Annotated in this window: 119 protein-coding genes and 1 other RNA gene (1 of these 120 only partly in view); 64 read left to right on the top strand and 56 right to left on the bottom strand. The window is 68.7% G+C overall.

Translation table 11 applies throughout. The annotated features are described in order from the left end of the window. The 8 genes from A9977_RS18420 to A9977_RS18385 all read right to left on the bottom strand — a co-directional run. On the bottom strand, nucleotides 1–594 hold the 5' portion of the coding sequence (locus A9977_RS18420) for a transporter substrate-binding domain-containing protein (protein WP_183026323.1). 576 nt of this gene lie to the left of the window's left edge; the window shows 594 of its 1,170 coding nt (coding positions 1–594); it begins with the start codon at nucleotides 592–594; its stop codon lies off the left edge, out of view. Continuing rightward, nucleotides 591–2,105 (bottom strand): amidase, encoded by a 1,515-nt coding sequence (locus A9977_RS18415; protein ID WP_183026322.1) that lies wholly within the window; start codon nucleotides 2,103–2,105, stop codon nucleotides 591–593. The genes A9977_RS18420 and A9977_RS18415 overlap by 4 nt, the downstream gene beginning before the upstream one ends. A 4-nt stretch (nucleotides 2,106–2,109) precedes the next feature. Continuing rightward, nucleotides 2,110–2,814, bottom strand: a complete 705-nt coding sequence (locus A9977_RS18410) for an ABC transporter ATP-binding protein (RefSeq protein WP_183026321.1) — start codon at nucleotides 2,812–2,814, stop codon at nucleotides 2,110–2,112. Next, nucleotides 2,807–3,559: an ATP-binding cassette domain-containing protein gene (locus A9977_RS18405; RefSeq protein WP_183026320.1), complete on the bottom strand. Its 753-nt coding sequence runs from the start codon at nucleotides 3,557–3,559 to the stop codon at nucleotides 2,807–2,809. Before A9977_RS18405 ends, A9977_RS18410 begins: the two co-directional genes overlap by 8 nt. Beyond that, the gene (locus tag A9977_RS18400) at nucleotides 3,556–4,575 is read right to left on the bottom strand and encodes an ABC transporter permease subunit (RefSeq protein WP_183026319.1); all 1,020 of its coding nucleotides are present in this window, start codon (nucleotides 4,573–4,575) and stop codon (nucleotides 3,556–3,558) included. The genes A9977_RS18405 and A9977_RS18400 overlap by 4 nt, the downstream gene beginning before the upstream one ends. Next, complete coding sequence (locus tag A9977_RS18395) at nucleotides 4,575–5,444, bottom strand: ABC transporter permease subunit (protein ID WP_183026318.1); 870 nt, start codon at nucleotides 5,442–5,444, stop codon at nucleotides 4,575–4,577. Before A9977_RS18395 ends, A9977_RS18400 begins: the two co-directional genes overlap by 1 nt. A gap of 13 nt (nucleotides 5,445–5,457) precedes the next feature. Continuing rightward, nucleotides 5,458–6,693 (bottom strand): ABC transporter substrate-binding protein, encoded by a 1,236-nt coding sequence (locus A9977_RS18390; protein ID WP_183026317.1) that lies wholly within the window; start codon nucleotides 6,691–6,693, stop codon nucleotides 5,458–5,460. A gap of 455 nt (nucleotides 6,694–7,148) precedes the next feature. Then, entirely contained in the window at nucleotides 7,149–7,478 is a 330-nt protein-coding gene (locus A9977_RS18385; RefSeq protein WP_183026316.1) for a hypothetical protein, read from the bottom strand. Between the two features lie 163 nt (nucleotides 7,479–7,641). On the opposite strand from A9977_RS18385, the gene A9977_RS18380 reads away from it, so the two are divergent. Next, a complete protein-coding gene (locus tag A9977_RS18380) occupies nucleotides 7,642–8,034 on the top strand; it encodes a hypothetical protein (RefSeq protein ID WP_183026315.1) in 393 nt (130 codons plus the stop codon). Nucleotides 8,035–8,275: 241 nt separating this feature from the next. Here A9977_RS18380 and A9977_RS18375 read toward each other — a convergent pair whose 3' ends face one another. After that, nucleotides 8,276–8,479, bottom strand: a complete 204-nt coding sequence (locus A9977_RS18375) for a hypothetical protein (RefSeq protein ID WP_183026314.1) — start codon at nucleotides 8,477–8,479, stop codon at nucleotides 8,276–8,278. A gap of 553 nt (nucleotides 8,480–9,032) precedes the next feature. Here A9977_RS18375 and A9977_RS18370 point away from each other — a divergent pair. Together A9977_RS18370 and A9977_RS34340 are read left to right on the top strand one after the other, a co-directional pair. Next, nucleotides 9,033–9,512 (top strand): hypothetical protein, encoded by a 480-nt coding sequence (locus A9977_RS18370; protein WP_183026313.1) that lies wholly within the window; start codon nucleotides 9,033–9,035, stop codon nucleotides 9,510–9,512. Between the two features lie 108 nt (nucleotides 9,513–9,620). After that, complete coding sequence (locus A9977_RS34340) at nucleotides 9,621–9,749, top strand: hypothetical protein (RefSeq protein WP_259652034.1); 129 nt, start codon at nucleotides 9,621–9,623, stop codon at nucleotides 9,747–9,749. Nucleotides 9,750–10,066: 317 nt separating this feature from the next. Here the strand turns inward: A9977_RS34340 and A9977_RS18365 are convergent, their stop codons facing one another. Then, nucleotides 10,067–10,303 carry a hypothetical protein gene (locus A9977_RS18365; RefSeq protein WP_183026312.1) on the bottom strand — a complete coding sequence of 79 codons (237 nt, stop codon included), beginning with the start codon at nucleotides 10,301–10,303 and terminating at the stop codon, nucleotides 10,067–10,069. 263 nt (nucleotides 10,304–10,566) lie between these two features. Between A9977_RS18365 and A9977_RS18360 the strand changes: the two genes are divergently transcribed. Continuing rightward, nucleotides 10,567–11,724, top strand: a complete 1,158-nt coding sequence (locus A9977_RS18360) for a hypothetical protein (protein WP_183026311.1) — start codon at nucleotides 10,567–10,569, stop codon at nucleotides 11,722–11,724. 168 nt (nucleotides 11,725–11,892) lie between these two features. Here A9977_RS18360 and A9977_RS18355 read toward each other — a convergent pair whose 3' ends face one another. Together A9977_RS18355 and A9977_RS18350 are read right to left on the bottom strand one after the other, a co-directional pair. Next, complete coding sequence (locus A9977_RS18355) at nucleotides 11,893–12,576, bottom strand: SOS response-associated peptidase (RefSeq protein WP_183026310.1); 684 nt, start codon at nucleotides 12,574–12,576, stop codon at nucleotides 11,893–11,895. 13 nt (nucleotides 12,577–12,589) lie between these two features. Next, entirely contained in the window at nucleotides 12,590–12,829 is a 240-nt protein-coding gene (locus A9977_RS18350; RefSeq protein ID WP_183026309.1) for a hypothetical protein, read from the bottom strand. A 74-nt stretch (nucleotides 12,830–12,903) separates the two neighbouring features. Here A9977_RS18350 and A9977_RS18345 point away from each other — a divergent pair, with 74 nt between their 5' ends. The 4 genes from A9977_RS18345 (at nucleotide 12,904) to A9977_RS18330 (ending at nucleotide 14,551) form a co-directional block, all read left to right on the top strand. Further along, nucleotides 12,904–13,245 (top strand): hypothetical protein, encoded by a 342-nt coding sequence (locus A9977_RS18345; protein ID WP_183026308.1) that lies wholly within the window; start codon nucleotides 12,904–12,906, stop codon nucleotides 13,243–13,245. 6 nt (nucleotides 13,246–13,251) lie between these two features. Continuing rightward, nucleotides 13,252–13,617 carry a hypothetical protein gene (locus tag A9977_RS18340; RefSeq protein WP_183026307.1) on the top strand — a complete coding sequence of 122 codons (366 nt, stop codon included), beginning with the start codon at nucleotides 13,252–13,254 and terminating at the stop codon, nucleotides 13,615–13,617. Further along, nucleotides 13,614–13,865 carry a hypothetical protein gene (locus A9977_RS18335; protein ID WP_183026306.1) on the top strand — a complete coding sequence of 84 codons (252 nt, stop codon included), beginning with the start codon at nucleotides 13,614–13,616 and terminating at the stop codon, nucleotides 13,863–13,865. Before A9977_RS18340 ends, A9977_RS18335 begins: the two co-directional genes overlap by 4 nt. 428 nt (nucleotides 13,866–14,293) lie before the next feature. Then, on the top strand, nucleotides 14,294–14,551 hold the full coding sequence (locus A9977_RS18330; protein ID WP_183026305.1) for a hypothetical protein: 258 nt from the start codon (nucleotides 14,294–14,296) through the stop codon (nucleotides 14,549–14,551). A 52-nt stretch (nucleotides 14,552–14,603) separates the two neighbouring features. On the opposite strand, the gene A9977_RS18325 is transcribed toward A9977_RS18330, so the two are convergent. The 5 genes from A9977_RS18325 to A9977_RS18305 form a co-directional block, all read right to left on the bottom strand. Beyond that, nucleotides 14,604–14,798 (bottom strand): hypothetical protein, encoded by a 195-nt coding sequence (locus A9977_RS18325; RefSeq protein WP_183026304.1) that lies wholly within the window; start codon nucleotides 14,796–14,798, stop codon nucleotides 14,604–14,606. Nucleotides 14,799–15,034: 236 nt separating this feature from the next. After that, complete coding sequence (locus A9977_RS18320; protein ID WP_183026303.1) at nucleotides 15,035–15,433, bottom strand: hypothetical protein; 399 nt, start codon at nucleotides 15,431–15,433, stop codon at nucleotides 15,035–15,037. After that, complete coding sequence (locus tag A9977_RS18315) at nucleotides 15,430–15,993, bottom strand: N-acetylmuramidase family protein (protein WP_183026302.1); 564 nt, start codon at nucleotides 15,991–15,993, stop codon at nucleotides 15,430–15,432. Before A9977_RS18315 ends, A9977_RS18320 begins: the two co-directional genes overlap by 4 nt. Then, complete coding sequence (locus tag A9977_RS18310) at nucleotides 15,990–16,322, bottom strand: hypothetical protein (protein ID WP_183026301.1); 333 nt, start codon at nucleotides 16,320–16,322, stop codon at nucleotides 15,990–15,992. The genes A9977_RS18315 and A9977_RS18310 overlap by 4 nt, the downstream gene beginning before the upstream one ends. Continuing rightward, nucleotides 16,319–16,612: a hypothetical protein gene (locus tag A9977_RS18305; protein WP_183026300.1), complete on the bottom strand. Its 294-nt coding sequence runs from the start codon at nucleotides 16,610–16,612 to the stop codon at nucleotides 16,319–16,321. The genes A9977_RS18310 and A9977_RS18305 overlap by 4 nt, the downstream gene beginning before the upstream one ends. 258 nt (nucleotides 16,613–16,870) lie before the next feature. Here A9977_RS18305 and A9977_RS18300 point away from each other — a divergent pair, with 258 nt between their 5' ends. Genes A9977_RS18300 through A9977_RS18290 form a run of 3 tightly spaced genes read left to right on the top strand, consistent with a single transcriptional unit; the run spans nucleotide 16,871 to nucleotide 20,006 of the window. Next, entirely contained in the window at nucleotides 16,871–18,208 is a 1,338-nt protein-coding gene (locus A9977_RS18300) for a hypothetical protein (RefSeq protein ID WP_183026299.1), read from the top strand. Further along, nucleotides 18,208–18,669 (top strand): GNAT family N-acetyltransferase, encoded by a 462-nt coding sequence (locus tag A9977_RS18295; protein WP_183026298.1) that lies wholly within the window; start codon nucleotides 18,208–18,210, stop codon nucleotides 18,667–18,669. The genes A9977_RS18300 and A9977_RS18295 overlap by 1 nt, the downstream gene beginning before the upstream one ends. Next, nucleotides 18,666–20,006 carry a site-specific integrase gene (locus A9977_RS18290; RefSeq protein ID WP_183026297.1) on the top strand — a complete coding sequence of 447 codons (1,341 nt, stop codon included), beginning with the start codon at nucleotides 18,666–18,668 and terminating at the stop codon, nucleotides 20,004–20,006. Before A9977_RS18295 ends, A9977_RS18290 begins: the two co-directional genes overlap by 4 nt. A 135-nt stretch (nucleotides 20,007–20,141) precedes the next feature. Here the strand turns inward: A9977_RS18290 and ssrA are convergent. From ssrA to ompA, 4 genes are all read right to left on the bottom strand, one after another. Next, nucleotides 20,142–20,528, bottom strand: a transfer-messenger RNA (tmRNA) gene (gene ssrA, locus A9977_RS18285). A 12-nt stretch (nucleotides 20,529–20,540) separates the two neighbouring features. Next, a complete protein-coding gene (locus tag A9977_RS18280) occupies nucleotides 20,541–21,209 on the bottom strand; it encodes an HAD family hydrolase (RefSeq protein WP_183026296.1) in 669 nt (222 codons plus the stop codon). Then, a complete protein-coding gene (ubiG, locus tag A9977_RS18275) occupies nucleotides 21,209–21,919 on the bottom strand; it encodes a bifunctional 2-polyprenyl-6-hydroxyphenol methylase/3-demethylubiquinol 3-O-methyltransferase UbiG (protein WP_183026295.1) in 711 nt (236 codons plus the stop codon). The genes A9977_RS18280 and ubiG overlap by 1 nt, the downstream gene beginning before the upstream one ends. Before the next feature lie 70 nt (nucleotides 21,920–21,989). Next, on the bottom strand, nucleotides 21,990–22,652 hold the full coding sequence (ompA, locus tag A9977_RS18270; protein ID WP_183026294.1) for an outer membrane protein OmpA: 663 nt from the start codon (nucleotides 22,650–22,652) through the stop codon (nucleotides 21,990–21,992). A gap of 222 nt (nucleotides 22,653–22,874) precedes the next feature. On the opposite strand from ompA, the gene gyrA reads away from it, so the two are divergent. From gyrA to A9977_RS18145, 25 genes are all read left to right on the top strand, one after another. Further along, entirely contained in the window at nucleotides 22,875–25,526 is a 2,652-nt protein-coding gene (gyrA, locus tag A9977_RS18265; protein ID WP_183026293.1) for a DNA gyrase subunit A, read from the top strand. A gap of 53 nt (nucleotides 25,527–25,579) precedes the next feature. Continuing rightward, nucleotides 25,580–26,113, top strand: coding sequence for a DUF2059 domain-containing protein (locus A9977_RS18260; RefSeq protein WP_220811899.1), 534 nt, complete (start codon nucleotides 25,580–25,582; stop codon nucleotides 26,111–26,113). Between the two features lie 50 nt (nucleotides 26,114–26,163). Then, entirely contained in the window at nucleotides 26,164–27,231 is a 1,068-nt protein-coding gene (serC, locus tag A9977_RS18255) for a 3-phosphoserine/phosphohydroxythreonine transaminase (RefSeq protein WP_220811919.1), read from the top strand. A gap of 36 nt (nucleotides 27,232–27,267) precedes the next feature. Then, nucleotides 27,268–28,380 carry a prephenate dehydratase gene (pheA, locus tag A9977_RS18250; RefSeq protein WP_183026290.1) on the top strand — a complete coding sequence of 371 codons (1,113 nt, stop codon included), beginning with the start codon at nucleotides 27,268–27,270 and terminating at the stop codon, nucleotides 28,378–28,380. Between the two features lie 8 nt (nucleotides 28,381–28,388). Next, the gene (locus A9977_RS18245) at nucleotides 28,389–29,258 is read left to right on the top strand and encodes a prephenate dehydrogenase/arogenate dehydrogenase family protein (protein ID WP_183026289.1); all 870 of its coding nucleotides are present in this window, start codon (nucleotides 28,389–28,391) and stop codon (nucleotides 29,256–29,258) included. A 2-nt stretch (nucleotides 29,259–29,260) separates the two neighbouring features. Next, nucleotides 29,261–31,258: a bifunctional 3-phosphoshikimate 1-carboxyvinyltransferase/cytidylate kinase gene (locus A9977_RS18240; RefSeq protein WP_183026288.1), complete on the top strand. Its 1,998-nt coding sequence runs from the start codon at nucleotides 29,261–29,263 to the stop codon at nucleotides 31,256–31,258. 163 nt (nucleotides 31,259–31,421) lie between these two features. After that, nucleotides 31,422–33,107, top strand: a complete 1,686-nt coding sequence (rpsA, locus tag A9977_RS18235) for a 30S ribosomal protein S1 (RefSeq protein ID WP_183026287.1) — start codon at nucleotides 31,422–31,424, stop codon at nucleotides 33,105–33,107. 73 nt (nucleotides 33,108–33,180) lie between these two features. After that, nucleotides 33,181–33,492, top strand: a complete 312-nt coding sequence (locus A9977_RS18230; RefSeq protein WP_183026286.1) for an integration host factor subunit beta — start codon at nucleotides 33,181–33,183, stop codon at nucleotides 33,490–33,492. A gap of 48 nt (nucleotides 33,493–33,540) precedes the next feature. Next, nucleotides 33,541–33,858 carry a lipopolysaccharide assembly LapA domain-containing protein gene (locus A9977_RS18225; RefSeq protein ID WP_183026285.1) on the top strand — a complete coding sequence of 106 codons (318 nt, stop codon included), beginning with the start codon at nucleotides 33,541–33,543 and terminating at the stop codon, nucleotides 33,856–33,858. Next, nucleotides 33,848–35,023: a lipopolysaccharide assembly protein LapB gene (gene lapB / locus A9977_RS18220; RefSeq protein WP_183026284.1), complete on the top strand. Its 1,176-nt coding sequence runs from the start codon at nucleotides 33,848–33,850 to the stop codon at nucleotides 35,021–35,023. Before A9977_RS18225 ends, lapB begins: the two co-directional genes overlap by 11 nt. Before the next feature lie 147 nt (nucleotides 35,024–35,170). Then, nucleotides 35,171–35,521 (top strand): helix-hairpin-helix domain-containing protein, encoded by a 351-nt coding sequence (locus A9977_RS18215; RefSeq protein WP_183026283.1) that lies wholly within the window; start codon nucleotides 35,171–35,173, stop codon nucleotides 35,519–35,521. 144 nt (nucleotides 35,522–35,665) lie between these two features. After that, complete coding sequence (locus A9977_RS18210; protein ID WP_183026282.1) at nucleotides 35,666–36,643, top strand: TRAP transporter substrate-binding protein; 978 nt, start codon at nucleotides 35,666–35,668, stop codon at nucleotides 36,641–36,643. A 9-nt stretch (nucleotides 36,644–36,652) separates the two neighbouring features. After that, on the top strand, nucleotides 36,653–37,186 hold the full coding sequence (locus A9977_RS18205) for a TRAP transporter small permease (protein WP_183026281.1): 534 nt from the start codon (nucleotides 36,653–36,655) through the stop codon (nucleotides 37,184–37,186). A 134-nt stretch (nucleotides 37,187–37,320) separates the two neighbouring features. Then, entirely contained in the window at nucleotides 37,321–38,634 is a 1,314-nt protein-coding gene (locus A9977_RS18200) for a TRAP transporter large permease (RefSeq protein WP_183026280.1), read from the top strand. A 227-nt stretch (nucleotides 38,635–38,861) separates the two neighbouring features. Continuing rightward, a complete protein-coding gene (crcB, locus tag A9977_RS18195) occupies nucleotides 38,862–39,239 on the top strand; it encodes a fluoride efflux transporter CrcB (protein WP_183026279.1) in 378 nt (125 codons plus the stop codon). A gap of 40 nt (nucleotides 39,240–39,279) precedes the next feature. Then, nucleotides 39,280–42,237, top strand: a complete 2,958-nt coding sequence (locus A9977_RS18190; RefSeq protein ID WP_183026278.1) for a monovalent cation/H+ antiporter subunit A — start codon at nucleotides 39,280–39,282, stop codon at nucleotides 42,235–42,237. Next, nucleotides 42,237–42,590 carry a Na+/H+ antiporter subunit C gene (locus tag A9977_RS18185; protein ID WP_183026277.1) on the top strand — a complete coding sequence of 118 codons (354 nt, stop codon included), beginning with the start codon at nucleotides 42,237–42,239 and terminating at the stop codon, nucleotides 42,588–42,590. The genes A9977_RS18190 and A9977_RS18185 overlap by 1 nt, the downstream gene beginning before the upstream one ends. Beyond that, nucleotides 42,587–44,284 carry a monovalent cation/H+ antiporter subunit D gene (locus tag A9977_RS18180; RefSeq protein WP_259652033.1) on the top strand — a complete coding sequence of 566 codons (1,698 nt, stop codon included), beginning with the start codon at nucleotides 42,587–42,589 and terminating at the stop codon, nucleotides 44,282–44,284. Before A9977_RS18185 ends, A9977_RS18180 begins: the two co-directional genes overlap by 4 nt. Further along, complete coding sequence (locus tag A9977_RS18175; protein ID WP_183026503.1) at nucleotides 44,284–44,775, top strand: Na+/H+ antiporter subunit E; 492 nt, start codon at nucleotides 44,284–44,286, stop codon at nucleotides 44,773–44,775. The genes A9977_RS18180 and A9977_RS18175 overlap by 1 nt, the downstream gene beginning before the upstream one ends. Continuing rightward, a complete protein-coding gene (locus A9977_RS18170; RefSeq protein WP_183026276.1) occupies nucleotides 44,772–45,050 on the top strand; it encodes a K+/H+ antiporter subunit F in 279 nt (92 codons plus the stop codon). Before A9977_RS18175 ends, A9977_RS18170 begins: the two co-directional genes overlap by 4 nt. Next, nucleotides 45,047–45,403 carry a monovalent cation/H(+) antiporter subunit G gene (gene mnhG / locus A9977_RS18165; protein WP_183026275.1) on the top strand — a complete coding sequence of 119 codons (357 nt, stop codon included), beginning with the start codon at nucleotides 45,047–45,049 and terminating at the stop codon, nucleotides 45,401–45,403. The genes A9977_RS18170 and mnhG overlap by 4 nt, the downstream gene beginning before the upstream one ends. A gap of 175 nt (nucleotides 45,404–45,578) precedes the next feature. Beyond that, entirely contained in the window at nucleotides 45,579–46,319 is a 741-nt protein-coding gene (locus tag A9977_RS18160) for an SDR family oxidoreductase (protein ID WP_183026274.1), read from the top strand. Nucleotides 46,320–46,429: 110 nt separating this feature from the next. Next, a complete protein-coding gene (locus A9977_RS18155; RefSeq protein WP_183026273.1) occupies nucleotides 46,430–47,341 on the top strand; it encodes a CoA transferase in 912 nt (303 codons plus the stop codon). Nucleotides 47,342–47,402: 61 nt separating this feature from the next. Then, a complete protein-coding gene (locus A9977_RS34335; RefSeq protein WP_310936163.1) occupies nucleotides 47,403–47,750 on the top strand; it encodes a DUF1294 domain-containing protein in 348 nt (115 codons plus the stop codon). Nucleotides 47,751–47,910: 160 nt separating this feature from the next. After that, a complete protein-coding gene (locus tag A9977_RS18145) occupies nucleotides 47,911–48,162 on the top strand; it encodes a hypothetical protein (protein WP_183026271.1) in 252 nt (83 codons plus the stop codon). Nucleotides 48,163–48,193: 31 nt separating this feature from the next. Here A9977_RS18145 and A9977_RS18140 read toward each other — a convergent pair whose 3' ends face one another. Continuing rightward, nucleotides 48,194–50,617, bottom strand: coding sequence for a YgiQ family radical SAM protein (locus A9977_RS18140; RefSeq protein ID WP_183026270.1), 2,424 nt, complete (start codon nucleotides 50,615–50,617; stop codon nucleotides 48,194–48,196). A 163-nt stretch (nucleotides 50,618–50,780) separates the two neighbouring features. Between A9977_RS18140 and A9977_RS18135 the strand changes: the two genes are divergently transcribed. Further along, nucleotides 50,781–51,710: a helix-turn-helix domain-containing GNAT family N-acetyltransferase gene (locus tag A9977_RS18135; RefSeq protein WP_183026269.1), complete on the top strand. Its 930-nt coding sequence runs from the start codon at nucleotides 50,781–50,783 to the stop codon at nucleotides 51,708–51,710. Between the two features lie 121 nt (nucleotides 51,711–51,831). Here A9977_RS18135 and A9977_RS18130 read toward each other — a convergent pair whose 3' ends face one another. Together A9977_RS18130 and A9977_RS18125 are read right to left on the bottom strand one after the other, a co-directional pair. Continuing rightward, nucleotides 51,832–52,614 carry a 3-hydroxybutyrate dehydrogenase gene (locus A9977_RS18130; protein WP_183026268.1) on the bottom strand — a complete coding sequence of 261 codons (783 nt, stop codon included), beginning with the start codon at nucleotides 52,612–52,614 and terminating at the stop codon, nucleotides 51,832–51,834. 88 nt (nucleotides 52,615–52,702) lie between these two features. After that, nucleotides 52,703–53,899: a patatin-like phospholipase family protein gene (locus tag A9977_RS18125; RefSeq protein ID WP_259652032.1), complete on the bottom strand. Its 1,197-nt coding sequence runs from the start codon at nucleotides 53,897–53,899 to the stop codon at nucleotides 52,703–52,705. 74 nt (nucleotides 53,900–53,973) lie between these two features. Here A9977_RS18125 and A9977_RS18120 point away from each other — a divergent pair, with 74 nt between their 5' ends. Further along, complete coding sequence (locus A9977_RS18120) at nucleotides 53,974–54,525, top strand: DUF924 family protein (protein WP_183026267.1); 552 nt, start codon at nucleotides 53,974–53,976, stop codon at nucleotides 54,523–54,525. A gap of 8 nt (nucleotides 54,526–54,533) precedes the next feature. On the opposite strand, the gene A9977_RS18115 is transcribed toward A9977_RS18120, so the two are convergent. Beyond that, nucleotides 54,534–55,433, bottom strand: coding sequence for a YihY/virulence factor BrkB family protein (locus A9977_RS18115; RefSeq protein WP_183026266.1), 900 nt, complete (start codon nucleotides 55,431–55,433; stop codon nucleotides 54,534–54,536). Nucleotides 55,434–55,533: 100 nt separating this feature from the next. Here A9977_RS18115 and A9977_RS18110 point away from each other — a divergent pair, with 100 nt between their 5' ends. The 4 genes from A9977_RS18110 to A9977_RS18095 all read left to right on the top strand — a co-directional run bounded on the left by A9977_RS18110 (nucleotide 55,534) and on the right by A9977_RS18095 (nucleotide 57,978). Beyond that, complete coding sequence (locus tag A9977_RS18110) at nucleotides 55,534–56,124, top strand: chromate transporter (RefSeq protein WP_183026265.1); 591 nt, start codon at nucleotides 55,534–55,536, stop codon at nucleotides 56,122–56,124. Beyond that, on the top strand, nucleotides 56,121–56,720 hold the full coding sequence (locus A9977_RS18105) for a chromate transporter (RefSeq protein WP_183026264.1): 600 nt from the start codon (nucleotides 56,121–56,123) through the stop codon (nucleotides 56,718–56,720). The genes A9977_RS18110 and A9977_RS18105 overlap by 4 nt, the downstream gene beginning before the upstream one ends. A 23-nt stretch (nucleotides 56,721–56,743) precedes the next feature. Then, nucleotides 56,744–57,718 (top strand): aldo/keto reductase, encoded by a 975-nt coding sequence (locus A9977_RS18100; RefSeq protein ID WP_183026263.1) that lies wholly within the window; start codon nucleotides 56,744–56,746, stop codon nucleotides 57,716–57,718. Nucleotides 57,719–57,807: 89 nt separating this feature from the next. Next, entirely contained in the window at nucleotides 57,808–57,978 is a 171-nt protein-coding gene (locus A9977_RS18095) for a hypothetical protein (RefSeq protein WP_183026262.1), read from the top strand. A 68-nt stretch (nucleotides 57,979–58,046) separates the two neighbouring features. Here A9977_RS18095 and A9977_RS18090 read toward each other — a convergent pair whose 3' ends face one another. The 3 genes from A9977_RS18090 to A9977_RS18080 form a co-directional block, all read right to left on the bottom strand. Next, nucleotides 58,047–58,325 (bottom strand): hypothetical protein, encoded by a 279-nt coding sequence (locus tag A9977_RS18090; protein WP_183026501.1) that lies wholly within the window; start codon nucleotides 58,323–58,325, stop codon nucleotides 58,047–58,049. Between the two features lie 75 nt (nucleotides 58,326–58,400). Then, nucleotides 58,401–58,880, bottom strand: coding sequence for a hypothetical protein (locus A9977_RS18085; protein WP_259652031.1), 480 nt, complete (start codon nucleotides 58,878–58,880; stop codon nucleotides 58,401–58,403). After that, nucleotides 58,870–60,000 carry a cupin domain-containing protein gene (locus A9977_RS18080; protein ID WP_183026260.1) on the bottom strand — a complete coding sequence of 377 codons (1,131 nt, stop codon included), beginning with the start codon at nucleotides 59,998–60,000 and terminating at the stop codon, nucleotides 58,870–58,872. The genes A9977_RS18085 and A9977_RS18080 overlap by 11 nt, the downstream gene beginning before the upstream one ends. A gap of 14 nt (nucleotides 60,001–60,014) precedes the next feature. On the opposite strand from A9977_RS18080, the gene A9977_RS18075 reads away from it, so the two are divergent. Further along, nucleotides 60,015–60,539, top strand: coding sequence for a peptidylprolyl isomerase (locus A9977_RS18075; protein WP_183026259.1), 525 nt, complete (start codon nucleotides 60,015–60,017; stop codon nucleotides 60,537–60,539). Nucleotides 60,540–60,681: 142 nt separating this feature from the next. Here A9977_RS18075 and A9977_RS18070 read toward each other — a convergent pair whose 3' ends face one another. The 4 genes from A9977_RS18070 to coaBC form a co-directional block, all read right to left on the bottom strand. Beyond that, a complete protein-coding gene (locus A9977_RS18070; RefSeq protein WP_183026258.1) occupies nucleotides 60,682–61,182 on the bottom strand; it encodes a glycine zipper 2TM domain-containing protein in 501 nt (166 codons plus the stop codon). Between the two features lie 211 nt (nucleotides 61,183–61,393). After that, nucleotides 61,394–61,840, bottom strand: coding sequence for a dUTP diphosphatase (dut, locus tag A9977_RS18065; RefSeq protein ID WP_183026257.1), 447 nt, complete (start codon nucleotides 61,838–61,840; stop codon nucleotides 61,394–61,396). A 4-nt stretch (nucleotides 61,841–61,844) separates the two neighbouring features. Then, nucleotides 61,845–62,330 carry a hypothetical protein gene (locus A9977_RS18060; protein ID WP_183026256.1) on the bottom strand — a complete coding sequence of 162 codons (486 nt, stop codon included), beginning with the start codon at nucleotides 62,328–62,330 and terminating at the stop codon, nucleotides 61,845–61,847. Then, on the bottom strand, nucleotides 62,327–63,553 hold the full coding sequence (coaBC, locus tag A9977_RS18055; RefSeq protein ID WP_183026255.1) for a bifunctional phosphopantothenoylcysteine decarboxylase/phosphopantothenate--cysteine ligase CoaBC: 1,227 nt from the start codon (nucleotides 63,551–63,553) through the stop codon (nucleotides 62,327–62,329). Before coaBC ends, A9977_RS18060 begins: the two co-directional genes overlap by 4 nt. Before the next feature lie 136 nt (nucleotides 63,554–63,689). Between coaBC and A9977_RS18050 the strand changes: the two genes are divergently transcribed. The 8 genes from A9977_RS18050 (at nucleotide 63,690) to A9977_RS18015 (ending at nucleotide 70,711) form a co-directional block, all read left to right on the top strand. Next, entirely contained in the window at nucleotides 63,690–65,360 is a 1,671-nt protein-coding gene (locus tag A9977_RS18050; RefSeq protein ID WP_183026254.1) for a CTP synthase, read from the top strand. 17 nt (nucleotides 65,361–65,377) lie between these two features. Then, on the top strand, nucleotides 65,378–66,235 hold the full coding sequence (kdsA, locus tag A9977_RS18045) for a 3-deoxy-8-phosphooctulonate synthase (protein WP_183026253.1): 858 nt from the start codon (nucleotides 65,378–65,380) through the stop codon (nucleotides 66,233–66,235). Between the two features lie 82 nt (nucleotides 66,236–66,317). Further along, nucleotides 66,318–66,608 (top strand): DUF1330 domain-containing protein, encoded by a 291-nt coding sequence (locus A9977_RS18040; RefSeq protein ID WP_183026252.1) that lies wholly within the window; start codon nucleotides 66,318–66,320, stop codon nucleotides 66,606–66,608. Nucleotides 66,609–66,698: 90 nt separating this feature from the next. Next, nucleotides 66,699–67,982 (top strand): phosphopyruvate hydratase, encoded by a 1,284-nt coding sequence (eno, locus tag A9977_RS18035; protein WP_183026251.1) that lies wholly within the window; start codon nucleotides 66,699–66,701, stop codon nucleotides 67,980–67,982. 18 nt (nucleotides 67,983–68,000) lie between these two features. Next, nucleotides 68,001–68,276, top strand: a complete 276-nt coding sequence (locus tag A9977_RS18030; protein ID WP_183026250.1) for a septum formation initiator family protein — start codon at nucleotides 68,001–68,003, stop codon at nucleotides 68,274–68,276. A 162-nt stretch (nucleotides 68,277–68,438) separates the two neighbouring features. Beyond that, on the top strand, nucleotides 68,439–69,056 hold the full coding sequence (gene pnuC / locus A9977_RS18025; protein ID WP_183026249.1) for a nicotinamide riboside transporter PnuC: 618 nt from the start codon (nucleotides 68,439–68,441) through the stop codon (nucleotides 69,054–69,056). Further along, nucleotides 69,053–69,724, top strand: a complete 672-nt coding sequence (locus A9977_RS18020) for an AAA family ATPase (protein ID WP_183026248.1) — start codon at nucleotides 69,053–69,055, stop codon at nucleotides 69,722–69,724. Before pnuC ends, A9977_RS18020 begins: the two co-directional genes overlap by 4 nt. Nucleotides 69,725–69,757: 33 nt before the next feature. After that, a complete protein-coding gene (locus tag A9977_RS18015; protein ID WP_259652030.1) occupies nucleotides 69,758–70,711 on the top strand; it encodes a hypothetical protein in 954 nt (317 codons plus the stop codon). 7 nt (nucleotides 70,712–70,718) lie between these two features. Here the strand turns inward: A9977_RS18015 and A9977_RS18010 are convergent, their stop codons facing one another. Further along, nucleotides 70,719–71,717 (bottom strand): Hsp33 family molecular chaperone HslO, encoded by a 999-nt coding sequence (locus A9977_RS18010; protein WP_183026246.1) that lies wholly within the window; start codon nucleotides 71,715–71,717, stop codon nucleotides 70,719–70,721. A gap of 127 nt (nucleotides 71,718–71,844) precedes the next feature. Beyond that, a complete protein-coding gene (locus A9977_RS18005; RefSeq protein ID WP_183026245.1) occupies nucleotides 71,845–72,369 on the bottom strand; it encodes a gamma carbonic anhydrase family protein in 525 nt (174 codons plus the stop codon). A 43-nt stretch (nucleotides 72,370–72,412) separates the two neighbouring features. Here A9977_RS18005 and A9977_RS18000 point away from each other — a divergent pair, with 43 nt between their 5' ends. Then, a complete protein-coding gene (locus A9977_RS18000; RefSeq protein ID WP_183026244.1) occupies nucleotides 72,413–73,216 on the top strand; it encodes a ferritin-like domain-containing protein in 804 nt (267 codons plus the stop codon). Here the strand turns inward: A9977_RS18000 and A9977_RS17995 are convergent. From A9977_RS17995 to A9977_RS17960, 8 genes are all read right to left on the bottom strand, one after another. Further along, the gene (locus A9977_RS17995) at nucleotides 73,213–73,659 is read right to left on the bottom strand and encodes a MaoC family dehydratase (RefSeq protein ID WP_220811889.1); all 447 of its coding nucleotides are present in this window, start codon (nucleotides 73,657–73,659) and stop codon (nucleotides 73,213–73,215) included. The genes A9977_RS18000 and A9977_RS17995 overlap by 4 nt on opposite strands. 47 nt (nucleotides 73,660–73,706) lie before the next feature. Next, on the bottom strand, nucleotides 73,707–74,840 hold the full coding sequence (locus A9977_RS17990; RefSeq protein WP_183026243.1) for a thiolase family protein: 1,134 nt from the start codon (nucleotides 74,838–74,840) through the stop codon (nucleotides 73,707–73,709). 94 nt (nucleotides 74,841–74,934) lie between these two features. Continuing rightward, nucleotides 74,935–75,504 (bottom strand): TetR/AcrR family transcriptional regulator, encoded by a 570-nt coding sequence (locus A9977_RS17985; protein ID WP_183026242.1) that lies wholly within the window; start codon nucleotides 75,502–75,504, stop codon nucleotides 74,935–74,937. 62 nt (nucleotides 75,505–75,566) lie between these two features. After that, nucleotides 75,567–76,559, bottom strand: coding sequence for a tripartite tricarboxylate transporter substrate binding protein (locus A9977_RS17980; protein WP_183026241.1), 993 nt, complete (start codon nucleotides 76,557–76,559; stop codon nucleotides 75,567–75,569). Between the two features lie 31 nt (nucleotides 76,560–76,590). After that, entirely contained in the window at nucleotides 76,591–77,562 is a 972-nt protein-coding gene (locus A9977_RS17975; RefSeq protein WP_183026240.1) for a tripartite tricarboxylate transporter substrate binding protein, read from the bottom strand. Next, nucleotides 77,559–78,341 (bottom strand): DUF72 domain-containing protein, encoded by a 783-nt coding sequence (locus A9977_RS17970; RefSeq protein ID WP_183026239.1) that lies wholly within the window; start codon nucleotides 78,339–78,341, stop codon nucleotides 77,559–77,561. Before A9977_RS17970 ends, A9977_RS17975 begins: the two co-directional genes overlap by 4 nt. Further along, nucleotides 78,338–79,279: a site-specific tyrosine recombinase XerD gene (xerD, locus tag A9977_RS17965; protein WP_183026238.1), complete on the bottom strand. Its 942-nt coding sequence runs from the start codon at nucleotides 79,277–79,279 to the stop codon at nucleotides 78,338–78,340. The genes A9977_RS17970 and xerD overlap by 4 nt, the downstream gene beginning before the upstream one ends. A gap of 63 nt (nucleotides 79,280–79,342) precedes the next feature. Then, entirely contained in the window at nucleotides 79,343–80,317 is a 975-nt protein-coding gene (locus A9977_RS17960) for a tripartite tricarboxylate transporter substrate binding protein BugE (protein WP_183026237.1), read from the bottom strand. A 113-nt stretch (nucleotides 80,318–80,430) separates the two neighbouring features. Between A9977_RS17960 and A9977_RS17955 the strand changes: the two genes are divergently transcribed. Beyond that, nucleotides 80,431–81,336, top strand: coding sequence for an AEC family transporter (locus A9977_RS17955; protein ID WP_310936161.1), 906 nt, complete (start codon nucleotides 80,431–80,433; stop codon nucleotides 81,334–81,336). A gap of 104 nt (nucleotides 81,337–81,440) precedes the next feature. Further along, a complete protein-coding gene (locus A9977_RS17950) occupies nucleotides 81,441–81,962 on the top strand; it encodes a hypothetical protein (RefSeq protein ID WP_183026236.1) in 522 nt (173 codons plus the stop codon). Here A9977_RS17950 and A9977_RS17945 read toward each other — a convergent pair. From A9977_RS17945 to A9977_RS17910, 8 genes are all read right to left on the bottom strand, one after another. After that, nucleotides 81,959–82,987 (bottom strand): LLM class flavin-dependent oxidoreductase, encoded by a 1,029-nt coding sequence (locus A9977_RS17945; protein WP_183026498.1) that lies wholly within the window; start codon nucleotides 82,985–82,987, stop codon nucleotides 81,959–81,961. The genes A9977_RS17950 and A9977_RS17945 overlap by 4 nt on opposite strands. Beyond that, nucleotides 82,975–83,922 carry an ABC transporter substrate-binding protein gene (locus A9977_RS17940; RefSeq protein ID WP_183026235.1) on the bottom strand — a complete coding sequence of 316 codons (948 nt, stop codon included), beginning with the start codon at nucleotides 83,920–83,922 and terminating at the stop codon, nucleotides 82,975–82,977. The genes A9977_RS17945 and A9977_RS17940 overlap by 13 nt, the downstream gene beginning before the upstream one ends. Nucleotides 83,923–83,927: 5 nt before the next feature. Further along, nucleotides 83,928–84,845 (bottom strand): ABC transporter substrate-binding protein, encoded by a 918-nt coding sequence (locus A9977_RS17935; RefSeq protein ID WP_183026234.1) that lies wholly within the window; start codon nucleotides 84,843–84,845, stop codon nucleotides 83,928–83,930. A 34-nt stretch (nucleotides 84,846–84,879) separates the two neighbouring features. Next, nucleotides 84,880–86,688: an amino acid ABC transporter permease/ATP-binding protein gene (locus A9977_RS34635; RefSeq protein ID WP_220811887.1), complete on the bottom strand. Its 1,809-nt coding sequence runs from the start codon at nucleotides 86,686–86,688 to the stop codon at nucleotides 84,880–84,882. Then, a complete protein-coding gene (locus A9977_RS17925; protein WP_183026233.1) occupies nucleotides 86,685–87,221 on the bottom strand; it encodes a GNAT family N-acetyltransferase in 537 nt (178 codons plus the stop codon). The genes A9977_RS34635 and A9977_RS17925 overlap by 4 nt, the downstream gene beginning before the upstream one ends. Beyond that, on the bottom strand, nucleotides 87,221–88,558 hold the full coding sequence (locus A9977_RS17920) for an LLM class flavin-dependent oxidoreductase (protein WP_183026232.1): 1,338 nt from the start codon (nucleotides 88,556–88,558) through the stop codon (nucleotides 87,221–87,223). The genes A9977_RS17925 and A9977_RS17920 overlap by 1 nt, the downstream gene beginning before the upstream one ends. A gap of 39 nt (nucleotides 88,559–88,597) precedes the next feature. Beyond that, complete coding sequence (locus A9977_RS17915; protein ID WP_183026231.1) at nucleotides 88,598–89,602, bottom strand: LLM class flavin-dependent oxidoreductase; 1,005 nt, start codon at nucleotides 89,600–89,602, stop codon at nucleotides 88,598–88,600. A 127-nt stretch (nucleotides 89,603–89,729) separates the two neighbouring features. Further along, the gene (locus tag A9977_RS17910) at nucleotides 89,730–90,503 is read right to left on the bottom strand and encodes a hypothetical protein (protein WP_183026230.1); all 774 of its coding nucleotides are present in this window, start codon (nucleotides 90,501–90,503) and stop codon (nucleotides 89,730–89,732) included. Nucleotides 90,504–90,897: 394 nt separating this feature from the next. Between A9977_RS17910 and A9977_RS17905 the strand changes: the two genes are divergently transcribed. Genes A9977_RS17905 through A9977_RS17895 form a run of 3 tightly spaced genes read left to right on the top strand, consistent with a single transcriptional unit; the run spans nucleotide 90,898 to nucleotide 93,201 of the window. Continuing rightward, nucleotides 90,898–91,194 carry an iron uptake protein gene (locus A9977_RS17905; protein WP_183026229.1) on the top strand — a complete coding sequence of 99 codons (297 nt, stop codon included), beginning with the start codon at nucleotides 90,898–90,900 and terminating at the stop codon, nucleotides 91,192–91,194. 14 nt (nucleotides 91,195–91,208) lie between these two features. Next, entirely contained in the window at nucleotides 91,209–92,891 is a 1,683-nt protein-coding gene (locus tag A9977_RS17900; RefSeq protein WP_183026228.1) for a PepSY domain-containing protein, read from the top strand. Continuing rightward, nucleotides 92,884–93,201 carry a DUF3325 domain-containing protein gene (locus A9977_RS17895; RefSeq protein ID WP_183026227.1) on the top strand — a complete coding sequence of 106 codons (318 nt, stop codon included), beginning with the start codon at nucleotides 92,884–92,886 and terminating at the stop codon, nucleotides 93,199–93,201. Before A9977_RS17900 ends, A9977_RS17895 begins: the two co-directional genes overlap by 8 nt. Here A9977_RS17895 and A9977_RS17890 read toward each other — a convergent pair. Next, entirely contained in the window at nucleotides 93,198–94,145 is a 948-nt protein-coding gene (locus tag A9977_RS17890) for a succinylglutamate desuccinylase/aspartoacylase family protein (RefSeq protein WP_183026226.1), read from the bottom strand. The two genes, A9977_RS17895 and A9977_RS17890, sit on opposite strands and share 4 nt — an antisense overlap. A 4-nt stretch (nucleotides 94,146–94,149) precedes the next feature. Beyond that, nucleotides 94,150–95,145, bottom strand: a complete 996-nt coding sequence (locus tag A9977_RS17885; RefSeq protein WP_183026225.1) for a tripartite tricarboxylate transporter substrate binding protein — start codon at nucleotides 95,143–95,145, stop codon at nucleotides 94,150–94,152. Between the two features lie 126 nt (nucleotides 95,146–95,271). On the opposite strand from A9977_RS17885, the gene A9977_RS17880 reads away from it, so the two are divergent. Continuing rightward, a complete protein-coding gene (locus A9977_RS17880; protein WP_183026224.1) occupies nucleotides 95,272–96,141 on the top strand; it encodes a MurR/RpiR family transcriptional regulator in 870 nt (289 codons plus the stop codon). A gap of 36 nt (nucleotides 96,142–96,177) precedes the next feature. On the opposite strand, the gene A9977_RS17875 is transcribed toward A9977_RS17880, so the two are convergent. From A9977_RS17875 to A9977_RS17865, 3 genes are read right to left on the bottom strand one after another with little or no spacing between them, the layout of a single operon-like run. Further along, nucleotides 96,178–97,308, bottom strand: a complete 1,131-nt coding sequence (locus A9977_RS17875; RefSeq protein WP_183026223.1) for a CaiB/BaiF CoA-transferase family protein — start codon at nucleotides 97,306–97,308, stop codon at nucleotides 96,178–96,180. Nucleotides 97,309–97,365: 57 nt separating this feature from the next. Continuing rightward, on the bottom strand, nucleotides 97,366–98,214 hold the full coding sequence (locus A9977_RS17870; protein ID WP_183026222.1) for a CoA ester lyase: 849 nt from the start codon (nucleotides 98,212–98,214) through the stop codon (nucleotides 97,366–97,368). 10 nt (nucleotides 98,215–98,224) lie between these two features. Further along, nucleotides 98,225–99,202, bottom strand: coding sequence for a tripartite tricarboxylate transporter substrate binding protein (locus A9977_RS17865; RefSeq protein ID WP_183026221.1), 978 nt, complete (start codon nucleotides 99,200–99,202; stop codon nucleotides 98,225–98,227). A 72-nt stretch (nucleotides 99,203–99,274) separates the two neighbouring features. On the opposite strand from A9977_RS17865, the gene A9977_RS17860 reads away from it, so the two are divergent. From A9977_RS17860 to A9977_RS17835, 6 genes are all read left to right on the top strand, one after another. Continuing rightward, a complete protein-coding gene (locus A9977_RS17860) occupies nucleotides 99,275–100,021 on the top strand; it encodes a GntR family transcriptional regulator (protein WP_183026220.1) in 747 nt (248 codons plus the stop codon). A gap of 252 nt (nucleotides 100,022–100,273) precedes the next feature. Continuing rightward, nucleotides 100,274–102,907, top strand: a complete 2,634-nt coding sequence (gene mutS, locus A9977_RS17855) for a DNA mismatch repair protein MutS (RefSeq protein ID WP_183026219.1) — start codon at nucleotides 100,274–100,276, stop codon at nucleotides 102,905–102,907. 26 nt (nucleotides 102,908–102,933) lie between these two features. After that, nucleotides 102,934–103,773 (top strand): proteasome-type protease, encoded by an 840-nt coding sequence (locus A9977_RS17850; protein ID WP_183026218.1) that lies wholly within the window; start codon nucleotides 102,934–102,936, stop codon nucleotides 103,771–103,773. Nucleotides 103,774–103,790: 17 nt separating this feature from the next. Continuing rightward, nucleotides 103,791–104,615 (top strand): alpha/beta fold hydrolase, encoded by an 825-nt coding sequence (locus tag A9977_RS17845; protein WP_183026217.1) that lies wholly within the window; start codon nucleotides 103,791–103,793, stop codon nucleotides 104,613–104,615. Nucleotides 104,616–104,688: 73 nt separating this feature from the next. Next, on the top strand, nucleotides 104,689–105,306 hold the full coding sequence (locus A9977_RS17840) for a GNAT family N-acetyltransferase (protein WP_183026216.1): 618 nt from the start codon (nucleotides 104,689–104,691) through the stop codon (nucleotides 105,304–105,306). Between the two features lie 15 nt (nucleotides 105,307–105,321). Next, entirely contained in the window at nucleotides 105,322–106,014 is a 693-nt protein-coding gene (locus tag A9977_RS17835; protein ID WP_183026215.1) for a response regulator transcription factor, read from the top strand. Between the two features lie 3 nt (nucleotides 106,015–106,017). Here the strand turns inward: A9977_RS17835 and A9977_RS17830 are convergent. Then, on the bottom strand, nucleotides 106,018–107,454 hold a 1,437-nt coding region (locus A9977_RS17830; protein WP_220811885.1), incomplete at its 5' end, for an adhesin.

Here is a 107,454-nt window from a genome sequence, read left to right as displayed (position 1 = left end):
GCGCACCCGGTCCATCACCGCCATGAAGTCCTCGTGCGAGCTCTGCAGCGGCAGGTAGATCTCGTCGAGCACGCTGCCGCCGGCCTGCTCGAACAGCGTGCGCATGATTCGGTTCGACTCGTACGGGTAGACGTACTGGCCGCCGACGAAGAGCACGCGGCCGCCATGCCGCTCGAGCATGTGCCGCGCGAGCGGGACCGAGTTCTGGTTGGGCGCGGCGCCGGTGTAGATGCAGAACGGCGAGTACTCGAAGCCCTCGTAGAGCGTGGGATAGAACAGCAGCGTGCGGCGGCTCTCGACCACCGGCAGCACCGCCTTGCGGGTGCTCGACATGTGGGTGCCGAAGATCACCGGCACCTGGTGCAGGTCGCACAGCTGCAGCGCGGCCTCGCGGTAGGCCTCGGGCGTTGCGCCGGCCTCGATCGCCACCGGCAACAGCGGCACGCCGTCGATGCCGCCGGCGGCGTTCACCTCCTCGATGGCCAGGCGCGTGGCCTGGGCCTGGGTCGCTTCCACCGCCGCCGTGAGGCTGGTGGTGGAGAACAGCAGCCCGACCTTCCAGCCCTCGCGCGCCGGTGCGCGGGCCGGCGTCACGCCGGGCTCCCCAGGCCAGTCTGCTCGAAGGCGTAGGCGGCGCGGTAGATCGCGGCCTCGCCATGGAAGGCGCCGACCAGCATCAGGCCGATGGGCAAGCCCTGCGACTGGCCGCAGGGCAGCGACAGCGCCGGATGGCCGGTGACGTCGAAGGGCGCGGTGTTGGCGTTCATCTCGAGCGCGCGCGTGACGAACTCGGTGGCGGACGCGTCGCGTGCCGGCAGTGCGGGAGCCTTCATCGGGACCGTGGGCATGAGCAGCAGATCGTAGCGGGACAGGACCGCATCGTAGGCCGCGCGCAGGCGCCGCGCCTGGTTCTGCGCCTGCGCGTAGTAGCGCCCGCCGTAGCGCTGCGAAAGGTACTCGCCGGCCAGCAGGCAGGTGCGCAGGTCGTGCGGGAAGTCCATGCTGTGGGCCTGCCAGTCCTGCTGCGCGCGCATCATGCTGGTGACGTACAGGCCCTTCCAGTTCGAGCCGTGGTTGAAGCCCTTGAGCAGCTGGGTCGTGCCTTCCACCGCGATCGGCGTCCAGATGGCATGCCCCTGTCGGTGCAGCGGGATCGAGACCGTCTCGACCTGCGCGCCGAGCCGCTCGAACTGCTGCGCGGCGCGCTGCACCGCCTGGTCGACGTCGGCCTCGGCGTTGGGCCAGCCGAAGCCCTCGCACACCACGGCGATGCGCAGGCCCTGGCAGCCCGCGCGCAGCGTGTCGCCGTAGCGGGTGTCGGGCGCCGGCGCGCCCTGGCGCGGGTCGAGCCCGTCGGGACCGGCCAGCACCTCGAGCAGCAAGGCGTTGTCGGCCACCGTGGCGGTCATGGGGCCCGCGTGGTCGAGCGTCATCTCGATCGGCATGATGCCGGTGTAGGGCACGAGGCCCCAGGTGGGCTTCATGCCGACGAAGCCCGAATAGGCGGCGGGAATGCGCACCGAGCCGCCCTGGTCGGTGCCGATGCCCATGTCGACCTCGCCCGCGGCCACCAGCGCGCCGCAGCCCGAGGACGAGCCGCCGGCCGAGTGGCCCGGCTTGCGCGGGTTCTGCACCGGCCCGATCGCGTTGGTGTGGCTGCCGCCGGAGACGCAGAAGTACTCGCAGTGCGCCTTGCCCACGATGGTGCCGCCGGCGTCCAGCACGCGCGTGGCCACGGTGGCGTCGACGTCGGGCACGTAGCCCCGCAGCGTCGACGCGCCGTTCATCATTGGCACGCCGGCCAGGCAGATGTTGTCCTTGAGCACCACCGTCCTGCCGGCCAGCGGGCCGTCGGCGCGGCCCGCGACGGTGGTCCGCACATGCCAGGCGCCCAGCGGGTTGTCGGCGCCCGTCGGGTAGGTCCCCGGCGTGCGCGGGTAATGCACCGCGGGCAGTTCGGGCGGCATCGCATCGACCTGGTCGTAGTCGTCGAAGGTGGCTTGCAGGATCGCGTCGTATTCGCTCAGCGTGGCGCTGTCGAGCGCCAGGCCCAGCGACCGGGCGGTCGCGTCGAGCTGGGAAAGGGTGGGACGTTGAACGGGCATGTCGTCAGGCGTGGAAGTCGGTGAATTGGCGCGCGATCTCTTCGCTCGAGGTCTGGCGCGGATCGATGGCGCCGGTGAAGACACCCTTGTCGATGACGAGGATCCGGTCGCACAGCGCGCACAGGAACTCGATGTCCTGCTCGACCAGCACCACCGCCAGGCCGTCGCGCTCGCGCAGCTGCAGCAGGGTCTCGACGATCTCGTCGCAGATCGAGGGCTGGATGCCCTCGGTGGGCTCGTCCAGCAGGATCAGCTTGGGATCGCCGCACAGGCAGCGCGCCAGCGCCAGCAGCTGCTGCTCGCCGCCCGACAGGCTGCCGCCGGGCTGTTCCAGCAGCCGCTGCAGCCGCGGGAAGTGCTGCAGCACACGCGCGATGGTGGCCTCGGCCGTCGCGAAGTTCTTCGCGCAGCCCATGCGCAGGTTCTGCGCCACCGTGAGGAAGGGAAAGATCTGCCGGCCCTGCGGCACATAGCCGATGCCCGCGCGCGCGCGTTCGTGCGGACGCGCGCGCGTCAGGTCCTGCCCGGCCAGCGCGAGCGTGCCGCCGGTGGCGGGCAGCTCGCCCATCAGGGCCTTGAGCAAGGTGGTCTTGCCCATGCCGTTGCGCCCGAGGATGCCCGTGATCTCGCGGGCGCCGGCCTCCAGCGTGATGCCGTGCAGCACGGGCACGCGGCCGTAGCCGCCGCGCAGGTCGCGTGTTTCAAGCATGGTCGGTCTCCTGGTTGCTGGAATGGATGGGCTTGTTGCCCAGATAGGCGTCGCGCACCCGCGGGTCGGACACCACGTCGTCGAAGCTGCCTTCGGCCAGCACCTCGCCGCGGTTGAAGACCGTGACGCGGCCGGCGATCATCCGGATGAAGGCCATGTCGTGTTCCACCACCACCACGGTGCTGGCGCGGTTGATCTCGCGGATCAGCGCCGCGGTCTTGCGCACCTCGTGGTGCGTCATGCCGGCCGCCGGTTCGTCCAGCAGCACCAGCGCCGGGCGCGAGGCCAGGATCATTCCCAGCTCGACCCACTGCCGCTGGCCGTGCGCGAGTTCCCCCACGCGCGCATCGCCGCGCCCGGCCAGGCCGACGCGCTCGAGCACCGCATGCGCCTCGGCGCGCGCGGCGCGTTCCGAGGGCTGCGCGCGCAGGGCCGCGAGGTGCAGGTTCTGCAGCACGTCGAGGCCGTCGAACACGCTGGGCACCTGGGTCTTGATGCCGATGCCCAGGCGCGCGATCTGGTGCGCCGCCAGGCCGGAGATGCGCCGTCCGCGGAAGAACACCTCGCCGCGGTCGGGCAGCTGCTGGCCACTGAGCATCTTGAAGAAGGTGCTCTTGCCGGCGCCGTTGGGGCCGATCAGGCAGCGCAGCTCGCCTTCGGCGAGATCGAAGTCCACTTCGCGCACCGCATGCACGCCGCCGAAGCTCACGCCCAGCCGCCGGGTCTGCAACAGCGGGGCGCTCATCGCACGCGCTCCGGGACGGTGGCGACGGGCCGCGCGCGCGGCGCGAACCAACCCATCACCGTGGGCGCGATGCCGCGCGGGATCAGCATCACGAAGGCCGCGAGCACCACGCCCAGCACCAGCCCGGTGTCCACCGTCTGCTGGCCGCCGAGCGCGGTCACCATCCACTGGATGCCGACGCAGCCGATCATCGGACCGATCAGCGTGCCGCGGCCGCCGACGATCACCCAGATGATGATCTGGGCCGACTGCGCGAGACTGAACACGCCGGGGTTCACGAAGGCGCCCCAGTTGGCGTACAGGCAGCCGGCCAGGCCGGCGATCGCGCCGCCGAGCGCGAAGGCCAGCAGCTTGTGCAGCCGGGCGTCGTAGCCCAGCAGTTCGGCCCGGCGCTCGTTCTCGCGCACCGCCACCACCACCTGGCCGAAGCGCGTGCGCAGCAGCAGGCGCAGCCCGACGTAAGCGGCGATCAGCAGCAGCCCCACCAGCCGGAACAGGCCTTCGGGCTCGAGCGGGCTGTCGTGGCCCGGCAGCGTCAGCGTCGGGATCGACGGAATGCCGTTGAAGCCGCCCAGCAGCGCTTCGCCGATGCGGTACTCCGAGCCCGAGGTGGAGTTGGCCAGGTTGAACAGGATCAGCGTCACGGCCAGCGTGATCACGCCCAGGTACACATCGCTGATGCGGCCGTAGAACATGAAGTAGCCGAGCAGCGCGGCGAACACCGCCGGCACCGCCACCGACAACAGCAGCGCCGCCACGCCGGGGCCGAAGTTGATCGCGCCGATCGCATAGGCATAGGCGCCGAGCCCGAAGAAGGCGGCCTGGCCGAAGCACAGGATGCCGCCGAAGCCCCAGACGAAGGCCAGGCTCAGCGCGAGCATCGCCATCACCAGGTAGACGGTGAGCGCCAGCAGCGCGAAGGTGTCGGTGACCTGCGGGGCCAGCAGCACGCCGGCCACGCACAGCGCGCCGGCAGCCGCCAGTCCCCAGGATCGCAGAGAAGAAGCGTGGGTCATCAGATGGATTTCTTGAAGAAGCGGCCGGTGATGCCTTGCGGCAGCAGACGGATCAGCAGCACGGCCGCGAGCAGCAGCGCGACCTCGCCGAACACCGGCGTGGTGGCGAAGGTCACGGCCTGGCTCACGGCGCCGAACAGGCCAGAGGCCGCGAGGTTGCCGGTGATCACGGCGCTGCCTCCCCCGATCACCGTGATGAAGGCCTTGGCGATGTAGCTCGCGCCGATGGTCGGGATCACGCCCGACACCGGCGCCAGCACCGCGCCGCCCAGACCGGACAGTGCCGCCCCGAGCCCGAAGGTCAGCGTGTAGATGCGCCCGGGGTTGGCGCCCAGCGCGGCCGCCATGGCGGCGTTCTGCATCGAGGCGCGCGCGCACAGCCCGAGGTCGGTGAAGCGGAACAGCAGCCACAGGCCGGCCAGCACCGCCACCGCCACGGCGATCACGAACAGCGTGTAGCCGCTGCCCTGGAAGCGTCCGATGGCGAAGCCCGGCAAGGGCGAGGAGATGCCCACCGTGGTGTTGCCGAAGACCATGGTCGCGAGGCCGACGAGCGCCAGGCTCAGGCCCCAGGTCGCGAGCATGGTGTCGATCATGCGGCCGTAGAGATGCCGCACCAGCAGCCGTTCGACGAGCACGCCGAACAGGCCGGTGACGAGCGGCGCGAGCAGCAGCATCGACAGCCAGATCGGCACGCCGAAGCGGTTGGTGGCAAGGATGGCGACGTAACCGCCGAGCATCATGAATTCGCCGTGGGCCAGGTTGATGATCTTCATCATCCCGAACACCACCGCCAGGCCGATGCTCATGAGCACCAGCGTGGCGATGGCGCCCACGACCTCGATGGAAAAGATGGCTGCGAGGTCCATGGATCGGTCGCGCTCAGAACTTGATCGTGTACTGCTTGGCGTCGTTCGGGTTCTTGCGCAGGTCGCAGACCGCGGCCGTGTCGGCCGGCGGCTGCTGCGGGAAGCTCTCGACCAGGTTGAGCTTGCGGTCGCGTACCTCGGCGATGTGCACGTCGAGCGTGCAGTGGTGGGTGACGGGATCGATGCCGACCTTGCCGCTCGGCGCGTCGATGACCACGCCGGACTCGAGCGCCGCGATCACCTTCACGCGGTCGATGCTCTGCGCGCGCCGCACGCCCTCGGCCCACAGCATGAAGCCCTGGTAGGCGCCCATGGCCAGCTCGGTGATGTAGGGGTAGTCGGCGCCGTAGCGCTTGTGGAAGCGCGCCACGAAGTCCTGGTTGGCCGCGCCCGGCAGCTCCTGCAGGTAGTTCTGGCAGATCAGGATGCCGTTGCACTCCTCGGGCGACAGCACGATGTGCTCGTTGCCGCCGGCGAAGGTGGTGGATGCGATCGGCAGCTTGCCGGCCATGTTGGCGGCCTTCCACTGGCGGTAGAAGGACATGTGGGCGCCGCCCACCAGCGCCGACCACACGAAGTCCGGCTTGGCCGCCTGGATCTTGGAGATGGTGGCGCCGAAGTTGGTCACGTCCAGCGGGAAGAACTCCACCGCAAGGGTCTGCCCGCCCGCCTCGGCCGCGTACTTCTTCACCCACGAGGAGACGATCTGGCCGTAGTTGTAGTCGGCCGCGACGATGTAGACCTTCTTGCCCCACTTCCTGATCGCATGCGGCACGAGCTTCTGCACCGTCTGCGCCGGCGTCACGCCGGCGGCGAAGTAGTTGCCGTCGCAGACGCCGCCTTCGTACTGGTTGTTGTAGAAGTAGAGCGTCTTGAAGCGGTCGAGCACCGGCCGCACCACCTCGCGCGAGGCCGAGGTGATGCCCGCCATCACGACCGCGGGCTTGTTCTTGAGCGCCGCCTGCTGCGCGAACTGCGCATAGAGCTGCATGTTCGACTGCGCGTCGTAGTGGATGAAGTCGATCTGCCGACCCAGCAGGCCGCCCTTCTGGTTGATCTCCTCGGCGGCGAAGCGCAGCGCGTCGACCACGGGCTTGCCATAGATGTCGAGGCCGCCCGACAGGTCGTAGATGCCGACGACCTTGATCTTGTCTTCGGCGGCGAAGGCGTCGAGGCCGCGCAGCGAGAGCGCGGAGGCGAAGGCGGTGGATGCGGCGGTGCCTAGAAATTGGCGACGGGAAGAAGTCATGTTGTTTCCTTGGGGTGTCCGCCTCCCCTGCCGACGCCGGCACATGCGCACGCGCACAGGCATGCGCGTCGCCGAAGCGAACGCGGGCCTGCGCCAAGCATGGCGCGGAAGGAGGGAGAGACGGGGGGTTACCGGACGAGATGCCGGCAAGACAAGGACCGACGACGTTGGCGGTCAGAAGAGAGCGGGACTGACGATGTCTCTGGGCTGCGGCCGCATCCTTGGGGCTTCAGCTTGCACGAACCGGGCGGTGCCGCGATCGAATGCCGCACTTTATACACCGGGGTGAGGCAGCGCATCCGGGTTTATGCGGAGCTGCACACCGCGGCATGGCCGGCGCGACAAGCTGCTCATGCAAGCGACGTGCCTGAACGGCAACGCCAACAACGAGCGCGGCGGCCTCCTTTCGGTGCCATCGGGCCCTCGCCTGCCCCAGGGCTGGGCACCACGGGGTGCTAGGACGTGACCCGCACCGCCTGCGCGTCCACCCGGGCGCCCACCAGATCGTAGATGCCGGCGACGTGGATGGCGCGCCGCAAGGCCTCGATCTGGGCCACGGCCTGGAACTTGGCGGTAAAGCTGCCCGGGCTCCTCAATACGAGGAAATCCTGCGCGCTGCGGAGCTCCCAGATCCAGCAATTCTTCGATTCGGGAATGACGACAAATCTCACGGTCTGCTTTCGGCACTCCTGCCACCGCGCGCGAGCCCGATGCGTGGCGCTACAGGTTTTCAGAGCAGTAATTCGAATTATAAATTCGATGTCGTCGGCGTCGTGCACTTTCACGAGCAGCGCGTCATCGCCGCGCTAGGATGAAACGATGCCACCTCACCGACCTCCACGCCTCTGCGCCATCCTTGGCGCTTGTGTCCTGCTCGCGGCTTGCGCCACACCCACCGATCGCGCCGCCCCCTCTTCCCCCATCGCCGCCACAAAGCCGCAAGCGCCGGTGGCAGACCTCTTGCCCGCCCAGGCGCTGTCGCCTTCGGCCCAGGGCACGCGGGTGCGCTGGAGCGGCGGCATCCACACCATCGAGGCGCGCGAAGGCGCACGCCAATGCTTCACGCTGCTGCACGCCACCTTCGATGCGCGGCAGGTGCTGCAGTGGTCCCGCGACCCGCAGTACTTCGTCGCCTGCGGCCCGGGGGACTACGACCGAAACCTAGTGGCGCCGTTCACCCTGCTGAGCATCGGAGGCCGGGTGGTCGGCTCGCAGCACGTGGTGGGCAAGCCGGTCCCGGTGCTCGAGATCGAGGCGCTCTACCGGCACTCGGACTGCGTGCAAGGCAGCGAGCAGAGCCCCGAGTGCTATGCGGGCGAGCTCCAGCCCGAGCGCCCCTGAGCGACGGCCCCGCGTGCTGAGGCGGCTGGCCCCCTCACCACATCCATTGCGGCCTCGAAGCCGTGAGCACTCCCAGCGAGGCACCCACCGCCGCAAGGAGCATCAGGTCCCGGTCGAACGCCCTCGCCGCGGCGCTGAGCCGCGCGTAGAGGCCCAAACAGCTGGCGGAGAAGGTGGCGCCCAACGCGACCCAGGCCAATGGCACCCAATCCATGGCGCTAGCTCCGGCTCCATCCACACATCACGACCAAAAGCGCCACCATGGCTTGCGCTCGCCCTGCCCGGCCTCCAGCGGCGCATGGCCCGAAGGCGTGGGACCGAGCCGGGCCTTCAGGATCCCTTCGAGCCGTTCGGCTTCGCGCAAGGCCTCGCGATCGCCATGGGCGGCACGAATCCGCAGCACATACGCCGCAGAGGCCAGCTCTTCGTCATCCAGGATTTCCATGTAGTCATTTTGTTTTCAATGAAAACGAAATGGCTGTAGGCCGGCGTCACATGACGGGCCCTGCGCAGGCCGACAAGGCGGGCAGCAAGGGCCCTACGCGTGCGAACGCGCCCTGTGTCCGCAGGCGTCGTGGACGGGTTTGCGGGTGCGCGGATCGAATTGACCGCCGTCAAGCCCCCCACGCCGAAGACCACCTAGACTGGACTCGCATTGCTGCCGCCCCAGAGGATTGGAGGGAAGATGAACCGCGTTTGGCACGAAGCCCATCCCATGCCCAAGTCTCCAACCGTCGCGCAACGGATGGCTTGGCACATGGAACATGCAAGACACTGTGGCTGCCGGCCGGTTCCCGCCGGGGTGCTCGCCTTGATGGCCCAGCGGAAGGTTACGCCCCGAACCGCGCCTGCGCGCGACGATGACCCGGCGTGACATCGGCAGGCCACGCGGTCCGACACGACACGACGCCGCGCCGGCGGCCTGGAGGCGGACGGGGCCGCCCGCCCGCAGGCACGCACGCGTCCACTACAGTGCAGCCTAAAGACGAGGAAATTTCATGCGCTACCTGATCGCCGCCCTGTTCGTGCTCGCCACCCAGTCCTCATGGGCACGCCACCCATGCGTCGGCACCGGCGGGTCGACCAGCTTTCAGGAAGCGCCTTGCGAACGCTCGCAGGCCCAAACCGCCATCCAGCCCCTGGCCGAGGCGCGCAAACCCGGCGAGGGCGCGCCGGGCCCGGCCCTGCAACAGCCACTCAAGGAAGCCGAAGCCGAGCGGCTTCGGACCGACGCGACCGATGTGCTGCGCGACAGGATCGAGGATCTTTCCCGCCATCGGAACTCCTGCGATCGCCAGCAGCGCGAGATCCTGTCCAACCGCGCGCGAGCCCACCACAATCTCGCCGGCGCCGTGCTCGAGCCGTCGGTCGCCACGGAAGCCGCCGCGGCGGCGACGCGGTGCGAAACCCGCGCCCGCGAACTTCAGGCCGAAGTCGAAGAGGCGCGCCGGCAGTGCGCCGCGCGCGGCTGCAGCTGAGTTCCGCCTGAATCGCCGCGGTCGGTTGGAAGACCTCCCATGAACATGGGAGGGACGCGCTGCAACAAACTACCTACCATCGCAAATAGGTAAGTAAAAAGATTGCACATGAAGCCCCAGTCACCGAGAAGAAGACGGCTTGGAGAAGAGGCACCGCGGGCGGCCATGAAGGAACTGGCGGTGTTTGTCACAGTGATCGCGCTGACCATGCTGCTCAGCCTTGCGTTCATCGGTTGATCGGTTTCTGCCCGCGCAGTGCCGTAGGGCTGCGCACCCCGATCGAGGTCATCCCGAAGTGATGTCAGATCCCCCGAGCGCCGCGGCTCGAGGCGGTCACCCTTGCCGCAGGCGAAACCGGTGCGAATCGCCTTCCCGACAGCGACCATCCGATCCCGAAAAACACAACGCCTGCCAGTGGTTTCCCAGTGGCAGGCGTCGTCATGAATGGTGGAGCTGGGGGGATTTGAACCCCCATCCGCTCTAGCTATACCGTGGGCTGCGCGTTGCGCGTGCGAATCACGTGCGAATTTGAGCCGCGCCGCGCCACTGTGCTTTTAGCCAGCATCGGGCGCCCGACTTGCCGACGGCGTCCCCCACAACTCGGGCTCGCGCCGCCGCAGCTCAGCTACGCCGGCCTGGCGCGCCGCCTCCCAGGTGTCGAAGTGCGCAGCAGCTGTCGCCAGCTCATTGAATTTGGTCGCGACGCCCAAGTTTTCGACTATGGCCCAGTAGAAGCGGCCCCGCACCGGCTCGGTGACCCGGACAGAGACGGAGCGGAAGTAATCGGTCATGACAAAAGCTTAGCGCCAAAACCGTTACCTAGTAGTCCGTAGCAATCCGAGTGAAACCGATTTCTACGTCGGTGCGCCATGCCTCACCCAATGGATCCGCGTTCTCTTCGTCACCCTTGAACTGCCCGTTCTCACGCCCTTCAGCTAAGCAGCCATCTTGAGGTAGTGGCTGATCGAAGCTTTAAGCGCACAGCCACCCGCCGATACGTAACAGGCAGAGACATTTGGCGTATCCTCGCCACTACACAAAACTGAGAAACCCTATGCAAACATTCCCGAGGCTAGTCGAACTTTCGATAGTCGTACTTGCGTTAGTAGGTGTGGTCGCTCTCGTTCTATTAATCTACCGCTGGGTAAGACAGAAAAGGCAACAAAACGACATAAAGACCGACGCGATGAGTCTCGACGCAATTCGCATAAGTGCACGCGAGCATCTGCTAATAGTTTTTGCGCTATCCGTCATCCTTGTAGTTGGCAGCCACCACGAATGGTTCTCAGAATTCCCCTATTGGATACGCACCGTTCTCAAGGAGTTGGGCTTCGCAGGCCTAGTTGCGATCGTGCTGATTTTTGTACTAGAAAGGTATTCGAAAGCCCGTCATGAGGCGCAAACAAAACTTCAGATTGAAGAGATAAATAAAGATCTTTTCATGGCGATATTTAGACGACAGATATCACCAAGCGTCCGCGCTGAGCTTCAGACTTCACTGTTCGATTCAAAAGTTGGAAGGGACAACGCCGAGGTCACCTACAAGCTTGAGATGATCGACAACCCTTCCGTACAACATCCAAACTACCCCTCTGCTTCGTTGATAAGGGTATCTCAGTCGTCACGATATGAAGCATGCAATATAACAATGGGGTCAATAACACATAACTTCGGCGTATATATTGAACTACCCCCTCTTCCTGAATTAAACAAAGAATGCGCAATCACTAGGTTTGCCACTAAACGTCAGGGTCAAACCGAGTGGGAGGAGCATATTAACCCAGGCGAGGCAATTAGAGCGGGCGCAGATGATCGAACTTCATTAGTCTTTCAAAAAATGGTCACGCTCGGAATTCGTGAAAACATTGAGGTTGCGACCGAAGCATATTTTTTGAAGAACTTATTCGACACAGAGGTTTGGTGCTCTATGCTTCCCACAGAGAAGCTGAAACTCGCTGTAATTGTTCCCGGAGGGGGCTTGAAACTGGACGCAACCGCCAACAACTCATCCAAGCTGAAGTACAGGAAACGGGACGAATCCCTACATGAGTGGTCGCTAGACAACGGCATGCTTCCTCACCAGTCTGTTGCGTTCTGGTGGTCGCCAGCGAAGCTGCCACAGAACGTAACAGAAGTTGCTGGCAAGGGCATGGATGCTGTGATAGCCTCTACTCCCTCGCTTCCCTCAACCACGGAAAGGAATCCTCTATGAAGTTCAAGCTCCACAACGGCGGTGGCTCCGGCGGATAACTCAGGAACGCAGCTACCCATTTCCCCTGAAACGGTCCGCTTAGCGGGCCGTTTCTGTTTCTGAGGTGTTGCCCGGCAGGGCTCGTTGCTTGAGCCGAAGTGGATCGACTGGACTGGGCTGTAGAGCGCGCTACTTCAGCGCCTGCTGCAAGGGCTCCATCGGCCCGGCTCCATACACCTCGGTCGGCGCCAACCGCATCAGCACCTTCGTCTGCTCGACCGTCCCCTCGAGCCACTGGTCGAAGTCGCCCGGCTGCAGCGGGATCACGCTCCGCTTGTCCTGCTTGTCGGCCGCCAGCTTCGGCTCGGGCTTGTGCATGCGGCTCATCAGCGGGTCAGCGTCCGCGTTCACCGTGAGCATGGTGTAGCTCTCGTGAACCTCACCCGTGGCCTTGTCGGTCCAGGTGTTCCACAGACCAGCCAGTCCCCAAGGCGCGCCATCCGCGCGGCGGAAGCGCCACCACACGTTCTTCCCGCTCTCCCAGTTAGGCTCGTCGAAGGTGGCGGCCGGGATGATGCAGCGCTGACCGCGCTTCCAAGGGTCCTTGTAGCTGGCCTTCGCCTCCAACTCCTCGCTGCGCGCGTTGTTCGTGGGGAACTTGAGCTTCGGCTCTTTGGCGAACCAGGGGATCAGGCCCCACTGCCCGACGACGAGCTCGCGCTCGTAGCCCACAGCGTCCCGCCGGCGGCGAATGAACGGGCCCGGCGCCCGGGGGAAGATCTCGCGCGGCCACAGGTCAGGCTGATGCGCCCGGGGCAGGCTCCAGAAACGCTCGATCTCGGCCACCTCGGGAGGGATATAGCGATTGCACATGGCCGCAGCTTACTCAGGCCCTGCCCGGCAGCAAGTCGGCGGACTTCGCCTGCCAGCACCAATGCGCACGCTTGTGTGGAACCGGGCCGGCGAGCTCGAACGTGAAGCGCACGCGGCCCACTCTGGGCACGAACATCTCCAGCGACGCCTCGGGCGGCTGGACCTCTCCCGCCGGCGGCAGCGAGTACATGGCGCGCACCACGAACTGACCGGGCACAGTGTCCAGGATGCCGGTTCCGCGATCGGTGTCCATGGATCGATCGTAGCAAACTACTGGATGCCCGTACAGTATCCGGATACAGTGGAGGGCCACTTCAGGAGATGACCATGTGGCAATCCCCCACCCCGATCTCGTATCGCGGCCGCGAGCTATCCGACCTGGAAGCCTGGGTCTTTGTGTTCGCCAACACCTGGCAGGAGCTCGAGCACGACCCCGAGGACCTGCGCATGGCGGGCTTCAACGTCTTCGGCCCGGCTGTGGCCGCGAAGCATGGAGACGAGGACCCTGCAGCCGTCGCGCGCCGTCTGTACCCAGAAGCCGGCGAGTACAACGACGACCTCTATCCCGCTCATGCCGGCGATGACGCCGACCCGCTGGAAACCGCGCGCGCGGAGGAGCCTGCCCCGCCTCCCGAGTTCGGGCTACCGAGCTCCGATGTGCCTTTCTGACCAGCCATGCACTGCGTCGTCTACGTCCTGCGCGAGGCGGGCAAGAAGCTGCCGCGGGACGTAGTGCAGAGCCGCCCTTACCCGGGCTGGCTGTTCTTCGGCGACGACCGCCGCAAGTTCTACCCACGCGCCGTCGCCAGGCTGTTTGAGACCGAGCGCACCCGCGTCGACGTCATCGAGCCCCTAATCCACGCGAGCATCAAGAAGATCGAGAATGGCGGCATCCTGATCTACGGGGCCATCGAGGCAGTCGGCTACCAGCAGCCCGACCCGCCGCAGGTGTGGTGGTGCATGCCCGCGCCGCCGGTTGAAGTGACGCCTCCGCCGCATGAATACCGTACAACCTTTCCATCCACCGTAGGAGCACCATGATCGAGAACGAAGACGCCGATCCCGTGGGCGCAGCTCAGGACGACCTGCACGACCCGGTGACCAAGTTCACAGCCCTGGCCGTGCAGTGTGGCCTGATCCAGCCGGGCGACAAGCTCGACCAGAACGTGCTGGAACTCTGCGCCGGCGTCGTGAGCCTGTGCGCTGGCGTGGCTGACGGCTACGAGAACCCATCATGTCCAGACGACACCGTTGGGGACCATCTTCGCGCCGTGCTGTTCGAGCACTGAGTGGCTGCAGCAACCATTCACCCTCGCGCGATGGCACGTCTTCCGACCGGCCGTCTATTTTCCTAGCCCGCCAACCGCGGAGCTAGTATCCCGGAATGCCACAGAACAACCCCCACCTCACTCTAGACCAGAAGGTCGCTGCTCTCGCTTGGGTGTCTGCGTGCGAAAAGCTGGATCACTTTCTCCGCGCGACGCCTGGGTATCCTCAGCTGACCCCCGAAGAGGTGGCCGACATGATGGACACGACTGAGAGCGCGCTCCTTGAGCTGCGACGTACCTTCGAGCATTCAGTCAACGCTGAACAAAGCTGAAAGACCAGCCGGCCCACAACGCAAAAAGCGCCCCCAGCGCCGAAGCGCCAGGGGCTGGTGGGAAGCGGCGCGCATTCAGCGTCCCAGGCCTCGAGCAGCGCCGTCGACAATGCCAGCATGAGCAACATCTACGACGCGATCACGAAGGCCCTGTCTGCGCACTGGAAAGCGCACGACAACAAGTACCCGCAGAAGCTCGTCCTGTCGACCTCGCAGCACGCGGACCTGATGCGCCGGCGGAAGATGACGAAGACCGAGACCGAGGCGACCCAGGTCGACCCAGCACGTTTCATGGGTGTGGCGATTGAGATCAACGATGCAGCGCCGGGCGCGCTGATCGCTGTCGACGGCACGCCGGTGGCAATCGACGCGTAGCGTTTCACTCACTCCCTGCGCCGGGCCTGTGTGGTTTTTTCCCGGGCCCAGGCTACCGAAGGCTCGACCCAGCGTGTTCATTGCCCGGCCCGCTGAGCGTCCACACCGCCGAACCCACGCCTATCAGCGCCTCGATATCGGCCTCATAGGTGGCGCTGCTCGTGTCGAGACGGTCGATTACGGCAGCGAGGACAACCAGTGCCTCGTCGGCAGACGGACTGCCACCTGCGTTCGACAGCTCGACCATTCGTCGGATACTCATCACTTGCTTCATCCGATCACTGTGCGCGTGCGCAAGGATGCATGCAATAGGCCTGCACGCCGTCCTGCACCGAAGCGCCAGGGGCTGATGGGAATGGGACGAAGGATCAGCGGGGCCACGCCTCGATCAGCCCAGCGCGCTTCGAGCGCTCGCACCCGTAGGCCCCGATCCATTCGACGGCCCAGGCCGCCAGGTCCTGCGCGTTGGCCAGTGGCCGCAGATCAGCCGGCCGAGCGCACTCCGCCGTGAGCCCCACAGGAGGCGGGTCGATCTTCGCTGGCGCACTTGGCGGCGTCGTTGAGCATGCGCACAGCAGCAGGAGGCACAGGGCAGGCAGCAAGGTCCTGGGTGACATATTCGATCTCCTTCACGGTGCGGGTGATGTAGCGGTCGCGGTAGACGGTCTGCGCCGCTTCCTTGACCTCGGCCTGGTGTGCGCGGCCGCGGTTGCTCTCACGCTGCAGCTCGGCCGCGGCGGCGTACTCGGCCTGCGATCGCGCGTAGCCGGCGGAGTCGGCCGATCGCTCAAGATGCTGGACGTAGAAGAAGGCCGCGGCGAGCAGCACGACGATCAGCAGCAGCTTCCAGTTCACCAGCAGAGCGCGCACGGCCGCCGTCATGCGAGCGCCCGGTAGGCGTCCCGCAGTCGCTCGTCGTAGTTTTTCTTCACGTAGCTGGGGCCGTTGTAGTTCTTCGCGAAGGTGGCCCAGTCCTTCGCCTTGAGCGCGCGCTGCATCACGCCGCCGCGGTCGTTCTTCAGAAACGAGATGAATGCGTCGAGCTGCTTCCCCTCGCTGGCGTACATCGCGTTGATGAAACCTTGCAGTGTCATGAAACCGGCTGTCTGGTGGTTGAAGCCCATGATCTGGAACTTGCCCCAGGAAGTTGCTTCGAGCGCTGCGGTGCGGTCAAGGGCCGCAGCCTCTGCGAGGCGTGCATGCTGCTCCCAGGTGCGCCCGTAGCCGCCTGGGGTGGGGTTCGAGATGTCCGGGTGCGTGGCGTCAAAGCGACCCTGCGTGCGCTCGCTGAAGACATGGCGCTCAAACAAGATCGTCGGCTCGCCAGTGGAGAGGAAGCCGCCGTTCGGCGCCTCGATCTGCGCCACCGCCTTGATACTCGGCACATCGACGCCCAGCGCATCGGCCGCGCGCTGGAAGTCCTCAGGGACTAGAGTCTTCATGGCTTGATCTCCGGCAGTTCAGACAGCGGGGCGTGATCGCTCTTCACATCGGCCGGCGCGCCGTGGCGCCAGCGGTACGCATCGCACAGGAAGCCGAAGAACACGACGCCCGCGAAGATCGTGGTCACGATGTCGGGCCAGAAGCGCAGCCACATGGGAAGCACCGGGCCGAGGGCGGCGGTGATCGAGATGGCGAGCGACGCCTGGTAGAAGGCACGGATGCGCCGCAGCACCCGCTTGTCGCCCGCGCCCAGCCGGCAGATGCACGAGCTCGCGATGCCGATGCAGATGATGAAGTTCAGCCCGGCCAGGGTGTAGACGGTGCTCATTGCCCTGCCCCCTTCTTCACGACCAGCTCAAGACCAGCCTTGACCAGCCCGCCCAGGAACTTGAGCACCCGTGGCCACTGGTCGCCGATGTAGCCCAGAGCGAAGGAGACGAAGCCGTAGAGACCGGCTTCGCTGACGCCGGTCAGCTTCGATGCGCTGTAGGCCGCCAGGGGCACCGTGAAGCACATCGCAATCAGGGTCGAATAGAAGACCAGCCAGAACGACCCGCCGCGCGGCGTGGCGCCGATCTGGCCAAGGCGCATGGCCGAGCCGGCGACAGCTGCCACCATGATCAGGACGTAGGGAGCGACGACCGCGGCGATCTGCGGTGCAAAGGCGTAGCCGAAGATCAGGGTGGAAGCCGAGGCGCAGCACTTCCATCTGCTCTTCGAACAGGTTGGTCAGCTGGATCTTCTCGGCCTGGCTGGCGTTGGTCGGGCCCTTGTCGTCGGTGATGACGATGCCGTTCTGGATCAGGCGGTCTTCGTCGAGGGCCAGGCCGTCATGAGCCGAGCGCCACGGGTAGTTGGCCTGCTGGTTGGTTATGGGTGCTGCGCAATGCCTATGTCACGCTGGGCAAGCGCATCGCCAAGCGGCCGGCGCTGAAGCCCGTGGTGTCGGGCCTCACGGGCTCGCACGGCCTGGAAGCGATCAGCGGCCGGCTGAAGCTGTTCGTTGACCGCGGCTCGGCCTTCGTACCGCCCTCCATCTGCGACGTGATCGAGCTCGACAAGCCCGCGGCGGCGGCCGGCGCGGACCTGGACCGCGTGCTCTACGCTGACCTGTTCAACGGCTACCCCTACGTCGTGTCGCGCTATGCCAACCGCGTGACCTGGCACCACTACGTCGACGCGAACCCGACCACGCCCATCACGGACGCAAACTGCCCTCAGTCGAACTCCGTCACCAAGGCGGCGAGCCGGGTCTTCGCCATCGGCTGCGAGAACGTGCGCTACTGCAAGGCCGGAGACCCGCGCGACTGGACGACGGCGAGCGATGCGGGCTTCTTGCCGGCTGGCCTTCAGTCGGACACCAAGAGCGCATGCACGGCGGTCGGCACCTTCCAGGAATCGCTTGTCGTCTTCTTCTCGGAGCAGGCGCAGATCTGGAACGTGGCGGTCGACCCCGCGGCGAACGTGCTGAGCAAGCGGATCTCCGGCGTCGGCACGCAGGCGCCTCTGTCGCTCGCGCCGTTCTCCAACGATCTGATGTTCCTGTCTCCTTACGGCCTGCGGACGATGACCGTGCAGGCACAGACCAACCGCATCGACGACAACGACGTCGGCGTCCCGATCGACAAGCTGGTGGTGCCCGACGTGGCGGCAGTGAATGCCGCGGCCGACCCCTACGACTCGTTCGGCGTCTGGATCCACCAGCTGGGCCAGTACTGGCTCGTGATGGACATGGGCGACCACTCCAAGGTCTGGGCCTACACCTACTCGAAGTCTTCGAAGATCGCCTGCTGGAGCGAGTACACCTTCCCGGTTCGCATCTCCGCGCTGGCAACGCTGGACGGCCGGGTCTACGTCCGATCGACCGACACCCTCTACGAGGTCAGCGCTCTGCAGTACACCGACGGGAACCAGCTGGTCCCGGTCGAGATCCAGATGGCCTTCCAGGACGCGAAGACGCCGGGGATCAACAAACAGGTCTGGGGCGCCGACCTGGTGGCGGTGGGCAGCATGGATTTCTCGATGAAGTACGACCCGCGCGACCTGGCCAAGGAATCCGTGCCGCAGACGATCACGGGCGACACGCGGCCGGGTGACATGCAGCCGATCGAGGTCATGGCGCCTGCGTTCGCCCCGGTGTTCAGGCACTCGCGCGATGAAGCTTTCGAGCTCGATGCGCTGTCGATCTACTATTTCGCTCTGGGCCCCCAGTAGTGTTCCAGCAGCTCACGCTCGCCGACGCCGTGCTGGTTTGCGCCGGCATGAGAGACGAGGATCGTGAGTGCCTCGCGTCTCTCGCGGGGCTCTGTGACCCCGAAATCTTCGCGGTGAACCGCTGGCAGACGGATGGCGCAGCCTGGTCGCTCTATCAGGGCGGCCGACCTGTGGCGATCCTAGGACTGTCGAAGAGCAACGCATGGACCCTGACCGCGTGGCTCGTCGCGGCGCCCGCCATGTCGCACCAATCGTGGAAAAAACTTCTCCGCTTCTGCCGCACAGTCCGGGGCAACGCGCTTCAGACGACGCGGCGCATCGAGTGCACCGTCCTGGCGACATGGACCCAAGCAGCAAGGTTCGCTGAGTCGCTGGGCTTTGAACTGGAGGGTGTGAAACGCGAGGCCGGCAAGGACGGTCAAGACATCTTGCTCTACGCAATTCGAAAGGCTTCGGAATGAACAACATCGAGTACACGCTGGCGGTCGCCACGCCCGGCACTTCGCAGAAGCTGTCACTGGCTGGTGCCGGCGTCGCCGTCGTCACCGCGGCTGCGATCGGCTCTGACATCGTCGTGATCACGCCGACCGTCGACTGCTTCTTCCGCAAGAGTGCGACGGCAAGCGCAGCCCTCACAGCCCCTCGCGGCGTGAGCATTCGGAAGTTCAAGACCGAGGAGCGGATCCAGATCGCCTTCAGCTTCCGCGGCGTCGAGTGCCGGGAGCTGTTGCCGCCCTGCAGCATCACCAAGAGCGCGCTGGCCTATGCGGCCGGCCTGCGGGCCGAGATCCAGCGCAAGATCGCTGACGACGAGTTTCGATACACCGAGCACTTTCCGGAGAGCCAGCGCGCGGCCCAGTTCGACGAGCTGCCAAAGCACGTGCTGCTTGGCAAGCTGATCGACAAGCAGATCGAGACCTACGCCTCGCAGGTCGCCAATGGAACCCTGGCGCAGAGCACGCACGACGGCTACGTCAAGGCGCTCACCAGCACGCGCATGAAGCACTGGCGGACCAAGGCCATCGGCTCAGTGACGCCGAGCATGCTGCGCGCCTGGATCAGCGACCTGGCCGTAACGGCCAAGTTCGCTCGCAACCTGCTGACGCCTTTCCGGAGCGTCTTCGAGGACGCGCTCAACGACGACTTGATCAAGTTCGACCCGTTCGAGCGGATTGCCTTGACCAAGCTGCTCAAGCAAACGGCGACCGACAGCAAGTACGTGGTCGACCCGTTCACCGAGGCAGAGCGGGCCCAGCTGGTCGCCGCGGCGCGGCCCGACGAGTGGCCCACCGTCCAGTTCTGGCTGGAGACCGGCGTCCGGCCCGGGGAACTCCAGGCGCTGCGCTGGTCACGGGCCAACCTCGCTGCAGGCAAGGTGCGGATCGACCTGAATCAGGTGGCGGGGCAGGAGAAGGGGCCGAAGACCGAGGCCGGCGTGCGCGACGTCGAGCTCAGCGACCTAGCCATGGCCGCGCTTGAGGCGCAGAAGCTGATCAGCTTGGCGGCCGACGGCCACATCTTCCTGAACCCGCGCACGGGCAAGCCCTGGACGACCGACGCACAGCTGCGCAAGGGTCTGTGGGTGCCGCTGCTCGCGCGCTCCGGCGTGCGCTATCGGAATCCCTACCAAGCCAGGCACACCTACGCAAGTGCCAGGCTCACGGCCGGCGCCAACCCGTGGTGGCTGGCCGAGCAGCTTGGCCACGTCGACGTGCAGATGGTCTTTCAGACCTATGGGAAGTTCATCCCGGAGGACTACCAGAAGCCCAAGGCGCCAAGGCTCAAGGCCGTGGCCTGACACCCTCGCACCGCGTGCGAATTTCCTCCGTCCCGCGTGCGAAATCGGTGCGAAACGCCTGCCAAAACGTGACCATCTGGGCCCGAAAAACACAACGCCTGCCAGTGGTCTCCCATTGGCAGGCGTTGTCATGAGTGGTGGAGCTGGGGGGATTTGAACCCCCGTCCGCAAGCCTTCATCGCGCAGGTCTACATGTTTAGCGGTCTGATTTGGATCTCGCTTCCGGAGTCGCGCAGTCGCACGCTACACCGGACGCCAGTGCCCTATTTTCTTGTCCCGACCCAAGGCACCCGGATCGAGACCAGCCCATGTAATTATCCTTGCAGCCGGGAGGCGTCAGATTGCTCTGTCACCCCCTTGCCCAGCCCATCGGCCAACTGTTGCAAGGCTCACTGGCAATTAAGCAGCGAGTGCGAAACGTTCGTCGTTTGCAGTTAGTTTGTTTGAATCTGTTTTACGAGCGCATTCAGCTCGACATGCACCGCTGCGATTCCGAACCCACGTCGAAACCAGTGCAGCCCCAAGCTTCCCATTTTAGGCCCTATTCAGCCATTGCAAGAGCGCCATCGGAGAATCGATGGCGCCATCGGCGTTCCACAGCGCGGCATCGGCCTGTGCACCCATGTAGCCGTAGGTGGCGGCCACCGTCCGCATGCCCGCGGCGCGGCCCGCCACGATGTCGCGCTCGTCGTCTCCGACGTACACGCAGCGCGTGGGGTCCAGCCCCAGCCGGCGCGCGGCCTCGAACAGCGGCTCCGGGTGCGGCTTGGCGTGGGGCGTGGTGTCGCCGCTCACCACCGCACCCGCGCTGGCAAAGACCGGGATCGAACGGGTCAGGGGATCGGTGAAGCGCTTCGACTTGTTGGTCACGATGCCCCAGGCCAGCCCGCGCTGCGCCAGGGCGTCGATCAGTTCCGACACGCCATCGAAGACATGGGTGTTCAGCAGCATGCGGGCCTCGTAGTTCACGAAGAACTCCTCGCGCAGGGCCGGGAAGTCCGGCGACTGGGGCGTGATGTCGAAGGCGATGCCCAGCATGCCGCGGGCCCCGGCGCCGGCCATCGGCCGGTAGCGCTCCAGGGGCAAGGACGACAAGCCGCGATCGGTGCGCATCTTGTCGGCGGCGGCGCCAAGCTCCGGCGCGCTGTCGACCAGGGTGCCGTCCAGGTCGAAGAGCACCGCCTGGAGTGCGGGGGCGGCCATCAAGCCGGCTTCCTGGTGGCGAACATGTAGTTGACGCTGGTGTCGGCGCTGAGCCAGTAGCGCCGCGTCACCGGGTTGTGTTCGAGGCCCCGTGTGTGCCGCAGGTCCAGCCCCGCCGCGCGGCAATGCGCGGCCAGTTCGCTCGGGCGGATCATCTTCTGGTACTCATGGGTGCCGCGCGGCAGCATGCCCAGCACGTACTCGGCGCCGACGATCGCGAGCAGGAAGGCCTTGGCATTCCGGTTGATGGTGGAGAAGAACACCCAGCCGCCCGGCTTGACCAGCGCGGCGCAGGCCTTCACGACCGAGGCCGGCTGCGGCACGTGCTCCAGCATCTCCATGCAGGTCACCACATCGAAGCTGCCCGGCTGCTCGGCGGCCAGCGCCTCGACGCTGACCTCGCGGTACTTCACGCCCTGGGTGGACGCCTCGAGCGCGTGCAGCTGCGCCACCTTGAGCGCCTTGTCGGCCAGGTCGATGCCCAACACTTCCGCGCCCTTGCGCGCCATCGAGTCGGCCAGGATGCCGCCGCCGCAGCCCACGTCCAGCACACGCTTGCCGGCGATGGGCGCCAGGCCCTCGATCCATTCGAGGCGCAGCGGGTTGATTTCGTGCAGCGGTCGGAACTCGCTTTCCAGGTCCCACCAGCGGTGGGCCAGTTCGGAGAATTTGGCGAGTTCCGCCGGGTCGGCGTTCACTTGATCTGTCATGGAAGCCATTATGGAAGAGCCCATAAAAAAACCCCGCCGAGGCGGGGTTTCATTCGAAGATTCTTTCGAATCAACGGTTGGCGCGGGTGCCGACCACTTCGATTTCCACGCGACGGTTCTTCGCGCGGCCTTCCTTGGTGCGGTTGTCAGCCACTGGCTGCTTCTCGCCCTTGCCTTCGGTGTAGACGCGATTGCGTTCGATACCCTTGGTCACCAGGTATGCCTTGACGGCTTCTGCGCGGCGAACCGACAGACGCTGGTTGTAGGCATCGGTACCGATCGAGTCGGTGTGACCCACGGCGATGATGACTTCGAGGTTCACGTCACGGATCTTCGACACGAGGTCGTCGAGCTTGGCGCGGCCTTCGGGCTTCAGAACCGACTTGTCGAAGTCGAAGAATGCGTCAGCAGCGAAGGTCACCTTCGAAGCAACGGGCGGGGCCGGGGGTGCCGGGGGCACGACCGGGGTGGCAGGCGTTGCGACCGGAGCGACAGGTGCAGCAGCCGGAACCAGTGCGCCGTCGCAACCCTTGGCGGCCGTTGCGGGCGTCCAGTTGGCATCGCGCCAGCACAGTTCGTTCGTGCCGTTCTTCCAGACCAGCTCGCCGGTGCCGTTTTGCCAGTTGTCGATCACGGGACCGCCATTTGCTGCGGTGACACGGTTCTGCGCGCCGGCGGCAGTGGCGAGCGCAGCGACTGCAAACATCATCGCCACTTTATTCAGTTTCTTCATGGTTCTCCTCTTGGGGAAAAAGCCGCAGCCGCGCTGCGAATCAAGGACGCTTTAAGTGACCACCACCCAAAACGTTGAGGTGATTGTGCCATAGGGTCTTTGGCAAACAGCCCGCCAGAGGGGCCGGAAGCGTAGGACGGCGGCGGAATACGGGCCTTGTGTTGCTGCGGCACGACACCGCCAGAAGCGTAAAATTCGCTCCTTGCCGTCTCTCTGCTGCCCATGACCTCGTTCGCCAAAGAAACACTCCCCATCAGCCTCGAAGAGGAAATGCGTCGCAGTTATCTCGACTACGCCATGAGCGTGATCGTCGGGCGGGCCCTGCCCGATGCGAGAGACGGCCTCAAGCCGGTGCATCGTCGCGTGCTGTACGCGATGCACGAACTCAACAACGACTGGAACCGGCCCTACAAGAAGTCGGCTCGTATCGTCGGCGATGTGATCGGCAAGTACCACCCGCACGGCGACCAGTCGGTCTACGACACGATCGTGCGGCTGGCGCAGAACTTCTCGATGCGCCACATGCTCGTCGATGGCCAAGGCAATTTCGGCTCGGTCGACGGCGATATGGCCGCGGCAATGCGGTATACCGAAATTCGGCTGTCGAAAATCGCGCACGAAATGCTCGGCGATATCGACAAGGAAACGGTCGATTTCCAGGACAATTACGACGGCTCGGAAAAAGAGCCGGCGGTGCTGCCGAGCAAATTGCCCAATTTGCTGGTGAATGGCTCGGGCGGCATCGCGGTCGGCATGGCGACCAACATCCCGCCGCACAACCTCAACGAAGTGGTCGACGCCTGCCTGCACCTGCTGCGGCACCCGGAGGCCAGCATCGACGAGCTGATGGAGATCATCCCGGCGCCCGACTTCCCCACGGCCGGCATCATCTACGGCATCAACGGCATCAAGGACGGCTACCGCACCGGCCGCGGCAAGGTGGTGATGCGCGCGCGCTGCCACTTCGAGGACATCGACCGCGGCCAGCGCCAGGCGATCATCGTCGACGAGCTGCCCTACCAGGTCAACAAGAAGACGCTGCAGGAGCGCATGGCCGAGCTGGTGCACGAGAAGAAGATCGAGGGCATCAGCCACATCCAGGACGAGTCCGACAAGTCGGGCATGCGCCTGGTGATCGAGCTCAAGCGCGGCGAAGTGCCCGAGGTGGTGCTCAACAACCTCTACAAGCAGACCCAGCTGCAGGACACCTTCGGCATCAACATGGTGGCGCTGGTCAACGGCCAGCCCAAGCTCTGCAACCTGAAGGACCTGATCCAGGTCTTCCTGCAGCACCGCCGCGAAGTGGTGACGCGCCGCACGGTCTTCACGCTGCGCAAGGCGCGCGAGCGCGGCCACGTGCTCGAGGGCCTGGCCGTCGCGCTGGCCAACATCGACGAGTTCATCCGGATCATCCGCGAATCGCCGACGCCGCCGGTGGCCAAGGCCGAGCTCATGAGCCGCCCGTGGGACAGCAAGCTGGTGCGCGAGATGCTCACCCGCACGCGCGCCGACGGCGGCGTGATCAACGCCGACGACTACCGCCCCGACGGCCTCGAGCGCGACTACGGCATGGGCGCCGACGGCCTCTATCGCCTGTCGGAAACGCAGGCCCAGGAAATCCTGCAGATGCGCCTGCAGCGCCTGACCGGGCTGGAGCAGGACAAGATCGTCGCCGAGTACAAGGAAGTCATGGCGGAGATCGACGACCTGCTCGACATCCTGGCCAAGCCCGAACGCGTCTCGGTGATCATCGGCGACGAACTCAGCGTCATCAAGCAGGAGTTCGGCCAGACCAAGCTGGGCGCCCGCCGCAGCCAGGTCGAGCACAGCGCCTTCGACCTGTCGACCGAGGACCTGATCACGCCCACCGACATGGTGGTCACGCTCTCGCACAGCGGCTACATCAAGAGCCAGCCGCTCAGCGAGTACCGCGCGCAGAAGCGCGGCGGCCGCGGCAAGCAGGCGACGTCGACCAAGGACGACGACTGGATCGACCAGCTCTTCATCGCCAACACGCACGACTACATCCTGTGCTTCTCGAACCGCGGCCGGCTCTACTGGCTCAAGGTATGGGAAGTGCCGGCGGGTTCGCGCGGCTCGCGCGGCCGGCCGATCGTCAACATGTTCCCGCTGCAGGAAGGCGAGAAGATCAACGTCGTGCTGGCGCTGACCGGCGAGAAGCGCACCTTCCCGGCCGACCAGTACATCTTCATGGCGACCTCGATGGGCACGGTCAAGAAGACCGCGCTCGACGAGTTCAGCAACCCGCGCAAGGGCGGCATCATCGCCGTCAACCTGGACGACGGCGACTACCTGGTCGGCGCGGCGCTGACCGACGGCAAGCACGACGTGATGCTGTTCAGCGACGGCGGCAAGGCGGTGCGCTTCGACGAAGAGGACGTGCGTCCGCTGGGCCGCAATGCGCGTGGCGTGCGCGGCATGTCGCTCGAGGCCGGCCAGGGCGTGATCGCCATGCTGGTGGCCGAGGACGAGCTGCAGAGCGTGCTGACCGCGACCGAAAATGGTTACGGAAAACGCACAAGCATTACCGAGTACACCCGTCATGGCCGGGGAACCAAAGGCATGATTGCCATTCAACAGAGTGAGCGCAACGGCAAGGTCGTCGCGGCCACGCTGGTGCATGCCGACGACGAGATCATGTTGATCACCGACAAGGGCGTGCTCGTGCGCACCCGTGTCGCCGAAATTCGCGAACTCGGACGCGCCACGCAGGGCGTCACGCTCATCGGTCTCGACGAAGGCGCCAAGCTCAGCGGCTTGCAGCGCATCGTCGAGAACGACGCGATCGCAGAGAGCGAGCCGGAGTCCGGCGCAGACGATACTTCCACACCTTCAACGGAGAATCCTCAGTGAATAAATTCAAGCTTGCGGTCCTGACGGTCGCACTGGCAGCCAGTTCGATCGCCATGGCCCAAGACAAGGCCGCGCTCGTGAAGCAGCTGCTCGAGGTCCAGCGCCCGGCCATCGACGGCATGGCCCGCATCCTGGTCAACGACTCCGTATCGCCGATCCTCCAGGCCGGCGGCGAATACCTGCAGACGCAGGTCCCGCCGGAAAAGCGCGAAGCGCTGGGCAAGGCGGCCGAAGCCGAAGTGCAGAAGTACGTGCAGGAAGCCTTCCCCATCGTGCGCGACAAGGCCGTGCAGCTGGCACCCAGCACCGTGGGCCCGCTGCTGGAGCAGAACTTCAATGAAGACGAACTGCGCCAGCTCATCGCCTGGCTCAGCTCGCCGCTGAACAAGAAGTTCGCCGAACTGAACCCGCAGCTGGGCTCCGCGCTCACGCAGAAGCTGGTGACCGACGTTCGCCCGACCATCGACCCCAAGCTGCAGGCGCTCAACGTGAGCGTGGCCAAGGCCCTGGGCGCCCCGACCGACGGCCAGCCGGCGGCAGCGCAACCGGCGGCCAAGCCCGCGGCCAAAGCCCCCGCCAAGAAGTGACCCGGCCGGCGGGCGCGCGCCCTTACAACTTCTCCGCCGGTCCGGCCGCGATGCCGGAGGCGGTGCTGCGCGAAGCCGCAGCCGAGATGCTCGACTGGCACGGCAGCGGCATGAGCGTGATGGAGATGAGCCACCGCGGCAAGGAATTCGGCGCGATCTACGCGAAGGCCGAAGCCGACCTGCGCGCGCTGCTCGCCGTCCCGTCGAACTTCCAGATCCTGTTCATGCAGGGCGGCGGCCTCGGCGAGAACGCCATCGTGCCGATGAACCTGTCGCGCGGCGGCGTGGCCGATTTCGTCGTCACCGGCAGCTGGAGCATCAAGTCGCACAAGGAAGCCAAGCGCTACTGCGACGCCCGCATCGTCGCCAGCAACGCCGACGACCAACACACGCAGCTGCCCGACCCGTCGACCTGGCGGCTCACGCCCGGTGCCGCCTACGTGCACGTGTGCACCAACGAGACCATCAACGGCATCGAGTTCCAGACGCTGCCCGACCTGGCCGCGCTGGGCTCCGACGCACCGCTGGTGATCGACTTCTCCTCGCACGTGGCCTCGCGCAGCGTCGACTGGTCGCGCGTGGGCCTGGCCTTCGGCGGCGCGCAGAAGAACCTCGGCCCGGCCGGCCTGACCATCGTGGTGGTGCGCGACGATCTGCTGGGCCATGCGCTCGAGATCTGCCCCAGCGCCTTCAACTACAAGACGGTGGCCGACAACCAGTCGATGTACAACACCCCGCCGACCTGGGGCATCTACATGGCCGGCCTGACCTTCGACTGGCTGCTGCGGCAGACCGAAGGCGAGCTGACCGGCGTGGCCGCGATGGAACGCCGCAACGCCGCCAAGGCCGCGCTGCTGTACGACTTCATCGACGGTTCCGACTTCTACGCCAACCGCATCAGCGCGGACTGCCGCTCGCGCATGAACGTGCCCTTCTTCCTCGCCGACGAGGGCCGCAACGAGGCCTTCCTGGCCGGTGCGCGCGAAGCCGGGTTGCTGCAGCTCAAGGGTCACAAGTCGGTCGGCGGCATGCGCGCCAGCATCTACAACGCCATGCCGCTGGAAGGCGTGCAGGCGCTGGTGGCCTACATGCGAGAATTCGAGCGATCGCGCGCCTAGCGTAGTGCCAGGGCCGCCCGCTTTTTTTCTCGCACGATGTCCGACACCCCCTCCTCGCCTTCCGACCAATCCGCCAGCCTGGCCGATCTGCGCGTGCAGATCGACTCGCTCGACCAACGCCTGATCGACCTGCTGAACCAGCGCGCCCATGTGGCCGAGCTGGTCGGCGAGGTCAAGAAGCGCGAGGGCACGCCCTTCTTCCGGCCCGACCGCGTGGCCCAGGTCATCGACAAGATGCAGAAGGCCAACACCGGCCCGCTCAAGGGGCTGCACATCGCGGCCATCTGGCGCGAGATCATGTCGGCCTGCCTGGCGCTCGAGTCGCCGCAGCGCGTGGCGGTGCTCGGCCCCGAGGGCACCTTCTGCGAACAGGCCGCGGTCGAGTATTTCGGCGGCGCCGCCGACCTGGTCTACTGCGCCAGCTTCGACGAGGTCTTCCACGCCACCGCCGCGGGCAGCGCCCAGTACGGCGTGGTCGGGGTCGAGAACTCGACCGAAGGCGTGGTCACACGTTCGCTCGACCTGTTCCTGCATTCGCCGACCCATGTGGTGGGCGAGGTCAGCCTGCTGGTGCGCCACCACCTGCTGCGCACCACCAATTCGCTGGGCGAGATCGAAGCCGTGCTGGCCCATCCGCAGGCGCTGGCACAGTGCCAGACCTGGCTGTCCAAGCACCTGCCGAACGCCGAGCGCCGCGCCGTCTCGAGCAACGCCGAAGGCGCGCGCCTGGCCGCGGGCAACCCGGCCTGGGCCGCGCTGGCGAGCGACCGCGCCGCCACCCGCTTCGGCCTGCACATCGTGGCGCACGCGATCCAGGACGACTCCTACAACCGCACCCGCTTCGCCATCATCTGCCTGCCGCAGACGCTCGCGATGCCGCCGGCCTCGGGCCGCGACTGCACCAGCCTGGTGGTCTCGGTGCCCAACCAGCCGGGCGCGGTGCACGACCTGCTGATGCCGCTCAAGGCCAACAACGTCTCGATGACCCGCTTCGAGTCGCGCCCCGCGCGCACCGGCCAGTGGGAGTACTACTTCTACATCGACCTCGACGGCCATCCGTCGCAGCCCAACGTGGCGGCCGCGCTGGCCGAGCTGCGGACGCTGTGCGCCTTCTACAAGGTGCTGGGCGCCTACCCCGTCACCGCGTGAGCGGCCCGATGTTCGAGCAGCTCGGCCTGATCGGCTGCGGACTGATCGGCGGCTCCTTCGCCCTCGCGCTCAAGCGCGCCAAGCTGGTCAAGCGCGTGGTGGGCTACAGCAAGTCGCCCTCCACCACCGAACGCGCGCGCCAGCTGGGCGTGATCGACGTCGCGGCGCCCTCGGCGCTGCTGGCCGTCTCGGGCGCCGACCTGGTGCTGGTGGCGGTGCCGGTGGCGGCTTCGGAAGCCACCTTCAAGGCGATCCGCCACGGCGTCTCGGCCGACACGCTGGTGATGGACGTCGGCTCGACCAAGGGCGACGTGATCGAGGCCGCGCGCCGCGGCCTGCAGACGCAGTTCGCGAGCTTCGTGCCGGCCCACCCGATCGCCGGCAAGGAAGTCGCGGGCGTCGAGCATGCCGAGGCCTCGCTGTTCGACGGCCGCCAGGTGATCCTCACGCCCACCAAGACCACGCTGCGCTCCAACGTGCAGCGCGCCTCGCAGCTCTGGACGGGCGTCGGCGCGCAGGTGCTGACCATGACGCCCGAGGCCCACGACAGCGCCTTCGCGGCCGTGAGCCATCTGCCCCACATGCTGGCCTTCGCCTTCATCAACGGCCTCGCGGCCCAGCCCGACGGCGCCCGTTTCCTCGAACTCGCCGGCCCCGGCTTCCGCGACTTCACCCGCATCGCCGCCAGCGACCCGGCCGTCTGGCGCGACATCCTGCTGGCCAACCGCGAGCAGGTGCTGCTGCAGTCGCAGGCCTTTCGCGCCCAGTTGCAGGCCTTTGAAGCGATGCTCGGCGCCGGCGACGCGCAGGCGCTGGAAAACGCCATCGCCGAGGCCCGCCAGACCCGCTCCGACTGGCGACGCACGCCGGCTTCCTGAACATGTTCTCGTCCCCCTTCCTCGACCTCCCCTCCTTCGTCGCCGCCTCGGGCGTCGTCCGGCTGCCCGGCTCCAAGAGCATCTCCAACCGCGTGCTGCTGCTGGCCGCGCTGGCCGAAGGCACGACCACGGTCCACGATCTGCTGGATTCGGACGACACGCGCGTCATGCTCGACGCCCTGCGGGCGCTGGGCTGCCAGGTCGACGCCACCGGCCCCGCGCTGCGCATCGAGGGCCTGGGCGGGCGCCTGCGCACGCCGCAGGCAGCGCTCTTCCTGGGCAACGCCGGCACCGCGATGCGGCCGCTCACCGCCGCACTGGCGCTGCTGGGCGGCGACTTCGAGCTCAGCGGCGTGCCGCGCATGCACGAGCGCCCGATCGGCGACCTGGTGGACGCGCTCACGCAGCTCGGCTGCCGCATCGACTACCTGGGCAACCCGGGTTATCCGCCGCTGCGCATCCACCCGGTGCCGCCCCACACGCTGTCGCTGGACGCCCCCATCCGCGTGCGCGGCGACGTGTCGAGCCAGTTCCTGACCGCGCTGCTGCTGGCGCTGCCGCTGGTGGCGACGCGCGACATCGTGATCGACGTGGTCGGCGAGCTGATCTCCAAGCCCTACATCGAGATCACGCTCAACCTGCTCGCGCGCTTCGGCATCGCGGTGCGGCGCGAGGGCTGGCAGCACTTCACGATTCCGGCCGGCAGCCGCTACCGCTCGCCGGGCGAGATCCACGTCGAGGCCGATGCCTCGTCGGCCAGCTACTTCATCGCGCTGGGCGCGCTGGCGGCCACCGGCGACGGCCTGCGCATCGAGGGCGTTGGCGCCGACTCGATCCAGGGCGACATCCGCTTCGTCGAGGCCGCGCGCGCGATGGGCGCCCAGGTCGAGAGCGGCCCCAACTGGCTGCGGGTGGCACGCGACGCCTGGCCGCTCAAGGCCATCGACCTCGACGCCAACCACATCCCCGATGCGGCCATGACGCTGGCCGTGATGGCGCTCTACGCCGACGGCCCGAGCACGCTGCGCAACATCGCCAGCTGGCGCGTCAAGGAAACCGACCGCATCGACGCCATGGCCTGCGAACTGCGCAAGCTGGGCGCGACGGTCGAGGACGGCCCCGACTTCATCCGCGTGCATCCGCTGGCCAAGGCCGGCTGGCGCGCCGCCAGCATCAAGACCTACGACGACCACCGCGTCGCGATGTGCTTCTCGCTGGCCGCCTTCAACCCAGCCGGGCTGCCGGTGCGCATCCTCGATCCGCACTGCGTCGCCAAGACCTTCCCCGACTACTTCGAGACCCTGTTCGAGGTGATCGAGCCGACCGGGATCCCGGTGATCTGCATCGACGGGCCGACGGCCTCGGGCAAGGGCACGCTGGCGGTGGAAGTCGCGCATGCGCTGGGCTACCACTACCTCGATTCGGGCACCCTGTACCGCGTGACCGGGCTGGTCACGCGCCGCGCCGGGCTCGAGCCCGTGCCCGCCCACGAGGCGCAGATCGCGGCCCTGGCCCAGGCGCTGCCGCTGCAGTTCGTCAAGGGCAAGGCCATGCTCGACGGCGAGGACGTGAGCGATGCGATCCGCACCGAAGCGGCCGGCATGGACGCCTCGCGCGTCTCAGCCCTGCCCGGCGTGCGGACCGCGCTGCTGGCGCTCCAGCAGCGCTTCCGCCAGCTGCCCGGCCTGGTGGCCGACGGCCGCGACATGGGCACCGTGATCTTCCCCGACGCGGCGCTCAAGGTCTTCCTCACGGCCAGCGCCGCGCAGCGTGCCGAGCGCCGGCATAAGCAGTTGATTTCAAAGGGTATTTCGACTACACTCGACAGTCTTCGCTCCGACCTGGAAGCACGCGACGCCCGGGACTCCTCCCGCAGTGTCGCGCCGCTGAAGCCGGCGAAGGATGCACGCCACCTGGACAACTCCCAGCTCTCGATCGCGCAATCGATCGAGCAGGTACTGGACTGGTGGCAGGCGCTACAGCCCTTCAAGAAGTCTTGAGGGGTGTTTTCCGTCCAGCCGGTCCCCGCCGCGCGTCAGCGCACCGATCTGCTGGTTTTACAACCCACCGGGCCCCAAGCCCTTAACCCAACCGCCGTCGCCAGACCCCAGTGCAGTCGCAATCGTGCCGCTGCCAACCCTGCGTGACGGAAGGAAATGACACATGTCTGAATCTTTTGCCGACCTATTCGAAGAGTCCCTGAAGCGTTCCGAAATGCGCACCGGCGAGGTCATCACGGCCGAAGTCGTGCGCGTCGAGCACAACCACGTGGTGGTCAACGCCGGCCTGAAGTCCGAAGCGTATGTGCCAATCGAAGAGTTCAAGAACGACAAGGGCGAACTCGAAGTCCAGGCCGGCGATTTCGTTTCCGTTGCCATCGGCAGCGTTGAAAACGGCTACGGCGACACCATCCTCTCGCGCGACACCGCCAAGCGCCTCGCTTCGTGGCTGGCCCTCGAGAAGGCCCTGGAATCGGGCGACTTCGTCACCGGCACCACCAGCGGCAAGGTCAAGGGCGGCCTGACCGTCCTGGTCAACGGCATCCGCGCCTTCCTGCCGGGCTCGCTGATCGACACGCGTCCGATCAAGGACCTGACCCCGTACGAGAACAAGACCCTGGAATTCAAGGTCATCAAGCTCGACCGCAAGCGCAACAACGTCGTGCTGTCGCGCCGTGCCGTGGTCGAAGCCAGCATGGGCGAAGAACGCGCCAAGCTGATGGAAACCCTGAAGGAAGGCGCTGTGGTCCGCGGCGTGGTCAAGAACATCACCGAATACGGTGCGTTCGTGGACCTCGGCGGCATCGACGGCCTGCTGCACATCACCGACATGGCATGGCGCCGTGTCCGCCACCCGAGCGAAGTCGTTCAGGCCGGCCAGGAAATCACCGCCAAGATCCTCAAGTTCGACACCGAAAAGAACCGTGTCTCGCTGGGTCTCAAGCAAATGGGTGATGACCCGTGGATGGGCGTTTCGCGCCGCTACCCGCAATCGACCCGCCTGTTCGGCAAGGTCACGAACATCGCCGACTACGGCGCGTTCGTCGAACTCGAACCCGGCATCGAAGGCCTGGTGCACGTCTCCGAAATGGACTGGACCAACAAGAACATCGCTCCGAACAAGATCGTCTCGCTGGGCGACGAAGTCGAAGTCATGGTCCTGGAAATCGACGAAGACAAGCGCCGCATCAGCCTGGGCATGAAGCAGTGCAAGGCCAACCCGTGGCAAGAGTTCGCTCAGAACACGAAGCGTGGCGACCGCGTCAAGGGCCCGATCAAGTCGATCACCGACTTCGGCGTGTTCGTGGGTCTGGCTGCCGGCATCGACGGCCTGGTTCACCTGTCCGACCTCTCGTGGAACGAAACCGGCGAAGCCGCGGTTCGCAACTACAAGAAGGGCCAGGAAGTCGAGGCGCTGGTGCTCGCAGTCGACGTCGACCGCGAACGCATCAGCCTGGGCATCAAGCAGCTCGACAGCGACCCCTTCACCACGTTCACCACCGTGAACGACAAGGGCCAGATCGTGACCGGCAAGGTCAAGACCGTGGACGCCCGTGGTGCTGAGATCGACCTCGGCGAAGACATCATCGGCTACCTGCGTGCTTCGGAAATCTCGCGCGACCGCGTCGAAGATGCCCGCAACGTGCTCAAGGAAGGCGACGAAGTCACGGCCGTCGTGGTAAACGTGGATCGCAAGACCCGCAACATCCAGCTGTCGATCAAGCAGAAGGACATGGTCGACGAACAAGGCGCCATGGCCAGCCTGAGCCAGCAGTCGGCACGCGAGAACGCGGGCACGACGAGCCTGGGCGCCCTGCTGCGCGCCAAGCTGGACAACAGCGACAAGTAAGCTGTCCCAGGAGACAGAGCCGGCCTTCGGGCCGCTCTGTCTTTTTTTTCGTCTTCGTTTTTTTCGCAGGCCCATGACACGTTCCGACCTCGTTGAAGAACTCGCAGCCCGCTTCTCGCAGCTGACGCACCGCGATGCCGAGTACGCCGTCAAGACCATCCTCGATGCGATGGGCGACGCGCTGGTGCGTGGGCACCGCATCGAGATCCGCGGCTTCGGCAGCTTCTCGGTCAACCGGCGGCCGCCGCGCATCGGACGCAATCCGCGATCGGGCGAAAGCGTTCAGATCCCGGAAAAGCGCGTGCCGCACTTCAAGCCGGGCAAGGCCCTGCGCGAGGCGGTCGATGCACGCACCGCCGAACTGGATGCCGCCGACAAGGCCTGAAACCGGGCCCGACGACCCCCTAGAATCGTCCCGCCACCGGTGACGATCATGAAATACCTCCTGTGGCTGCTCAAGGCAGCCATTTTTTTTACCCTCTTCGCCTTCGCGCTGAACAACCAGCACGACGCGACCGTCTACTTCTTCTTCGGCACCTCGTGGCGCGCGCCGCTGGTGCTGGTGGTGCTGGCCGCCTTCGCGGGCGGCCTGGTGGTGGGCGCGCTGGGCATGCTGCCCGGCTGGTGGAAGCACCGCGCGGCCGCCGCGCAGCGCCCTGCCGCCGTCCCCGACGCGCTCGCCGTTCCCGCGGCGCCCGCCCCCGCCATCCCGCCGACCGACCTGCCCGCCGTCAGACAACATGGACTTTGATTTCAGCTGGCTGCTGCTCAGCCTGCCCGCGGCCTTCGTGCTGGGATGGCTGGCCTCGCGCTTCGACATCCGTCAGCTGAAGCTGGAGAACCGGCAGGCCCCCAAGGCCTACTTCCGCGGCCTCAATTTCCTGCTCAACGAGCAGCAGGACCAGGCCATCGACGCCTTCATCGAGGCGGTGCAGAACGACCCCGACACGCAGGAGCTGCATTTCGCGCTGGGCAACCTGTTCCGCCGCCGCGGCGAGTACCAGCGCGCGGTGCGCGTGCACGAGCACCTGCTGGGCCGCGGCGACCTGTCGCGTGCCGACCGCGAGCGCGCGCAGCATGCGCTGGCCCAGGACTTCCTGCGCGCCGGCCTGCTCGACCGCGCCGAAGCCGCGCTGCAGAAGCTCGAAGGCACGCGCTACGAGAACGAATCGCGGCTGGCGCTGCTGGCCATCTACGAGCGCTCGCGCGAATGGGCGCAGGCCGCCGACGTGGCGCAGAAGCTCGACGATGCCGAGCAGGCCAGCTACAGCACACGGCGCGCGCACCACCTCTGCGAACAGGCGGCCGAGCAGGTGGCCATGGGCGACGCCACCGCCGCCGGCGCGCTGCTGCGGCAGGCCGTGGCGCTCGCGCCCGAGGCGCCCCGCCCGGCCATCGACACCGCCACGCTGCAACTGCGCAACGGCGATCCGGCGCAGGCCTTCGAGACGCTGGCCGCGCTGAGCGAGCGCGCACCGCTGGCCCTGCCGCTCTATGCCGCCACGCTGCAGCAGGCGGCCGTGGGCGCACAGCGCGGCGGCGATGCACTGGCCCTGCTGCAGGCGCGCTATGCCCAGACGCCGTCGATCGACGTGCTCGAAGCCATCATCGCGCTCGGCGGCACGCCGGTGCGCGCCGAGGCCGCCGGCGACGCGCCGGCCGAACCGCGCGACGGCTACATCGCCCACCTCGCCCGGCAGCCGTCGCTGGTGGCCGCTTCGCGCTGGCTGGCCGGCGAGACCTTCGCGCACGAGCAGTTCCACCCGCAGGTGCAGCGCGCCCTCGACCAGGCCACCCGGCCGCTGATGCGCTACCGCTGCGCGGCCTGCGGCTTCGAGGCGCACCAGTACTTCTGGCACTGCCCGGGCTGCCAGGCCTGGGACAGCTATCCGCCGCGCCGCGTCGAGGAACTCTGAACGGCCACGGCACGCGCCGTAGGCCATTCGCATTGCGGGGAATCCCTGCCTTGCTCCCGGGCTCGAAGAGCACCTAAGCTGTCGCGGCACCTCCCGCTCGCGCGGGCGGTGCGGTGCTTCTTCAAATCAAAAACTCAGGGAGAGTTCATGTTCAAGAAAATCCTGGCCGTCACGGCCTTCTTGCTGTTCGCCTGCGCGTCCTTTGCCGCCGTCGATGCCAACAAAGGCAGCCCGGCCGATCTCGACGCACTCAAGGGGGTCGGACCCGCCATGTCCAAGCGCATCGTCGATGCGCGACAGCAAGGCGCCTTCAAGGACTGGCCCGACTTCATGCAGCGCGTGAAGGGCGTGAAGGAAAAGACCGCCGCCAAGCTGTCGGCCCAGGGCCTGACCGTCAATGGCGAGGCCTTCAAGGAAGCGGCCGCCGCCGCCCCCGAACGGGTCAAGGGCCAGCCCCGGGCGGCCAAGGCGCCGACCGGCGCCACCCCGGCGAAGTGACGCGGTCCGCGCGTCGCCTACCCAAAAAACCGCCCCTCGGGCGGTTTTTTTGATGGCGGCGCGTGCGGGGAAACGCGGCCATGGTGGCCCGATATTTGCTCATATGCTCGCGATCGCCTTCACCATCCACTCGACGGAGAGCCCATGAATCACAAGTTCACCCGTGCTGCCATGGCGGCAGTCGCCGCCCTCAGCTTCGGCGGCATCGGCTTCGCACAGACCAAGTGGGACCTGCCGACCGCCTACCCGGCGACCAACTACCACACCGAGAACATCACGCAGTTCGCCAAGGACGTGGAGGCCGCCACCGGCGGCAAGCTCAGGATCACGGTGCATGCCAACGCCTCGCTGTTCAAGGCGCCCGAGATCAAGCGCGCCGTCCAGAGCGGCCAGGCCCAGGCCGGCGAGATCCTGCTGGCCAACTTCGCCAACGAGAACCCGGTCTATGCCCTGGACGGCGTGCCCTTCCTGGCCACCACCTATCCGGAGGCGATGAAGCTCTACACGGCGTCCAAGCCGGCCATGGAGAAGCTGCTCACCGCGCAGGGCATCAAGGTGCTGTTCGTGGTGCCCTGGGCACCGCAAGGCATCTACTCCAAGAAGGAGATCAGCTCGGTGGCCGACCTGCGCGGCATCAAGTGGCGCGCCTACAGCCCCGCCACCGCCAAGATCGCCGAACTGGTGGGCGCGCAGCCGGTGCAGATCCAGCAGGCCGAACTCAGCGCCGCCATGGCCACGGGCGTGATCGAGAGCTACATGAGCTCGGGCTCGACCGGCTACGACACCAAGACCTACGAGAGCCTGAAGAACTTCTACGACACGCAGGCCTGGATTCCCAAGAATGCGATCCTGGTCAACGCCAAGTCCTTCGACGCGCTCGACGCACCCACCAAGGAGGCCGTGCTCAAGGCCGCCGGCGCCGCCGAGACCCGCGGCTGGAAGGTCGCCGAGGAGAAGAACACCGAGTACAAGCGGCTGCTGGCCGAGCGCGGCATGAAGATCCACAAGCCGTCGGCCAAGCTCGATGCCGACATGCGCCAGGTCGGCAGCATCATGCAGGCCGACTGGCTCAAGGCCGCGGGCGCCGACGGCGCCGCGATCGTCTCGGCCTACAAAAAATAGGCCGGCCGCATGCGCCGCTTCCTCAACGCCCTGTACGACGGTGCCGGCGCGCTCGGCGCCTTCTGCGTGTTCCTGATCTTCGTGCTGATGATCCTGGCCGGCGTGGGCCGGCAGATGAACTGGCACGTGAGCGGGCTCAACGACGTGGTGGCCTGGCTCTGCGCCGCGGCCGCCTTCCTCGCGATGGCGCACGCCTTCCGGCACGGCGACTTCGTGCGCGTCACGCTGCTGCTCGATGCCGTGCCGCCCAGGGTGCGGCGCGTGCTCGACGTGGCCTGCCTGCTGATCGCCTCGGTCTCGGTGACCTACCTCACCTATGCGGCCACCAGCTTCACCTGGGAGAGCTACGAGTTCGCAGAGATGGCGACCGGGCTGGTCGTGATCCCGATCTGGATCCCGCAGGCGACCTTCGTCGTGGGCTGCTGGCTGCTGTTGATCGCGATGGTCGACGAGCTGGTCGGCGTGGTGCGCGGCGAGAAGCCGAGCTACCAGCGGGCGGTCGAAGAACGGCACGCGGCCGGCGACTTCTCTTCAGAAGTGTGACCCCCCCGATGCGCCTTCGGCGCTTCCCCCCAGGGGGCGCACCCGGCGGCCCGGCAAAGCCGGTTCCGCGGGTGCCCGCGAACAGAGACCGTGAACAGAAATACGTGCCTGGTAAACGACGACTGAAAGCTGACATGACCGAAACCCTGTGGATGGGCGCGCTGCTGCTCGTCATCATGCTGGTGCTGCTGGCAGGCGGTGTCTGGATCGCGATGACGCTGGCCATCGTGGGCTGGGTCGGCCAGGCCTTCTTCACCCACACGCTGCCGGCCAAGAACCTGTTCTCCTCCTTCTGGGAGAGCAACGCGAGCTGGGAGCTGGCGGCGCTGCCGCTGTTCATCTGGATGGGCGAGATCCTGTTCCGCACCAAGCTCAGCGAAGAGATGTTCGAGGGCCTGCGGCCCTGGCTCAACCGCATCCCGGGGCGGCTGATGCACACCACCATCCTGGGCTGCGGCGTGTTCGGTTCGGTCTCGGGCTCCTCGGCCGCGACCTGCGCGACCATCGCCAAGGTCGCGCTGCCCGAGCTCAAGCGCCGCGGCTACGACGAACAGCTGGCGATCGGCTCGCTGGCCACCGCCGGCACGCTGGGCATCCTGATCCCGCCGTCGATCACGATGGTGGTCTATGCGGTCGCGGCCGATGCCTCGATCATCCGCATCTTCCTGGCCGGCTTCCTGCCCGGTCTGCTGCTGATGCTGCTGTTCTCGGGCTACATCGCGTGGTGGAGCCTGCGCCACCCCGACAAGGTGCCGCCCGCGGACCCGCCGACCCGCTTGCGCGAGAAGATCCGGCTGTCGGGCAACCTGATCCCCTGCGCGCTGCTGATCGTGTTCATCGTCTGGGTGCTGGTCGCCGGCTGGGCCACCGCGACCGAATGCGCGGCCTTCGGCGTGCTGGGCTCGCTGGCCATCGCGGCCTATGGCCGCAGCCTGACCTGGAAGAACTTCAAGGACGCGCTGATGGGCGCGACGCGCACCAGCTGCATGATCATGTTCATCCTGGCCGGCGCGGCCTTCCTGACCAAGACCATGGCCTTCACCGGCATCCCGCGCGAGCTGGCCGAATGGGTCGACGGCATGCACCTGTCGCCCTATGCGCTGATCAGCGCGCTGGTGGTGGTGTACCTGGTGCTGGGCACCGCGCTCGACGGCATCTCGATGATCGTGCTGACCAGCGCGGTGGTGCTGCCGATGATCCAGAAGGCGGGCTTCGACCTGGTGTGGTTCGGCATCTTCATCGTGCTGCTGGTGGAGATCGCCGAGGTCACGCCGCCCGTGGGCTTCAACCTGTTCGTGCTGCAGAACATGACGGGCAAGGACAGCAACATCATCGCCAAGGCCGCGATCCCCTTCTTCTTCTGCCTGGTGCTGTGCATCGCGCTGATCACGATCTTCCCGGGCATCGTCACGATCCTGCCCGACCTGATGATGGGCGCGGAAAAATAGGCTCCCCCCCGAGGGCTCGCGCACTTCGTGTCGCTTCGCCTTCCCCCCAGGGGGCGACACCAGCGGCCCGGCAAAGCCGGTTCCGCGGTGTCACGGCCCCCCCCCGAGGGCTCGCGCACTCCGTGTCGCTTCGCCTTCCCCCCAGGGGGCGACACCAGCGGCCCGGCAAAGCCGGTTCCGCGGTGTCTCTGGCCGAAGAGGCCAGGCGAGCGGCTAAAGTCGCGGCCATGCTGTTGAACGTCATCGCCATCTGCGCCGCGGCCTGTGTGGGCGCGCTGCTGCGCTGGAGCTTCGCCCTGTGGCTCAATCCGGGCAGCCTGCTGCCCTGGGGCACGCTGGCGGTAAACCTGATCGGGGGCTACCTGATCGGCATCGCGATCGGCGTGTTCAACGGCCTGCCGGAGATCGACCCGGTGTGGCGCCTGATGGTCATCACCGGTTTCCTCGGCACCTTCACCACCTTCTCCAGCTTCTCCGCCGAGACCGTGGGCATGCTGCAGAACGGGCGCGCCGCGCTGGCCTTCGGCACCATCGCGCTGCATGTCTGCGGCTCGCTGTGCCTGACCTGGCTGGGCTTCAAAACGGTCCAGGCATTTACGGGTTAATCGGCCGTCAGTCAAGGGACGGCCGATAGAATCGTCGGCAATGTCCCTTGTCCTCCTCGTCGCACTCCCTTTCGTTGCCAGCGTTCTTGCGGCCCTGTTGCCGGCCAACGCGCGAAACCGGGAGTCGACGCTCGCGGGACTGGTGGCCCTGGGCTGCGCCGTGCAGGCCGGCTGGATGTTTCCGCAGCTGGCCAACGGCAATGTGATCCGCCAGGAGTTCGAGTGGCTGCCCGCGCTGGGCCTCGACCTCTCCTTCCGCATGGACGGCTTCGCCTGGCTGTTCTGCATGCTGGTGCTGGGCATCGGCGCGCTGGTGGTGCTGTATGCGCGCTACTACATGTCGGCCTCCGATCCGGTGCCGCGCTTTTTCTCCTTCTTCCTCGCCTTCATGGGCGCGATGATGGGCGTGGTGCTCTCGGGCAACCTGATCCAGATGGTGCTGTTCTGGGAACTCACCAGCCTGTTCTCCTTCCTGCTGATCGGCTACTGGCACCACCGCCGCGACGCGCGCCGCGGCGCGCGCATGGCGCTCACCGTGACCGGCGCGGGCGGGCTGTGCCTGCTGGCCGGCGTGCTGGTGCTGGGCCGCATCGTCGGCAGCTACGAACTCGACGTGGTGCTGGCCTCGGGCGACATCATCCGCGCGCATGCGCTCTACCCGGCCGTGCTGGTGCTGGTGCTGCTCGGCGCCTTCACCAAGAGCGCGCAGTTCCCCTTCCACTTCTGGCTGCCGCGCGCCATGGCCGCGCCCACGCCGGTCTCGGCCTACCTGCACTCGGCCACCATGGTGAAGCTGGGCGTGTTCCTGATGGCGCGGCTGTGGCCGGTGCTCTCGGGCACCGAGCAGTGGTTCTGGCTGGTCGGCGGTGCGGGCGCGATCACGCTGCTGCTGGGCGGCTTCATCGCGATGTTCCAGCGCGACCTGAAGGCCCTGCTTGCCTACTCCACCATCTCGCACCTGGGCCTGATCACGCTGCTGCTGGGCCTGAACAGCCCGCTGGCCGCGGTCGCAGCGGTCTTCCACATCATGAACCACGCGACCTTCAAGGCCTCGCTGTTCATGGCCGCGGGCATCATCGACCACGAGACTGGCACGCGTGACATCCGCAAGCTCAGCGGCCTGATGCGGCTCATGCCCATCACCGGCACGCTGGCTGTGATCGCCAGCGCCTCGATGGCCGGCGTGCCGCTGCTCAACGGCTTCCTGTCGAAGGAGATGTTCTTCGCCGAGACCGTGTTCATCCAGTCCACGCCCTGGATCGACTTCAGCCTGCCGGTGATCGCCACCATCGCCGGCATCTTCAGCGTGGCCTACTCGGCGCGCTTCGTGTTCGACGTGTTCTTCGGCCCGCCGTGCGGCGACGAGGTGCCCAAGCAGCCGCACGAGCCCCCGCACTGGATGCGCGTGCCAGTCGAGCTGCTGGTGCTGATCTGCCTGGTGGTGGGCGTCGCGCCGGCCTGGTCGGTCGGCCCGCTGCTGGCCGCGGCCGCGCTGCCGGTGGTGGGCGGCGTGCTGCCCGAGTACAGCCTGGCCGTGTGGCACGGCTTCAACCTGCCGCTGCTGATGAGCTTCGTCGCGCTCGCGGGCGGCGCCGCGCTGTACCTTCTGCAGCGCCGCGGCCGCGAACACGGGCGGCTGGAGCACACGCCGCTGCTGCACCGCTTCGACGGCCAGCGCATCTTCGAGAACCTGCTGGCGCGCCTGAGCGAGGCCGGCCGGCGCAGCCGCCGCGTGTTCGGCACGCGCCGCCTGCAGACGCAGCTGCTGATCCTGGTGCTGGTGGCGGTCGGGGGTGCCGCCGCCTCGCTGTGGTTCACGCCCAGCGAGCGCGGCACGCGCGCGCTCACGCCCTTCTCGCCGATGTTCGCCATGACCTGGCTGATCGGCGCGGTCTGCGCGCTCGCCGCGGCCTGGCAGGCCAAGTTCCATCGGCTGGCCTCGATGATGCTGGCCGCCGCCGCCGGCCTGGTCTGCTGCATCACCTACATCTGGTTCTCCGCGCCCGACCTCGCGCTCACGCAGCTGGTGGTGGAGGCCATCACCACCGTGCTGATCCTGCTGGGCCTGCGCTGGCTGCCGATGCGCAGCAAGGACGCGGTGCAGCCGGCCTCGGCCCGCATCCGCCCCTGGGGCCGGCGCGGGCGCGACCTGCTGGTGGCCGCCACCGCCGGCACCGGCATGGCCGCGCTGGCCTGGACCATGATGACGCGCGACTTCCCGCAGAGCATCTCGCCCTTCTTCCTCGACCGTGCCCTCAGCGAGGGCGGCGGCACCAACGTGGTCAACGTGATGCTGGTGGACTTCCGCGGCTTCGACACCTTCGGCGAGATCACCGTGCTGGGCGTGGTCGCGCTCACCGTCTACGCGTTGCTGCGCCGCTTCCGGCCCGCGCCCGAATCGATGGCGCTGCCGGCCCAGCAGCGCCAGCAGAAGGACGACGGCAGCAGCGACCTGCTCAACCCGCGCCGCGCCACCGACAGCGCGATCGGCTACCTGATGGTGCCGGCCGTGCTGGTGCGCCTGCTGCTGCCGCTGGCGGTACTGGTCTCGATCTACTTCTTCATGCGCGGCCACAACGCGCCGGGCGGCGGCTTCGTCGCGGGCCTGGTGATGTCGGTGGCGCTGGTGCTGCAGTTCATCGTCTCGGGCACCGAGTGGGTGGAAGAGCACCTGCGCATCTACCCGCGCCGCTGGATCGCGATCGGCCTGCTGCTGGCGCTCGCCACCGGCGGCGGCGCGGTCGCGCTGGGCTACCCCTTCATGACCACCCACACCGCCCACCTGCACCTGCCGCTGCTCGGCGAGATCCATGTCCCGAGCGCGCTCTTCTTCGACCTGGGCGTGTTCGCGCTGGTGCTGGGCGCCACCATGCTGATCCTCACGGCCCTGGCCCACCAGTCGGTGCGCAGCCATCGCTGGTCCGACGAGCAGCGTGAGAAGGAAAACGAGGCCGAGGCCGCGGCCGCCTCGACCGTGGTGCTGGAGGGCGCGCGCTGATGGAAGCCGTTCTCGCCATCGCCATCGGCATCCTGACGGGCTCGGGCGTCTACCTGCTGCTGCGTCCCCGCACCTTCCAGGTCATCATGGGCCTGACGCTGATCTCCTATGCGGTCAACCTGTTCATCTTCAGCATGGGCCGGCTCACCGTCGACAGCGAGCCGGTGCTGATCCCCGGCTTCGAGGCCACGCTGGCCAACACCGCCGACCCGATGCCGCAGGCCCTGGTGCTGACCGCCATCGTGATCGGCTTCGCCATGACCGCGCTGTTCCTGGTCGTGATGCTGGCCTCGCGCGGCCTGAGCGGCACCGACCATGTGGACGGTGAAGAGCGCAAGGAGGCCGCGGAATGAACGAGTTCACCGGCTTCCTCGACCGCCTGCTCGAGTTCACCATGCCGCACCTGGTGGCGGTGCCCATCCTGGTGCCCATGCTGACGGCCGCGCTGATGCTGCTGCTCGACGAGAAGCAGCGCCGGCTCAAGTCCACGCTGAGCGTGATCTCCGGCCTGATCGGCCTGCTGGCCGCGCTGGCGCTGCTGCGCTGGGTCAACGCGGCCGACACCGGCAGCGGGCCCGGCTCCATCGGCGTCTACCTGGCCGGCAACTGGCGCGCGCCCTTCGGCATCGTGCTGGTGGCCGACCGGCTGTCCACGCTGATGCTCGCGCTCACCGGCGTGGTGGCGTTCGCGGCCTCGATCTACTCCACCTCGCGCTGGGACAAGGCCGGCGTGCACTTCCATCCGCTGCTGCAGCTGCAGCTGATGGGACTCAACGGTGCCTTCCTCACCGGCGACCTGTTCAACCTGTTCGTGTTCTTCGAGGTCATGCTGGCCGCGTCCTACGGCCTGCTGCTGCACGGCTCGGGCCGGCTGCGGGTCTCGGCCGGGCTGCACTACATCGCGATCAACCTGGCGGCCTCCTCGCTGTTCCTGATCGGCGCCGCGCTGCTCTACGGCGTGACCGGCACGCTCAACATGGCCGACCTGGGCGCGCGCATCGCGCAGCTCGACGCGGGCGACCGCGGCCTGGTGCATGCGGCGGCCGCCATCCTCGCCACCGCCTTCTTCGCCAAGGCCGGTGCCTGGCCGCTCAACTTCTGGCTGGTGCCCGCCTACAGCGCGGCCGTGTCGCCGGTCAGCGCGGTGTTCGCGCTGCTGACCAAGCTGGGCATCTACACGCTGCTGCGGCTGTGGACCGTGCTGTTCGCGCCCGACACCGGGATGTCGGCGCAGTTCGGCCAGGGCATGCTGATCGCCATCGGCCTGTCGACGCTGTTCGTCGGCGCGATCGGCATCGTGGGCACGCAGCGGCTGTCGAACCTGGCCGGCTTCACCGTGCTGATCTCGGCCGGCACGCTGCTCACCGCCATCGGCCTGGGCCAGCCCGCGATCTGGGCCGGCGCGCTCTACTACATGCTGAGCTCGACGCTGGCCGTCAGCGCCTTCTTCCTGCTGATCGACATGGTCGAGCGCTGGCGCAACGAAGGCGCCAGCATCGCGCCGCATGAGAGCGCGGGCAACGCGCCCTTCCTGTCCGAAGACCTGACCGCGCTCGACGACGTCAACCTCGACGACGAGCAGCAGGCGCTCTACGGCCGCGCCATCCCGGCCGGGGTGGCCTTCCTGGGCCTGGGCTTCCTCTGCTGCACGCTGCTGCTGGCCGGGCTGCCGCCGCTGTCGGGCTTCGTCGGCAAGTTCGCGATGCTCAACGGCCTGCTCGACGCCCCGGTGGTGGGCAAGGCCAGCTGGGCCTTCCTCGCGCTGCTGCTGGTCTCGGGCTTCCTTACGCTGGTGGCGCTGAGCCGCACCGGCATCCGCCATTTCTGGACCCAGCCGCTGAGCGCCATGCCCAGCCTGCGCGCGGTGGAGGTGCTGCCGGTGGCGGCGCTGCTCGCGGCCTGCGTGGCGCTGACCATCGAGGCCGGCCCGGTGATGCAGCACGCCAGCGCGACCGCCGAAGGCCTGTTCGCCCCCACCGCCTACCGCGACGCCGTGTTCGGCGCGCAGCAGGTGCCCAATCCCGCGGCCAAGGGAGGCCTGCCATGATCAAGCGCTGGATGCCCTCGCCGCCGCTGTCGCTCGCGCTGTTCGCGGTCTGGCTGCTGCTCAACCAGTCGCTGCACCTGGCCACCGTGCTGCTGGCGGCGGTGCTCGCCATCGTGGTGCCGCTGATCACCAAGGGCCTGCGCCCGGCCACGGTGCGCATGCGCAAGCCCGGCGTGGCGCTGCGCCTGACGGGCGTGGCGCTGCGCGACATGCTGCATTCGGCGCTGACCGTGGGCCGGCTGCTGCTCACGCGGCGCAACAGCGGGATGGCCCCGGCCTTCGTCACGGTGCCGCTGGACCTGCGCGACCCCAATGCGCTCGCGGTGCTGTCGATGATCTGCTGCCTCACGCCCGGCACGGCCTGGGCCGAAGTGGCCCTCGACCGCTCGACGCTGCTGATCCACGTGTTCGACCTGCTCGACGAGCAGGCCTTCATCGACCTCATCAAGAACCGCTACGAGAAGCCGCTGATGGAGATCTTCGAATCATGACCCCCATCCTGTTCTGGGCCCTCAAGGGCGCGCTCTTCCTGCTGGCGGTCGCCATGCTGTGCGCCGTGTGGCGCCTGCTGATCGGGCCGTCCGCGCAGGACCGCGTGATGGCCCTCGACTGCCTCTACATCAACGGCATGCTGATGATGCTGGTGCTGGGCATCAACTACACCAGCAACGTCTACTTCGAGGCCGCGATGCTGATCGCGCTGTTCGGCTTCGTGAGCTCGACGGCGCTGGCCAAGTTCCTGCTGCGCGGGGAGGTGATCGAATGACGCCCGATTTCATCGTCGGCCCGCTGCCGATCTGGGCCGAGATCCTCACCGGCTTCTTCGCCGTTCTGGGCGCCGCCTTCGCGGCCGTGGGCTCCTTCGGCCTGGTGCGCCTGCCCACCTTCTTCCGCCGCATCCACGCGCCCACGCTGGGGGCCACGGCGGGCGTCTGGTGCCTGACCATCGCCACCATCGTCTACTTCTCGGTGCAGGGCTACAGCCTGTTCCTGCACGCGGTGCTGATCACGCTGTTCGTCGCGCTCACCGCGCCGGTCACGACCATCTTCCTGATGCGCGCCGCGCTGTTCCGCGAGCGCCAGAAGGGCGGCGACGTGCCGCCGGCCGCCGACGACTGAGCACGCCTGGACGGGCCGCTCGACCCCTCTTCATTGTTGGTGATCGTTGCACAGTGATGGCCGATGCGCCCCATTTATCGGCAGGGCGATCAATAGAACAATTCATGCACTGAGCCGAGAAGCCCTCGCCGGACCCACGGTTCAGCCCTTCGTCCATCTTCCCGAGGAGCCCTGCATGAACACATCCCCCGTCGCCATCGTCACCGGCGCATCCCGCGGCATCGGCGCCGCCATCGCCACCCGCCTGGCCCGGGACGGCCACGCGGTCGTCGTCAACTACGCGGGCAACGCCGCCGAAGCCGCCAAGGTGGTCGACGCCATCACCGCCGCCGGCGGCCGGGCGCTCGCGGTGCAGGCCGACGTGGCCGATCCCGCCGCGGTGCGCCGCCTGTTCGACGAAGCCATCGCGGCCTTCGGCCAGGTCGACGTGCTGGTGAACAACGCGGGCATCATGCCGCCGGCGCTGCCGATGCTGGCCGACACCGACGACCGCACCTTCGACGCCCTGTTCTCGGTCAACGTGAAGGGCAGCTTCAACACCATGCGCGAAGCCGCGACCCGGCTGCGCAGCGGCGGCCACATCGTCAACTTCTCGACCAGCGTGATCGGCCTCGCGCTGCCCGGCTACGCGGTGTATGCCGCCACCAAGGGCGCGATCGAGGTGATGACGAACATCCTGGCCAAGGAGCTGCGCGGCCGCCAGATCACGGTCAACGCCGTCGCCCCCGGCCCCACGGCCACCGCGCTGTTCCTCGACGGCAAGACGCCCGAGCTGATCGAGCGCATGGCGAAGATGGCGCCGCTGGAACGGCTGGGCCAGCCAGAGGACATCGCCAACACGGTCGCGATGCTGGTGGGCCAGGATGCGGGCTGGGTCAACGGCCAGACGCTGCGGGCCAACGGCGGGCTGGTCTGAAGGCCCTGCGGCAGGCGGCGACGCCGCCCATCGACGCATGCGCGACGGCCAGCGGCGCGACGGCCCCCGCGGGCCACGAGAATGGCGCGTTGCTCCCAACGCCTCACACCATGCCGAGTCCTGCCGCTTCCTCGTTCTCTCCCCTCGCCGGCACGCGCGTGCTGAGCCTGGCCCTCAACCTGCCCGGCCCGGCCGCGCTGATGCGCTGCCATGCGATGGGCGCGCAGTGCGTGAAGTTCGAACCGCTGGCGGCGAAGGGCGGCTCGGCCGATCCGATGCGCGTCTACGCGCCCGAGGCCTACGACGCGATGCACGCCGGCGTCTCGCTGCTGCAGGGCGACCTCAAGACCGATGAAGGCCAGGCGCTGCTGCAGATCGAACTCGCTTGCGCCGACGTGCTAATCACCTCGTTCCGGCCCTCGGCACTGCGCAAGCTGGGCCTGGACTGGGAGGCACTGCATGCGCGCTACCCGCGGCTCTCGATGGTCGCCATCGTCGGCGCGCCCGGCGCGCAGGCCGAGGCGCCGGGCCACGACCTCAGCTACATGGCCGAGAGCGGCCTGGTCACCGGCGCCGAGCTGCCGCCCACGCTCTATGCCGACATGGGCGGCTCGCTGATGGCCAGCGAAGCCGTGCTGCAGGCCCTGCTGCACCGCGCCACGCACGGCAGCGGGGTGCGCATCGAGGTCGCGCTGTCGGAGGCCGCGCACTACCTCGCGCTGCCGCGCCACTGGGGCCTGACCGCGCCCGGCGGCACCGTGGGCGGCGCGCATGCGGGCTACCGCGTCTACCCCTGCCGCGACGGCCGCGTGGCGCTGGCCGCGCTCGAGCCGCATTTCGCGCAGCGCCTGTGCGCGGCGGCCGGGCTCGATGCCGATGCCGCGCAGTCGATGTTCCGCTCGTCGACGCATGCGGCCATCGCCGCCTTCGTGCGCGACCAGGATTGCGCCGCGCTCGAGGCCATGGCGCTGGCGCACGACGTGCCCTTGCATGCGATGCGCAATGCCACGCCCGCGGCCTGACACGGCACGCCCCGCCGCGCGCCGGACCTCGTCCCGCCCCCGACCATCCGGGGCGCGATGGGTGTCGTGGCTGCTGCCCTTCTGGATTGCCCTGCTCGCCTGCGGGCTGTGGCTGCAGCGCCTGCCCTGGTGGAGCATCGCGGTGATCGTGGCGCTCAACGCGCTCACGCTGTTCGCCTATGCAGCCGACAAGGACGCGGCGCAGAAAGGCCGGTGGCGCACGCAGGAGCGAACGCTTCACCTGCTGGCCCTGCTGGGCGGCTGGCCCGCGGCCGGCGTGGCGCAACGGATGCTGCGGCACAAGTCCAGCAAGGCTGCGTTCCTGCAGGTCTATGCGGCCACGGCGATGCTGAATTGCGCAGGACTGGCGGCGTGGCTATTCTGGTGGGCACCCTTCGCTCGGCTGTAGTACGAAACGTCCCGCGACCAGAAAAGGACTGTCATAAATTTGTCATATGAAGGTTGCGACAATCCGTGTCCATACCCGGGTTTGCACCGAGCACATCTGGGTTGACCCGTATCCACGGGCTCGGCCAAAGCCCACCCCTCGGGGCACCCAAAGGACCATCGTGAACGCCATCAAATCAGCCCGCAAATTCATCGTCGCCAATCCGGCGAGCGAATCGGCTCGAACGCTTGCACAACTGGTGCTGGCGCTCGAGTCCGACACGCACTTCAACGTCGCGGAGCTCTACAAGCTGGAGCTCGAAACCTTCGAGATCGCCATCGACATCCTCAAGGAATGGCGCATCGACCGCTACTACGCCGGCAAGGCCAAGCTGTTCGACCTCTCGGTGCAGGTGAGCGGCCTGCCGGCCTGACAAGGACCTGAGCGGCCGGCTTCCGAGGCGCTCAGCGCGCCTTGCGGAAGCCCTTGCCCGGCACCCCTGCCGGGCCGCGCGCCGTACCACCGCCGCTGCCCGTCTCGCGCGGCGGCAGGCCGGTGTGCTGCGTGAGGATCCGGCCCTTCGAGGGCTTCACGGGCGCCAGCCGCACCGGCGCCGAGGCCTTCGCGGTCTTGGCCGCCGGCACCACGGTCGAATTCTTGCGCCGCGCACTGGTGTAGCCGCCATCGGTCAGCGGCTGCCACGTGGGGATCAGGTGGTGCTTGCCGTTGCCGATGAGGTCGGCGCGGCCCATGCTCTTCAGGGCCTCGCGCAGCAGCGGCCAGTTGTTGGCATCGTGGTAGCGCAGGAAGGCCTTGTGCAGGCGGCGGCGCTTGTCGCCGCGCACGATGTCCACCGTCTCGCTCTCGCGCGTGATCTTGCGCAGCGGGTTCTTGTTGGTGTGGTACATCGTCGTCGCGGTGGCCATGGGCGACGGGTAGAAGGTCTGCACCTGGTCGGCACGGAAGCCGTTCTTCTTGAGCCAGATCGCGAGGTTCATCATGTCCTCGTCGCTGGTGCCCGGGTGCGCGGCGATGAAGTACGGGATCAGGTATTGCTTCTTGCCGGCCTCGGCCGAGAACTTCTCGAACAGCTGCTTGAACTTGTCGTAGCTGCCGATGCCCGGCTTCATCATCTTGGTGAGCGGGCCCTGCTCGGTGTGCTCGGGCGCGATCTTGAGGTAGCCGCCCACGTGGTGCTGCACCAGCTCCTTCACGTACTCGGGCGATTGCACGGCCAGGTCGTAGCGCAGGCCGGAGCCGATCAGGATCTTCTTGATGCCCTTGAGCGCCCGCGCGCGGCGGTAGATCTTGATCAGCGGATCGTGGTTGGTGCCCAGGTTCGAGCAGATGCCCGGGTACACGCAGCTGGGCTTGCGGCAGGCGGCCTCGATCTCGGGGCTCTTGCAGCCCAGCCGGTACATGTTGGCCGTGGGGCCGCCCAGGTCGGAGATGGTGCCGGTGAAGCCGCTCACGCTGTCGCGGATGGCCTCGACCTCCTTGATGATCGAATCCTCCGAGCGGCTCTGGATGATCCGGCCTTCGTGCTCGGTGATCGAGCAGAAGGTGCAGCCGCCGAAGCAGCCGCGCATGATGTTCACGCTGAAGCGGATCATCTCCCAGGCCGGAATCTTGGTCGCGCCGTCGTGGCTGCCGTTCTCGTCGGCATAGCGCGGATGCGGGCTGCGCGCATAGGCGAGGTCGAACACATGGTCCATCTCGGCCGTGGTCAGGGGGATGGGCGGCGGGTTGATCCACACGTCGCGCGCGGTCGTGCCTTCGCCATGCGCCTGCACCAGCGCGCGTGCGTTGCCGGGGTTGGTCTCGAGGTGCAGCACGCGGTTGGCGTGGGCGTAGAGCACCGGGTCGCTGCGCACCTGTTCGTACGAAGGCAGGCGGATCACGCTGCGGTCGCGCGGCGGCACCTTGAGCTTGACCGAAGGGTTGGCGACGAAGGTGATGGGCTTGATCGCCGGGTTCACTTCGGCCGAGCGCGCGCGCACCGCCGCCAGGGCCTTGGCGCCGGCCGCTTCGGCCGTGGCCGCAACGACCTGGGCCTCGTCTTCCTTGGCGCAGGTGGCGCCGTTGGCCTTGGCCTGGTCCGAGACCATGAGGTAGGGATTGACGTGGGCCTCGACGCGGCCGGGTTCGTCGACGCTGGTCGAGTTGATCTCGAACCAGGCCTCGGGCGTTTCGCGGCGCACGAAGGCGGTTCCGCGCACGTCGGTGATCTGCTGCACCGGCTCCTTCGCGGCCAGGCGGTGCGCGATCTCGACGATGGCGCGCTCGGCGTTGCCGTACAGCAGCAGGTCGCACTTCGAATCGACCACCACCGAGCGGCGCACCTTGTCCGACCAGTAGTCGTAGTGCGCGATGCGGCGCAGGCTGCCTTCGATGCCGCCCAGGATGATCGGCACGTCGCTCCAGGCCTCCTTGCAGCGCTGCGAGTAGACGATGGCCGCGCGGTCGGGCCGTGCGCCGCCGACGTCGCCCGGCGTGTAGGCGTCGTCGCTGCGAATCTTGCGATCGGCCGTGTAGCGGTTGATCATCGAATCCATGTTGCCGGCGGTCACGCCGAAGAACAGGTTCGGCTTGCCCAGCACCTTGAAGGGGTCGGCACTCTGCCAGTCGGGCTGCGCGATGATGCCCACGCGGAAGCCCTGCGCCTCGAGCATGCGGCCGATCACCGCCATGCCGAAGCTCGGGTGGTCGACATAGGCATCGCCCGTGACCACGATGATGTCGCAGCTGTCCCAGCCGAGCGCGGCCATTTCCTCGCGCGAGGTCGGCAGGAACTTGGCCGTGCCGAAGCGGGCCGCCCAGTACTTGCGGTAGCTGGTCAGCGGCTTGGCGGCGCGCGCGAAAAAGGAGACGTCGACGGGGGCGTTCATCGGGGAGTATTGGGGGGCCGGACCTGGCCGTGGGCCCGTGGCGGGCAACCCGCGATTGTAGGCGCTGCGCCTCTTCCTGTCGCCCCTGCGTGGCAGTGACCTGTGCAGTCTCAGGTCTTGGATTTGGTTGACTAAGTCAAATAAATGACGGGAGAATGCTGGAATGCCCTCTTCCCACGCCGTCTCGCCCGAGGCCGTCAAGGCCCTGCGCCGCTTCAACCGCTTCTTCACCCAACGCATCGGCGTGCTCGACCCCTACCTGGGCAGCGAACTGTCGCTGACCGACGTGCGCGTGCTCTACGAACTCGCGCACCGGCAGGCGCCGGTGGCGCGCGACCTGCAGCAGGATCTGGGCCTGGACGCGGGCTACCTGAGCCGCATCCTCAAGCGCTTCGAGGCCGCCGGCTGGCTCGCGCGCACGCCCGATCCGCAGGACGCCCGGCAGAGCCGGCTCGCGCTGACCGCCGCCGGCCACACGGCGTTCGCACCGCTGCAGCAGGCCTCGCGCGACCATGCGGCCGCCCTGCTCGCGCCCCTGGGCGCGGCGCGGCAGCAACAGCTGGTCGCGGCCATGGCGCGCATCGAGGCCTTGATGGATGCGCAGGCACCCGCCAGCCCCGTCGTGCTGCGCGACCCGGCGCCGGGCGACATGGGCTGGGTGGTGCAGCAGCACGGCGAGGTCTATGCACGGGAGTACGGCTGGAAACAGGCCTTCGAAGTGCTGGTCGCAGGCATCGCAGCCGACTTCGTCCGCAAGTTCCAGCCCGGCCGCGAGAAGGGCTGGATCGCCGAGCGCGACGGCGAACGCCTGGGCGCGATCTTCCTGGTGCGCAAGTCGGCGACCGTCGCGCAGCTGCGCATGCTGATCGTCGCACCCTCGGCGCGCGGCCTGGGCCTGGGCGCGCGCCTGACCGACGAATGCCTGGCCTTCGCACGCGCCGCGGGCTACCGGAAGGTGGTGCTGTGGACCAACAGCTGCCTCACGGCGGCGCGCGACATCTACGCGAAGCGCGGCTTCGTGCTCAAGCAGTCGGAGCCCCATGAGAGCTATGGCGCCTCGCTCGTGGGCGAGACCTGGGAACTCAAGCTCTGACCCCTTCCCCCTCTGGGGGAAGGTGGGGATGGGGCCGGCACCCCAAAGCGCGTTTCGCAAGGCCAAAGGCGGCCGAGCCCCCACCCCGACCCTCCCCCAGCGGGGGAGGGAGAAAATCAACTCACTGCATGAACCAGCCGTGGCTCACGACCAGCGACTGGCCGGTCAGCGCATTGGTCGGGAAGCCCGCGAACAGCAGCGCCACGCGCGCCACGTCTTCCGTGGCGGTGAACTCGCCATCCACCGTCTCCTTGAGCATCACGTTCTTGACCACTTCCTCTTCGCTGATGCCCAGCGTCTTCGCCTGCTCGGGGATCTGCTTCTCGACCAGCGGCGTGCGCACGAAGCCCGGGCAGATCACGTTGGCGCGCACACCGTGCTTGGCGCCTTCCTTGGCGACCGTTTTCGCCAGGCCGATCAGGCCGTGCTTGGCCGTCACGTAAGGCGCCTTGAGCAGCGAGGCTTCCTTGGAATGCACCGAGCCCATGTAGATCACGCTGCCGCCGCGGCCCTGCGCGTACATGTGCTTGAGGCAGGCCTTGGTGGTGAGGAAGGCGCCGTCGAGGTGGATCGCGAGCATCTTCTTCCAGTCGGCGAAGCTGAACTCCTCCACCGGATGCACGATCTGGATGCCGGCATTGCTGATCAGGATGTCGATGCCGCCGAAGGCCTTCGCGCCCTCTTCGACCGAGGCGTTGACCTGGTCCTCGTTGGTCACGTCGACCGCCACGCCGATGGCCTCTGCGCCCGTGGCCTTGAGCTCGGCGGCCGTCGCGTCGGCCGCCTCCTTGTTGAGGTCGGCAATGATGATCTTCGCGCCTTCCTGCGCGAACAGGATGGCGATTTCCTTGCCGATGCCGCTGGCCGAGCCGGTGATGTAGGCGACCTTGTCCTTGAGTTGCATGGTGAATGTCCTTGAGGTGGGAAAAAGGGAAGCCGAGGCAACGCGGCCAGTCTGGTGCCGCTTCCTTAGTCGAGCCTGAATCGCTGGCTCATGCCGGCAGGCCCGGGCGCTTGATCCGCTCGGCCCCGTGCTCGCCGAGGTCGAAGGTGGTCACGCCGTTGACCGTGGCGTCGGCGCGCAGCGTCTCGGGATGCGCCAGGGTCGTGCGCATGTCGCGCGCGCCCGAGTCCCAGTGCTCCTCGACCGCGGCGCGCGAGAACTCGTAGTCCTTCGACTCCAGCTCGTAGGGCTTGTCGCGGTAGATCAGGTGGAAGATGTCGATGGGCTGGTGCGTGAGCTGCGACTGCACCGCGAGCACGCTCGGGTCCTTGCGCAAGGCCGGCGGCAGCTTGGAGATCAGTTCGGCGATCGCCTGCTGCAGGTTCATGTTGGCGGCCAGCGCATCGGTGTTCATGCGCGTGCGGCTCGAGTAGGTGATGTCCTTCTGGCGCTCGGTCACGCCCGCCAGCGTGTGCGGCATCTCGCCGCGCGCGTTGAACAGGTCGACCTGCAGCACCACCAGCGGCTCGTTGCGCGGGTGCTGGTCGAGCACGTACTGCAGCGGCGTGTTCGACACGATGCCGCCGTCCCAGTAGTCCTCGCCGTCGATGTGCACCGGCGCGAAGCCCGGCGGCAAGGCGCCGCTGGCCATGATGTGCTCGGGGCCGATGCGCTGCAGCGTGTTGTCGAAGTACACCGAGTTGCCGGTGCGCACGTTGACCGCGCCCACGCTGAAGCGGGCCTCGCAGTCGTTGATGCGGTCGAAGTCGACCAGCCGCTCGAGCGTGGCCTTGAGCGGCGTGGTGTCGTAGTAGCTCAGCAGCGGCGCGGCCCCGCCCATCAGCAGCAGCGGCGAACAGCGCGGCTCGAAGAAGCCGGGGATGCCCACCAGCGAGGCCATGGTGGCGCTCCACTGGTTCTGTTGGGCCCGGCCGCCGAGCCATGCGGGCAGTTGCTGCGACGCCCCGGACGACACCAGGTGCCAGAACTCGCGCAGGCGGTCGACCCGCTGGGCCGGGGCATTGCCCGCGATCAGCGCGGCGTTGATGGCGCCGATCGACACGCCGGCGATCCAGTCGGGCTTCATGCGGGTCTCGCTGAGCGCGGCGTACACCCCGGCCTGGTAGGCGCCGAGCGCGCCGCCGCCCTGCAGCACCAGCGCCTTGCGCGCATTGCGCATGTCTTCGCGACGGGCCTCGAAAGGATGAAGGACGGGCGCGGCCGTGCGGGGTTTCTTCGTCGTCATGGTCTCATTGGACACCAGCCACATGACCGCCGCTGGCGCCGGGACTTGACCGCCGGGCCTGCAAGAATGTCGCGATGACATCCCCTGCCCTTCCCTCCGCCCGCGACGTGGTCGCATTCTGGCGCGAAGCCGGTCCCGCGCGCTGGTTCGCCAAGAACGACGACTTCGACATCGCCTTCATCGCGTTGTGCGCCGACGCCCACCAGGCCGCGGCACGCGGCGAGCTCGAGGGCTGGGCCCACGACGCCGAAGGCGCGCTGGCGCTGCTGATCCTGCTCGACCAGTTTCCGCGCAACGCCTGGCGCAACAACCCGCACATGCTGGCCACCGACGCCCAGGCGCTGATGCTCGCGAAGCGCGCGGTGAGGGCGGGCTTCGACCGGCAGGTCGAGGCCGCGCTGCGGCCCTTCTTCTACCTGCCCTTCATGCATTCCGAACTGCCGGCCGATCAGGAACGTTCGGTCGAACTGAATGCGACGCTCGATGCCAACACCCAGCGCTTCGCCAGACTGCACCAGGACATCGTGCTGCGCTTCGGCCGCTTTCCGCACCGCAACCGCCTGCTGGGCCGCGCATCCACCGCGGAAGAACAGGCCTTCCTCGACAGCGGCGGCTTCGCCGGCTGAGCACCCGATCAGGCGTCGTCGCGCGTCGGCGTGGCCGGGGCCGCATCGACGTCGGGCAGGTTCCTCATCGAGCCGTAGCGGCGCGCATAGACCCAGGTGAACTCGGCCCCCAGCAGGAAGATCTGCGCCGAGTAGTAGACCCACACCAGCACCACCACCAGCGAGCCCGCGGCGCCGTAGCCCGAGGCCACGCTGCTCTTGCCGATGTACAGGCCGATCAGGTGCTTGCCGACGGTGAACAGCAGCGCCGTGACGCCCGCGCCCACCCACACGTCGCGCCACTCGACCTTCACCCGCGGCATGAGCTTGTAGATCATCGCGAAGATCACGGTCACCATGCCGAAGCTGAAGACGAAGTTCACGCCCTGCGCCAGCGTGGCCCAGCCGCCGAACACCGGCGACCACCACTTGCCCAGTGCCGCCAGCGCCGCGCTGGCCACCAGCGACACCATCAGCAGGAAGCCGATGCCCATGATCATGCTGAAGGACAGCAGCCGCACCCGCAACAGGCTCAGCACGCCGCCGCGCGTGTCGCGCGCCGGGGCGCGCCAGATGCGGTCCATCGCGTCCTGCAGCTCACCGAACACCGTGGTGGCGCCGACGATCAGCAGGCCGATGCCGATCACGGTGGCGATGATGCCTTCGCGCGGTTTGTTGACCGCCTCCAGCATGCCCTGCACGGCCAGCGCGCCCTGGGCACCCATCAAGCCCGAGAGCTGCGCGAAGATCTCGCCGCGCGCGGCCTCCTGGCCGAACACCAGGCCCGCCACCGAGATCACGATCAGCAGCAGGGGCGCCACCGAAAACACCGTGTAGTAGGCCAGCGCCGCGCCCATGCTCGGGGCGTAATCGCTCTTCCACGAGAGGAAGGCCTGCTTGGAGAGCTCGAGGAGTGCGCGCAGTTGCATGTCGCCAGTATTGCAGGCGGCCGGTCGGGTCCGTGTCGGTGCAATGCCTGAGATCGCGCCGCGCCTGCAGCATTGCGCAGGCGCGCAGATAATCGCCGCCATGCACCCGCCCTCACCGGAGGCGATCGCGGCGCCCGATCGGCCCCGACCGCAGTCCCCCCGCCACCTGTTCCTGTCTTTCACCTGGCTGGCGCTGCAGGGCTTCGGCGGCGTGCTGACCATCGTGCAGCGCGAGCTGGTGGAAAAGAAGAAGTGGCTCACGCCCGACGAGTTCCTCGAAGACTGGGCCGTGGCCCAGGTGCTGCCCGGGCCCAACGTGATCAACCTCGCGGTGATGATCGGCGACCGCCACTTCGGCCTGCGCGGCGCAGCCGCGGCGCTGGCGGGCATGCTGACCGTGCCGCTGTTCGTGATCCTCGCGCTCGCCGTGCTCTATGCGCACTTCGCCGGCAACCCGCAGGTCGCGGGCGCACTGCGCGGCATGGGCGCGGTGGCCGGCGGACTCATCGCCGCCACCGGCATCAAGCTGATCGCGCCGCTGCGCCGCAACCCGCTGGGCTTCGGCCTGTGCCTGGCGATCGTCGGCATCGTGTTCACGGCCATCGCGCTGGCGCGCATCCCGCTGGGATGGGTGCTGATCTTCGTCGGCGGCATCGCCTGCGGCGAGACCTGGCGAAGGCTCGGTCGATGAGCATCACGATGCACTGGCACGACTGGCTCGCGCTGTTCGCCCAGTACCTGATGCTGTCGATGCTCTCGATCAGCGGCGCCATCACCACCGTGCCCGACATGCACCGCTACCTGGTCGAGCAGCACCGCTGGCTCACCGACGCGCAGTTCACCTCCTCGGTCGCGATCGCGCAGGCCGCGCCCGGACCGAACGTGCTCTTCGTGGCGCTGATGGGCTGGAACGTCGGGCTCAACGCGGGCGGCGGCATCGCGGCCGGCCCGCAGGCCTGGCTGCTGGGCCTGTTCGGGCTGGCGGTCACGATGGTCGGCATCATGCTGCCCAGCACCACCCTCACCTACCTGGCCACGCGCTGGGGCCATCGCAACCGCGAGCGGCGCGCGGTGCGCGCCTTCAAGCAGGGCATGGCACCGGTGGTGGTGGGCCTGCTGATCGCCACCGGCTGGGTGCTGGCCTCGGGCAACAACGCGGGCCAGGCCCCGGCCTGGCACCTGTGGCTGCTCGCGGGCACGGCGGCCCTGATCGTCTGGCGCACGCGCCTTCACCTGCTGTGGCTGCTGGGCGCGGGTGCGCTGCTCGGCGCCGTCGGCTTCGTCTGATCCAACCCCCAAGGAGAACCCCCATGCAACTTCGCGCCCTCGGCCGTTCCGACCTGCAGGTCTCGCCCCTCGCCTTCGGCGGCAACGTCTTCGGCTGGACCGTGGACGAGGCCCAGTCCTTCCGCCTGCTCGACGCCTGGCTCGACGCCGGCTTCAACTTCGTCGACACCGCCGACGTCTACTCGCGATGGGTGCCGGGCCACACGGGCGGCGAGTCGGAGACGATCATCGGCAAGTGGTTCCGCCAGAGCGGCAAGCGCAACCGCGTGGTGCTCGCGACCAAGGTCGGCAAGCCGATGGGCGACGACAAGGTGGGACTCTCGGCGGCTTACATCCGCGAGGCGGTCGATGCTTCGCTGCAGCGGCTCAAGACCGACCACATCGACCTCTACCAGTCGCACGACGACGATGCGAACACGCCGCTGGAAGAGACGCTCGAGGCCTTCGCCGCGCTGATCAAGGCCGGCAAGGTGCGCGCCATCGGCGCCTCGAACTTCACGGCGCCGCGCCTGGCCGAGGCGCTGGACGTGTCCGAGCGGCTGGGCATCCCGCGCTACGAGAGCCTGCAGCCGCTCTACAACCTCTACGACCGCGCGGTGTTCGAGGACGCGCTCGAACCCTTGTGCGTCGAACGCGGCGTGGGCGTGATCAACTTCTACGCGCTCGCGGCCGGCTTCCTCACCGGCAAGTACCGCAGCGAGGCCGATGCGGCCAAGAGCGCGCGCGGCGCCAACACGACCAAGAAGTACCTCAACGAACGCGGGCTGCGCATCCTGGCCGCGCTCGACGGCGTGGCGAAGACGCACGGCGTCACGCCCGCGCAGGCGGCCATCGCCTGGCAGATCGCACGCCCGGGCATCACCGCGCCGATCGCCAGCGCCACCTCGGTCGCGCAACTCGACGAACTCACGCGCGCGGCCACCCTGAAGCTCGATGCGGCCTCGATCGCGCTGCTCGACGCGGCCAGCCAGGAAGCCGGCGCGACGGCTTCGCGGTAAGCAGCCTCCCACACGGATTGGCGACGAAGGCGCCGGTCCGCGGCGCGCCGGGGCAGGCAGGCTGGCTCACCTTTTAAGGAGAGAGAACCATGTCCTTCGCGCTCTACATGATCGGTTTCCTGATCTTCCTGGCCGGCCTCGTCTGGGGTGCCTCGGTGGCCGGCGTGCCCACGCTGTACATCGGCATCGGCGCCCTCATCGTGCTGGGGATCGGCATCTTCAGCGCGGTCGGCCGCACGCGGGGCAAGGATCCGTCCTGAGCCACCCGTCGCCCGCATGAAAAAGCCCGCCCGGTTCGCACCGGGCGGGCTTTTTCATGCGGGGTGGATCACTTGGGCGCGGAGGCGGCGTTGCGCGCCGCTTCGGTCGCGGCGTTGGCGGCATCGAGCGCCGAGGAAGCCGAGGGCGACGGCGTGGCCGCGGCCGGATCCGAGGCGGACGGTGCCATGGTGCCGGCGGGTGGCGTGCTGGGCGATGCGGGTGCCGGCGTCACGGCCGCGGGCGGCGGGGTCACGACCGCGGGCGCCGGCTCCTCTTTCTTGCCACAGGCGCTGAGCGCGGCGGCAGCGATCACGGCGGCGAGCAGGACGGACTTGTTCATTGCTATCTCCTTTGGAACGATGGACAGGAACAAAAATTCTAGGCCTGCATCGGTGCTTCCAAATGTGAGCGCGGCCTCGGCTTACAAGCCCAGTGTCGAGGCCGCGAAGGCCGGCCGCGACTGCCTCAGACATTCGTCGATGCGCTCGCGCAGCACACGCTGGCGCTCGGGCTGGCGGGTGCACACGCCCCGGCTGCGCTCGGGGTCGATGCGGTGCAGCGACCAGGTCGGTGTCCAGACCGCGCTGGGCACCGCGGGCGCGCCGCTGCCGCTGCAGGCCCGCGCCTCGACGATGTGGCTCCAGAGCCGGCGCCATTCGACGAAGCGCGCATGGGCGCGATCGAAGACGCCGAAGCCCTCGGCCAGCAGCACCAGGCGGCGCCCGCTCGCGGCCCAGGCCTGCAGCGCCGCGATGCTGGCGCGCTCGCCCAGGGGCCAGTCGGCGAAGTCGGGGTCGCTCAGCACGATCTCGCGCCAGCCCTCTTGCGCAGCGGCGGCGAAGGCGGCCTGCAGCTGCGCCTGGAAGGCCTCGCGGCCGTCGAAGGGACCGTCAGACAGCATGGGCCCAGCCCGCCTCGCACCAGTCGCCCAGCAGCGCCAGCGCATCCTCGCTGGCACGCGACAAATCGCGCGCATCGAGCCCGCGCTGGTCGGCCAGCCGGCGCATCAGCGTCGCGTCGCGGCCGCCCGCGCGGAAGCTCTCGCCGTTGATGTAGAGATGGCGCGCGTCGTAGAGCATGCGCGTGCGCCGGTCGAGCCGCACGCCCTCGAGCCGCTCGGGCAGTTCGCCCGCATCGAACCACACGTTGGACTTGGGCTCGGTCATCGATTCGCCCAGCGCGCGGTCGATCGCATCGGGGTCGCGCAGCGCGGCCTCGACCGCCTTGCGCGCGAAGGATTGCAGCTCGGCCGGCATGGCCGCGGGGCGGTCCACCGCCTCCTGCGAGGGATCGCGGTAGTGCACCGCCGGGATGTCCTGCAGTTCGTCGGCCTGGGCCTCGGCGATGCGCGCCAGCAGGTCGGCGCCCAGCGGCGCGGCGGCCGGCGAGCGCAGGCCGATCGAGCAGGTCATGCAGTCGTCGCCCACGGCCACGCCGTCGTGCGCATAGCGCGGCGGCAGGTAGAGCATGTCGCCCGGCTCGAGCACGAAGCTCTCTTCAGGCTCGAAGTTCTGCAGGATCTTGAGCGGCACGCCGGGCTGCAGTTCGAGGTCGCGCTGGCGGCCGATCGACCAGCGGCGCCGGCCGCTGGCCTGCAGCAGGAACACGTCGTAGCTGTCGAAATGCGGGCCCACGCCGCCGGTGTCGCTGGCGTAGCTGATCATCAGGTCGTCGAGCCGCGCGTCGGGCAGGAAGCCGAACTGCCGCATCAGCGCATGGGCGCCCTCGTGGTGCAGGTCCACGCCCTGCACCAGCAGCGACCAGCCCGGCTGCTGCAGCGGCGGCAGCGCGCGCCGCGGAAAGGGACCGTGGCGCAGCGACCAGCCCTTGGCCGTCTGGCGCACCAGCCGCGACTCCACGTCTTCCGAGCCGGCCAGCGCGAACAGCGCGCCGCGTTCGACCGGCGGCAGCATGCCGGGCATGGCCTGGCGCACCAGCAAGGGTTTTTTCTGCCAATGGCGGCGCATGAATTGCGCCGGCGTGAGCCCGCCCAGGAGCGGTAGAGGGGAATGAAGGTCCATGGGAGAATTCTGCAATGGAAATTTCTGAACAATGCGTGGTCGGCCTCACATGGACGATCAAGGACACCCTCGGCGACGTGCTGGACGTGCTCGACGAACCGGTGGAGTTCCTGGTGGGCGGCGACGATCTCTTCGACGCGATCGAGGCCGTGCTCCAGGGCCATGAGCCGGGCGCCCGGGTGCAACTGCAGCTCGAGCCCGAGCAGGCTTTCGGCGACTTCAACGACCAGCTGCTGTTCCTCGAGCCGCGCGCGCTGTTCCCCGAAGGCACCGACGAAGGCATGACCTTCGACGGCGCGGCCCTGCCGGCCGGGGTCAACCCCGACATCGTGAAAGACGCGATCTACACCGTCGCCGAGGTCTACCCCGACCACCTGGTGCTCGACGGCAACCACCCCCTGGCCGGCATCGCGCTGCGCCTGGACCTCACGGTGCGCTCGGTGCGCGAAGCCACCGAAGAAGAAATCGGCCGCGGCTCCGCCGGCACCGGCTTCTTCAAGCTGGCCAGCACCCCCCCCGGCAACGACACCCTGCACTGAGCGCCCGCCCCCCGCAATGCAAAAGCCCCGCATGCGGGGCTTTTGTGTTCCAGGGATACCGTGGAACCGGCTTCGCCGGGCCACCGGTATCGCCCCCTCGAGGGGGAGGCGGCGACACGAAGTGCGCCGCTTCGGGGGTGGGCTAGTACCTCGAGATCTGACCGTTGTTGATCACCACCCGGTCCCCCACCCGCAGCTCGCCGGGCGTGGGCACGTCGAAGGCACGGTAGCCACCGCGCTCGGTCTGGACCGAGATGCGGTAGCTCTGGTAGGCGCGCGGTGCATTGGCGTTCGCCTCGACGGTGTTGCCCAGCAAGGCGCCACCCACGATGCCCAGCGCCGTGGCGGCCGCGCGGCCGCCGCCGTGGCCGAACTGGTTGCCGACCACGCCGCCGATCAGGCCGCCCGCCACCGCGCCACCGCCCGAAGGGGCGGCACCCGAGGATTCGCTGCGCACCACCTCGATGTTGACGATGCGGCCGTACTCGCCATAAGGCTGCGGCGCGGCGTAGGCCGGCTGGACATGGGGCTGGTAGGGGTAGCGGCTGGTCTCGTAGACCGGTTGCGGCGCCACACAGGCGGTCAGCGTGGCCAGGGCCAGCACGCCGGCCGTGAGGGAAAGGATGCGAAGTTGTTTCTTCATGTTTCGTGCTCCACGCATGTGGTTATGAGCTTTGGCTGCGGGCCGACGACGGCCTTCTGTGCAACGCGCCACGGCCCGTCAGGATGACCGCGGACGCCGTTGCCATTCAACCATCATCTCGAAACTTCGAGAGCGCGGCCCTGCCGCGAGTTCCGATCTTTACGCGAGCGAAACCAAGCAGCGGGCGCAGGCCCGCGCCTACAGGCCGGCCTCAGCCGCGGCCGGTGGAACCGTAGCCGCCCTCGCCGCGCGTGCTGGCTTCGAAGCTGTCCACCACGTTGAATTGGGCCTGCATCACCGGCACGATCACCAGCTGCGCCAGCCGCTCCATGGGTTGCAGCACGAAAGGGGTGTTGCTGCGGTTCCACGCGCTGATCTTGAGCTCGCCCTGGTAGTCGCTGTCGATCAGGCCGACCAGGTTACCCAGCACGATGCCGTGCTTGTGGCCCAGGCCGGAGCGCGGCAGGATCAGCGCCGCATAGCCGGGATCGGCCAGGTGCACCGCGATGCCGGTGCCCACCAGCTGCCAGCCGTTGGGCTCCAGCGTGATGGGCGCATCGAGGCAGGCGCGCAGGTCGAGCCCCGCGCTGCCGGGGGTGGCGTAAGCCGGGAGTTGGTCCGCCATGCGCGGATCGAGGATTCGGACGTCGACGTTCACTTCTTCACTTGCCTTGCTGCTGCTGTTGTTGTCTTTGCTTCTCGGCCGCGTTGCGGGCCGCTTCCTGGGCCCACTGGCTCCAACTGGTCACGCCCACCGGCAGCAGGCGATGGCGCAGCTGCTTGGCGAGCCAGAAGCCCCCGGCCAGCACCAGCAGGATCACACCGAAGGGCGCGTCGAACACGAACATGCCGACCAGCACCAGCAGCCAGGCGATGCCCAGCACGCGCACCAGCTTGAAGGGCGAGCCGGCGTCGCCGCCACCCGGGGTGGCGGCCGGCCGTGGCGGCGTGCCGCGGCGGCGCGGCGCGACGGCGCCCGGCGACAGCGCGGCGTGCGGTTCGGACGAAGGCGGCATGCCGACGTCGAGCCCGTGCTCCGCATTGGCCGATCCGGTTCGCAGCGACAGCGCGGCGCGGGCCGACAGCTGCTCCACATAGCGGGCGAAGTCGCCGTTCGGCGGCGTGTTCCATTGCGGATTGAGGTTCATGGGGCGCTCCGTTTGGGAAGTCGGGCCGCGATCTCGAGCACCAGCTCGCGCGCCAGTTGCAGTTTGGGCGCGCGCGGCAGTTCGCGCACGCCCTCGGCATCGACCAGCAGCAGGCTGTTGTCGTCCTGGCCGAAGGTCAGCGGGCCGATGTTGCCCACCAGCAGCGGGATGCCCTTGCGCTCGCGCTTGGCCTTGGCATGCGCGGCCAGGTTCTCGCTCTCGGCGGCGAAGCCCACGCAGAACAGCGCGCCGCTGGCCGCGCGCGGGCTGCGCGCCACGGTCGCGAGGATGTCGGGGTTCTCGACGAAGTTCAGCACCGGCGGCAGGCCGCTGCCGTCCTTCTTGATCTTCTGCTCGCTGTGCGAGGCCGGCCGCCAGTCGGCCACCGCCGCCGTGGCGACGAAGACCGAGGCCCGCGCCGCCTCGCGCTCGGTGGCGGCCAGCATGTCCAGTGCCGACAGCACGTCGATCCGGCGCACGCCGCGTGGCGTGGGCAGGTGCACCGGGCCGGCGATCAGCGTGACCTCGGCGCCGGCTTCGCGGGCCGCGCGCGCGATGGCGAAGCCCATCTTGCCGGACGAATGGTTGGTGATGCCGCGGATCGGGTCCAGCGCCTCGAAGGTCGGGCCGGCCGTGACCAGCACATGCTGGCCGGCCAGCACCTTGGCATGGAAGAAGGCCGTGATGTCCTCGAGCAGCTGGGCCGGCTCCAGCATGCGGCCGTCACCGGTCTCGCCGCAGGCCTGCCAGCCGCTGCCCACGCCCAGCATGGTCGCCCCGTCGGCCGCCACCTGCTGCAGGTTGCGCTGGGTCGCGGGGTGCGCCCACATCTCGCGGTTCATGGCCGGGGCGATCAGCAGCGGGATCCGGTCCATCGGGCGCGCCAGGCACATCAGGCTCAGCAGCTCGTCGCTGCGGCCCTCGGCCAGCCGGGCGATGAAGTCCGCGCTGCACGGCGCCAGCACGATCGCGTCGGCCTCGCGGCTCAGGTTGATGTGCGGCATGTTGTTGTCTTCGCGCGCATCCCATTGCGAGACATAGACCGGTCGGCCCGACAGCGCCTGCATCGTGACCGGTGTCATGAACTGGGTCGCCGCCTCGGTCATGACCACCTGCACGGTGGCGCCGGCCTTCACGAACAGCCGGCACAGCTCGGCGGATTTGTAGCAGGCGATGCCGCCCGTGAGCCCGAGAACGATGTGTTTGCCAAGGAGGTCTTGCATATCGCCCGAAGTGTAATGAGATGCCATGTGGCAGGCAGATGCGTAGGGAGACTCGGTGCGCGGCGCGAAATGCCGCCCCGCAGCCACCTATAATCCTCATTTCCCACTGACCGGACCTGAAAAGTCTGGAAATGGCATGACCAAATTCGTCTTCGTCACCGGCGGTGTGGTGTCTTCCCTGGGCAAGGGAATCGCCTCCGCCTCTCTCGCCGCCATCCTTGAATCGCGCGGCCTCTCCGTCACCCTGATCAAGCTGGATCCGTACATCAACGTCGATCCCGGCACGATGTCGCCGTTCCAGCACGGCGAGGTGTTCGTCACCGACGACGGGGCCGAAACCGACCTCGACCTCGGCCACTACGAGCGCTTCATCAACACCCGGATGCGCAAGGCCAACAACTTCACGACCGGCCAGATCTACAAGTCGGTGCTCGAGAAGGAACGCCGCGGCGACTACCTCGGCAAGACCGTGCAGGTGATCCCGCACATCACCAACGAGATCCAGGAATACATCAAGCGCGGCGCCGGCATCGACACCGCGCACGAGGTCGACGTCGCGATCGTCGAGATCGGCGGCACGGTGGGCGACATCGAGTCGCTGCCCTTCCTCGAGGCGGTGCGCCAGATGAGCCTGCGCAACGGCCCCAACAACTCGGCCTTCGTGCACCTGTCGTACGTGCCCTGGATCGCCGCAGCCGGCGAACTCAAGACCAAGCCGACCCAGCACACGGCCAAGGAACTGCGCGCCATCGGCATCCAGGCCGACGTGCTGCTGTGCCGCGCCGACCGCCCGATCCCCGACGACGAGCGCGCCAAGATCTCGCTGTTCTCGAACGTGCCCGAGTGGGGCGTGATCTCGATGTGGGACGTCGACACCATCTACAAGGTGCCGCGCATGCTGCACGAGCAGGGCCTCGACGGCCTGATCTGCGACAAGCTGCGCATCAACACGCCGCCGGCCAAGCTCAAGCGCTGGGACGACCTGGTCTACGAGGTCGAGCACCCGCAGCGCGAAGTCACCATCGCGATGGTCGGCAAGTACGTCGACCTGTCGGACAGCTACAAGTCGGTCAACGAGGCGCTGCGCCACGCCGGCATGAAAAACCATGCCCGCGTGAAGATCGAGTACGTCGACTCCGAAACCATCACGCCGCAGGACGTCTCGCGCCTGGCCAAGTACGACGCCATCCTGGTGCCCGGCGGCTTCGGCCAGCGCGGCGTCGAGGGCAAGATCTCCACCGCCCGCTTCGCCCGCGAAAGCAAGGTGCCCTACCTCGGCATCTGCCTGGGCATGCAGGTCGCGACCATCGAGTACGCGCGCAACGTGGCCGGCCTCAAGAACGCCAACAGCACCGAGTTCGACCCCGACACCCCCACCCCCGTGATCGCGCTGATCACCGAGTGGAAGGACGCCGACGGCACGGTGAAGAAGCGCAACGAGAAGTCCGACCTCGGCGGCACCATGCGCCTGGGCGCGCAGAGCTCCGACGTGTCGCCCGACACGCTGGCGCACAGCATCTACGGCGACGTGGTGACCGAGCGCCATCGCCACCGCTACGAAGCCAACGTCAACTACCTCGACCAGCTGCGCGATGCCGGCCTGGTGATCTCGGCGCTCACGCAGCGCGAGCACCTGACCGAGATCGTCGAACTGCCGGTCGACGTGCACCCCTGGTTCATCGGCGTGCAGTTCCACCCGGAATTCAAGTCCACGCCGTGGAGCGGTCATCCGTTGTTCAATGCATTCATCAAGGCCGCGCTCGACCACCAGGGCGCGGGCAAGAAGGCCTTGAAGTCCGTCGCCTGAAGAAGGAAAGACCCACCATGAAGCTTTGCGGATTCGACATCGGGCTGGACCAGCCCTTCTTCCTGATCGCCGGACCCTGTGTGGTCGAGTCCGAGCAACTGCAGATGGACACCGCCGGCACGCTCAAGGAAATCACCTCGGCACTCGGCATCCCCTTCATCTTCAAGAGCAGCTTCGACAAGGCCAACCGCTCCTCGGGCACCAGCTTCCGCGGCCCGGGCCGCGACAAGGGCCTGGAGATCCTGGCCAAGGTCAAGCGCGAGCTGAACCTGCCGGTGCTCACCGACGTGCACACGCACGAGGACATCACCGAGGCCGCCAAGGTGGTCGACGTGCTGCAGACGCCCGCCTTCCTGTGCCGCCAGACCGACTTCATCCACGCCGCGGCGCAGTCGGGCAAGCCGGTCAACATCAAGAAGGGCCAGTTCCTCGCGCCGCACGACATGAAGAACGTGATCGACAAGGCGCGCGCGGCGGCGCGCGAGGCCGGCCTCGACGAGGACAGCTTCATGGCCTGCGAACGCGGCGCGAGCTTCGGCTACAACAACCTGGTGTCGGACATGCGCTCGCTGGCGATCATGCGCGAGACCCGGGCACCGGTGGTGTTCGACGCGACCCACTCGGTGCAGCTGCCCGGCGGCCAGGGCACGACCTCGGGCGGCCAGCGCGAGATGGTGCCGGTGCTGTCGCGCGCGGCGGTGGCGGTGGGCGTCGCGGGCCTGTTCATGGAAACGCACCCCGACCCATCGAAGGCGCTGAGCGACGGCCCCAACGCCGTGCCGCTCAAGCACATGAAGGCCTTGCTCGAGACGCTGGTCGCGCTCGACCGGGTCACCAAGCAGAACGCATTCCTCGAGGACATCTTCCAGTCATGAGCGCAGCGCCGAACCGCTTCAAGCAAGCGAAGGCCCCATCTGGGGGCAGCGAGTACACGACAGTGACGCGCGTGGGGGCACGATGACTGCCTACATCATTGCCCACGTCGAAGTGACGAATCCGACCCAGTACGAGGAGTACAAGAAGTGGTCGACGGCCGCCATGCAGGTGCATGGGGCCGAGGTCTGCGTGCGCGGCGGCAAGGTCGAAGTGCTCGAAGGCGACTGGACGCCCGAGCGCCTGGTGGTGCTCAAGTTCCCCAGCGTGGAAGCCGCCAAGAAGTTCGACAGCTCCCCCGAATACGGCAAGGCGCGCGCGTCGCGCCAGGGCGCCGCGATCATGCGGATGATCGTGGTCGAAGGCGTGGCTTGAGGCGCCTCCTTGCGGTGCCGTGCACCCGCCCTTTTCAGCCCTCCCCTCACGGGGTGGGCGCGAGATGAATCTATTTAAATCGGAGAAAAAATGAGTGCAATCGTTGACATCGTCGGGCGCGAAATTCTCGACAGCCGCGGCAACCCCACCGTCGAGTGCGACGTGCTGCTCGAATCGGGCACCATGGGCCGCGCGGCCGTGCCTTCGGGCGCATCGACCGGTTCGCGTGAAGCGATCGAACTGCGCGACGGCGATGCCAAGCGCTACCTCGGCAAGGGCGTGCTGAAGGCGGTCGAGAACATCAATACCGAGATCTCCGAATCGGTGCTCGGTCTGGACGCTTCGGAACAGGCCTTCCTGGACCGCACGCTGCTCGACCTCGACGGCACCGAGAACAAGGCCCGCCTGGGCGCCAACGCCACGCTGGCCGTGTCGATGGCCGTGGCCCGCGCCGCGGCCGAGGAATCGGGCCTGCCGCTGTACCGCTACTTCGGCGGCATGGGCGGCATGCAGCTGCCGGTGCCGATGATGAACGTCATCAACGGCGGCGCGCACGCCAACAACAGCCTGGACCTGCAGGAGTTCATGATCATCCCCGTGGGCGCCAAGAGCTTCCGCGAAGCGGTGCGTTACGGCGCCGAGACCTTCCACGCGCTCAAGAAGATCCTGAGCGACCGCGGCATCAGCACCGCCGTCGGCGACGAAGGCGGCTTCGCCCCCAGCGTGGCCAGCCATGAGGAAGCGATCCAGCTGATCCTCGAGGCGATCGACAAGGCGGGCTACGTGGCCGGCGAGCAGATCGCGCTGGGCCTGGACTGCGCCGCGAGCGAGTTCTACAAGGACGGCAAGTACGTGCTGTCGGGCGAGTACCTGTCGCTGTCGGCCGAGAGCTGGACCGACATGCTCGAGACCTGGGTCGACAAGTACCCGATCATCAGCATCGAAGACGGCATGCACGAAGGCGACTGGGACGGCTGGAAGCACCTGACCGAACGCCTGGGCAAGCGCGTGCAGTTGGTGGGCGACGACCTGTTCGTCACCAACACCAAGATCCTGCAAGAGGGCATCGACAAGGGCATCGCCAACTCGATCCTGATCAAGATCAACCAGATCGGCACGCTGACCGAGACCTTCGCCGCCATCGAGATGGCCAAGCGCGCGGGCTACACGGCCGTGATCTCGCACCGTTCGGGCGAGACCGAGGACAGCACCATCGCCGACATCGCGGTGGGCACCAACGCCGGCCAGATCAAGACCGGCTCGCTGTCGCGCTCGGACCGCACGGCCAAGTACAACCAGCTGCTGCGCATCGAGGAAGACCTCGGCGACATCGCCAGCTACCCCGGCCGCGGCGCGTTCTACAACCTGCGTTAAGAGCCGCTTCGGCGCCGCATGCGCTCGCGCATCGTTCCCCTCGTCCTGGCCCTGCTGCTGCTGATCCTTCAGTGGCAGCTGTGGACCGGGCGCGGGAGCGTGCCCGAGGTGGCGCGGCTCGAATCCAGGCTGGTGGCCCAGAAGGAGGCCAACGCCCGCGCGGCGCTGGCCAACGAGCGGCTGGGCTCGGAGGTCAACGACCTCAAGGAAGGCCTCGAGATGGTGGAAGAGCGTGCACGGCAGGAGCTGGGCATGGTCAAGCCGGACGAGGTTTTCGTACAAATAACGAAGTAACCCCCAGGCTCCGCGCACTTCGTGTCGCTTCTCCCTCCCCCTTTTCAAGGGGGCAACACCGGCGGCCCGGCAGAGCCGGTTCCGCGGTGTTTCACGAAGGGGCTTCGCTTCGCTTGCCGCTGATGGCGACGGGCCCCCTCTTACTCCTTGCAGAATGCGGTGATGCCTGAGTTCTTTTCCGCGCCCGCCTTCGTGCTCTGGGGCGCTCCGACCAGTTGGCTCGAGGTGCTCGCGGCGTCGCTGGCGCTGGTCATGGTGGGCTGCAACATGCGCGAGATCCATTGGGGCTGGCCGCTGGCGATCGTGAGTTCGCTGCTGTATTTCGGCGTGTTCGCGCAGGCCCGCATCTATGGCGACGCCTCGCTGCAGATCTTCTTCGCCAGCGTCGCGTTCTGGGGCTGGTTCCAGTGGCTGCGCGGGCATCGCGCCGACGGCAGCGCGCTGCGGGTGACGCGGCTGTCGCCGCGCGGCATCGCGCTGGTGCTGGTCGCCTGCGCCGTGGCCTGGCCCGCGGTCGCGCTCTTCCTGCGCCGCTTCACCGACACCGACGTGCCCTGGTGGGACGGCTTCGCCACCGGGCTGAGCCTGGTCGGCCAGTTCCTGCTGGGGCGCAAGTACATCGAGAACTGGCTGGTCTGGCTCGCGGTCAATGCGGTGAGCATCGGCTTGTTCATCCACAAGGGGCTGTGGCTCACCGTGGGCCTCTATGCGGTGTTCGCGGCCCTCAGCGTGGCGGGCTACCTCGCCTGGCAGCGGCGCCTGCCGAGGGTGGCCGCATGACGCCTTCGCTGTCCGCGGGCTGCGTGATCGCGGTGCTCGGCGCCGAGAGCACGGGCAAGACCGCGCTCGCGGGCGCGCTGACCGAGCGGCTGACGCAGCGCGGCATCGTCGCCACCCTGGTGCCCGAGTACCTGCGCGAATGGTGCGAGCGCGAGGGCCGCACGCCGCGGCCCGACGAGCAGGCCGCCATCGCCGCTGAGCAGAGCCGGCGCATCGCGCTGGCCGCGCGGCAGGGCGTGGCAGTGGCCGACACCACGGCGCTCATGACCGCGGTCTACAGCGAGCTGCTGTTCGACGACCGTTCGCTCCATGCCGACGCGCTGGCCGCGCAGGCCGGCTACGCCGTGACGCTGCTCACCGCGCTCGACCTGCCCTGGGTGGCCGACGGCCTGCAGCGCGACGGGCCGCATGTGCGCGAACCGGTCGATGCGCTGGTGCGGGCCGCGCTGGGCCGGGGCGGCATCTCGTACGCGGTGGTGCACGGCAGCGGCGGCGAGCGCTTGAGCAATGCCTGGAATGCGCTGAACCTGGCCGCGCAGTCCGAGGCGCCCGCCGCGCGTCGCCCGGCCGGCCGCGCCAGGGAAGGCTGGCAGTGGTCGTGCGAGAAATGCTCCGACCCGGTGTGCGAACATCGCCTCTTCACCGAACTGGTGGCACGACGCTCCTGAAGGCGGCCACGCCGCCCTCGTTGGGAGATGCCGATGCAGTGGCTTCACTGGGTTCCCTTTGTCTGCCTGGCGGCGAGCGGGCCGGCCATCGCCGCCCCCGCGCTGGCGACGGTGGTCAACCAGAGCACGGCCACGGCCTGCGCCGAAGAAGACAACGTGTCCGTGGCCCTGAGCGGGCCGCGCATCGCCGGCTTTCGGGTCGAAGCACTGCAGCCGGCCTACCTCGATCGCATCGAGCGCGACACCACCGCCCCCGACTTCTCCGGCTGCAACTTCGACGGCGGCACGCACCCCACCGACCCGGCCTTCGATTTCGAGCCAGGCCGCCTGGTGCTGCACGACGGCCCGCGCTGGCGCATCGTCGGGCTCACCCTGGCCCGCTTCTGGCGGCCGCAGCGCGTGCCCGTGACGGTCGACGGCCGCACCGTGCGCGGCATTCATCTGCTGCAGGTCTTCGCCAAGACGGGCGACGGCGCCGAGCCGAAGGAGGCCCTGGTGATGTACCCGTCGGACGGCTCATGGCGCCTCAAGCCCCTGCCTGAAGCGCGCTTCGGCGACGGCGTCTACGGCTCAACCTTCCTGCTGGGACCGGTCACCCAGGCGCGCAGGCCCGTAGTGGACATCGCCTCGATCACGGTCGCGACGCAGCCGCTTGTGCTGCGGCTGCGCTTTGCCGATGGCGGCAAGGCACGGGTGACAGTGGCCGAGATCAGCCGCCGGCGCACCGCGCTCGACGTCGCGCTGCGGCCCGCCGCAGCGGACGGCCGGCCCTTCGCCGTGCTGCGTTCGATGTACGTGCAGCCCGACAACGCCGACGTCAGCGAGCTGCAGTGGCGCGCCACGCCCGACACCGCGCCGACCGTGACGGCGCTGCCGGAACTCGGCACGCTGCGGGCCATGGACCTGCGCTTTGCGCGCAGCCCGCCCTCCAGGCACAACACCAGCGCGCCCGACATCCGCTTCAGCGGCTTCGCGACGGCGCGCTGACGCGGCCTCACTGGACCGTGGGACTGGCCGGCAGCTGGTTGCCCGGCGGCCGGAAGATCTGGGCCGCGTCGACCGCGTCGAAGCGGTACTGCTTGCCGCAGAAATCGCAGCCGACCTCGATGTCGCCGCGCTCGGCGAGGATCTCCTCGGCTTCTTCCACGCCCAGGCCGCGGATCATCTGCGCCACGCGTTCGCGGCTGCAGTTGCAGGCGAAGTGCGGGCCCAGCGCGCCGACCTGCGGCTGGAAGCGCAGCACCTTCTCTTCCCAGAACAGACGCCGCAGGATGGTCTCGACGTCGAGCGTCAGCAGTTCCTCGCGCGTCAGGGTCGAGGCCAGGATCGAGATCCGGTTGTAGTCCTCGTTGCGGCCGATCTCGTCCTCGTTGGCCAGGTTCAGGTCGCTGCCCGCCGTGCCCTCGAGGTTGCCCTCGCCCTTGACCGGCAGGCGCTGGATCAGCAGGCCGGCCGCGACCTTGTCGTCGGCCGCCAGCACCAGCGTGGTGTCGAGCTGTTCGCTCTGCAGCATGTAGTGCTGCAGCACGTCGCTGAGCTTGCCCAGCTTCTGGCCGTCGTCGCCGAACAGCGGCACCACGCCCTGGTAGGGCTGCTGGCCGGGCACGCGGCCCTTGGGCTCGAGCGTGATCGCGCAGCGGCCCTTGTTCTGAACGTTGACCATGTCGGGGAAGCGCGCATCGGCCGGCAGCTCGCCGACCATGGTGGCGGTCGAGCGCAGGCCCAGGTCGGCCTGGACCTCGGCCACCGCGACCTTGACCGGCCCGTCGCCGAAGATCTGCAGGATCAGCGAGCCGTTGAACTTGATGTTGGACTGCATCAGCGTGGCGGCCGCGGTCATCTCGCCCAGCAGCTCGGCCACCGGCGCCGGGTAGGCCCCGGTGGTGGTGTTGGCGGCGCGGCGCGCCAGGATTTCCTGCCAGGCGTCGGTCAGGCGCACGATCATGCCGCGCACCGGCATGCCGTCGAACAGGAATTTGTGCAGCTCGCTCACAGCATCGTCTTTCTCTTGATCAGGCTTTTTCTTCACGTGACATACCGCGGAGCCGGCTTTGCCGGGCCGCTGGCATGGCCCCCTGCAAGGGGGAGGGAGGCCACACGAAGTGGGCAAGCCTGGGGGGTTAGCTGATTCTCTTGAGGCCCTTCGCAAAGCGATGGGCGTTTTCCACATAGTGTTCCGCGCTCGCGCGCAGCTTAGCGGCCGCCGCATCGTCGAGCGTGCGCACCACCTTGGCCGGCGCGCCGATGATCAGGGAGTTGTCCGGAAACTCCTTGCCCTCGGTCACCACGCTGCCGGCGCCAACGATCGAGTTGCGGCCGATCTTCGCGTTATTCAAGACCACGGCCTGGATGCCGATCAGCGTGTTGTCGCCGATGGTGCAGCCGTGCAGCATGACCTGGTGGCCGACCGTGACGTTCTCGCCCAGTGTCAGCGGGCAGCCGATGTCGGCGTGCAGCACCGACAGGTCCTGCACGTTGCTGTTGCGGCCGATGGTGAGGGTCTCGGTGTCGCCGCGCAGCACCGCGCCGAACCAGACGCTGGCATTCTCGCCCAGCACCACCGCGCCCATCACCTGCGCGCTGTCGGCGACCCAGGCGCCTTCCGCCAGCTGCGGCGCCACGCCATCGAGTTCATAGAGGGCCATCGCGGTGTCTCCTTGTTCTGGGGCTAAAACTAGAATTGTAGGGATGCACCCCCGTTTAGGCGCCCTCGCCGCCCTGCGCCTGACCGATCCCGAGGCCAAGGTGGCCGCCACGCGCGCGCTCGCGGCCGATGCCGCCACCCTTTCCCTGCCCCCGGTCACGCTGCACGGCAGCGTCGACGAAACCGATGTCCCCGGCCGGCCCGAGCGCCCTCTGCGCGTGGGCGCGACCGAGGTCGGCAAGCGCTCGCCCTTCACGCCCGAGGGCCGGGCCGCGCTGATCCATTCGATCTGCCACATCGAGTTCAACGCGATCAACCTCGCGCTCGACGCCGTCTGGCGCTTCGACGGCATGCCCGAGGCCTACTACCGCGACTGGCTGCGCGTGGCCGGCGAGGAGGCGCTGCACTTCGAGCTGCTGCATGCGCACCTGCGGACCCTGGGCTTCGGCTATGGCGACTTCAGCGGCCACGACGGCCTGTGGGCCATGTGCGAGAAGACCGCGCACGACGTGCTCGCGCGCATGGCGCTGGTGCCGCGCACCCTCGAGGCGCGCGGGCTCGACGCCACGCCGCTGATCCAGGCCAAGCTCCAGCGCGTGGCCACGCCCGATGCGAGCGCGGCCATCGCGATCCTCGACATCATCCTCCGCGACGAGGTCGGCCATGTGGCCGTGGGCAACCGCTGGTACCGCTGGGCCTGCGAGCGCGACGGCTTCGACCCGGTCGCGCACTACCGCGTGCTCTACCGCCGGCACGACGCGCCGCGGCTGCGCGCGCCCTTCAACCTCGAGGCGCGCGCGCTGGCCGGCTTCACCGAGGAAGAGCTGAACGAGCTGGTGGCCGGTTAGGGCCGGCTCGCCACCACCAGCTTCGGCCCGAAGCGCTGCAGCACCTCGCCGCGCTGGTTCCTGGTTTCGCAGCGCATCAGCACCATCGCGCGGCCGGGCTTGGAGCGCGAAGGAATGATCTCCATCACCTCGCCCTCCACATGCAGCACGTCGCCGGGACGGGTCGGCTGCGGCCACTGGATCTCGCCGCCGGACCCGATCACGCCGTCTGCCAGCGGCAGGCCGCTTTCCACCAGCAGCTTCATCGTGAGCGCCGCCGTGTGCCAGCCGCTCGCGGCCAGGCCGCCGAAGAAAGTGGACTGCGCCGCCTCGGGGTCGGTGTGGAAAGGCTGCGGGTCGAACTGCCGCGCGAAGGCGATGATCTGCGCCGCATCGAGCGCATGCTCGCCGGTCGTGAAGCGGTCGCCGACCCGGAGGTCATCGAGGTAGAGTTTTTTCGACAAGAAGGTCTCCTGGGAAATCGGGTGCAGCCATCTTGTCACGGCCCCGCTCAGACGCGTTCGAGCACCGTCGCAATGCCCTGCCCGCCGCCGATGCACTGGGTCGACAGCGCATAGCGCCCGTTCTCGCGCACCAGCAGCGAAGCGGCCTTGCCCGTGATGCGCGCGCCTGTGGCGCCCAGCGGATGGCCGATGGCCAGGCCGCCGCCGTCGAGGTTGACCGTGGTCGGGTCGAGCCCGAGGTCGCGGATGCAGGCCAGCGCCTGCGAGGAGAAGGCCTCGTTGATCTCGACCACGTCGAGGTCGGCCACCGTGAGACCGGCCCGCGCCAGCGCCTTGCGTGTGGCCGGGATCGGGCCGATGCCCATCACCGCCGGGTCCACGCCCACCGAGGCGAAGGCGCGGATGCGCGCCATCGGCTTCAGGCCATGCTTTTCGGCAAAGGCATCGCTGGTGACCAGCACCACGGCGGCACCGTCGGTCAGCGGCGACGAGGTGCCGGCCGTGACCGAGCCGTCGGGCCGGAAGGCCAGCTTGAGCCCGGCCAGCGCCTCGGCCGAAGTGCCGGGGCGGATGCAGCCGTCGGCTTCGACGAACTCGCCGTTGGCCAGGCGCACCGGCACGATCTCCTCGGCCAGCCGGCCTTCGGCGCGCGCGGCCGCGGCCTTGCGGTGCGACTCGACCGCCAGCGCTTCCTGGTCGGCGCGGCTCACGTTCCAGCGCGTGGCCACGTTCTCGGCGGTCTCGCCCATCGAGATGTAGGCCTGCGTGTTCGCCAGCAGTTCCGGGCTGGGCGAGAAGTTGAAGCCGCCCTGCGGCACCATGGTCATCGACTCGACGCCCACGCACAGAAAGGCCTCGCCCATGCCGGCCTCGATCTGCGCGGCCGCGATGTGCACCGCCTGCATCGAGGAGCCGCAGAAGCGGTTGACCGTCATGCCACCCACCTCCAGCGGCAGGCCCGCGAGCAGGCCGACGATGCGCGCCAGGTTGTTGCCCTGCGACGCCTCGGGGTAGGCACAGCCCAGGATCACGTCCTCGATCAGCGCCGGGTCGAGGTCGGTGCGCGCCAGCAGGCCGCTCACCGCCTGCGCGGCCAGCGTGCCGGGCCGGACTTCGGCCAGGGCGCCCTTGCGCGCGAAGTGGAAGGGGGTGCGCGCATAGGCGGCGATGACGGCTTTCATGACGGTTCCTTTCAATGATTGACTACCAACCGATCGGTAGTCTTTGAGGGCTGAAAAAAGGCACGCCAGGCGTGCCGCGGGGAATTGGGTTGTCTCAGGTCGGCAGCATGGCTTTCAATGGGTCGATGACCGCGTCGAAATCCTCGGGCCGGCCGCTCATGCGGGCCGACAGCAGCGCGCCCTGGGCGGTCGCGAACACGCAGGCGGCCAACGCGCCGGCCGACACCGGCTTCGCGGCGCCGTGCACCAGCGCGCCCAGCACGCCGGTGAGCCACATGAGTTGGGTGTCGCGCAGCTCGCGCACGGTCTGGCGCAGCTCGTCCTCGATGCAGTCCCAGCCCGGCGCCAGCGCGCCCGCGGGGCAGACCGCCGCGCCGGCCTGCAGGGCGTTCCGGTACATGAGGAAGTAGGCCTCCAGCGCCTCGGCCGGCGCGCGCGGCTTGGCGGCCCAGTCCTTGAAGGACTGGTTCGATTCGCGCAGCACCGCGATGCCCAGCGCTTCCTTGCTCGGGAAATGGTGGTAGAGGCTGGCCTTGCGAATGCCGATCTCGTCGGCCACGTCCTGGAAGCTGAAGCCCAGGTAGGAGCGCGTGCGGATCAGCCGGCGCGCCACGCGCACGATCTGTTCGCGCGTGGAGGGGGCGGCAAGCGAGGCAGTGGGCATGGGCCTACTATAAGGTAGGCTGGCAGCGCACGCCAGCCTGGCACTGCCGATGACCCTGTCGCTCAGTCGGCCTTGATGCCCGCCGCCTTGATGGCCCGGCCGTTGCTCTCGTACTCGGCCACGATGGCCTTGGCGAAGTCGGCTGCGGCACCGCCGGTCGGGACGTTGTCGGTCGCGACCAGCTTGGCGCGCAGTTCGGGCGTGGCCAGCGCCTTGTTGATCTCGGCGTTGTAGCGCGCGGCCAGCGACTGCGGCAGCCCGGCCGGCGCGAACACGCCGAAGAGCGAGGACAGGTTGGCGGCCGGGTAGCCCAGCTCGGCCAGCGTGGGCACCTCGGGCAGGCTCTCGAGCCGCGCCGGCGCGCCCACCGCCAGCGGCCGCAGCTTGCCGGCCTTGATGTACTGCGACAGCGCGCCGCCCGCGTTGGTCGACAGCACCTCGAACTGGCCGCTGATCGCATCGTTCATCTGCTGGCCGCCGCCCTTGTAGGGCACGTGCGTGACCTCGATGCGCGCGCCGACGTGCAGCTGCTCCAGCATGATGTGGCCCAGCGAGGCCTGGCCCGAGGTGGCCCAGCGGATCGCGCCGGGCTTGGCTTTCGCATCGGCCAGCAGGCCGGCGAAGTCCTTGCTCGTGCTGGCCGAGGTGGCCATCAGCAGCACCGGCGAATACATCACGCTGGCGATCGGCTGGATGTCCTTCAGCGGATCGAAGGGCGACTTGCCCAGGTGCGGGTTGAGCACCAGCGGGCTGATCGCCGAGAAGCCCAGCGTGGCGCCGTCGGGCGCTGCCTTGGCCACCGCGTCCATGCCGATGCTGCCGCTGGCGCCGGCCTTGTTGTCGATCACCACCGGGATGTTCATCTGCGCCGCCAGCCGGTCGGCCAGCGCGCGCGCCACGGTGTCGCTCACGCCGCCCGCGGGATAGGCGACGACGATGCGCAAGGTCTTGGGCAGGGCCTGCGCCGAGGCGGCGGCGCCGCAGAGCGTGCCGGCGGCGGCCAGGGCCAGGGCGGACAGGGCCAGCGCGCCGCGCCGCGAAATTCGGGAATCCATTCGATCGTTCTCGTTGAAGGTTGTTCGGTTCTCAGTCCAGCTGCAATTTGCGTTCCCGGATCAGCTTGGCCCATTTCTCGTTGTCGGCCTTCACGAAGGCCGAGAAGGCCGTCGGCCCCAGCGAATGCACTTCCGCGCCCGCGACCGCGAACTTGGCCTGGATGTCGGGCTGCGCCAGCACCTTGGCCAGCTCGTTCGACAGCCGGTCGACCACGTCCCTGGGCATGCCCGCCGGCCCCACCAGGCCCTGGAAGCCGACCGACTCCATGCCGCCCAGGCCCAGCTCGGCCACCGTGGGCACGTCGGGCAGTTGCGGGTCGCGCTTGGGGCCGGTCACGGCCAGCGCCTTGAGCTTGCCGCCCTTGACCTGCGGCAGCAGCACGCTGCCGGCGTCGATCAGGATCTGCGTCTGTCCACCGATCAGGTCCTGCACCGCCGGCGCGCTGCCCTTGTAGGGCACGTGCGTCATGTCCAGGCCGGTGACCTGGTTCATGAGTTCACCGTTGAGATGGGTCGAGGTGCCAGCGCCGCCCGAGGCGAAGTTGACCTTGCCCGGCTGCCCCTTGGCCCAGGCCACGAAGGCCTTGAGGTCCTTGGCCGGATGGTCGTTGCGCGTGACGGCGATGTAGCTGCCCTGGCTGATCTGGCCGATGTAGGTGAACTGCTTCACCGGGTCGTAGGGCGGCTTGGACTGCAGGTAGGGCGCGATGGCGAAGGGGCCGGTGTTGGCCAGCAGCAGCGTGTAGCCGTCGGGCGCCTGCCGGGTCAGCTCGGTCGCGGCGATCATGCCGCTGGCGCCGGGCTTGTAGTCGACCACCATCTGCTGCTTGAGCGCCTCCTGCAGCGGCACCTGCACCGTGCGGGCAGCGAAGTCGATGCCGCCGCCGGGCGGGTAGCCGACGATCAGGCGGATCGGCTTGGTGCTCGGGTAGCCCTGCGCCGAGGCCAGGCCCGCGGCGGCGGCGAGCGCGAGGGCGGTCCAGAAATTCTTGCGAGCGGTCATGAGGATGCGGTCTCCGTGTTGTTGTGATCCGGCACCGATTCTGCCGCCTGCCGCGCAAGGCTCAGCGCATTGCCGACCGCCGCGCCGCCGGCCGTGTTGTCGAGCACGCACCAGCATTCCGCGCCCTCGGCTCGCGCCTGGCGCAGGCGTTGCGCGACGCGCGCGAGCAGGGCCTCGTCGTAGGCCGACCAGTAGACCCGCGGCGTGCCGTGCATGCGCACATAGACCAGGCCCGGCCAGCCGCCGGGCGCGGTGGCAGCCTCATGCAGCACCGGGTCGGCCAGCACCCGGCCGACCGCGAAGCGCGCCAGCAGCGCATCGGCCTCGGGCGTGAACCAGCTCGCATGCCGCGGCTCGAGCGCCATCGCGCCGGCGTGACGCGCGCGCACATCCGAGAGAAAGCGCGCCACCACATCGGCCTCGAAAGCCAGCCGCGGCGCGAGCTGCACCAGCAGGCAGCCCAGCCGCTCGCCCAGGCCCGCGACCTGCGCGAGGAAGTCGTCGAAGGGCTGCATCGCATCGACCAGCTGGCGCTCGTGCGTGACGGTCTTGGGCAGCTTGACCGCGAAGCGGAAATGCGCGGGCGTGCTCGCGGCCCAGCGCGCATAGGTCTCGGTGCGGTGCGGCCGGTAGAAGGAGGTGTCGATCTCCACCGCGTCGAAGCGCTGCGCATAGCGCGCCAGGTGCGAGCCCTCGGCCGGGAAGTCCGGCCACTGCGCGCGCGGCAGGCTCCAGCCGGCACAGCCGATGCGCAGCGGGGGCAGGCCCGGCTTCGTCATCCGCGGGGATGGTGCTGCGCATGCAGCTGCTTGAGCCGTTCGCGCGCCACGTGGGTGTAGATGGTGGTGGTCGAGATGTCCGCATGGCCCAGCAGCAACTGCACCGCGCGCAGGTCGGCGCCGTGGTTGAGCAGGTGGGTCGCGAAGGCATGGCGCAGCGTGTGCGGCGACAGCGGCGAGCGGATGCCCGCCGCCTCGGCCTGCTTCTTCACGATGATCCAGAACATCACGCGCGTCATGCCCGCACCGCGCGCGGTCACGAAAAGGTCGGGCGTCTGCTGGCCGGCCAGGATCTCCGGGCGGGCCTCGTCCATGTAGCGCTCGATCCAGCGGCGCGCCTCGCCGCCGAAGGGCACGAGACGCTCCTTGTCGCCCTTGCCGGTCACCCGCAGCACGCCGTCGTTGAGGCTCAGCTCGATCACCTTGATCGCCACCAGTTCGCTCACACGCAGGCCGCTCGCGTACATCAGCTCGAGCATCGCGCGGTCGCGCAGGCCCAGCGGCGTGTTCACGTCGGGCGCGTTGAGCAGGTCGTCGACCTGCTGCTCCGACAGCAGCTTGATCGCGCGCGGCGCCTGGCGCGCCGGCGCGAGCCGCAGCGTGGGGTCGGCCGTGATGCGGTTCTCGCGCAGGGCCCAGCGGAAGTAGCGCTTGAACACCGTGAGCCGCCGGTTGGCAGAAGTCGCCTTGCCGGTCTTTCCTTCGCGCCCGCCGTGCACCAGGCGCTCGCCCATGTAGGCCTGCAGATCGCTCTCGGCCGTGTGGTCGAGCGCGGTGGCGCGCTCGGCCCGCAGCCATTGCGCGAACAGTGCGAGGTCCTGCCGGTAGGCCGCCAGCGTGTTCTTCGACAGGCCGTCCTCCAGCCACAGCGCGTCCACGAAGTCGTCGATCTCCGGCACGGAAGCGGGGGCGGCAGGCGTTTTCACAGGGCGGGGCATGGCCCGCAAGATAGCAAACAAAAAGCCGCCCGAAGGCGGCTTGGCAAGAGAAGCGGCGGCGGCCTACTCCAGCGTGAGCTTCTGCTTGACCACGACCTGCTTGTAGACCTCGAACTCGGCCTTGATCTGGGCCGCGAACTGCTCGGGCGTGTTGGCCACGATGATCGAGTCGGTGTCCTCGATGCGCTTGCGCACCGCCGGGTCGGCCAGCGCCTTGCGCGTGCCTTCGCTGATCTTGTCGACCACTTCCTTCGGCAGGCCCTTGGGGCCCAGGATGCCGTAGTAGGCCATGCGGTTGACCGGTTCCAGGCCGACTTCCTTGAAGGTCGGCACGTTGGGCAACGCAGCCACGCGGTTGGGCGCGCTCACCACGATCGGGACCAGCCGGCCGGCCTTGATGAAGGGCAGCGCCGAGGGCAGGTTGTCGAAGATGATCGGCACCTGGCCGGCCACCGTGTCGTTGAGCGCCGGGCCCGCGCCGCGGTACGGGATGTGGGTGACGAAGGTGTTGGTCAGGCTCTTGTAGAGCTCCATCAGCAGGTGGCCGATGCCGCCCGTGCCCGAGGACGAGTACGAGTACTTGCCCGGGTTCTTCTTCAGTTCGGCCACGAACTCGGCGTAGTTCTTCGCCGGGAAGTTCGGGTTGACCGCGATGATGTTCGGCGTCGCCGCGATGTTGATGATCGGCGTGAAGTCGTTGATCGGGTCGTAGGGCGTCTTCGGGTTGATCGCCGGGTTGGCCGCGGTGCTCGACACGGTGGCGATGCCCAGCTTGTAGCCGTCGGGCGCCGCCCGCGCGGTTTCGGCCGCGCCGACCACGCCGCCGCCGCCGGCCTTGTTGATGACGATCACGCTCTGGCCCAGCGTCCGGCCCAGCGGGTCGGCGATCACGCGCGCCACGATGTCGGTGGTGCCGCCCGGTGCGAAGGGCACCTGCAGCTCGATGGCCCTGTTCGGATAACCCTGTGCCAGCACCGGCCCGGCGATGGCGACCATTGCCGCTGCACCTGCGAGAGCGCCCCATTGACGACGTTGCATCAGCAAACTCCTTGTGAGTGAAAGTCGTGGAAACGAAAACGGCCATGCTAGCGGCTCGGCGCCGATCCCGATGCCCAGGATTACCCACGGAGCGCACGGTTTATCCTCGACCGGTGAACTACGCGCAGCTCCTCTTCCCCGACTTCTCCCTGATCGCCTGCGGCTGGCTGCTGTGCCGCTACACCGCCCTCGACCGCCGCGTGTGGGACCAGGTCGAGAGCCTGGTCTACTACTTCCTGTTCCCGGTGCTGCTGTTCCATTCGATCGTGCGCAGCCCGATCGATTTCGGCGAGACCTCGCACCTGCTGGCCGCCGGCCTGGGCGTCTGCGCGAGCGGCGTCGCGCTGGCCTATGTGCTGCCCCACCTGCCCGGCATCGGCCCGCACATCGACCGGCGCGAACACGCGGGCAGCGTGCAGGTCGCGTTCCGCTTCAACTCCTTCATCTGCCTGGCGCTGGCCGACCGGCTCGGCGGCGCGCAGGGCCTGCTGATGATCGCGGTGCTGATCGGCGTGGGCGTGCCGCTGATGAACGTGGCGGCGGTCTGGCCGATGGCACGCCATGCGCAGACCGGCTTTCTGCGCCAGCTGCTGCGCAACCCGCTGATCGTCGCGACGGCCACCGGCCTGGTCGTCAACCTGCTCGGGCTCGGCGTGCCGACCTGGATGGAGCCCACGCTGACCCGCATCGGCGCCGCCTCGCTGGCGCTGGGCCTGATGGCGGCCGGCGCCGGCATGCAGTTCGCGACGCTGGCGCGCGGCAAGGTGCTGGCGGTGTCGCTGCTGTCGATCCGCCACCTGCTGCTGCCGCTGATCGGCTGGGGCCTGGCGATCGCGTTGCGGCTGGACCCGGTGCAGGCCAGCGTGCTCCTGACCTTCTCCGCCGTGCCCACGGCCTCGAGCGCCTACGTGCTGGCGGCACGCATGGGCTACAACGGGCCCTACGTGGCCGGGCTGGTCACGCTGTCCACGCTGCTGGGCGTGGCGAGCCTGCCCTTCGCGCTCGCGCTGCCGCGCTGACAGCCGCGGGCCCGCGGCGCCATCCCCCGTTCGGGGGACTGTTCAACTGAATACCAAAGAATTAGCATTCCTGGCCTGATCGACCACGGCAAAGGAGCTTCTCCATGGGCTTCGGACTCGACCTCTTCGACAACGCACAGCTGCGGCTGGCGAGCGGGCTGCTGCTGTTGCTGGCCCTCGGCGGCTGGGGCTGGCGCTGGATCGCCACGCAGCGTTCGGCGCGCAGGCGCATCGCGGCCGCCCGCGTGCGCGCCGGCCACCTGCCCAACGAGATCCCCACGATGCGCGGCGGCCTCGGCGGCACGCAGAACGGCGCCGCGCCCGACACCCTGCCCGAGTGGTTCATCCAGACCAAGGGCGGCCATGCGGTGGTCGACGAGCGGCCGCGCGTCCACCTGCGCTACCGCGACCCGCAGGGCCACAAGGCCGAATGCACGCTGCAGATCGAGCAGGTCGACCTGCGCCGGCGCTTCATCGTGGGCCACGGCGACCTGCCGGGCCAGACCCGCGTGGTGCCGCTGCATGCGATCCAGAGCGCGCGCATGGCGGCCACCGGCCAGCGCTTCAACGTCGACTTCTGGTTCGATGCGGTGAAGGTGGCGCGCCGGCGGCGCGGCGACAGCTAAACCGCATTCACGCCGCCGCGCCATCCCAGCGCCGGCGCGACGCGCAGCGACAGGTCGCTCAGGATCTGCGCGTACTCCTCGCCGCTGAAGTTGTAGGGCAGCTCCACGCGCAGCTCGTCCACCAGCGGCAGCACCGGGTCGCGGTGCAGGCGCTCCAGGATCTCGTCCGACGTGCCCACCAGGTCGGCCGCGAACAGCGTGCGCCGCTCGCCCTGCGGTGCCAGCGTGCGCTCGACACGCCCGGCCGCGAAGGCGCGGTAGCGTCGGCGGGTGGCGGCATCGGCGCCGTCCAGCGGCACGATCACGCGGCCCAGCGCCACCCTGCCCTGGCGCGCGCCGGTCTCGCTGGCGCGGTAGCGCGCGACCAGGCCGCCTTGCGCGGTGAGGAAATCGTCGGTGGTCTCGCCCGTCAGCACGTTGCCCTGCAGCAGGTTGAAGCCGTTGCGCCCCGCCCATTCGGCCGAGCGCAGCGAGCCACCGCCGTACCAGAGCCGGTCGATCAGCCCCGGCGCATGCGGCTGCACCTGCGGCCGCACGCGCCCGCCGGCCGACTCGACGAAGGTCTGGGCGTCGCCGAGCAGCGTGTCTTCGAGGTTGGCCTTGAAGCGGCCCACGCGCTTGTGGCTGAAGTCCACCGTGTTCGGCGGCGCATCGTAGAAACGCTGGCCCAGCAGCGCGCCGTGCGGCGGCGCGCCTGCGCTCAATCCCACCTGCAGCCGCCCGCGCGACAGGATGTCGACCGTGGCCATGTCCTCGGCCAGGCGGAAAGGGTTCTCGTAGCCCATCTGGATCACGGCCACGCCCAGCTCGATGCGGCGCGTGCGCTGGGTGGCGGCGGCCAGGAAGGTCGCGGCCGAGGACACGCCGCGCTCCAGGTGCCGCTGCCGCACCCAGGCGCCGTCGAAGCCCAGCCGCTCGCCGAGCTCGAACAGGCCCAGTGCGGTCTCCAGGCCCGCCAGCGGGTCGGCCTCGGCGTAGTTGCCGGGCGTGAGGAAGGCCAGGTGCCGGATGCTCACGGCGCGAATTTCGGCAGGCCGGGCGGGTTGGTCTCCGACTTCGGCAGCGCCTCTTCCGCGAGGCTCCAGCGCGCCAGCGTCTTCGCATAGCTTCCGTTGCGGATCAGCTGGTTGGTGGCCGCGGTCAGCGCCACGGCCAGGCCGCTGCCCTTGCGCGTGGCGATCGCCACGTCGGACTTCAGCGGCCAGCCCGCGTTGACCGTGCCGACCAGCCGGATCTGGCCGTTCTTCGCGGCCTCGTAGGCCTGCGGCGCGTTGGGGTTGAAGTTGGCCTCCACCCGCTGGGTGACCACCGCCAGCGTGCGCGTCACATCGTCGTCGTAGTACTGGATCGTGGCGGGCTTGAGGCCGGCCGCGGCGTTCTGCCGGTTCCACTCGAGCAGGATGCGCTCCTGGTTGGTGCCCGCGCCGGTCGTGAGCTTCAGGCCCGCGATGTCCTTCGGTTCCTTGATGCTCTGGATGGCGCTGTCGGCCTTGACGTAGAAGCCGTGCAGACCCAGCCTGTAGGTCGAGAAGTCGAACTTCTCCTTGCGCTGCTCGGTCACGCCCACGTTGGAGATCACCGCGTCGTACTTGCCCGAGCTCAGGCCCAGCGGCCAGTCGGCCCAGGCGATGGGCTGCAGCTCGAGCTTCAGGCCCAGGGTGTCGGCCACGAGCAGCGCGAAGTCGGCGTCGAAGCCCACCACGGTCCGGGCGTCGGTGGCGTAGGTCGAGATCGGCGGCGCGAAGGGCGCGATCGCGACGGTCAGCACGCCCTCCTTCACGAACTTGAAGTTCGGCGGAATGGCCTTCACGGCTTCGGCATCCTTGGACGCGCGCGGTCGGCCCGGCTGCTCGGGGCTGAAGTCGAACTTGTCGGCGGCATGGGCCGCGCCGGTGATCAGCGTGAGGGCGACGACGCTGCGGGCGATCCACGCCGCGGGTGGGTTCCTGGTGAATGGCATGGTCTTCAGTTCTTCGGCAGGCCGGGTGGGTTGGTGCGCGAGCTCTGGATGGCTTCGGATTCCAGGCTCCAGCGCGACAGGGTCCTGGCGTAGTTGCCGTTCCTGATCTGCGTGTTCAGCGCCAGCGTCACCGCCTCGGCGATGCCCGAGCCCTTGCGCGAGGTGACGGCGATCTCGGCGTTCAGCGGCCAGCCGCCGGAGAACACGCCGGCCAGCCGGGTCTTGCCGTCGCGCGCCTCGTAGGCCGCGATGGCGTTTGGCCCCACGTAGATGTCGGCGCGGCCCGACTGGATCGCCAGGCGCTGCACCACGTCGTCGTCGTAGTACTGGAGCTCGATCGGCTTGAGCCCGGCCGCCACGTTCTGCTTGTTCCAGCGCAGGATGATCTGCTCCTGGTTGGTGCTGGCCTGCACGATGGTGCGCAGGCCGGCGATGTCCTTGGGTTCCTTGATCGCGCCCAGCTTGCTGTCGGACTTCACGTAGATGCCGATCTGGTCGTTGCGGTAGGTCGAGAAGTCGAACTTCTCCTTGCGCTCCTCGGTCACGGTCACGTTGGACACCACCAGGTCGAACTTGCCCGACTGCAGGCCCAGCGGCCAGTCGCCCCAGGTGGTGGACACCAGCTCCAGCCTGCGCCCCAGGCTGTCGGCCACCAGTTGCGCGATGTCGGGCGCGTTGCCCACGGGCGTCTTGGTGTCGGTGGCATAGGCCGCGAAAGGCAGGCGGCCGGTGGTGGTGCCGACGACGAGCACGCCTTCCTTCTGGAACTTGAAGTCCCTGGCCAGCGCCACCGCCTCCTCGTTCTTCTGCGCGCGCGGGCGGCCCGCCTGCTCGGGGCTCAGGTCGGGTGCGGTCTGGGCGGCGGCCAGCGGCAGCAGCAGCGCCGCCAGCAGAACGGACAGGATGTTTCGTCGAGGGGTCATGGGTGCGATGCAGTGAAGAAGGAAAGGAAAAGGATCAGAGGACCTTGGCCAGGAACTCGGCCGTGCGCGGATGCTTCGGCGCGTTGAACACCTGCTCGGGCGTGCCGGTCTCGAGGATGCGGCCGCGTTCCATGAAGACGATGGTGTCGGCCACCTCGCGCGCAAAGCCGATCTCGTGCGTGACGATCAGCAGCGTGGTGCCCGAGCGCGCCAGCTCCTTGATCACCGCCAGCACCTCGCCGACCAGCTCGGGGTCGAGCGCCGAGGTGGGCTCGTCGAACAGCAGCACCTTGGGCCTGAGCGCCAGTGCGCGCGCGATGGCCACGCGCTGCTGCTGGCCGCCCGAGAGCTGGCGCGGGTAGGCATGCGTCTTGTCGGCCAGGCCCACGCGCAGCAGCAGCTCGGAGGCCAGCGCCTCGGCGTCGCTACGCGACAGGCCACGCACCGAGACCGGCGCCTCGACGATGTTCTCCAGCACCGTGAGGTGCGGGAACAGGTTGAAGTTCTGGAACACCATGCCCACGTCGACCCGGCGCTTCAAGATCTCCTTCTCGTGCAGCTCGTAGAGGGTGTCGGCATCGCGGCGGTAGCCGATCAGTTCGCCGTCGATGGCGATGAAGCCGTCGTCCACGCGCTCCAGGTGGTTGATGGCGCGCAGCAGCGTCGACTTGCCCGAGCCCGACTGGCCGAGGATCACCGTGACGCTGCCCTGCCCCACCGTGAGCGTCACCTCGTCGAGCACCTTGAGCGCGCCGAAGCGCTTCGACACGCCGTGGATCGTGACCTCGCCGCCCTGCGTGAGCGGATCGGTCCAGCGCGGCAGCTGCGCGGGTGCCGCGGCGGGCGGCGCCGCGGGCTCGCTCGCCGCCGCCTTCGAAGGCCACAGTCCGCGCAGCACACCGCCGAGCCACGAGCGCGGCGGGTTGCGCAAGGCACCGCGCGAGAAATGCCGCTCCACGTAGTGCTGCACCACCGACAGTGCCGTGAGGATCACCAGGTACCAGACGGTCGCCACCATCAGCAGCGGAATCACTTCCAGGTTGCGCCGGTAGATGATCTGGATCGTGTAGAACAGCTCGGGCAGCGCCAGGATGTAGAGGTTGGACGTGCCCTTGGCCAGCCCGATGATGTCGTTGAAGGCCGTGGGCAGGATGGTACGCATGGCCTGCGGCAGCACGATGCGGAACGACTGCCGGCTGCGCGACAGGCCCAGCGCCGCTGCGGCCTCGAGCTGGCCCTGCTCCACCGACAGGATGCCGCCGCGCACGATCTCCGAGGCGAAGGCCGCCTGGTTCAGCGTCAGGCCCAGCAGCGCCGCCACGAAGGGGCTGATCAGCTGGGTGGTCGGGTAGGAGAAGAAAGTGACATCGGTGCCGGGGATGCCCAGCGTCACCGTCTCGTAGAGGTAGCCGAGGTTGTTGATGATCAGCAGCAGCACGATCACCGGGATCGAGCGGAAGATCCAGGTGAACACCCACGACAGCTTCGACAGCAGCGGCGAGCGCGACACGCGCGCCAGCGCCAGCCCGGTGCCGAAGAAGAAGCCGAGCACCGCGCCCAGCGCCGTCAGCAGCAGCGTGCGGCCCAGGCCCTCGAGCACCGGCTCGGCGAAGAACCATTGCGCGAACACGCCCCAGCCCCAGCGCGGGTTGGTCAGGGTCGAATACAGCACCACCGCGATGACCGCCGCCGCGAACACCGTGCCCACGGTGCGCGCCGGGTAGCGGGCCGGCACGATGCGGAAGTGCGAGTAGTCGCCTTTTTCCGGCGCGGCGGGTGCGGCACGTGGCGCTGGCGGCACGCGCGCCGGTGCGGCCTCGCCGTCGAGGACGGTGGTGTTCATCGCTGCACCGCCTCGGCCTGCTGCGGCGCGATCCGGGCCGGCGGGCGCGCCACCTGCAGCTGTTTCTCGAAGGGCAGCTTGCGCGGCGTCTCCGGGTCCTCGGGCGGATCGAACAGCGCGGTGTAGCCGTGGCCCAGGTACAGGCCCACCGCCTCCGGCTGGCGAAAGCCGGTGGTCAGGTAGATGCGCTCGTAACCCTGGCGCCGCACCTGCGCCTCCAGTTCGAGCAGCACCTTGCTCGCCAGGCCCTGGCGCCGCAGCGCGCTGTGGGTCCACATGCGCTTGAGCTCGGCCGTGCGTTCGTCGTGGCGCATGAACGCGCCGCCGCCCACCGCCACGCCATCGCGCAGCAACAGCACGAAGTTGCCATGGGGCGGCGCGAACAGATGCGCCGGGTAGCGCTCCATCTCGCGCGGCTCGCCGGGCTCGCGCAGCACGTCGCCGTAGCGGCTGTCGTACTCGAAGGCCAGCTCGTCGAGCAGCGGCTGCGCGCGCGGATCGAGCGGCGTGGTGTAGACGAAGGCTTCGCGCATCAGGCGGCCCTCCGTGCCGCGGCCGTGTCGCCGGCGGCCACATGGCGGCTCGCCTTGCGCGGCAGGCCCAGGTGGTCGCGCAGCGTCCGCCCCGGCAGCGTGCGGCTGTAGCGCCCGCGCGCCTCCAGCACCGGCAGCACGAATTCGATGAAGTCGTCCAGGCCCTGGCCCAGCACCGGGAAGCCGAGGATGAAGCCGTCGGCCGCGCCCTCGTCCACCCAGCGGATGATCTCGTCGGCGATGCGTTCGCCCGTGCCGACGAAGGCGGTGCGCGGCGTCGCCACTTCGAGCGCCACTTCGCGCAGCGTCAGGCCCTTGGCCTTGGCGTTGGCCTTGATGCGGTCGGTGGTCGAGCGGAAGCTGTTGCGGCCGATCTCGCCCAGTTCGGGGAAGGCATCGTCCAGTGCGTACTGGCCGAAGTCGTGGTGGTCGAAGAAGCGGCCCAGGTAGGCCAGCGCTTCCTCGATGGTCAGCAGTTCGCGGATCAGCCGGTACTTGGCCTCAGCCTCTTCCTCGGTGGCCGCGACCACCGGGCCGATGCCGGGGAAGATCTTCACGTCGTCGGCCCGGCGGCCCTGTGCCACCGCGCTGGCCTTGACCTGGCGCAGGAAGCCGCGCGTCTCGTCGAGCGAGGGCGAATGGGTGAACACCGCGTCGGCGTACTTGCCGGCCAGGCCGATGCCCGCGTCGGACGAACCGGCCTGGAAGATCACCGGCTGGCCCTGCGGCGAGCGCTGGATGTTGAGCGGCCCCGCCACCTCGAAGAAGCGGCCCTTGTGGTCGAGCGGGTGCAGCTTGTCGCGGTCGAAGAAGCGGCCGCTCGCGCGGTCGCGCACGAAGGCGTCGTCGTCCCAGCTGTCCCACAGGCCCTGGGTCACGGCCAGGTACTCGTCGGCGATCTCGTAGCGCAGCGCATGCGCGGGGTGCGCGCGGCTGTAGTTCTTCGCGCTGCCTTCCAGCGGCGTGGTCACCACGTTCCAGCCCGCGCGGCCGCCGCTGATCAGGTCCAGCGAGGCGAACTGGCGCGCCACCGTGAACGGGTCGCTGTACGAACTCGACACCGTGCCCGCCAGCCCGATCTTCGAGGTCGCCACGGCCAGCGCCGAGAGGATCGAGATCGGCTCGAAGCGGTTGAGGAAGTGCGGGATCGACTGCTCGTTGATGTAGAGCCCGTCGGCCACGAAGGCGAAGGCGATGCCGGCCGCCTCGGCCTTGCGCGCCGTGCCGATGAAGAAGTCGAGGTTGACGCTGGCGTCGGCCGGCCCGCCCGGGTGCTTCCATGAATTCATGTGGCTGCCCGCGCCTTGCAGCATGACGCCGAAGGGGATGTTGCGCATGCGATGCTTCCTTTGTCTCGTTGGGGGAAGGAGTGCGGTTCAGGCCGGCACGCGTTCGCGCGCCGCGGCCAGCAGTTCGATCGCGGCATGGCGCGCCGCGAAGTCCGCGACCGGGATGTCGATGACGAACTCCTCGATGCCATGCTGTTCGCTCAACGCATCGAGCGCGTCGCGCACCTCCTCGCCCGTGCCGGCGATGACGTGCGGGCGCCGCTCTTCGGTGCGGTAGTCGCTCACGCCGGCCTGGCGCGCGAATTCGGCGGCGGCTTCGAGGCTGGGCAGATTGACCGTCTGGCCGGTCGACAGGTGCACCCGGAAGCTGCGCAGCGCGCCCACCCGTTCGGCGGCTTCTGCGCGCGTCGGCGCGGCGAAGGCGAAAAGCGCGAGCCACGGCGCGCGGCCGGTCTCGGCGCGGTAGGCCGCGATCGATTCCGCGAGGTTCACCGGGTCGCCGTTGAAGTGGCCCGCATAGACGAACTGCCAGCCCTGGCGCGCGGCCAGCACCGCACTGTCGGGGCTGCCGCCCAGCAGCACGCGTTGCGGCGGCTGCGGGGGCTCGGGCCGGGCGAGCGCGCCGGCCAGCGCGTGGTCGGGCGCGACACCGTCGTGCAGGAAGGCATCGAGCTCGGCCAGGCGAAGCGCGAAGTCTTCCTTCTTCCTGAGCGGATCGTGCAGCCATTGCAGCGCCTTGCTGGTCAAGGGCAGGCCGCCCGGCGCCTTGCCGATGCCCAGGTCCACCCGGCCCGGCGCCAGCGAGGCCAGCACGCGGAAGGTCTCGGCCACCTTGAAGGGGCTGTAGTGCTGCAGCATCACGCCGCCGGTGCCGACGCGGATGCGCGAGGTCCTGGCCAGCACATGCGCGGCCAGCACCTCGGGCGCCGAGCCCGCATAGCTGCTGTTGCCGTGGTGCTCGGCCAGCCAGTAGCGCCGGTAGCCCAGCCGCTCCGCGCTTTGCGCCAGCGCCACGGTGTGCTGGAAGGCCTGGGCGGCGTCGGCGCCTTCAGGGATCAGGCTCTTGTCGAGCAGGGACAGCGAATAGGACACGGTGTGCGGCGAAAGACGCCCCGGAGAGAATTGCTGCGAATTCTCTGGGGCCTTGCGCGCACCGCTTGCGCTGAATTCCTCTATCGATAGTTGAGGAATGCAGGGTCGAGCCCTGCAAGGGACCCGATCAGAAGCGGGCCTTGAGGAAGGCGCTCGGCCCCTGCAGCTTCACGCGCAACCGCGTGTCGATGGTGTCGTCGCGCCTGAGGTCGATGTCGGTCACGCCGTACGACAGCACCAGGCCCACGTTCTTGATCGGGAACCATTCGACGCCCACGGCCGCGTTGTAGATGCTGCCGTGCACCTTGCCGCCGTTCTTCCAGACGCCCGAGGCATCGGCGAACAGGCGGAAGTCGGGCGTGAGCGCATGCCGCACGCCGACTTCCAGCAGCGGCGCGATCGCGTCCTCGCTCTGGCTGGTGCTGAAGGCCGCGCTGGTGCCGTTGACCGTGGCGTTGGCGCGCGCGTCGAGCCCGACCCGGTAGTACGCGGCACCGGCACCCAGGCCGACCACCGTGTTGCCCGAACCGATCCACCACTTGTAGGCCAGCTTGGCGAACTCGATCTTGGTGTCGAGCGTGGCATCGGCCGAGGCCGCGACCTGGTTCGGCCCCACCGTGAAGTTGCCGCCGACGCTCTGCGAATAGCTGCGCGAATAGCGGTAGTAGTCGAAGGACAGGCCCTGGCTGTCGAACAGCAGCAGGTCGGCCGAGATCCGCGGCATGGTCACGGCATCGCGCTTGACGTCGCCGGAATCGAGCCGGCCATAGGGCGTGTCGAAGCGCGCGCCGAAAGTCGGCTCGGCATGAAAGGCGCCCACCGACAGGCTGAAGCGGTCGAGCGCGGGCGAGACCTGCGCGGCGGCCGGTGTGGCGGCGAGCCAGGCGGTGCCGAGCAACATGGCCAGCGTACAGAGACGACCGATGGGCATCGAGGATGGCGGGGACGACAGGGACAGGGGCATGACGGCGTGAGCTTTCTCTGGAGGTCGTCAGGGTCTGCGGCATTCGCATCCCTGTGCATGGTGGAGGTATTCCCTGGGGAGATGACGATCCTCGGGCCGCCAGGCTGTCGACCGCATGCGCGCATGCCGATGCGGCGTGTAGGACTTTCACGACGATGAAGCGGGACCCGCGCGCACGCTGCCCCTACGAAGCGCATGCATACCGCGTGCCGCATGCGGAGGGTCGGGGATAATCACGCCGCTTCCGCAGATCACAGGTCAGCCACGCTTCCCAAGCCAGCCTGTCGCAGCGACCGCCCGCGCTTGCCGCGCCCGTTCCTGAACAACGACCATGACCGCTTCGACCCTGTCCCGCGTCCACCTCGCCTCGCGCATCGCCGCGGGCATGCTGGGCGGCTACGCCTTCACCTGGGGCTTCATCGCCCTGCTGATCGGCCTGCTGTTCGCCGCGAAGATGGAATTCCATGACGCCGAAGCGCTGGGCTACATCCTCGGCTTCATCGTCTTCCTGGGGGTCTTCCTCTGGGCCTTCAGCGCGCGCAGCCTGGCCCGCGTGTGGTTGGTGCTGGCCGGCGGCGGTGCCCTCATGAGCGGCGCGGCCTGGCTCGTGCAACGCGCGCTGGTCTGAGGAAAGGCCCCACCATGTTCCAGAATTTCCGCCTCACCATGGCCTGGCTGCACACCTGGTTCGGCCTGGTGCTGGGCTTCGTGCTGATGGTCGTGTTCTTCTTCGGCTCGCTGTCGGTGTTCGACCGCGAGATCGACCGCTGGGCGATTCCCGAATCGCGCTTCGCGCCGCAGCCCATGCCCTCCTTCGACAAGGTGCTGCTGCGGGTGTTCCAGGACATGAAGGCCAGCCCCGAGAGCATCGCGCAGGCCCGCAGCCGCGTGAACGGCCCGATGGCCGAGAGCTTCCCGGTGGTCAAGAGCTGGGGCGCCTACACCACCCACCGCGACCCGGTGCTGGGCCTGTTCTCCAGCTACGAGCTGCCCAACGCCAAGGACCCGGAAGACGGCGTGTTCGGCAACCGCACCATCGACCCGCGCAGCGGCAAGTCGCTGCCCGATGACCACCTCAAGATCGGCAGCCAGTTCTTCTACCCGCTGCACTACAGCCTGCACCTCGAGTGGAAGAACCTGGGCTACTGGATCGTCGGCTTCGCGGCGCTGATCATGCTGGTGGCGCTGGTCAGCGGCGTGGTGATGCACCGCAAGATCTTCCGCGAGCTCTTCACCTTCAGGCCGAAGAAGCACACGCAGCGCAGCGCGCTCGACCTGCACAACCTCACGGGCGTGGTGGCCCTGCCCTTCCATTTCATCTTCGCCTTCTCGGGCCTGGTGATCTTCGGCGGCATCTACTTCCCCGTGACCCACACGCAACTCGAGCCACTGCACGAGCTGCACGAAAAGCACGAGGCGCTGGAGACCGGCCTGCCGCACGACCGCGCGGGCGTGGCCGGGCCGCTGGCCTCGGTCGATGCGATGGTGGCCGAGGCCCAGCGCCGATGGGCCGCCAAGGACATGGCGGGCGAGGTGGGCTTCCTGAGCGTGCAGCACGTGGGCGATGCCAACAGCTACGTGAGCGTGTACCGCGCCGGCACCGACCGCATCGCGCTCACCGGCGAGGGCATGCACTTCAAGGCCGCGACCGGCGAGCTGCTGCGCGAAGACCCGCCGCTCACGCCCGTGGCCAGCATCAACACCTTCCTGACCGGCCTGCACCTGCAGCACTTCCGCCACTGGCTGCTGCGCTGGCTCTATGTGCTGGGCGGCCTCGCGGGCTGCGCCTGCATCGCGACCGGCTTCATCTTCTTCGTCGAGAAGCGCAAGCGCCAGCATGCCAGGCAGGGCAAGGGGGGCGCGCGCTGGGTCGACGGCTTCGCCGTGACCACGGTCACCGGCATGCTGGTCGCCGCGCTCGCCATGCTGATCGGCAACCGCCTGCTGCCCGACGTGATGCCCGCGGGCTGGCCCGGCAAGGGCGATGCCGAGAAGTACATCTTCTGGGGCGCCTGGGTTCTGGCCGGCCTGCACGGCCTGTGGCGCACCGCGCCCGTGGCCGAGGCGCGCATGGCACCGGCCTGGGCCGAGCAGTGCTGGGCCATCGCGGCCTTGGCCGTCACGGCCGTGCTGCTCAACTGGATCACCACCGGCGACCACCTGCTGCGCACGCTCGGCGAACGCTACTGGCCCGTGGCCGGGGTCGACCTGTTCATGCTGGCCAGCGCCGCCATCGCGATCGGCGTGGCACGCAAGCTCGGCCGGCGCACCGGCGCGCCGGTGGCCGCGAGCACCGCGCTGGCGGGGGAGCGTGCCCGTGCCTGATGCCGTCCTGCTCTTGCTGGCCGTGGCCGCCAACCTCGCGGGCCTGGGCTGGCTGGCCCTGGCGATGGACGTTCACTGGGAACAGGTCTTCGGGCCGCGGCCGGCATCGCCCGGTGCGGTGAAGCGGCTGCGCGTGCTCGGCGTGGCGGGCCTGGCCGTGTCGCTGGCGCTGTGCCTGCGCGTCGACCACGCGTCGATGGCCTTCCTGGTCTGGTTCATGACCTTGGCCGGCTCCGCGCTGGCCATCGCCTTCACGCTGAGCTGGCGGGCGCGCTGGCTGGGCCTGCTGGCCGGCCGCCTGACGTCCTAGATCTGCACCGTGAGGTAGACGCCCTCGCGCCCCACCACCGGGTCGCGCGTGGGCATGAAGATCGTGCAGTCGTCGCAGGGCGAGCGGATCTCCTGGCCCGCATCCACCGCGATCAGTTCGCCCTTGGCGAAGGTCTCGAAGCCGATCACCGGCCGCACGAAGGCGAAGCCTGGGGTCTTCACCATGTGCACCGCGAGCAGGCGGAAGCGCCGCGCGGGCGCGCCGGCCGAAGCCGCGGGCAACGCGTCGATGAGTCCGTGGTGCGCGAGGAAGCGCAGCGTCACGTCCGTCGCGAGATCGGCCGCCGACTGGCTGAAATGCTGGCCGCACTCCACCACCACGGCACCGAGGCTGTCGCCCGCCGGATCGCCATGGCGCGCATAGGACATCACGCCCGTGCCCGGCGCAGCGCCCGGCGGCATGACCAGGTGCACCAGCGGATTGCCCACGGCCAGCGTGAGCGCGGCATTGCGCGCGAACTCCGGGTAGACCCAGAAGGGCTGCACCGGCGCGCGCGTGGAGTGGATGTCGAGAATGCTGTCGGCAGCGGCCAGCACCGGGCGCAGTTCGCGCGCGCGGCGCAGCTCGGGGCTCTGCTCGGCGCCGTCGAGCATCTCGGGCGACCAGATGCGGTTGAGGTTGTGCACCAGCTGGCGGTTCTCGTAGGGCCGCTCGAGGTCGAAGGCCTCGTAGGCCTCCACGTTCGCGAAGCTCACCGTGAGGGTGCCGACCCGGGGGCGCACGCCGGTGTCCAGCAGGTGGGTGGCGGCCACCATGCCGCAGATCTCGTTGCCGTGGGTCAGCGCGTTGACCAGCACGTGCGGGCCGGCCCGGCCCGATGCGAAGCGGTGCACATAGTCGATGCCGGTGTTGCCCTGCCGGTAGGCCGACAGGTCGCGCGGCAGCACCTCCAGCGGCGAGCTGTCGGGAACGAAGGTCGTCATGGCCTCACTCCCCCTTGATGCCGGCACGCTTGACCAGTTCGCCGTACACCGCGAGGCGCTCCGACATCATGGCGGTGAACTGCGCCGACGACAGCGCCTCGGGCGCCAATGCGCCGCGCGATTGCAGCGCGTCCAGCATGCTCGGCTGCTCCGCCACGGTGCGCACGGCCTTGTAGAGCGCGGCCAGCACCTCGGGCGGCGTCCTGGCCGGCGCCGCCAGCCCGATCCACGAGGTGGCGTTGACCACGGGGTAGCCCAGTTCCTCGAAGGTGGGCACCTCGGGCAGCACCGACAGCCGCGTGGGCGCGGCCACCGCGAGCGCGCGCAGCTTGCCTGCCTGGATCTGCGGCAGGAAGGGCGCGAGGTTGTCGAGGCCGAACTGCACCTCGTTGGCCATCAGCGCCGCGACCAGCGGGCCGCCGCCGCGGTAGGGCACATGCACCGCGTCGAACTGCGCCGCGTTCCTGAGCAGCTCCACGTTGAGCTGCCCCATGCTGCCCGGCCCGGCGCTGCAGAAATTGAGCTGGCCGGGGTGGGCCTTCAGATGCGCGAGGAATTCCTTGAAGGTCTTGCCCGGCACGGCCGGGTTGACCACCAGCACGTTGGGCGTGCGGGCCAGCTGCGCGATCGAGGCGAAGTCCTTGATCGGGTCGTAGCCGGTGTTGGCCTGCGTCAGCGGGTTGGCCAGGTGCGAGCTCTGCGAGGACACCACCAGCGTGTAGCCGTCGGCCCTGGCGCGCGCGACCTGGGCGCTGGCGATGGAGCCCCCCGCGCCCGCGCGGTTGTCCACCACCACCGAGGTGCCCAGCGCCTTGGCCAGCGGCTCGGCGTAGAGCCGCGCGATCAGGTCGACCGAGCCGCCCGCGGGAAACGGCACCACCAGCGTGACCGGCCGGGACGGGAAGGACTGTGCATGCGCCCCCAGGGGCAGCGCGGCGGCCAGGCCCATGCCCAGGAGGCTGCGGCGGCGCAGCGTGAAAGCGTCGGAGAAGGAGCGCATGGCGTGATTTCCAGAAAGGGTGGGAGGAGAACAGCAAGAATATTTGAAGAGATTCTTTCATTTTATTTTTAAAACTGCAATGAAGTCTTCAGAATAGGGGGGCAGGCAGTTTGCTCACAATCCCCCATGGCCACCCAGAACCTCAACCAACGCATCGCCGGCTACGACAGGAAGCTCACCAAGAGCGAGCAGCGGCTGATCGCCGAACTGCAGGCCCGCCACCCGCAGGGCCTGCTCGAATCGGCCAGCCAGCTGGCCCGGCAGGTCAACACCAGCGCCTCCACCGTGGTGCGGCTGCTCGCCAAGCTGGGCTATGCGAGCTATGCCGAAGCGCAGATGGAAGCGCGCTCGGAGGTCACGGCCCTGCTCGCCACGCCCGGCACCCGCGCCAGCGCCGTAATCGGCGACGACACCTCCATCCGCTCCTGCCTGGACAACGTGCTGCTGCACGACCAGCACAACCTGGCCGCCACCTTCGCCGCGCTCGACGTGGCCGCCTTCGAGGCCACGGTGCGCCTGCTCACGCAGCGCAAGGCGCGCGTCCATGTGCTGGGGCAGCGCCACGGCGCCCCGATCGCCGGCCACCTGGCCCTGCACCTGAACCTGTGCCTGCCCGACGTGCGGCTGATGAGCTCGACCGGCCCGCTGTTCATCGAGGACGAGATGCTGTGGATCGGCGAGCACGACGTGCTGCTGGCCCCGACCTTCCGCCGCCATTCGCTGGCGATCACGCGCGCGGCCAGGTACTTCCGCGCCCAGGGCGCCAAGGTGGTGGTGATCACCGACATGCCCACCGCCCCGCCCGCGGCCTCGGCCGACCACATGCTGCTGGTGCGCACCTCGAGCGCCTCGCCCTTCGACTCCTACACCGCCGCGCTCTCGGTGGCCAACGCGCTGGTCATGGCCGTGGCGCAGCGGCGCAGGAAGGAACTGGGCGCGGCGCTGGAGCGTGGCGAGGCGCTGTGGGCCAAGCACTGGAAGGAAACGGGGAGCTGAAGACGCGCCGGATCCTGGCGCGCCCGGCCCGCAGGCTCAGCGCGCCGGTCCCACGATGTCCGCCGTGTGCTCGCCCAGCATCGGCGCCCTGCGTTCCTGCTTCCCACTGCGTTCCCCGTTGAAGCGGATCGGCTCCGCGACGGCCCGATAGCTGCCCAGCGTCGGGTGGGCATGGGTCACGAGCAGGCCCTGGTGCGCGACCTGCTCGTCGTCGAACACCGCCTCGATGCCGCGCACCACCGTGCAGGGCACGCGGGTGCCGAAGATCGCCTCCCATTCCCTGGCGCTGCGCGTCATCAGCGCCGCGCGCAGCTGCGGCAGCAGCACCGCCTCGTTCGCCTTGCGCAGGCGCATGTGGGCATAGCGCGAATCGCAGGCCAGGTGCCCGAGGCCCGTGAGTTCGCACAGCGCCTGCCAGAAGGCTTCGGTCTGGGCCTGGAGGTAGAGGTAGCCGTCGCGCGTGGGATGCAGGCCCGAGAGCGCGCCGCCGCGCAGGTCGCGGTCCACCTCGGCCGACTCGCCTTCGGCCCACACCATGCGGCCCGCCTGCATCGCCAGCGCGGCCTGCAGCAGCGAGGTGTCGACGCGCTGCGCCAGCCTGGTGCGCTCGCGCTGGAACAGCGCCGCGCAGATGCCGGTGGCGATCAGGCTCGCGCCGTAGAAGTCCACGGCCGAGCCCCAGACCACGCGCGGCTCGTCGCCGGGATAGCCCTGCGCCTGGGCGATGCCGGTGCGGCATTGCAGCACCTGGTCGAAGCCGGGGCGCTGCGCCTGCGGGCCGTCGGGGCCATAGCCGGTGAAGCTGCAGTAGACCAGCCGCGGCTGGAGCGCGCACAGCGTGTCGAAGTCGAGCCCGAGCCGCTCTGCCACGCCGGGGCGGAAGTTGTGCAGCACCACGTCGGCGTCGGCCACGAGGCGGTGGCAGGCCGCGCGGTCGGCGGGCTGCTTCAGGTCCAGCACGATGCCGCGCTTGTTCCGGTTGACACCGAGGAAGGCACGGCTCTCGCCGGGCAGGGTCGACGGGTAGTGGCGCATCGGGTCGCCCTCGGGCGTCTCGACCTTGACCACGTCGGCGCCCATGTCGCCCAGCAGGCTGGCGCCGTAGGGGCCGGCGATGTAGGTGCTGAAGTCGAGCACCTGGATGCCCTCGAGTGTCTGTTGCGCCATGGGATGGGGTCCGTGGAGAGTCGATGGAATGAACGGCAGGGAGCGGGCGCGCGCAGCTCAGGCCAGCAGCCGGCGCGCGCGTTCCACCATCGGCCGGTCGATCATGCGGCCCTGCAGCCGCAGGGCGCCGCTGCCGTCGGCTTCGGCCGCTGCGTACGCCGCCAGCACATCGCGGGCGTGGGCGAGCTCGTCGTCGGTGGGGGCAAAGGCGCGGCGCAGCACCGGCACCTGGGCCGGATGCACGGCGGGCGAGCCGCCGAAACCCAGCCGGCGCGACAGCCGCGCGGCCCGCGCCAGGGACTCGAGGTCGTCCAGTTCGGCGATCGATGCGGCCAGGCCCCAGCAGGCCAGGCCCTCGGCCGCGGCGCACATCGCCACGCGCGCGGCCGCGGGCAGCAGCAGTTCGCGCTCGGGCGCACGCCCCATGGCGGCGGCATAGTCCTCGGCGCCGAAGCCGAGCGCGCGCAGGCCGGGGTCGGCGGCGGCGATGGCGTCGGCGCGCAGCACGCCGCGCGGCGTCTCGATCAGCGCGACCAGCGCGCCCGGCGCGGCCACGCCCAGGGCCTGCGCATGGCGCTCGAGCGCGGCCCGGGCGGCCTGCACCGTGTCGGGCGATTCGACCTTGGGCAGCATGACGGCATCGACGCCGGCGGCGACGCAGGCCACCAGGTCGACTTCGCACAGTTCGGCTTCGGCATTGACGCGCGCGAACAGCGGCAGGCCGGTGGCGCGCAATGCGGCCACTGCCGGGGCCAGGGCGCGCCGCGCCTCGGCCTTGCGCTGCGGCGCGATCGCATCCTCCAGGTCGAGGATCAGCGCGTCGGCGCCGCGTTCGCCCGCGCGGGCAAAGAAGCGGGGTTCGAGCACCGGCACGAAGAGCGCGGTGCGGATGCGGTGCAGGTCCATCGTCGCCCGCTCAATCGGCCGTGATGCCCAGACGCGCGACCACGGCTTCCCAGACCGGCGCGTCCTTGAGCATCTGCGCGCGGAAGGCCTCGACCGGCATCGCGAGCGGCTCGGTCTCCATCGAGGCGAACTGCGCCTTGACCTCGGGCGAGGACAGCACCGCCGCCATCTCGGTGCCGATGCGCTCGACGACGGCCGCGGGCAGCTTCGGCGACCCGAACAGGCCGCCCATGGTGTTGAGCGTGAGGCCGGGATAGCCGAGCTCGGCCATGGTCGGCACGTCCGGGTAGGTCGCCAGGCGCTGGGCCGAGGTCACGGCCAGGGCCCGCAGCCGCCCGCCGCGCATCAGCGCGCCGGCGGCGATCGGCGAATCGGTCGAGAACAGCACCTGCCCGCCCGCCAGGTCGGCCAGCGACTGCCCGCTGCCCTTGTAGGGCACATGGGTCGCCTCGACCTTGGCCTGCTGCAGGTACATCTCGGTCGCCAGGTGGGTCAGCGTGCCGGTGCCCGACGAGGAATAGCTCGAGGGCGTCGACGCCAGCCGCCGGGTCAGTTCCTGCAGGCTGCGCGGGCTGTCGGGGCCGGTGCCCACCAGCACCAGGTAGGGGCTGCGCAAGGCGGCCGCCACGGGGGTGAAGTCGTTCAGGCGGAATCTGGCGTTGCGGTTCATCGCCGGCACCACGACCAGCGGGGCGGTGGTGCTCAGCAGCAGGGTGTAGCCGTCGGCGGGCTGCTCCAGCACGAACTGGTGGCCGATGATGCCGCCGCCGCCGGCCTTGTTCTCCACGTAGACGCTCTGCTTCAGGCGCTCGCCCAGCTTGGTGGCCAGCAGCCGGCCGATCACGTCGCTGCCCGAGCCCGTGCCCTGCGTGACGACCAGGCGGATCGGCTTGCTGGGATAGGTGTCGGCGAAGGCCCCGGCGGCGGCGCCCGCCAGCGGCAGCGCGGCGGCCGCGGACAGCGTGCGGATAAAGTCTCTGCGTTTCATGCGTTTGTCTCCAGTCGGGGCGTGATCGGCGTCGATCGCCTTATTAGTCGAATATTCGAATATCATCAATTCATGGCGAATCCAACAAGTGCCGGCGCGGCGCTTTCCACCCAGGACATCGTTGCCGCCATCGTCCGCAGGATCGACGAGGGGCAGTACCCCGTGGGCAGCCTGCTGCCCAGCGAGGCGGACCTGCAGGCGCAGTTCGGCGCCACCCGCTACCGCCTGCGCGAGGCCATGGGCGCGCTGCGCAAGCTGGGCGTGATCGATTCGCGCGCCGGCATCGGCACCACGGTGCTGGCGCGCAACCCGACGCCCTTCTTCGTGCATTCGCAGCAGACGCTCGACAGCATCATGGAGGCCGCGCGCACCACCAAACTCAAGCTCGAGCGCTCCGGCCACCTGAGGGCCGACGCGCAGCTGGCGGGGCTGCTGCGCGTGGCGCCCGACACCCCCTGGTTCTTCATGGACACGCTGCGCTACCTGCGCAACGAATCGCGGCCCATCGGTGCCCTCTGGCTCTACACGCGGCCCGAATTCGCGGCGGCGGCCGAATCGCTGGAGGATTGGAACGGGCCGGTCTTCAAGCTGCTGGAGCAACGCTTCGGCGTGCGCGTGGCCGTGGTCGACCAGGAGATCGACGCCGCCCCGCTCGAGGCGCAGCTGGCCGATCGCCTGGGCGCCGAGGCCGGCTCGCCCTGCCTGCAGGTCACGCGCCACTGGCTCGACGCGGCGGGCAAGCTGGTGCAGTGCTCGGTCGGCATCTACCCGCAGGGGCGCTCGCGCTACCGCTCGAGGCTGCCGCTGGCCGGGCACTGAGTGCCAGCGCGGCGTCGCTGAGGGGGCGGCCGGCCCCTGCCGCGATAATGTTCGGCCGGGCTGCCGCCGCGCGGGCTCACCCCGGCGCCGCGCCGCCGGCCCCCCTTTTTTCCAATCGACAGGCCAAGCCTGTGCCGCCGATGCCAAGGTCGCGCGGCCAGGACCAGTGAAGACAAGCGAACAATGACCGAGGCGAGTGCAACGAACTCCAATGGGATCCGCGGTGCGGGCAAGAAAAGCCAGCCGGATCCGATGCTGGCGAAGGACGACTTCGCGCAGCACACGCCCATGATGGCGCAGTATTTCCGCCTGAAGGCGGACCATCCCGACACCCTGCTCTTCTATCGGATGGGCGACTTCTACGAGCTGTTCTACGCCGACGCCGAGAAGGCCGCGCGCCTGCTCGACATCACGCTCACGCAGCGCGGCCAGTCGGGCGGCCACCCGGTCACGATGGCCGGCGTGCCCTTCCATGCGGTCGATGCCTACCTGGGCCGGCTGATCAAGCTGGGCGAGTCGGTCGCGATCTGCGAGCAGGTCGGCGAGGTCGGCGCCAGCAAGGGCCCGGTCGAGCGCAAGGTGATGCGCGTGGTCACGCCCGGCACGCTGACCGACGCCGAGCTGCTCAACGACAAGAGCGAATCGCTGCTGCTCGCGGTGCATGCGGGCAGCCGAAATTCCTGCGGCCTGGCCTGGCTCAGCGTGACCGGCGCCGAGCTGCGCCTGGCCGAATGCCCGGCCGATGCGCTGGAAGCCTGGATCGCGCGCATCGCGCCCAGCGAGGTGCTCTACAGCGCCGAGGTCACGCCGGCCTTCGAGAACCGGCTCAAGTCCGCGCGCGCGGCCCAGCCCTTCACGCTGTCGGTGCGGCCGGCCTGGCAGTTCGACGGCGCCCTGGGCGAGCGCAAGCTGTGCGAGCAGCTGGCCAGCGCCAGCCTGTCGGCCTGGAACGCCGAGGGCCTGGGCAATGCGCATGCCGCGGCCTCGGCGCTGCTGGGCTATGCCGAGCACACGCAGGGCCGCGCGCTGCCACACCTGCAGCGCCTCACGGTGGAGCGCGACGGCGACCTGATCGAGCTGCCGCCCGCCACGCGGCGCAACCTCGAGCTGGTGCAGACCTTGCGCGGGGAGGATTCGCCCACCCTGTTCTCGCTGCTCGACACCTGCATGACCGGCATGGGCAGCCGCCTGCTCAAGCGCTGGCTGCTGTCGCCGCGGCGCGAGCGCGGCGAGGCGCAGTCGCGGCTCGACGCGATCGGCGCGCTGCAGGCGCCGGCGCTCGGCGGCAGCAGCGCGCCCTGGCGCACGCTGCGCGAGCAGCTCAAGAACACCAGCGACGTCGAGCGCATCGCGGCGCGCATCGCGCTGCGCCAGGTGCGCCCGCGCGAACTGGTGGCGCTGCGGTTGGCGCTGGCCAAGGCCGAGCAGCTCGCGCCCGCCCTGCCCGGCGCGGCGCCGCTGCTGCAGCAGATCGCGCAGCGCCTGTCGCCGCCCGCGGGCTGCGCCGAGCTGCTGGTCGCGGCGCTCAAGCCCGACCCGGCCGCGCTGGTGCGCGACGGCGGCGTGATCGCCATCGGCCACGACGCCGACCTCGACGAGCTGCGCGCGATCAGCGAGAACTGCGACGAGTTCCTGCTCAAGCTCGAAGTCAGCGAGCGCGAGCGCACCGGCATCAGCAACCTGCGGGTGCAGTTCAACCGGGTGCACGGCTTCTACATCGAGGTCACGCAAAGCGCGCTGGCCAAGGTGCCCGACAACTACCGCCGCCGCCAGACGCTGAAGAACGCCGAGCGCTTCATCACGCCCGAACTCAAGGCCTTCGAGGACAAGGCGCTGAGTGCACAGGACCGCGCGCTGGCGCGCGAGAAGTGGCTCTACGAACAGCTGCTCGACGCGCTGCAGCCGCATGTGAACGCGCTCACCGGCCTGGCCGCGGGCATCGCCACGCTCGATGCGCTGTGCGCGCTGGCCGAGCGCTCGCACACGCTGCACTGGAAGGCGCCGAGCTTCGTCTCGCACCCCTGCATCGAGATCTCGCAGGGCCGCCATCCGGTGGTCGAGGCGCGGCTGGCCGAGAAGTCGGCCGGCGCCTTCATCGCCAACGACACCCAGCTCGGCCCGCAGCAGCGCATGCAGGTCATCACCGGCCCCAACATGGGCGGCAAGTCGACCTACATGCGGCAGATCGCGATCGTGGTGCTGCTGGCCTCGATCGGCTCGCACGTGCCCGCCGCGGCCTGCCGGCTCGGGCCCATCGACGCGATCCACACCCGCATCGGCGCGGCCGACGACCTGGCCAATGCGCAGTCGACCTTCATGCTCGAGATGACCGAGGCCGCGCAGATCCTGCACGGCGCCACCGCGCAGTCGCTGGTGCTGATGGACGAGATCGGCCGCGGCACCAGCACCTTCGACGGCCTCGCGCTGGCCGCGGGCATCGCCGCGCAGCTGCACGACCGCACCAAGGCCTTCACGCTGTTCGCCACCCACTATTTCGAGCTCACCGAGTTTCCGGCCACGCACCACGGCGCGGTCAACATGCATGTGAGCGCGACCGAATCGGGGCGCGACATCGTGTTCCTGCACGAGATGCAGCCGGGTCCGGCGAGCAAGAGCTACGGCATCCAGGTGGCGCGGCTGGCGGGCATGCCGGCCGCGGTGGTCAACCACGCGCGCCAGGCCCTGGAGGCGCTCGAGGCCCAGCAGACGCAGACCCGGGCCCAGGTCGACCTGTTCGCGCCGCCGCCGGTGGCCGAGACGCCCGAGGACAGCGCCGTAGAATCCGCCCTGGCCGCACTCGACCTCGACGCGATGAGCCCCCGGGAAGCGCTCGAGGCGCTGTACGCCCTTCAAAAACTCAACATGCGCGAAGGCGGTCGCCCCTGAACCGGCCCGATTCGCACGCAGATCCCATGACTTATTGCGTAGGCATCAAACTCAACGCCGGCCTGGTGTTCCTCTCGGACTCGCGCACCAACGCGGGCGTGGACCACATCAGCACCTTCCGCAAGATGATCGTCTACGAGCAGCCCGACGACCGCGTCATGGTGCTGCTGTCGGCCGGCAACCTGAGCATCTCGCAGTCGGTGCGCGAGATCCTGCAGATCGAGGAGGTGCGCGAGGTCCAGGAGAACGGCGAGCCCGGCCCGCCGATCACCATCTGGAACGCCAAGAGCATGTTCGACGCCGCGCGCGTGCTCGGCTCGGCGGTGCGCCATGTCTACGACCGCGACGCCGAGGCGCTCAAGCATGCGGGCGTGGACTTCAACGTGTCCTTCATCTTCGGCGGCCAGGTCAAAGGCGAAGGCATGCGCCTGTTCCTGGTCTACTCGGCCGGCAACTTCATCGAGGCCACCAACGAGACGCCCTACTTCCAGGTCGGCGAATCGAAGTACGGCAAGCCGGTGCTCGACCGCGTGCTCACGCCCGACACCCCGCTCGACGAGGCCGCCAAGTGCGCGCTGGTGTCGATGGACTCGACCATGAAGTCCAACCTCTCGGTGGGCCTGCCGCTGGACCTGGTGGTGTATGAAGCCGGCCGGCTGCGCACCGACAAGATCGTCTGCCTCGACGCCAACAACCCCTACTACCAGATGATGCACAACAGCTGGGGCCAGAAGCTGCGCGAGGTGTTCGACAGCATCGAGGACCCGGTCTGGGACGGCAGCTTCACCGAGCATCCGCTGATGATGCCGGCCACGCGCCACGCGCCGCTGCGCAAGATCTCCACGCCCGACGAAAAGCTGATCTAGGCCCGGGCCCGCATCCGATGGCCATGCCTCCGATCGTCTTCTCGCACGGCAACAGCTTCCCGGCGAGCACCTACCGCGTGATGCTCGACAGCCTGCGCAACCGCGGCTTCGACGTGCACGCGATCGAGAAGTTCGGGCACGACCCGAAGTACCCGGTGACCAACAACTGGCCGCACCTGGTCGCGCAGCTGGCCGACTTCACGCGCGGCGTGGTCAAGGAAGCGGGCCAGCCGGCGCTGCTGGTGGGCCATTCGCTGGGCGGTTTCCTGAGCCTGATGTGCGCCTCGGGCCACCCGACGCTCGCGCGCGGCGTGGTCATGCTCGACTCGCCGCTGGTGGGCGGCTGGCGCGCCAACACGCTGGGCCTGGTCAAGCGCACCGCGCTGATGAAGACCGTCTCGCCCGGCGCGGTGAGCCGCAAGCGGCGCAACCGCTGGGACGACCGCGAGGCCGCCTTTGCCCACTTCCGCGCCAAGAAGGCCTTCGCGCGCTGGGACGAGCAGGTGCTGCGCGACTACATCGAGCACGGCATGCTCGACGCGCCCGATGCCGCCGACCCGGCCGAGGCACTGACCCTGAGCTTCGACCGCGACGTCGAGACCGCGATCTACGACACCCTGCCCCACAACCTCGGTGCGCTGCTGCGCGCCAACCCGCTGCAATGCCGCGTGGCCTTCGTGGGCGGGCGCCAGTCGGTCGAGATGCGGCGCGTGGGCATGGCCATGACCGACCGCATCACGCGCGGGCGCATCGCGATGCTCGACGGCACGCACCTGTTCCCGATGGAGCAGCCGATCGCGTCGGCCGCGGCGGTGGAAGCTTCGCTGCGCAACCTGCTGTGAGCGCCGGCGGCGCGTGCAGGCGCGCTGCCTAGAATCGCGCGGCGCCTCCCCTCGACCGACCCGCCGAATCCGCATGCCGCTGAACGAATCCGCCCCCGCCCTGGCCGACGCCTTGATCGTCGACCCCTTCTACCTCTCGATCTCCGTCGATTTCGAACACGACATGCCCCGCCGCAAGGCCGTGCTCGCGTCCTACTTCGCGTACTCGATGGCGGAAGCCGAACGCGGCGGACGCTGCCTGACGCCCGACGACCGCAGGCTGGGCGCGGCCGCATGGCTGCTGCCGCGCGGGGACGAAGTCGAGGCGGCCGAATCGGCCGCGAAGCACGCCTTCCTCGCCCGCACGCTGGGCCCTCGAGGCCTGGCCCACTACCACCGCATCGTCGAATTCATGGCCGCGCAGTCACCGGCCGTGGTGCCGGAGGGCGCGTGGTACCTGTCGATCCTGGGCATCGCGCCCACCGCGCAGGGCCAGGGCCTCGGCGCGAAGCTGCTGGCCCCGACGCTGGCCGAGGCCGATGCCGCGGGCGCGCCCTGCTTCCTCGAGACCTTCACACCACTCAGCGTGGCGTTCTACGAACGGCTGGGCTTCCGGCGCACAGCCCGGCACCTGGAGCCGGTCACGCAGTCGATGTACGAGATCATGTGCCGGCCCGCGGCGGCGACGGTCCACCATCGGCCCGGCAACTGAGACCACGCACCGTCCATGTCCACCGCGCCGCCCGAGGACGTCCAGCCCGTCTCGCTGACCCCCACGCTGATCGTCGAGGACGATCCGGCCATGCAAGCGAGGCTGCGTGACGTGCTGGTCGCGCTCGGCTGCGACGCGGCGCAGATCGCCGTGGCCGACAGCGTGGCCGGCGCACGCGCGCTGCTCGAGGCGAAGCGCTACGGCCTGGCGCTGATCGACATCGGCCTGCCCGACGGCAGCGGTGTGGAACTGATCGGCTGGATGCAGGTGCACCGTCCGGACACGCCGGCGGTGGTGATCTCGGCCTGGCGCACCGAGGAGATCATCCTTTCGGCGCTGAAGGCCGGTGCCATCGGCTACCTGCTGAAGGAACGCGACGACCTCGAGCTGCGCGTGGCGCTGCGCAGCATCGCGCAAGGCGGCGCGCCCATCGACCCGGCCATCGCACGACGCATCCTGGCGTGGGTCACCGCGGTGCCAGCGCCCGCCCCGGTCCCGGCCGATGCGCCCGCCTCGACGCTGACGCCGCGCGAGCGCAGGATCCTCGAACTCGTGGCCCAGGGCCTGAGCAACCGCGACATGGCCGAGTCGCTGTCGATCTCCAGGCTCACGGTGGAATGCCACACCAAGAACATCTACCGCAAGCTGGCCGTCGGCTCGCGCACCGAGGCCGTCTACCAGGGCCGAAAGCACGGCCTGCTGCGCTGACCCTCACCACGCATAGCCCGCCTGTACACGGGCCGCCAGGCGGTTGCTGCTGCCGCTGCTGGTCGCGGTGGACACGCCCAGGCCCAGGTTCAGGCTGTCGCTGACCTGGTAGCCGAAGGCGAAACCGATGGCCGATGCGCTGGAATAGTTGCCGACGGCCGCGCCGATCCACTTCTTGCCCGCCGGCAGCGTCGGCATGGACGGAATGGCCAGCGCCGCGGCCACGCCCTGTGCCGCAAAGGCATTCGCCTGAGCGGTCGCATGGTTCACCGCCTGCTGCAGCTGGTTGACGTTGACGGCATCGGTGCCCAGCACGCCGGGCGCAACGTTCGTGATGCCGCGCAGCTGGCCGGTGGCGGCATTGCCCACCGACACGGTGTTGTCGCGGTCGGCCACGGCACCCTGGCCCAGCGCCACCGCATTGCGGCCCGTGGCCAGCGTGTTGGCGCCCAGCGCCACGGCGTTGTCGCCCGCGGCCACCGCATCGTTGCCCACCGCGGTGGTGGGATCGGCCAAGGCCCTGGCGCCGGCACCGATGGCGACCGAGCCCGCATGGCCGGCCTGCGCGCCGCTGCCGATGGCCACGGTGTTCTCACCGTTGGCCTGGGCGTTGGTGCCCATCGAGGTGCTGCCCGCACCGTTGGAACTGGCGCCGGGGCCGCAGGCCACGGCCCCGCCCGCGCCCACCGAACACACGCCGCTGGCGAGGGCCTGGTTCATCAAGGCCTGCAACGCGCCGACCTGCTGGACCGTGAAGTTGTTGGCCGTGCTGACGGCCGCCTGCTGGGCCTGCTGTACCTGGCCCAGATTGGCCGCATCGGTGGCGGCCTGGCCGGCCGCCACGTTGGCGATGGTGGTGCCTGCGCCGCCATTGGCGTTGAGTTGCAGCGTGGTGCCGCCCGCGGCGTACTGCGCCGAATTCTGCGCCGCGCCCAGCGCCGCATCGGCGGTGGATTGCACGGCATGGAGCTGGCTGCCGTTGACCGCATCGGTGCTGGTGGCGCTCACCGAACCGGCACTGACGTTGACCAGGCCGCGCGTCTGGCCCGCGCTCCCGAAGGACACCGTGTTGGCCGCGGTGGCGACCGAGTTGGCGCCGATGGCCACGCCGCCGGTCGCGCCACTGGCGACCTGGCTGCCGGAACCGATCGCCACGCTGCCCGTGGCCCGCGCGGCCGCGCCGGAACTCGTGCCGTTCGCGCCACCGATCGCCGTGCTGCCGTCGCCGGAGGCCACGGCGCCCTGGCGGGTGCCCGAGGCACTGCCGATGGCGACGGCCGAGTGGCCCGAGGCCTGTGCGCCACTGCCGCCCGCCTGGCCGGCGCTGCCGCAGCAACCGTCGCTGCCCGCGCCGCCCGCGCCCAGCGCGATCGCACCGCTCGCCGAAGCCTGGGCGCCCGATCCGCCGACCCCGCCCGTGCCGCCCGCAGCGCCTTGCGC

Source organism: Variovorax sp. UMC13, assembly GCF_014170375.1.
Lineage (GTDB): Bacteria > Pseudomonadota > Gammaproteobacteria > Burkholderiales > Burkholderiaceae_C > Variovorax.
This window is presented reverse-complemented; position numbering and strand designations above follow the sequence as displayed.

Excerpts from the sequence above, each read along its gene's own strand:
- A9977_RS18415 (WP_183026322.1), bottom strand. The coding sequence starts at position 2,105 with ATGCCCGTTCAACGTCCCACCCTTTCCCAGCTCGACGCGACCGCCCGG.
- A9977_RS18410 (WP_183026321.1), bottom strand. The coding sequence starts at position 2,814 with ATGCTTGAAACACGCGACCTGCGCGGCGGCTACGGCCGCGTGCCCGTG.
- A9977_RS18405 (WP_183026320.1), bottom strand. The coding sequence starts at position 3,559 with ATGAGCGCCCCGCTGTTGCAGACCCGGCGGCTGGGCGTGAGCTTCGGC.
- A9977_RS18400 (WP_183026319.1), bottom strand. The coding sequence starts at position 4,575 with ATGACCCACGCTTCTTCTCTGCGATCCTGGGGACTGGCGGCTGCCGGC.
- A9977_RS18395 (WP_183026318.1), bottom strand. The coding sequence starts at position 5,444 with ATGGACCTCGCAGCCATCTTTTCCATCGAGGTCGTGGGCGCCATCGCC.
- A9977_RS18390 (WP_183026317.1), bottom strand. The coding sequence starts at position 6,693 with ATGACTTCTTCCCGTCGCCAATTTCTAGGCACCGCCGCATCCACCGCC.
- A9977_RS18375 (WP_183026314.1), bottom strand. The coding sequence starts at position 8,479 with ATGGAAATCCTGGATGACGAAGAGCTGGCCTCTGCGGCGTATGTGCTG.
- A9977_RS18370 (WP_183026313.1), top strand. The coding sequence starts at position 9,033 with ATGCGCTACCTGATCGCCGCCCTGTTCGTGCTCGCCACCCAGTCCTCA.
- A9977_RS34340 (WP_259652034.1), top strand. The coding sequence starts at position 9,621 with ATGAAGCCCCAGTCACCGAGAAGAAGACGGCTTGGAGAAGAGGCACCG.
- A9977_RS18365 (WP_183026312.1), bottom strand. The coding sequence starts at position 10,303 with ATGACCGATTACTTCCGCTCCGTCTCTGTCCGGGTCACCGAGCCGGTG.
- A9977_RS18360 (WP_183026311.1), top strand. The coding sequence starts at position 10,567 with ATGCAAACATTCCCGAGGCTAGTCGAACTTTCGATAGTCGTACTTGCG.
- A9977_RS18355 (WP_183026310.1), bottom strand. The coding sequence starts at position 12,576 with ATGTGCAATCGCTATATCCCTCCCGAGGTGGCCGAGATCGAGCGTTTC.
- A9977_RS18350 (WP_183026309.1), bottom strand. The coding sequence starts at position 12,829 with ATGGACACCGATCGCGGAACCGGCATCCTGGACACTGTGCCCGGTCAG.
- A9977_RS18345 (WP_183026308.1), top strand. The coding sequence starts at position 12,904 with ATGTGGCAATCCCCCACCCCGATCTCGTATCGCGGCCGCGAGCTATCC.
- A9977_RS18340 (WP_183026307.1), top strand. The coding sequence starts at position 13,252 with ATGCACTGCGTCGTCTACGTCCTGCGCGAGGCGGGCAAGAAGCTGCCG.
- A9977_RS18335 (WP_183026306.1), top strand. The coding sequence starts at position 13,614 with ATGATCGAGAACGAAGACGCCGATCCCGTGGGCGCAGCTCAGGACGAC.
- A9977_RS18330 (WP_183026305.1), top strand. The coding sequence starts at position 14,294 with ATGAGCAACATCTACGACGCGATCACGAAGGCCCTGTCTGCGCACTGG.
- A9977_RS18325 (WP_183026304.1), bottom strand. The coding sequence starts at position 14,798 with ATGGTCGAGCTGTCGAACGCAGGTGGCAGTCCGTCTGCCGACGAGGCA.
- A9977_RS18320 (WP_183026303.1), bottom strand. The coding sequence starts at position 15,433 with ATGACGGCGGCCGTGCGCGCTCTGCTGGTGAACTGGAAGCTGCTGCTG.
- A9977_RS18315 (WP_183026302.1), bottom strand. The coding sequence starts at position 15,993 with ATGAAGACTCTAGTCCCTGAGGACTTCCAGCGCGCGGCCGATGCGCTG.
- A9977_RS18310 (WP_183026301.1), bottom strand. The coding sequence starts at position 16,322 with ATGAGCACCGTCTACACCCTGGCCGGGCTGAACTTCATCATCTGCATC.
- A9977_RS18305 (WP_183026300.1), bottom strand. The coding sequence starts at position 16,612 with ATGGTGGCAGCTGTCGCCGGCTCGGCCATGCGCCTTGGCCAGATCGGC.
- A9977_RS18290 (WP_183026297.1), top strand. The coding sequence starts at position 18,666 with ATGAACAACATCGAGTACACGCTGGCGGTCGCCACGCCCGGCACTTCG.
- A9977_RS18280 (WP_183026296.1), bottom strand. The coding sequence starts at position 21,209 with ATGGCCGCCCCCGCACTCCAGGCGGTGCTCTTCGACCTGGACGGCACC.
- ubiG (WP_183026295.1), bottom strand. The coding sequence starts at position 21,919 with ATGACAGATCAAGTGAACGCCGACCCGGCGGAACTCGCCAAATTCTCC.
- ompA (WP_183026294.1), bottom strand. The coding sequence starts at position 22,652 with ATGAAGAAACTGAATAAAGTGGCGATGATGTTTGCAGTCGCTGCGCTC.
- gyrA (WP_183026293.1), top strand. The coding sequence starts at position 22,875 with ATGACCTCGTTCGCCAAAGAAACACTCCCCATCAGCCTCGAAGAGGAA.
- A9977_RS18260 (WP_220811899.1), top strand. The coding sequence starts at position 25,580 with ATGGCCCAAGACAAGGCCGCGCTCGTGAAGCAGCTGCTCGAGGTCCAG.
- serC (WP_220811919.1), top strand. The coding sequence starts at position 26,164 with ATGCCGGAGGCGGTGCTGCGCGAAGCCGCAGCCGAGATGCTCGACTGG.
- pheA (WP_183026290.1), top strand. The coding sequence starts at position 27,268 with ATGTCCGACACCCCCTCCTCGCCTTCCGACCAATCCGCCAGCCTGGCC.
- A9977_RS18245 (WP_183026289.1), top strand. The coding sequence starts at position 28,389 with ATGTTCGAGCAGCTCGGCCTGATCGGCTGCGGACTGATCGGCGGCTCC.
- A9977_RS18240 (WP_183026288.1), top strand. The coding sequence starts at position 29,261 with ATGTTCTCGTCCCCCTTCCTCGACCTCCCCTCCTTCGTCGCCGCCTCG.
- rpsA (WP_183026287.1), top strand. The coding sequence starts at position 31,422 with ATGTCTGAATCTTTTGCCGACCTATTCGAAGAGTCCCTGAAGCGTTCC.
- A9977_RS18230 (WP_183026286.1), top strand. The coding sequence starts at position 33,181 with ATGACACGTTCCGACCTCGTTGAAGAACTCGCAGCCCGCTTCTCGCAG.
- A9977_RS18225 (WP_183026285.1), top strand. The coding sequence starts at position 33,541 with ATGAAATACCTCCTGTGGCTGCTCAAGGCAGCCATTTTTTTTACCCTC.
- lapB (WP_183026284.1), top strand. The coding sequence starts at position 33,848 with ATGGACTTTGATTTCAGCTGGCTGCTGCTCAGCCTGCCCGCGGCCTTC.
- A9977_RS18215 (WP_183026283.1), top strand. The coding sequence starts at position 35,171 with ATGTTCAAGAAAATCCTGGCCGTCACGGCCTTCTTGCTGTTCGCCTGC.
- A9977_RS18210 (WP_183026282.1), top strand. The coding sequence starts at position 35,666 with ATGAATCACAAGTTCACCCGTGCTGCCATGGCGGCAGTCGCCGCCCTC.
- A9977_RS18205 (WP_183026281.1), top strand. The coding sequence starts at position 36,653 with ATGCGCCGCTTCCTCAACGCCCTGTACGACGGTGCCGGCGCGCTCGGC.
- A9977_RS18200 (WP_183026280.1), top strand. The coding sequence starts at position 37,321 with ATGACCGAAACCCTGTGGATGGGCGCGCTGCTGCTCGTCATCATGCTG.
- crcB (WP_183026279.1), top strand. The coding sequence starts at position 38,862 with ATGCTGTTGAACGTCATCGCCATCTGCGCCGCGGCCTGTGTGGGCGCG.
- A9977_RS18190 (WP_183026278.1), top strand. The coding sequence starts at position 39,280 with ATGTCCCTTGTCCTCCTCGTCGCACTCCCTTTCGTTGCCAGCGTTCTT.
- A9977_RS18185 (WP_183026277.1), top strand. The coding sequence starts at position 42,237 with ATGGAAGCCGTTCTCGCCATCGCCATCGGCATCCTGACGGGCTCGGGC.
- A9977_RS18180 (WP_259652033.1), top strand. The coding sequence starts at position 42,587 with ATGAACGAGTTCACCGGCTTCCTCGACCGCCTGCTCGAGTTCACCATG.
- A9977_RS18170 (WP_183026276.1), top strand. The coding sequence starts at position 44,772 with ATGACCCCCATCCTGTTCTGGGCCCTCAAGGGCGCGCTCTTCCTGCTG.
- mnhG (WP_183026275.1), top strand. The coding sequence starts at position 45,047 with ATGACGCCCGATTTCATCGTCGGCCCGCTGCCGATCTGGGCCGAGATC.
- A9977_RS18160 (WP_183026274.1), top strand. The coding sequence starts at position 45,579 with ATGAACACATCCCCCGTCGCCATCGTCACCGGCGCATCCCGCGGCATC.
- A9977_RS18155 (WP_183026273.1), top strand. The coding sequence starts at position 46,430 with ATGCCGAGTCCTGCCGCTTCCTCGTTCTCTCCCCTCGCCGGCACGCGC.
- A9977_RS18140 (WP_183026270.1), bottom strand. The coding sequence starts at position 50,617 with ATGAACGCCCCCGTCGACGTCTCCTTTTTCGCGCGCGCCGCCAAGCCG.
- A9977_RS18135 (WP_183026269.1), top strand. The coding sequence starts at position 50,781 with ATGCCCTCTTCCCACGCCGTCTCGCCCGAGGCCGTCAAGGCCCTGCGC.
- A9977_RS18130 (WP_183026268.1), bottom strand. The coding sequence starts at position 52,614 with ATGCAACTCAAGGACAAGGTCGCCTACATCACCGGCTCGGCCAGCGGC.
- A9977_RS18125 (WP_259652032.1), bottom strand. The coding sequence starts at position 53,899 with ATGACGACGAAGAAACCCCGCACGGCCGCGCCCGTCCTTCATCCTTTC.
- A9977_RS18120 (WP_183026267.1), top strand. The coding sequence starts at position 53,974 with ATGACATCCCCTGCCCTTCCCTCCGCCCGCGACGTGGTCGCATTCTGG.
- A9977_RS18115 (WP_183026266.1), bottom strand. The coding sequence starts at position 55,433 with ATGCAACTGCGCGCACTCCTCGAGCTCTCCAAGCAGGCCTTCCTCTCG.
- A9977_RS18110 (WP_183026265.1), top strand. The coding sequence starts at position 55,534 with ATGCACCCGCCCTCACCGGAGGCGATCGCGGCGCCCGATCGGCCCCGA.
- A9977_RS18105 (WP_183026264.1), top strand. The coding sequence starts at position 56,121 with ATGAGCATCACGATGCACTGGCACGACTGGCTCGCGCTGTTCGCCCAG.
- A9977_RS18100 (WP_183026263.1), top strand. The coding sequence starts at position 56,744 with ATGCAACTTCGCGCCCTCGGCCGTTCCGACCTGCAGGTCTCGCCCCTC.
- A9977_RS18095 (WP_183026262.1), top strand. The coding sequence starts at position 57,808 with ATGTCCTTCGCGCTCTACATGATCGGTTTCCTGATCTTCCTGGCCGGC.
- A9977_RS18085 (WP_259652031.1), bottom strand. The coding sequence starts at position 58,880 with ATGCTGTCTGACGGTCCCTTCGACGGCCGCGAGGCCTTCCAGGCGCAG.
- A9977_RS18080 (WP_183026260.1), bottom strand. The coding sequence starts at position 60,000 with ATGGACCTTCATTCCCCTCTACCGCTCCTGGGCGGGCTCACGCCGGCG.
- A9977_RS18075 (WP_183026259.1), top strand. The coding sequence starts at position 60,015 with ATGGAAATTTCTGAACAATGCGTGGTCGGCCTCACATGGACGATCAAG.
- A9977_RS18070 (WP_183026258.1), bottom strand. The coding sequence starts at position 61,182 with ATGAAGAAACAACTTCGCATCCTTTCCCTCACGGCCGGCGTGCTGGCC.
- A9977_RS18060 (WP_183026256.1), bottom strand. The coding sequence starts at position 62,330 with ATGAACCTCAATCCGCAATGGAACACGCCGCCGAACGGCGACTTCGCC.
- coaBC (WP_183026255.1), bottom strand. The coding sequence starts at position 63,553 with ATGCAAGACCTCCTTGGCAAACACATCGTTCTCGGGCTCACGGGCGGC.
- A9977_RS18050 (WP_183026254.1), top strand. The coding sequence starts at position 63,690 with ATGACCAAATTCGTCTTCGTCACCGGCGGTGTGGTGTCTTCCCTGGGC.
- kdsA (WP_183026253.1), top strand. The coding sequence starts at position 65,378 with ATGAAGCTTTGCGGATTCGACATCGGGCTGGACCAGCCCTTCTTCCTG.
- A9977_RS18040 (WP_183026252.1), top strand. The coding sequence starts at position 66,318 with ATGACTGCCTACATCATTGCCCACGTCGAAGTGACGAATCCGACCCAG.
- eno (WP_183026251.1), top strand. The coding sequence starts at position 66,699 with ATGAGTGCAATCGTTGACATCGTCGGGCGCGAAATTCTCGACAGCCGC.
- A9977_RS18030 (WP_183026250.1), top strand. The coding sequence starts at position 68,001 with ATGCGCTCGCGCATCGTTCCCCTCGTCCTGGCCCTGCTGCTGCTGATC.
- pnuC (WP_183026249.1), top strand. The coding sequence starts at position 68,439 with ATGCCTGAGTTCTTTTCCGCGCCCGCCTTCGTGCTCTGGGGCGCTCCG.
- A9977_RS18020 (WP_183026248.1), top strand. The coding sequence starts at position 69,053 with ATGACGCCTTCGCTGTCCGCGGGCTGCGTGATCGCGGTGCTCGGCGCC.
- A9977_RS18015 (WP_259652030.1), top strand. The coding sequence starts at position 69,758 with ATGCAGTGGCTTCACTGGGTTCCCTTTGTCTGCCTGGCGGCGAGCGGG.
- A9977_RS18005 (WP_183026245.1), bottom strand. The coding sequence starts at position 72,369 with ATGGCCCTCTATGAACTCGATGGCGTGGCGCCGCAGCTGGCGGAAGGC.
- A9977_RS18000 (WP_183026244.1), top strand. The coding sequence starts at position 72,413 with ATGCACCCCCGTTTAGGCGCCCTCGCCGCCCTGCGCCTGACCGATCCC.
- A9977_RS17990 (WP_183026243.1), bottom strand. The coding sequence starts at position 74,840 with ATGAAAGCCGTCATCGCCGCCTATGCGCGCACCCCCTTCCACTTCGCG.
- A9977_RS17985 (WP_183026242.1), bottom strand. The coding sequence starts at position 75,504 with ATGCCCACTGCCTCGCTTGCCGCCCCCTCCACGCGCGAACAGATCGTG.
- A9977_RS17980 (WP_183026241.1), bottom strand. The coding sequence starts at position 76,559 with ATGGATTCCCGAATTTCGCGGCGCGGCGCGCTGGCCCTGTCCGCCCTG.
- A9977_RS17975 (WP_183026240.1), bottom strand. The coding sequence starts at position 77,562 with ATGACCGCTCGCAAGAATTTCTGGACCGCCCTCGCGCTCGCCGCCGCC.
- A9977_RS17970 (WP_183026239.1), bottom strand. The coding sequence starts at position 78,341 with ATGACGAAGCCGGGCCTGCCCCCGCTGCGCATCGGCTGTGCCGGCTGG.
- xerD (WP_183026238.1), bottom strand. The coding sequence starts at position 79,279 with ATGCCCCGCCCTGTGAAAACGCCTGCCGCCCCCGCTTCCGTGCCGGAG.
- A9977_RS17960 (WP_183026237.1), bottom strand. The coding sequence starts at position 80,317 with ATGCAACGTCGTCAATGGGGCGCTCTCGCAGGTGCAGCGGCAATGGTC.
- A9977_RS17950 (WP_183026236.1), top strand. The coding sequence starts at position 81,441 with ATGGGCTTCGGACTCGACCTCTTCGACAACGCACAGCTGCGGCTGGCG.
- A9977_RS17940 (WP_183026235.1), bottom strand. The coding sequence starts at position 83,922 with ATGCCATTCACCAGGAACCCACCCGCGGCGTGGATCGCCCGCAGCGTC.
- A9977_RS17935 (WP_183026234.1), bottom strand. The coding sequence starts at position 84,845 with ATGACCCCTCGACGAAACATCCTGTCCGTTCTGCTGGCGGCGCTGCTG.
- A9977_RS34635 (WP_220811887.1), bottom strand. The coding sequence starts at position 86,688 with ATGAACACCACCGTCCTCGACGGCGAGGCCGCACCGGCGCGCGTGCCG.
- A9977_RS17925 (WP_183026233.1), bottom strand. The coding sequence starts at position 87,221 with ATGCGCGAAGCCTTCGTCTACACCACGCCGCTCGATCCGCGCGCGCAG.
- A9977_RS17920 (WP_183026232.1), bottom strand. The coding sequence starts at position 88,558 with ATGCGCAACATCCCCTTCGGCGTCATGCTGCAAGGCGCGGGCAGCCAC.
- A9977_RS17910 (WP_183026230.1), bottom strand. The coding sequence starts at position 90,503 with ATGTTGCTCGGCACCGCCTGGCTCGCCGCCACACCGGCCGCCGCGCAG.
- A9977_RS17905 (WP_183026229.1), top strand. The coding sequence starts at position 90,898 with ATGACCGCTTCGACCCTGTCCCGCGTCCACCTCGCCTCGCGCATCGCC.
- A9977_RS17900 (WP_183026228.1), top strand. The coding sequence starts at position 91,209 with ATGTTCCAGAATTTCCGCCTCACCATGGCCTGGCTGCACACCTGGTTC.
- A9977_RS17890 (WP_183026226.1), bottom strand. The coding sequence starts at position 94,145 with ATGACGACCTTCGTTCCCGACAGCTCGCCGCTGGAGGTGCTGCCGCGC.
- A9977_RS17885 (WP_183026225.1), bottom strand. The coding sequence starts at position 95,145 with ATGCGCTCCTTCTCCGACGCTTTCACGCTGCGCCGCCGCAGCCTCCTG.
- A9977_RS17880 (WP_183026224.1), top strand. The coding sequence starts at position 95,272 with ATGGCCACCCAGAACCTCAACCAACGCATCGCCGGCTACGACAGGAAG.
- A9977_RS17875 (WP_183026223.1), bottom strand. The coding sequence starts at position 97,308 with ATGGCGCAACAGACACTCGAGGGCATCCAGGTGCTCGACTTCAGCACC.
- A9977_RS17870 (WP_183026222.1), bottom strand. The coding sequence starts at position 98,214 with ATGGACCTGCACCGCATCCGCACCGCGCTCTTCGTGCCGGTGCTCGAA.
- A9977_RS17865 (WP_183026221.1), bottom strand. The coding sequence starts at position 99,202 with ATGAAACGCAGAGACTTTATCCGCACGCTGTCCGCGGCCGCCGCGCTG.
- A9977_RS17860 (WP_183026220.1), top strand. The coding sequence starts at position 99,275 with ATGGCGAATCCAACAAGTGCCGGCGCGGCGCTTTCCACCCAGGACATC.
- mutS (WP_183026219.1), top strand. The coding sequence starts at position 100,274 with ATGCTGGCGAAGGACGACTTCGCGCAGCACACGCCCATGATGGCGCAG.
- A9977_RS17850 (WP_183026218.1), top strand. The coding sequence starts at position 102,934 with ATGACTTATTGCGTAGGCATCAAACTCAACGCCGGCCTGGTGTTCCTC.
- A9977_RS17845 (WP_183026217.1), top strand. The coding sequence starts at position 103,791 with ATGGCCATGCCTCCGATCGTCTTCTCGCACGGCAACAGCTTCCCGGCG.
- A9977_RS17840 (WP_183026216.1), top strand. The coding sequence starts at position 104,689 with ATGCCGCTGAACGAATCCGCCCCCGCCCTGGCCGACGCCTTGATCGTC.
- A9977_RS17835 (WP_183026215.1), top strand. The coding sequence starts at position 105,322 with ATGTCCACCGCGCCGCCCGAGGACGTCCAGCCCGTCTCGCTGACCCCC.